The organism is Simiduia curdlanivorans, assembly GCF_030409605.1.
GTDB classification, from domain to species: Bacteria; Pseudomonadota; Gammaproteobacteria; order Pseudomonadales; family Cellvibrionaceae; genus Simiduia; species Simiduia curdlanivorans.
The window spans coordinates 2,302,229-2,400,000 of sequence record NZ_JAUFQG010000004.1; the positions used below are offsets into that span (position 1 = coordinate 2,302,229).

83 protein-coding genes and 1 tRNA gene (2 of these 84 running past the window's edge) are annotated in these 97,772 nt (G+C 51.4%); 58 read left to right on the plus strand and 26 right to left on the minus strand.

Translation table 11 applies throughout. From position 1 onward, the window contains the following. The 6 genes from QWY82_RS10210 to QWY82_RS10235 form a co-directional block, all read right to left on the minus strand. Positions 1–1,968 carry the 5' portion of a putative bifunctional diguanylate cyclase/phosphodiesterase gene (locus tag QWY82_RS10210; RefSeq protein ID WP_290261905.1) on the minus strand. Its footprint begins 51 nt before the window's first position, so 1,968 of the gene's 2,019 nt are visible here — the first part of the coding sequence; the start codon lies at positions 1,966–1,968; its stop codon lies off the left edge, out of view. 1,528 nt (positions 1,969–3,496) lie between these two features. Then, on the minus strand, positions 3,497–4,012 hold the full coding sequence (locus tag QWY82_RS10215) for a hypothetical protein (protein ID WP_290261906.1): 516 nt from the start codon (positions 4,010–4,012) through the stop codon (positions 3,497–3,499). 697 nt (positions 4,013–4,709) lie between these two features. Further along, positions 4,710–5,102 (minus strand): hypothetical protein, encoded by a 393-nt coding sequence (locus tag QWY82_RS10220; RefSeq protein WP_290261908.1) that lies wholly within the window; start codon positions 5,100–5,102, stop codon positions 4,710–4,712. 1 nt (position 5,103) lies between these two features. Beyond that, positions 5,104–5,805: a hypothetical protein gene (locus QWY82_RS10225; protein WP_290261910.1), complete on the minus strand. Its 702-nt coding sequence runs from the start codon at positions 5,803–5,805 to the stop codon at positions 5,104–5,106. 351 nt (positions 5,806–6,156) lie between these two features. Next, complete coding sequence (locus QWY82_RS10230; RefSeq protein ID WP_290261911.1) at positions 6,157–7,344, minus strand: hypothetical protein; 1,188 nt, start codon at positions 7,342–7,344, stop codon at positions 6,157–6,159. A 541-nt stretch (positions 7,345–7,885) separates the two neighbouring features. Beyond that, a complete protein-coding gene (locus tag QWY82_RS10235; protein ID WP_290261913.1) occupies positions 7,886–10,780 on the minus strand; it encodes a ribonucleoside-diphosphate reductase subunit alpha in 2,895 nt (964 codons plus the stop codon). A gap of 908 nt (positions 10,781–11,688) precedes the next feature. On the opposite strand from QWY82_RS10235, the gene QWY82_RS10240 reads away from it, so the two are divergent. Beyond that, positions 11,689–12,057, plus strand: coding sequence for a diacylglycerol kinase (locus QWY82_RS10240; RefSeq protein ID WP_290261915.1), 369 nt, complete (start codon positions 11,689–11,691; stop codon positions 12,055–12,057). A 271-nt stretch (positions 12,058–12,328) separates the two neighbouring features. Here QWY82_RS10240 and argF read toward each other — a convergent pair whose 3' ends face one another. From argF to QWY82_RS10255, 3 genes are all read right to left on the minus strand, one after another. Beyond that, positions 12,329–13,249: an ornithine carbamoyltransferase gene (gene argF, locus QWY82_RS10245; RefSeq protein WP_290261917.1), complete on the minus strand. Its 921-nt coding sequence runs from the start codon at positions 13,247–13,249 to the stop codon at positions 12,329–12,331. Between the two features lie 33 nt (positions 13,250–13,282). Continuing rightward, positions 13,283–14,458: an acetylornithine transaminase gene (locus QWY82_RS10250; RefSeq protein WP_380736100.1), complete on the minus strand. Its 1,176-nt coding sequence runs from the start codon at positions 14,456–14,458 to the stop codon at positions 13,283–13,285. Positions 14,459–14,615: 157 nt separating this feature from the next. Further along, positions 14,616–15,902, minus strand: a complete 1,287-nt coding sequence (locus tag QWY82_RS10255) for a flavohemoglobin expression-modulating QEGLA motif protein (RefSeq protein WP_290261919.1) — start codon at positions 15,900–15,902, stop codon at positions 14,616–14,618. Between the two features lie 335 nt (positions 15,903–16,237). Here QWY82_RS10255 and grxD point away from each other — a divergent pair, with 335 nt between their 5' ends. The 5 genes from grxD (at position 16,238) to QWY82_RS10280 (ending at position 21,501) form a co-directional block, all read left to right on the plus strand. Next, on the plus strand, positions 16,238–16,561 hold the full coding sequence (grxD, locus tag QWY82_RS10260; RefSeq protein WP_290261921.1) for a Grx4 family monothiol glutaredoxin: 324 nt from the start codon (positions 16,238–16,240) through the stop codon (positions 16,559–16,561). Between the two features lie 160 nt (positions 16,562–16,721). Further along, positions 16,722–18,524, plus strand: coding sequence for an SLC13 family permease (locus QWY82_RS10265; protein WP_290261922.1), 1,803 nt, complete (start codon positions 16,722–16,724; stop codon positions 18,522–18,524). A 415-nt stretch (positions 18,525–18,939) separates the two neighbouring features. Further along, positions 18,940–20,169 (plus strand): porin, encoded by a 1,230-nt coding sequence (locus QWY82_RS10270; protein ID WP_290261923.1) that lies wholly within the window; start codon positions 18,940–18,942, stop codon positions 20,167–20,169. Continuing rightward, entirely contained in the window at positions 20,150–20,818 is a 669-nt protein-coding gene (locus QWY82_RS10275) for an FMN-binding protein (protein WP_290261925.1), read from the plus strand. Before QWY82_RS10270 ends, QWY82_RS10275 begins: the two co-directional genes overlap by 20 nt. After that, entirely contained in the window at positions 20,755–21,501 is a 747-nt protein-coding gene (locus QWY82_RS10280; RefSeq protein ID WP_290261927.1) for a PepSY domain-containing protein, read from the plus strand. Before QWY82_RS10275 ends, QWY82_RS10280 begins: the two co-directional genes overlap by 64 nt. Here the strand turns inward: QWY82_RS10280 and QWY82_RS10285 are convergent. From QWY82_RS10285 to QWY82_RS10300, 4 genes are read right to left on the minus strand one after another with little or no spacing between them, the layout of a single operon-like run. Further along, positions 21,498–22,697 (minus strand): substrate-binding periplasmic protein, encoded by a 1,200-nt coding sequence (locus QWY82_RS10285; protein ID WP_290261929.1) that lies wholly within the window; start codon positions 22,695–22,697, stop codon positions 21,498–21,500. The two genes, QWY82_RS10280 and QWY82_RS10285, sit on opposite strands and share 4 nt — an antisense overlap. A gap of 21 nt (positions 22,698–22,718) precedes the next feature. Continuing rightward, positions 22,719–23,843, minus strand: a complete 1,125-nt coding sequence (locus QWY82_RS10290) for a M14 family metallopeptidase (RefSeq protein ID WP_290261932.1) — start codon at positions 23,841–23,843, stop codon at positions 22,719–22,721. 33 nt (positions 23,844–23,876) lie between these two features. Beyond that, positions 23,877–24,230 (minus strand): glycine zipper family protein, encoded by a 354-nt coding sequence (locus QWY82_RS10295; protein WP_290261935.1) that lies wholly within the window; start codon positions 24,228–24,230, stop codon positions 23,877–23,879. A 43-nt stretch (positions 24,231–24,273) separates the two neighbouring features. Then, positions 24,274–25,761 carry an aminoacyl-histidine dipeptidase gene (locus QWY82_RS10300; protein WP_290261938.1) on the minus strand — a complete coding sequence of 496 codons (1,488 nt, stop codon included), beginning with the start codon at positions 25,759–25,761 and terminating at the stop codon, positions 24,274–24,276. A gap of 283 nt (positions 25,762–26,044) precedes the next feature. On the opposite strand from QWY82_RS10300, the gene QWY82_RS10305 reads away from it, so the two are divergent. Together QWY82_RS10305 and QWY82_RS10310 are read left to right on the plus strand one after the other, a co-directional pair. Next, the gene (locus tag QWY82_RS10305) at positions 26,045–28,771 is read left to right on the plus strand and encodes a protein kinase domain-containing protein (protein WP_290261940.1); all 2,727 of its coding nucleotides are present in this window, start codon (positions 26,045–26,047) and stop codon (positions 28,769–28,771) included. 34 nt (positions 28,772–28,805) lie between these two features. After that, the gene (locus QWY82_RS10310) at positions 28,806–29,588 is read left to right on the plus strand and encodes a hypothetical protein (RefSeq protein ID WP_290261944.1); all 783 of its coding nucleotides are present in this window, start codon (positions 28,806–28,808) and stop codon (positions 29,586–29,588) included. A 43-nt stretch (positions 29,589–29,631) separates the two neighbouring features. Here the strand turns inward: QWY82_RS10310 and QWY82_RS10315 are convergent, their stop codons facing one another. Further along, complete coding sequence (locus tag QWY82_RS10315; protein ID WP_290261948.1) at positions 29,632–31,611, minus strand: alpha/beta hydrolase family protein; 1,980 nt, start codon at positions 31,609–31,611, stop codon at positions 29,632–29,634. Between the two features lie 71 nt (positions 31,612–31,682). Here QWY82_RS10315 and QWY82_RS10320 point away from each other — a divergent pair, with 71 nt between their 5' ends. The 14 genes from QWY82_RS10320 (at position 31,683) to rpoS (ending at position 47,507) form a co-directional block, all read left to right on the plus strand. Beyond that, on the plus strand, positions 31,683–33,092 hold the full coding sequence (locus tag QWY82_RS10320) for a phospholipid carrier-dependent glycosyltransferase (protein WP_290261952.1): 1,410 nt from the start codon (positions 31,683–31,685) through the stop codon (positions 33,090–33,092). A 232-nt stretch (positions 33,093–33,324) separates the two neighbouring features. Further along, positions 33,325–35,415 carry a di-heme-cytochrome C peroxidase gene (locus QWY82_RS10325; RefSeq protein WP_290261956.1) on the plus strand — a complete coding sequence of 697 codons (2,091 nt, stop codon included), beginning with the start codon at positions 33,325–33,327 and terminating at the stop codon, positions 35,413–35,415. 283 nt (positions 35,416–35,698) lie between these two features. Further along, a complete protein-coding gene (gene tilS / locus QWY82_RS10330; protein ID WP_290261960.1) occupies positions 35,699–37,009 on the plus strand; it encodes a tRNA lysidine(34) synthetase TilS in 1,311 nt (436 codons plus the stop codon). 317 nt (positions 37,010–37,326) lie between these two features. Continuing rightward, entirely contained in the window at positions 37,327–38,958 is a 1,632-nt protein-coding gene (gene pyrG, locus QWY82_RS10335; protein WP_290261963.1) for a CTP synthase, read from the plus strand. Positions 38,959–38,967: 9 nt separating this feature from the next. Then, positions 38,968–39,816 (plus strand): 3-deoxy-8-phosphooctulonate synthase, encoded by an 849-nt coding sequence (kdsA, locus tag QWY82_RS10340; RefSeq protein ID WP_290261966.1) that lies wholly within the window; start codon positions 38,968–38,970, stop codon positions 39,814–39,816. Between the two features lie 57 nt (positions 39,817–39,873). Next, positions 39,874–41,163 (plus strand): phosphopyruvate hydratase, encoded by a 1,290-nt coding sequence (gene eno, locus QWY82_RS10345; protein ID WP_290261968.1) that lies wholly within the window; start codon positions 39,874–39,876, stop codon positions 41,161–41,163. Positions 41,164–41,239: 76 nt separating this feature from the next. Then, positions 41,240–41,527: a cell division protein FtsB gene (gene ftsB, locus QWY82_RS10350; RefSeq protein ID WP_290261970.1), complete on the plus strand. Its 288-nt coding sequence runs from the start codon at positions 41,240–41,242 to the stop codon at positions 41,525–41,527. Beyond that, complete coding sequence (gene ispD / locus QWY82_RS10355) at positions 41,527–42,237, plus strand: 2-C-methyl-D-erythritol 4-phosphate cytidylyltransferase (RefSeq protein WP_290261972.1); 711 nt, start codon at positions 41,527–41,529, stop codon at positions 42,235–42,237. The genes ftsB and ispD overlap by 1 nt, the downstream gene beginning before the upstream one ends. A 9-nt stretch (positions 42,238–42,246) precedes the next feature. Beyond that, complete coding sequence (ispF, locus tag QWY82_RS10360) at positions 42,247–42,723, plus strand: 2-C-methyl-D-erythritol 2,4-cyclodiphosphate synthase (RefSeq protein ID WP_290261974.1); 477 nt, start codon at positions 42,247–42,249, stop codon at positions 42,721–42,723. After that, on the plus strand, positions 42,720–43,688 hold the full coding sequence (truD, locus tag QWY82_RS10365; protein ID WP_290261976.1) for a tRNA pseudouridine(13) synthase TruD: 969 nt from the start codon (positions 42,720–42,722) through the stop codon (positions 43,686–43,688). The genes ispF and truD overlap by 4 nt, the downstream gene beginning before the upstream one ends. Before the next feature lie 126 nt (positions 43,689–43,814). Next, complete coding sequence (locus QWY82_RS10370) at positions 43,815–44,456, plus strand: protein-L-isoaspartate(D-aspartate) O-methyltransferase (RefSeq protein WP_290263514.1); 642 nt, start codon at positions 43,815–43,817, stop codon at positions 44,454–44,456. A 20-nt stretch (positions 44,457–44,476) separates the two neighbouring features. Continuing rightward, the gene (locus QWY82_RS10375) at positions 44,477–45,421 is read left to right on the plus strand and encodes a DUF368 domain-containing protein (RefSeq protein WP_290261980.1); all 945 of its coding nucleotides are present in this window, start codon (positions 44,477–44,479) and stop codon (positions 45,419–45,421) included. Positions 45,422–45,661: 240 nt separating this feature from the next. After that, the gene (locus QWY82_RS10380) at positions 45,662–46,351 is read left to right on the plus strand and encodes a peptidoglycan DD-metalloendopeptidase family protein (RefSeq protein ID WP_290261982.1); all 690 of its coding nucleotides are present in this window, start codon (positions 45,662–45,664) and stop codon (positions 46,349–46,351) included. Between the two features lie 163 nt (positions 46,352–46,514). Next, positions 46,515–47,507, plus strand: a complete 993-nt coding sequence (gene rpoS / locus QWY82_RS10385; RefSeq protein WP_290261984.1) for an RNA polymerase sigma factor RpoS — start codon at positions 46,515–46,517, stop codon at positions 47,505–47,507. Positions 47,508–47,568: 61 nt separating this feature from the next. Here the strand turns inward: rpoS and QWY82_RS10390 are convergent, their stop codons facing one another. Continuing rightward, the gene (locus QWY82_RS10390; RefSeq protein ID WP_290261987.1) at positions 47,569–49,539 is read right to left on the minus strand and encodes a VacB/RNase II family 3'-5' exoribonuclease; all 1,971 of its coding nucleotides are present in this window, start codon (positions 49,537–49,539) and stop codon (positions 47,569–47,571) included. Positions 49,540–49,662: 123 nt separating this feature from the next. After that, positions 49,663–50,274 (minus strand): TetR/AcrR family transcriptional regulator, encoded by a 612-nt coding sequence (locus tag QWY82_RS10395; RefSeq protein ID WP_290261989.1) that lies wholly within the window; start codon positions 50,272–50,274, stop codon positions 49,663–49,665. 113 nt (positions 50,275–50,387) lie between these two features. On the opposite strand from QWY82_RS10395, the gene QWY82_RS10400 reads away from it, so the two are divergent. From QWY82_RS10400 to QWY82_RS10410, 3 genes are all read left to right on the plus strand, one after another. Then, positions 50,388–51,254: a crotonase/enoyl-CoA hydratase family protein gene (locus QWY82_RS10400; protein WP_290261992.1), complete on the plus strand. Its 867-nt coding sequence runs from the start codon at positions 50,388–50,390 to the stop codon at positions 51,252–51,254. A 12-nt stretch (positions 51,255–51,266) separates the two neighbouring features. Further along, positions 51,267–53,288: an oxidoreductase gene (locus tag QWY82_RS10405; protein ID WP_290261994.1), complete on the plus strand. Its 2,022-nt coding sequence runs from the start codon at positions 51,267–51,269 to the stop codon at positions 53,286–53,288. 217 nt (positions 53,289–53,505) lie between these two features. After that, a complete protein-coding gene (locus QWY82_RS10410) occupies positions 53,506–55,128 on the plus strand; it encodes a thiamine pyrophosphate-binding protein (RefSeq protein ID WP_290261997.1) in 1,623 nt (540 codons plus the stop codon). Between the two features lie 79 nt (positions 55,129–55,207). Here QWY82_RS10410 and ydiJ read toward each other — a convergent pair whose 3' ends face one another. Then, the gene (gene ydiJ / locus QWY82_RS10415) at positions 55,208–58,222 is read right to left on the minus strand and encodes a D-2-hydroxyglutarate dehydrogenase YdiJ (protein ID WP_290261998.1); all 3,015 of its coding nucleotides are present in this window, start codon (positions 58,220–58,222) and stop codon (positions 55,208–55,210) included. A gap of 213 nt (positions 58,223–58,435) precedes the next feature. Here ydiJ and QWY82_RS10420 point away from each other — a divergent pair, with 213 nt between their 5' ends. From QWY82_RS10420 to QWY82_RS10460, 8 genes are all read left to right on the plus strand, one after another. After that, the gene (locus QWY82_RS10420; protein ID WP_290262000.1) at positions 58,436–59,188 is read left to right on the plus strand and encodes an outer membrane protein; all 753 of its coding nucleotides are present in this window, start codon (positions 58,436–58,438) and stop codon (positions 59,186–59,188) included. Positions 59,189–59,396: 208 nt separating this feature from the next. Further along, positions 59,397–60,179, plus strand: coding sequence for a metalloregulator ArsR/SmtB family transcription factor (locus tag QWY82_RS19940; RefSeq protein ID WP_353958686.1), 783 nt, complete (start codon positions 59,397–59,399; stop codon positions 60,177–60,179). 20 nt (positions 60,180–60,199) lie between these two features. Next, positions 60,200–61,216, plus strand: coding sequence for an ACR3 family arsenite efflux transporter (gene arsB / locus QWY82_RS10435; protein ID WP_290262002.1), 1,017 nt, complete (start codon positions 60,200–60,202; stop codon positions 61,214–61,216). Positions 61,217–61,240: 24 nt separating this feature from the next. After that, entirely contained in the window at positions 61,241–61,735 is a 495-nt protein-coding gene (locus QWY82_RS10440; protein ID WP_290262003.1) for a phosphatase domain-containing protein, read from the plus strand. Positions 61,736–61,765: 30 nt separating this feature from the next. Beyond that, entirely contained in the window at positions 61,766–62,776 is a 1,011-nt protein-coding gene (locus QWY82_RS10445; RefSeq protein WP_290262005.1) for an ArsJ-associated glyceraldehyde-3-phosphate dehydrogenase, read from the plus strand. A gap of 7 nt (positions 62,777–62,783) precedes the next feature. Then, positions 62,784–64,013, plus strand: coding sequence for an organoarsenical effux MFS transporter ArsJ (gene arsJ, locus QWY82_RS10450; RefSeq protein ID WP_290262007.1), 1,230 nt, complete (start codon positions 62,784–62,786; stop codon positions 64,011–64,013). Between the two features lie 415 nt (positions 64,014–64,428). Next, on the plus strand, positions 64,429–65,520 hold the full coding sequence (locus QWY82_RS10455) for a M15 family metallopeptidase (RefSeq protein ID WP_290262009.1): 1,092 nt from the start codon (positions 64,429–64,431) through the stop codon (positions 65,518–65,520). Between the two features lie 40 nt (positions 65,521–65,560). After that, the gene (locus QWY82_RS10460) at positions 65,561–65,746 is read left to right on the plus strand and encodes a hypothetical protein (protein WP_290262011.1); all 186 of its coding nucleotides are present in this window, start codon (positions 65,561–65,563) and stop codon (positions 65,744–65,746) included. Positions 65,747–65,882: 136 nt separating this feature from the next. On the opposite strand, the gene QWY82_RS10465 is transcribed toward QWY82_RS10460, so the two are convergent. Then, positions 65,883–66,338, minus strand: coding sequence for an RDD family protein (locus tag QWY82_RS10465; RefSeq protein WP_290262014.1), 456 nt, complete (start codon positions 66,336–66,338; stop codon positions 65,883–65,885). A gap of 1 nt (position 66,339) precedes the next feature. After that, positions 66,340–67,260 (minus strand): adenylate/guanylate cyclase domain-containing protein, encoded by a 921-nt coding sequence (locus QWY82_RS10470; RefSeq protein ID WP_290262017.1) that lies wholly within the window; start codon positions 67,258–67,260, stop codon positions 66,340–66,342. 248 nt (positions 67,261–67,508) lie between these two features. On the opposite strand from QWY82_RS10470, the gene tpx reads away from it, so the two are divergent. Together tpx and QWY82_RS10480 are read left to right on the plus strand one after the other, a co-directional pair. Beyond that, a complete protein-coding gene (gene tpx, locus QWY82_RS10475; protein WP_290262021.1) occupies positions 67,509–68,006 on the plus strand; it encodes a thiol peroxidase in 498 nt (165 codons plus the stop codon). 588 nt (positions 68,007–68,594) lie between these two features. After that, positions 68,595–68,837, plus strand: a complete 243-nt coding sequence (locus QWY82_RS10480) for a hypothetical protein (protein ID WP_290262023.1) — start codon at positions 68,595–68,597, stop codon at positions 68,835–68,837. A gap of 70 nt (positions 68,838–68,907) precedes the next feature. Here the strand turns inward: QWY82_RS10480 and QWY82_RS10485 are convergent, their stop codons facing one another. The 6 genes from QWY82_RS10485 to QWY82_RS10510 all read right to left on the minus strand — a co-directional run bounded on the left by QWY82_RS10485 (position 68,908) and on the right by QWY82_RS10510 (position 72,868). Continuing rightward, a complete protein-coding gene (locus tag QWY82_RS10485) occupies positions 68,908–69,345 on the minus strand; it encodes a hypothetical protein (RefSeq protein ID WP_290262025.1) in 438 nt (145 codons plus the stop codon). Between the two features lie 179 nt (positions 69,346–69,524). Beyond that, the gene (locus QWY82_RS10490) at positions 69,525–70,745 is read right to left on the minus strand and encodes a HEPN domain-containing protein (protein WP_290262027.1); all 1,221 of its coding nucleotides are present in this window, start codon (positions 70,743–70,745) and stop codon (positions 69,525–69,527) included. A 77-nt stretch (positions 70,746–70,822) separates the two neighbouring features. Continuing rightward, positions 70,823–71,398, minus strand: coding sequence for a hypothetical protein (locus QWY82_RS10495; RefSeq protein ID WP_290262030.1), 576 nt, complete (start codon positions 71,396–71,398; stop codon positions 70,823–70,825). Positions 71,399–71,456: 58 nt separating this feature from the next. Further along, complete coding sequence (locus tag QWY82_RS10500) at positions 71,457–71,705, minus strand: hypothetical protein (protein ID WP_290262033.1); 249 nt, start codon at positions 71,703–71,705, stop codon at positions 71,457–71,459. Between the two features lies 1 nt (position 71,706). Continuing rightward, positions 71,707–72,072, minus strand: a complete 366-nt coding sequence (locus QWY82_RS10505; protein ID WP_290262037.1) for a hypothetical protein — start codon at positions 72,070–72,072, stop codon at positions 71,707–71,709. 709 nt (positions 72,073–72,781) lie between these two features. Continuing rightward, a tRNA-Leu gene (locus QWY82_RS10510) sits at positions 72,782–72,868 on the minus strand. Between the two features lie 330 nt (positions 72,869–73,198). On the opposite strand from QWY82_RS10510, the gene queA reads away from it, so the two are divergent. From queA to QWY82_RS10535, 5 genes are all read left to right on the plus strand, one after another. Further along, the gene (gene queA, locus QWY82_RS10515; RefSeq protein ID WP_290262041.1) at positions 73,199–74,260 is read left to right on the plus strand and encodes a tRNA preQ1(34) S-adenosylmethionine ribosyltransferase-isomerase QueA; all 1,062 of its coding nucleotides are present in this window, start codon (positions 73,199–73,201) and stop codon (positions 74,258–74,260) included. Positions 74,261–74,274: 14 nt separating this feature from the next. Further along, positions 74,275–75,402, plus strand: a complete 1,128-nt coding sequence (gene tgt / locus QWY82_RS10520) for a tRNA guanosine(34) transglycosylase Tgt (RefSeq protein WP_290262042.1) — start codon at positions 74,275–74,277, stop codon at positions 75,400–75,402. Positions 75,403–75,614: 212 nt separating this feature from the next. Beyond that, entirely contained in the window at positions 75,615–77,489 is a 1,875-nt protein-coding gene (secD, locus tag QWY82_RS10525) for a protein translocase subunit SecD (protein WP_290262045.1), read from the plus strand. 10 nt (positions 77,490–77,499) lie between these two features. Next, positions 77,500–78,423 (plus strand): protein translocase subunit SecF, encoded by a 924-nt coding sequence (gene secF / locus QWY82_RS10530; RefSeq protein ID WP_290262048.1) that lies wholly within the window; start codon positions 77,500–77,502, stop codon positions 78,421–78,423. An 85-nt stretch (positions 78,424–78,508) separates the two neighbouring features. After that, positions 78,509–80,533 (plus strand): PAS domain-containing protein, encoded by a 2,025-nt coding sequence (locus tag QWY82_RS10535; protein ID WP_290259068.1) that lies wholly within the window; start codon positions 78,509–78,511, stop codon positions 80,531–80,533. A 90-nt stretch (positions 80,534–80,623) separates the two neighbouring features. Here QWY82_RS10535 and QWY82_RS10540 read toward each other — a convergent pair whose 3' ends face one another. Beyond that, on the minus strand, positions 80,624–81,436 hold the full coding sequence (locus tag QWY82_RS10540; RefSeq protein ID WP_290259069.1) for an inositol monophosphatase family protein: 813 nt from the start codon (positions 81,434–81,436) through the stop codon (positions 80,624–80,626). A gap of 478 nt (positions 81,437–81,914) precedes the next feature. Between QWY82_RS10540 and trmJ the strand changes: the two genes are divergently transcribed. The 18 genes from trmJ to bamB all read left to right on the plus strand — a co-directional run. Further along, the gene (trmJ, locus tag QWY82_RS10545) at positions 81,915–82,727 is read left to right on the plus strand and encodes a tRNA (cytosine(32)/uridine(32)-2'-O)-methyltransferase TrmJ (protein ID WP_290259071.1); all 813 of its coding nucleotides are present in this window, start codon (positions 81,915–81,917) and stop codon (positions 82,725–82,727) included. A 100-nt stretch (positions 82,728–82,827) separates the two neighbouring features. Next, complete coding sequence (gene iscR, locus QWY82_RS10550; RefSeq protein WP_290259072.1) at positions 82,828–83,307, plus strand: Fe-S cluster assembly transcriptional regulator IscR; 480 nt, start codon at positions 82,828–82,830, stop codon at positions 83,305–83,307. After that, positions 83,304–84,458, plus strand: a complete 1,155-nt coding sequence (locus tag QWY82_RS10555) for an aminotransferase class V-fold PLP-dependent enzyme (protein WP_290259073.1) — start codon at positions 83,304–83,306, stop codon at positions 84,456–84,458. The genes iscR and QWY82_RS10555 overlap by 4 nt, the downstream gene beginning before the upstream one ends. Before the next feature lie 77 nt (positions 84,459–84,535). Continuing rightward, on the plus strand, positions 84,536–85,972 hold the full coding sequence (gene sufB, locus QWY82_RS10560; RefSeq protein ID WP_290259074.1) for a Fe-S cluster assembly protein SufB: 1,437 nt from the start codon (positions 84,536–84,538) through the stop codon (positions 85,970–85,972). A 21-nt stretch (positions 85,973–85,993) separates the two neighbouring features. Further along, complete coding sequence (gene sufC, locus QWY82_RS10565) at positions 85,994–86,758, plus strand: Fe-S cluster assembly ATPase SufC (RefSeq protein WP_290259075.1); 765 nt, start codon at positions 85,994–85,996, stop codon at positions 86,756–86,758. Continuing rightward, positions 86,758–87,993, plus strand: a complete 1,236-nt coding sequence (gene sufD / locus QWY82_RS10570) for a Fe-S cluster assembly protein SufD (protein ID WP_290259076.1) — start codon at positions 86,758–86,760, stop codon at positions 87,991–87,993. The genes sufC and sufD overlap by 1 nt, the downstream gene beginning before the upstream one ends. After that, complete coding sequence (locus QWY82_RS10575; protein WP_290262051.1) at positions 87,990–89,207, plus strand: aminotransferase class V-fold PLP-dependent enzyme; 1,218 nt, start codon at positions 87,990–87,992, stop codon at positions 89,205–89,207. Before sufD ends, QWY82_RS10575 begins: the two co-directional genes overlap by 4 nt. Before the next feature lie 10 nt (positions 89,208–89,217). After that, positions 89,218–89,580, plus strand: coding sequence for a HesB/IscA family protein (locus QWY82_RS10580; protein ID WP_290262054.1), 363 nt, complete (start codon positions 89,218–89,220; stop codon positions 89,578–89,580). A 10-nt stretch (positions 89,581–89,590) separates the two neighbouring features. Beyond that, positions 89,591–90,124 carry a putative Fe-S cluster assembly protein SufT gene (gene sufT, locus QWY82_RS10585; protein WP_290262059.1) on the plus strand — a complete coding sequence of 178 codons (534 nt, stop codon included), beginning with the start codon at positions 89,591–89,593 and terminating at the stop codon, positions 90,122–90,124. A gap of 58 nt (positions 90,125–90,182) precedes the next feature. Further along, a complete protein-coding gene (locus QWY82_RS10590; protein ID WP_290262062.1) occupies positions 90,183–90,596 on the plus strand; it encodes a SufE family protein in 414 nt (137 codons plus the stop codon). A 200-nt stretch (positions 90,597–90,796) separates the two neighbouring features. Continuing rightward, positions 90,797–91,222, plus strand: coding sequence for a nucleoside-diphosphate kinase (gene ndk / locus QWY82_RS10595; protein WP_290262065.1), 426 nt, complete (start codon positions 90,797–90,799; stop codon positions 91,220–91,222). 18 nt (positions 91,223–91,240) lie between these two features. Beyond that, entirely contained in the window at positions 91,241–92,401 is a 1,161-nt protein-coding gene (gene rlmN / locus QWY82_RS10600; protein ID WP_290262068.1) for a dual-specificity RNA methyltransferase RlmN, read from the plus strand. Positions 92,402–92,415: 14 nt separating this feature from the next. Further along, positions 92,416–93,180, plus strand: coding sequence for a type IV pilus biogenesis/stability protein PilW (pilW, locus tag QWY82_RS10605; RefSeq protein WP_290262070.1), 765 nt, complete (start codon positions 92,416–92,418; stop codon positions 93,178–93,180). A gap of 54 nt (positions 93,181–93,234) precedes the next feature. Then, positions 93,235–94,146: a helix-turn-helix domain-containing protein gene (locus tag QWY82_RS10610; RefSeq protein WP_290262072.1), complete on the plus strand. Its 912-nt coding sequence runs from the start codon at positions 93,235–93,237 to the stop codon at positions 94,144–94,146. 19 nt (positions 94,147–94,165) lie between these two features. Continuing rightward, the gene (gene ispG, locus QWY82_RS10615; protein ID WP_290262075.1) at positions 94,166–95,278 is read left to right on the plus strand and encodes a flavodoxin-dependent (E)-4-hydroxy-3-methylbut-2-enyl-diphosphate synthase; all 1,113 of its coding nucleotides are present in this window, start codon (positions 94,166–94,168) and stop codon (positions 95,276–95,278) included. 38 nt (positions 95,279–95,316) lie between these two features. After that, positions 95,317–96,585, plus strand: a complete 1,269-nt coding sequence (gene hisS / locus QWY82_RS10620; RefSeq protein WP_290262078.1) for a histidine--tRNA ligase — start codon at positions 95,317–95,319, stop codon at positions 96,583–96,585. A 50-nt stretch (positions 96,586–96,635) separates the two neighbouring features. Further along, a complete protein-coding gene (locus QWY82_RS10625) occupies positions 96,636–97,310 on the plus strand; it encodes a YfgM family protein (RefSeq protein ID WP_290262082.1) in 675 nt (224 codons plus the stop codon). After that, on the plus strand, positions 97,310–97,772 hold the 5' portion of the coding sequence (gene bamB / locus QWY82_RS10630; protein ID WP_290262086.1) for an outer membrane protein assembly factor BamB. 680 nt of this gene lie beyond the right edge of the window; only the first 463 of its 1,143 coding nucleotides appear in the window; the start codon lies at positions 97,310–97,312; its stop codon lies beyond the right edge, outside the window. The genes QWY82_RS10625 and bamB overlap by 1 nt, the downstream gene beginning before the upstream one ends.

Sequence of the window (97,772 nt, forward strand, 5' to 3'; positions counted from 1 at the left end):
GCTGGAATAGAACCCCTGAATCGCGCTACAACCTAAATCCTTTAAACACCGGTATTCTTCAGCCAGCTCAACTCCCTCGGCTACGGCCAAGGCACCGAGCTTAGAGGCAAGATCAATCATATTCGCAACGAGTGTTCCCTTGCGTTCATTGAGATGAATGTTTTGTACAAAACGTCGATCAATCTTTATCACGTCTGGAGCCATGTCAACCAAGTAACCTAGGTTGGAAAAGCCGGTACCAAAATCATCTATACTCAGTTGACAACCCAATGCTTTGACCGAGGCTAGTACATCACGGTGTTCTAGTGCATAGATAGATTCAGTCAGCTCTAGCACAATACACTTGGGCTCCACCTCATATTTTTTAAGTAAGTGAATTAACTGCTGACAAAAATCTTTCTCTATCAACTGTTGGGTTGAAATATTTAGGCTGATTTTACCAATCGCTAAATTTGCCTTTTGCCAGGCGGAAAATTGCGCGATACCCGTATTCAATACCCACGAGCCGATTTCCGGCATGAGCCCCATTTCCTCTGCCATGGGAATAAATTCTGCAGGGCTTACAAAGCTGCCATCAGGTAGCTGCCAGCGCAAAAGCGCCTCAACACCCATTAGTTTCTCTGAGCCTGACCAAACTTGCGGTTGATAGACCAGCTGAAAATTTTGCTTTTGTAAAGCAAATCGTAGGGCGGCTAATAATTCTGTTTTACGCTGTAAGCGTTGAATTTGTTCGTGCTGATAAAAATTAATACGATTACTAGTGTTACTGAGTAAGGCAATTTCCGCACGTCCTATCGCTGACTCCGCCGTAAGACCTGATTGATCATGTACATATACACCAACACGGTATTCAAGTCGATGCACGAAGCCCTCCATTGTGATGCTTTTTGCCAATTGGGTTTCTAGAGCTGCAATCCAATCTCGGCTATTTTCTACGTCGCCACAAAATATAACGAAATCGCTGCCAACTATGCGGCTAAACTGGAGGTTTTTACCGGGCAGTGACTGCAAAATCTCGGCGATTGAACGCAGAAATCCTTCTTGTACCGATCGACCGTGGGATTGATTTATGGCTCGAAGATTCGTAATGGTGACTAGCGCGGTAATACCACGGTCACCGTTGTCTCGCAGTTGAGAGTCAACCTTCTTTGCCCATAGATGACGTATGGGAAGGTTGGTAATCGCATCATGATCTGCTAGCCAGTTTAGCCTTGTGAAGGCCTGTTTACGGTGTAGCAATATTTGTCTAACAAACCATAGGCTGATGATAACTAGAGGTAAGCCAATAAAAACAACAATCAATAGAGAGTAAAATAGAATTTGGTTGGCCTGACTAATTATGTTCTTTGAGTGATTACTGACGCGCTGATTAATGGACGAAGAGATCTCCACCAGCGCCAGTTGAGAAATACCGGCAAGGCCTTCGCTATATCCTGTGGCCTCATAATGGCTAAATTCGCCAGACAGTAATTTCGAGCGCGATTCTTGATAGGCTATCCACAATGCTTCAAGGGAGGTAATGAAACTACGTATCTCTTGATGCTCCTCGTCGCTTTGCACGGCCAAAAGAAGAAAGTTAGCGATCTCTCTGGTTTGTGGTTGAATCTCTTTAAACTTCTGCCATTGTAAAACCTGTTCCGGCTCTCCAAAGCTAGCGACATAGTTTTGCCAGGCCGCATCTTGTGTGCTCAACTGTACTAACAGTTGACCTACAATGACTTGCTCTCGGGTTAGCTGTTTAATAAGGTCGTCTTGTTGTTGTATTTTGATTTGCAGATAAAAAAGCGAGGCAGCACTCACTATCAATAAAAGCACAGGCGTGGCGATTGCTACCAGCATTACTGGGTCATGTAAAAACAACCATGTGGTGAGGCGTTTATGCCTAGAAACTGTTGAGTGACCTTTACTGGAAATGTCTGGCACGCTTTTCGAAACCCCACCGGTCATATTGACTTTACCTTGTAACATAGGTATTTAGCCTAGCTACCCATGTTACTGCTGACAATCATGCAGCTGAAATTCAGCATGAGTTAGATGTTATATTGCAGATATGTTGCAGTTTTGTTACAGGAAAGGGATGAATGTTCCGAATTCTTTACTTGTTAGTAGAATATGCTTTTTAGACGAGTGCTGTGCATCAACGTTGGTCTTGGCAAATAGTTCGAAGTAGGGCGTCTTTGTTAACCTCTTGCTTATGATCGCCAGTAGAAATGGGCCTAGTGGAAGGTAGTTTCACACTAAATAAATCGTGTTTCTGAACGTTAAAGTTTCATGTGGACGAACTAGTAACGGAGGTCGGTAGGATTCAAACCGCCTGCCAATAGTGGTTTTTTTCAAAACACTGGGTTAAGGGGGGGTGCAGACAGGCTTCTGCCCGAACGCCGTTGGCGCACAGGGAAGTGCAAATGTAGCGGAGGCCGGAGCTACTAAATAGGCGCACCCAAATCGTCGCACCGGCCAAGCGGCATCGAGATGCTGCGGGTGGCCGCCCCGCGGATGACCGCCCTACCTATTTGCCGCCCAGATTCGGCACGTTAAATAGCCGCTACGTAAGGGGACTTAGGAGCGCGGCTCCGTAGCGGGGGGGTATGCGTGATAGTTTTTGCACCGACCTTTTGATTCTCTTTTTCTGAACCTAGACAGGAGTGGTTACAGGATGTCTGTCCAAGTCATTAATAAACGCTCGATTCATATCTTTATCATGGTAATCGCATCGATGGTGTGTGCATGTACCGATAACATGGGTAAACCTTCAATCTGTAGTAACACAATAAAGCTAGTAAGCGAAAAACCAGTATTAATGCCTGTTCCATTTGCCTATGTTCGCGATGAAGCGATCCTGTTCGACCTCAGTATTGAGCTGGAAGTTTTAGAGAATGGAACCGTTTCAAGTGCTCAGATAACTCCAGATTTCAGCAGCGAGCACTATTTATTCTACTCCGCCGTTATGGACCATTTACTTAGCAGGAGGTACACAAAGCCAATGACGAAGTGCCTAATAAAGGAAAACAAGGAATACGGTTACAGATAATTACTCAATAAATAGCGTGAAACCTCTACGCCCATTATTCAATGCGCCGGTGGTGTCATATATTGCGGCGACCATGCGCTGCCCGAGGCGTCGGACCGCTCAAGAGGAACCGAGGTTCATGGTGGAGCGCCGCCGATTCACAGGCAGGCGCCAGTGCTGCGGGGGCAGAGCCTGAGTGTTTCTGAAAGACGTATGGTTTTTCCTTGCCCATTTAATGCTCCTATGGAAATGTTTTGCCTTTTTAAGGCCTATCGAAGTAATCGCCCAATTTTCGACAGCTGAAGCGTGTTGTGCAATAAATATTTAGAGTAAATTTTAGTGGCCTAATTTACCTGACCACTACAGATATCAACGACACTGACCCCATCGATCCACACTGACCCCATCGATCCACACTGACCCCATCGATCGACCCCATCGATCATTAGGCGTCCGTCATATTCGCTCATATATCTTCTTTGATAGTTATCGGTTTAGTTTAATCGATTTTGCAGCTTTAATGAGCTGTTGTTCTGTCGGTGCTGTATCGCCTTCCTCCGTGAAGGATACGAGGAAGATGCTTTCGTTGGGATTCATAGAAGCTAAAAAAGTAGCATCAGTTGAGGTCTCAGTGAACAGCTTATACTGAATTTTTAGATGCCTTCCGCTTAGTCCGTCGAAGCTTCGTGGAGTGTCGCTAATTATAGTGGTAGGCGCGCTCTTATCTGCGAGTAATGTTTTGGCCAGCAGAAAATTTGAGAAGTCCTCTAACGAAGTCGTCTTTTCGCGAATGAAAACATTGACTGTAGAGTGCTCTCCGAAGGCGAATATAATCTGACGGCCACCAAAAATAGAGGGCTGCTCATCTGACGTAAATACCCAGTCGGGCGCCGGCTCGAATGTGAAACCGTTATTTTTGTAGGCGATACTTTCGTCGGAACAGCTAGCTATGAGAACAGGTAGTAAAGTGCAAAGCACAAGGTAAGTGATTTTTTTGAGCACTGGGTTCAGACTCCGTTCTGAGATTGTTCAATCCTGAAGTGCGCCATTTTACCGGTTTAGCAAAGTCTGTATATAGCTTGCAATCTAGGTGTGACTATGGTGACAAATTTTAATGGTTAGCGTCAGTTAATTAGAGTTTTCAGAGTCGATCGGTGGCGCTGCTTGGGTCTCTGATTGATGTTAAATTTAGGTTTGTTCATTTTCTTTGTGTGGCCAAAGAAAACGAACCAAAAGAAATCCACCCCGGTTACGTGCCCTACGGGTCCGCTCGCTCCGAGCAAATTTTGGAGGTCGCCGGCGACCCGCCATCCATGGCGGAACGCCGCTCAAATAGGCGTCCTGCCTATTTGACCCCCAAAATTCACCCTCCACTCACCACTCCACAGGGGCCCCAAGAGCGCGGCTCCGTAGTGGGGCAAGTTGTAATGCATCAAAATTCTTATCTGACCCCATCACTTTTCAGTGATAGATCGTTCATTTTTGTCATTTAAAGACGAATGAGTTTTCTATCGGTAAGGTATTTGAAATCGTAAAACAGTCAGGTGGCGGTGTTTCATTCTCCGCTCACTAAATCCATAGGGGCCCAACGACAAAGATCGTAGTAGCGTGTTTTTGTGATGTGTGAAATTTCTATAATGACGACAAATATTACTGACCAAAAAATATTAAAATAAAATTAAAATTTTCTAGAGAATATTCATTTGCCGATTTTATTAAAAATCTTAGCCTTAGTTATTTCGAGTTTTTCAGTAATATCTTCGATAACGTTTTCGCCAATTCTATCATCTAGATAGGTCATTGCTGCTTGATATTCCACGTACCTGTAATCTTGCTTCAATTCTGGTTTGACAGGATATTGCTGCTTAACGTCTTCAAGCGAAATTGCTCGATAAACAACTACTTTAATGTCATAAGCCCGTGGCCTTGATTCGCCGTGGGCCTGCCATTGCCACCACTCAGTGCCTAAAATCTCACTTGCAATAACCTGTGGGCCGAAGTCTTGGTAGTTGAGAATAGCAATATTTTCTGTTGTGTTGATGGCGCAGGAGCTAATTAAGAATACTGTGAATAACGCGATTGTTCGAAGCATATTAAGTGCCACACTTGAGTTTTGATGATGCGGATAGTTTCGCTGCTTGATCAAAGGGGACTACTATTGCGCCACTGATCCAAGGGAAGGTTCGTAGCATTGTAGCTTCATATAGCTCGGCGCCAATTTTATCCCAATGTACTTCGTATACTTTCCCGTTTGAGAATACCCAAGTGTGCATTCCCCCACGAGAGATGCCAAAGCCAAATTTGACCTGCTCGAGGCTAGTAATATCTATATCATTAAGTTTGGTTTCAGGCGTTGATTTATTGAGTTTCTGAAATGCGGAGTGAGATTTAGAGGTTACTGAATAATTCTCGACTTTGTATTCAAGTGGAATTTGGTAATAACTGCATTTTTTTGCCGCGATATGGCTTGTGTAGGTGTGCTCAGCATTTGAATCGACGGGATGCTTAGCGTCAGGGTTGATGTAAATTCCCTTCCAATTGTGCGAGTTAACTAAATATTTGGCTAAATCGGTTCCCTTTCCGCCTAGTTTCCATACGCGGCTTTCAGCGTCGGTATTACCAATCATATTGAAAGCATGACTAATTACATTTAAGGAGTAGGTGATGCAATCGGTAGATTTAAAGTCCTTATATTTTATGGGGTCTTGTTTCTTTAACTCACTACCAACTTCTTTGTCATGGTTGTTAAAAAGGTCAATTAATTTATCGTATGCATGATCAGAAAATGTTTTCATTTAAGCTTCCTGCTTCTAAGTTAGCTCCATTTTTGGAGTGTCGTCCTGTAGTAACACAGTGTACACGCGATTTAACACGTATTGATGTAATAATTCTCCTAATGAGTACGTCTGTGCAGCAATTTTTGAGGCTTTAGGAGGGCCTTAATGACTTGGCTACTGGATTGATTAGCTTCGATACCCTTATTAACAGAAAAGTCCATAACACTCCGCCCCTTTTATCTGCGGTAACGAGCGCTTCAAGGCTGAAATTGAAGCCGCAGTGCAACGTAAAATTGGACAGCTAAATTCGGGAAGGCCATCGCCGAAAGAGTAGAAAAATTCTATCACTCCGACCCCTTGATCATTTTTCTAAAAAAGAATTAATTCAGGGGTGTGATTTAATATATCTACAAATTTTTTAGTGGTTCCCTGTTCGTTTTTGGAACCGTATTCAGACTGCCCGGGATTGAAGTTGAGGCGGGGTCTTATTTGTTCGGAAAAGCAGCTCTGAAATCTATTTTTCATATCTAGTGATACTTGATTATCTTTCGATAGTACTGGATCGAAAATATTTATTTTGTTTAGATCTTGATTTGGGCCGAGTGCGGCCTTGAGAAAAAACTGCATGTACATGTCCGTCTTTGGGAGACTGTAACCTACAAAAGTAACATTCTTCGCTTCTCTGAGACAGTTTAGTGCGCTTTTCCATGATTGGCTTCCTGCGCCGTTTGAATGTTTATTGGAAACGGGGGGGAGTATATAAGGTTGGTCAATTGGTGTTACCAAGCTGGCTGTTTTTTTACTGTCAGTGGGGAAATTTAATGATCCGTGTAGTTTCAAAATGTTTATTTTGCAAAATTTTTCGATGTCTAAGCCTGCAGGTTGACTTATTATGGTTCCGGTGCTTTGCGACTGCCGAGGACTGTTGTAGTTGGCGTATTCTACTAGGTAGCTTTTTGAAGGGAAGTGTTTGTAGCAATAATCTAAAGTAACTCCATTGAACGGAAGTGGATTTTCATATGGATTAAAGTTTTCATCACTAATAAGTATTTGCATTAGGGAGCGTTCTAAAACTAAATCGTAGTTAAAACTAATTATTGTAGGTATGGAGCCCGTCTTCTTGTACCATTTAAATATTCCCTGCCAAAACTCGCGATATACTTTGTCACCTTCTTTAATAGCAGTATATCGTCCGTCAGATCTATAGCCCGTGTGTTTTACATTGCATGCAAGTTCAATGGTTTCTGATATCGCTTTAGTGAAAATTTTAAATTTATTAGAGTCAGCTTTTCCTCCGCCCAGTATGTTGAAAGCAAGCATTGATAGAATGTCTTCTATATTTCTGTCGTCAAATACCACTCTTCCATGATAGTTGTCTAGTTCCCGCCTGATCTCAAGGGCTTCGTTTAGTGTTTTTAATATTTCCGGACGGATAGGTTTGCCTTCTATGGTTTTTCTTGTTGCGCATTCCCACATGCGTTCAATAAATCCGCCAAGCAAAGGGATTCCCGCGTCATATGAGAATCCAGCACCTAAAATAATTACGTTTTCGGTCACTACGTCATTTCCTTGGGAACTGCAAAGCGTTAATTTTTATGTGGCAGAAAAGTGTATTGGGCTGTTCTTTTGTGCTTGGGGCATTGCCCCCTTGCGCAGCGGTGAACGGAAGCCGAATTAAGTAGGGCAAATGGCCCGGATGGCCATTTGAGCGGCGTTTCGCCATGGATGGCGAGTCGCCGGCGACCTGCTTAATTTGGCTGGAGTGAATGAACCCGATAGGGCGCGTAGTCGGGGCGGATTTTTGGTTACTTTTTGGCCGCGCAAAAAGTGACAAGAAGAAACGTGCGAAGTGATATCCCATTCCAATCATCCATAATTAAAACGAACATTTTTTAGCTACAAGCTACAAGCTACAAGCTACAAGCTACAAGCTACAAGCCGGATGGCCGCCCCCTACAAGTTACAAGCAGGAAAAATATTTTAGCTGATTAGTGAACTCAGCAAACACCTTATCGGCACCCATGCCTAACAGGTGTACCTATATCCCTATAGACAATAAGGCCGCGATAAACGCGGCCCCATCGTAAAACAAAAAAACTTACTGACACGCCTCACAATCCGGCTCATCAATCGAACACGCCTTCGGCACGGCCGCAGGCCCAGCTGCTTGCATCGGCGCATCTTGCACACCGGAAGACACCTTATTCAAGGTACCCTGAGAAACCGTAGATTTCTCAGTAGTCGTCGCGGCTAGTGCGCGCAAATAGTAAGTGGTTTTTAAACCGCGGAACCAGGCCATGCGGTAGGTGAAGTCTAGCTTCTTGCCACTGGCGCCGGCGATGTAGAGGTTCAAGCTTTGGGCTTGATCGATCCACTTTTGACGGCGGCTGGCGGCGTCTACTATCCAGCGCGGTTCTACTTCGAAGGCGTTGGCGTAGAGCAGTTTTAAATCGTCGGGGATGCGATCGATTTGCTGCACTGAACCTTCGTAGTATTTCAAATCGTTAACCATCACGCTGTCCCACAGGCCGCGATCTTTTAGGTCGTGCACAAGATAGGGGTTAACTACGGTGAATTCGCCCGAGAGGTTCGATTTCACGTACAGGTTTTGGTAGGTGGGCTCGATCGACTGAGACACACCGGTGATGTTGGCGATAGTGGCGGTGGGTGCGATGGCCATGACGTTGGAGTTGCGCATGCCGTCTTTTTGCACTTTCGCGCGCAGGGTGGCCCAGTCTAGGGTTTGGCTGCGGTCTACTTCGATGTATTTTTCGCCGCGATTTTTCGCCAGTAGTTCAATGGAGTCGATCGGCAGTATGCCTTGATCCCAGAGTGAGCCTTTGAAGCTGGAGTAAGCGCCGCGCTCGATGGCGAGTTCGCTTGAGGCTTCGATGGCGTAGTAGCTGATCGCTTCCATGGAGGTGTCGGCGAAGGTTACGGCCGCATCTGAACCGTAGGGAATGCGCTGCTCGTAGAGGGCATCTTGGAAGCCCATCAAACCTAAACCGACCGGGCGATGGCGGGCGTTAGATTGCTTGGCGGTATCGACGCTGTAGTAGTTAATGTCGATCACGTTATCGAGCATGCGCACGGCTGTGCGTACGGTGGCGCGCAATTTTGCTTGATCCAACTTGCCATCGACAATGTGTTGCTTCAGGTTCACGGAACCTAAGTTACACACGGCAATTTCTTCGTTGGCCTTGGTGTTCAAGGTAATTTCGGTACACAAGTTAGACGAGTGCACCACACCGGCGTGTTGTTGTGGGCTGCGCAGGTTGCAGGCGTCTTTGAAGGTGATCCACGGATGGCCGGTTTCAAAGAGCATGCCTAACATTTTGCGCCACAAGTCCGCGGCTTTGATGGTTTTGAATAAACGCATCTTGCCTTCGGCGGCGAGTTTTTCGTATTCGGTGTAGCGCGCTTCGAAGGCGTTGCCGAACAGGTCGTGCAAGTCTGGCGTGTCGTTCGGTGAAAACAGCGTCCACTCTTTGTCTTCGAACACGCGCTTCATGAACAAATCGGGCACCCAGTTGGCGGTGTTCATGTCGTGGGTGCGGCGGCGATCGTCGCCGGTGTTCTTGCGCATCTCCAGGAATTCTTCGATGTCCATGTGCCAAGTTTCCAAGTAGGCACACACAGCGCCTTTGCGCTTGCCACCTTGGTTAACGGCCACGGCGGTATCGTTCGCGACTTTCAAAAACGGCACCACGCCTTGGGATTTACCGTTGGTGCCTTTGATGTAGGCGCCGAGCGAGCGCACGGGGGTCCAGTCGTTACCTAAACCGCCGGCAAATTTAGACAGCATGGCGTTGTCTTGAATGGCGCCGTAAATGCCGTGCAGGTCATCGGGAATGGTGGTCAGGTAGCAAGAGGACAACTGCGGGCGCAAGGTGCCGGCGTTGAACAGGGTGGGCGTTGAGCTCATGTAATCGAACGACGACAGCAAGCGGTAGAACTCGATGGCGCGCTCGTTTTTGTTGTCTTCTTCAACTGCCAAGCCCATGGCAACGCGCATGTAGAAAATCTGCGGCAGCTCGAAGCGGACGTTGTTGGAGTGAATGAAGTAGCGATCGTACAGGGTTTGCAGGCCTAAATAGGTGAACTGCAAATCGCGCTCGGCGATTAAGGCTTTACCCAATGCGTCGATATCAAAGCTTTCCAGAATCGGGTCGAGTAATTCCAGCTCGATACCTTTCTTGATGTACGCCGGTAGCGCCGCGGCGTAGAGGTGCTCCATGTCGTGCTGGGTGGCCGAGGTGGCCACGCCTAAAAAGGTCAGGGCTTCGGCGCGTAACTTATCGCACAGCAAACGCGCGGTGGCGTAGGTGTAGTTGGGTTCTTTTTCCACCAAGGTGCGCGCGGTAATCACCAGCGAGGTGTTGACATCGTCGAGGCTGACGCCGTCGTATAGGTTGCGCATGGCTTCGTCGAGAATGGCTTTGTCGCTTACGTCTTTCAGCCCAGCACAGGCTTCAGAAACCACGGTGCGAATGCGGTTGAGATCCAGTGGCGCGCGCGAACCGTCGGCTTGAATCACATTAAACGCGGGGTATTGTGGGTCTACCGAGGCTTCGGCCGCGGGCTTTTTAGCGGCGCGAGCGCGGGCGTGCTCTTCGCGGTAGAGCACATAGTCGCGGGCCACTTTTTGCTCGCCGGTGCGCATCAGCGCCAGTTCTACTTGGTCTTGAATTTCTTCGATGTGAATCGTGCCGCCCGAGGGCATGCGGCGGGTGAACACGGCGGTGATCATTTGCGATAAACCTTTCACGGTTTCGCGAATGCGACTAGAGGCGGCGGCGGTGCCACCCTCAACGGCCAAGAAGGCCTTGGTGACGGCCACTTCAATTTTTGAAGCGTCGAAAGGCACCACGGTGCCGTTGCGTTTTATCACGCGGATTTTACCCGGCGCGGTGGCGCTAACGGTGGACTGGTTGCCTGCGGGTGCCGCTGCAGCGGCAGGCTTGGTGGTGCTGGTTTCAGTGTCGGTGTGCATGAACGTCTCCGCGTTTCTGTTTCCGGTTAAGTGTGCCGGTTAAGCCGCTGAAACGGATTAACCTGTGCTGGTTTAGGTACATCGTATTGCTAACGCCGAGGTCGTTTGACGCTCGGCGTTGGTGTTCTGTCTCATTGTGTTCGGCAATAGCAAACCAGCCGCGTTAACCACGGTGCAGTGGTGGGCTGAATTGTGCGAAGACTTACCGAAATTAGGTGGCGCCGCCTTTGTGGTGGGGCTTTTGCTTTACCTAGCGGCGACTGGGTCGGCAGCGCTAGGGCAAGGTACTTGCCTACATAGGTCAAACGGTTGACTGCTATGTGCCTATTTATGATCTCTATCCCATGTCCTTGTGTGCTTATGCTATTCCATCTGCCTGCCAACTCGCGCATAACGTGTTCGTAGAGTTCGTCGTGTTCGCAGTGCTCATCGAGTTCATCATTACGCGATAACCAACGCCTACTAAAACAGCGAATTAACTTACCCAATTAGCGGTAGGGCCGGTTGATGATGTCAACCCTGTTCCGTTAGGGTGTTTTGACCATCAAACCCTATATGTTGGGGTTTGTCTGAGTTGGGCTACAAGATAATGCGGTTTAGGGTGTAATGCAAGCTACCTGTGCGGTGGGTAGGCTGTGGATAAAGTGTGGGTAATTGGCAATGTCAGTAAACACTAATCAGCCAGTGCGGGCGCTGACGGCCTTGGCTTTGATGGGTTAGTGAAAACCGATGTTTATACTATTTTGTTCTAACTGCGACAGCGCTAGCAGTTTTTGAGATTGGCTGTTTTTTGTCGCGCGCAGGGGTTAGTTTTTGCTCGCCAGAGCCGTGTTTTAAGCTGGATTGATTTACCTCTGGCGGCGGTGTTTTCGTTACAATGCGCCGGTCATTTTAGTGAGGTGTCGGTAATGAAAGCTAGGCAGCAAGGTTTGGCCCGTGTGTTAAAGGCGATAGGTTATTCTTGGCAGGGGCTGAAATCAACCTGGCAAACAGAAGCCGCCTTTCGCGAAGAACTACCCATAGCCGCCGTGCTCATTCCCCTTGCCCTCTGGCTGGATGTGAGCGCCGCGGAAACAGCCCTGCTGATTTTAACAGTGGTGTTGGTGCTGATTATCGAGCTGATCAATAGCGGCATCGAAGCAGTAGTCGATCGCATCGGCCCAGAGTTACACGAACTATCGGGCAAGGCCAAAGACGTGGGCTCGGCGGCGGTGTTTTTGATGCTGTTGGTGACGGCCTTGACTTGGGGCTTGATTGTGGGGGGGAGGTATTTTTAGCTGCAAGCTACAAGCTACAAGCTACAAGCTACAAGCTACAAGCTACAAGCTACAAGCTACAAGCCGGAGGGCCGCCCTCTAAAGCTACAAGAAAAAGCCAAAAGGCCCTTGCGGGCCTGATCTTTTGCGTCATCATCATTTGCGGCTTGCGGCTTGCGGCTTGCGGCTTGCGGCTTGCGGCTTGCGGCTTGCGGCTTGCGGCTTGCGGCTTGCGGCTTGCGGCTTGCGGCTTGCGGCTTGCGGCTTGCGGCTTGCGGCTTGCGGCTTGTAGCTAGCTTTGCGCCTTCGGCCTCAACAAAAACTCCATCAACGCTTTCTGCGCATGCATGCGGTTTTCCGCTTGGTCCCACACTTTGCTGATGTTGTCGTCTTCGAGCAGGGCGGCGCTGACTTCTTCTTCGCGGTGTGCCGGTAGGCAGTGTAAGAAGATGGCGTTTTCAGCGGCCTTGGCCATGAGTGCGTGGTCGACTTTAAAGTTGGCGAAGTCGCGCAGGCGCGTTTGCTGTTCTTCTTCTTGGCCCATGCTGGCCCAGACATCCGTGGTAACTAGGTCGCAACCGGCAATGGCTTGGGCTGGGTCGTGAAAAATACGCACTAGGTCACCGGCCTCATCCAGCATGCTTTGGATGGGTTCGTAACCGGGTGGGCAGGCGATGTGCAAGGTGAAGCCACATTTTACCGCCGCATTGATATAGGACTGGCACATGTTGTTGCCATCGCCAATCCAGGCCACGCGCTTGCCGCTAATGGAACCACGGTGTTCGGTGAAGGTTTGAATGTCGGCCAACAATTGACAGGGGTGCAGTAGGTCGGTCAGCGCATTGATCACCGGCACCGTGGCGTATTGGGCGAAGCGCTCGATACTGGCGTGCTCGAAGGTGCGGATCATCACGATATCGACCATGCGGCTCAGCACCCGCGCCGTGTCTTCGATCGGTTCGCCGCGGCCTAGTTGGGTGTCTCTGGGCGACAGGAAAATAGCGCTGCCACCCATTTGCGCCATGCCGGCCTCGAAGGACACGCGGGTGCGGGTGGAGGATTTTTCGAAAATCATGCCGAGCACTTTGCCGACAAAGGGGCGCTCTTCCAGCCCTTGCTGGTGCAGGGCTTTGAGTTCGATGGCGCGTTCGATGACGTGGTTCAGTTCGTCGAGGCTAAGGTCGTCTAGGGATAAAAAATGTCTGGTACTCATGATCTTTATGTCAACAGGTTAGGGTACCGGCCCTTAGGCCGGCTTAAAGTTTTGTATTAAGTCGATGACGCCGTCGCACAGGAGGGTGAAGTCTTCATCGTTAATATTGAGTGTGGGCAATAGGCGCAGGGTGTTGCCGGCGGTAACGTTAATCAGCAGGCCTTGGTCGCGACCGGCTTGCACCAAGTCACCACAGGGCTCGGTTAACTCTATGCCCACCATCAGGCCGAGACCGCGAATGTCTTTGACCAGCGGGTTGCCGGCTAGGCCTGCGCTTAAGCGCTTGATCAGCTCGGCGCCGCGATTGGCCGCCAGTGTCATGCAGCCTTCGCGCTCCAAGGTGTTCACCACGGCCAGGCCGACGGCGCAGGCGAGGGGGTTGCCGCCGAAGGTGGTGCCGTGGTTGCCAGCCTGAAATACCTCGGCCGCCGCGCCGCGGGCTAAACAGGCGCCAATGGGAAAGCCGTTGCCCAAGCCCTTGGCGGTGGTGACCACGTCGGGCAGGATATTGTTGTGCTGGTAGGCAAAAAATTTGCCGGTGCGACCGTTGCCGGTTTGAATCTCGTCCAGCATTAAGAGCCAGCCGTTGGCATCGCACAGGGCGCGCAGTTTATTCAGGTAATCGCTCGCCGGCACATGAACACCGCCTTCGCCTTGCACGGGTTCAACCAGCACAGCGACGATTTGGTCGTTGCTCGACAGCGCTTCAACGGCGGCGACATCGTCATAGGCAACGCGCACAAAGCCTTCAACTAAAGGCGCGAAGCCGGCCTGTACCTTGCTGTTGCCGGTGGCCGACAGGGCGCCCATGGTGCGGCCGTGGAAGCTGTGTTCCATTACCACAATGGTGGGGCAGTGTTTGCCTTTGTCGTTGCCCCACTTGCGCGCCAACTTGATGGCGGCCTCGTTGGCTTCGGTGCCGGAGTTGGAAAAGAACACCTTGTCCATGCCCGACAGGGCCACCAGCTTTTCCGCCAAGGCCTCTTGGGGTTGAATATTGTAGAGGTTGGAGATGTGCACCAGAGTCGAGCCTTGCTCGGTTAGCGCTTCGGTTACCGCTGGGTGGCAGTGACCCAGGCCACACACGGCGATACCGGAAATACCATCCAAGTATGCATTGCCTCGGTCGTCCCACACGCGCGAACCTTGGCCTTTAACGATGGTTAACTTTCTCTCGCCGTAGTTGTTCATTAAAGCCTGGGTGGTCATGTGCGTCGCTTCCCTTGAGGTATTTAGGCCGTTTAAATAAAAAACCGCAGATTCTGCGGTTTGTGTGTATGTAAAGTGCAGATAATTCTATTGATCTATTGGTGCCTTGGCAATACAAGGGCTCGTTTATTTTTTAGCTGCGCGCCCCGTTTGACCATCACGATAACAGAGATGCGTAGTCGGACTCCAATTGCTGGAAATTCAGTGCCGCAATGAAGCGGCTAAACGACAGCCATGCGGCCAAGCCTTTCAGGTCGGCAAAATGGGGTGGTACGAATTTGGGCGCCAGCACTATGCCTTCCTGCATCAGCTGCTCAATGGTGCTGAGGTCTTCTAATTGAATCTTGCCCACGAACAGCAGTGGCAGCTTTTCCAGCTTGCCCTGCGCCACGGCTAAGCGCATGAAGTTAAAGGTTTGCACAAAGCCCTTCATATAAGAGATATCTTTGGTGAAGGGCCTGCCGGTGGGTGTGCTGCCGCGAAATACCCGGCTGGCAATAACGTAGCTGTCGTCTTCGTTCAGTTCTTTCGAGCGCAGGTAATTAAACACGTCGATAAAATTGGCGCCGTCTTCGGCCAAGGTGACGGCGCGCACCCGGTTGATCAATTTGTACAGGCGCGATGGGGTTGAGCGCAGGGTGATGATTTCGGTCAGTACCGCGAGGCCTTCTTGGGTGACGGTGGCCGAGGGCTGACCCTTGCCTAAAAAGGTGCAGTAGGGCTGGGCCATGCCATTGAGCGTGGTGCCTAAGTGCACCCAGCCCTCGTGCGCTTCGAGCACGTCTATGTCGTTATTGTTGAGCAGCGCGCCCTTGCGGATTTTGATGTAATCGGTGCCGGCGGCGGCGTCGGCGGTGATGCCATCGCTGATCATCACGCGGATGCCGTCGTTGGGAAACACGTGGGCCATGCGCTTATTCAGTTCTTGTACGGCGGTTTCGGCGTCGATGGTTTTGGCGTCTTCATTCATGGAGCTGTGCTTGAGCAAGTTCACCAAGGTTTCTTCCATGTTGGTGCCGAGTTCTGCCACCGTCGGGTCGCCCGCGTGAAAGACATCGGAGGCCGAGCCATAGAGTTCTTGCGACAGGTCGCCAAACTCTTCGCCACCGCGCGCCTCGAGCAGACGCACCACCATTTGGTATTCGCGGCAGGCGCGGCGCATCATGCCGGTCACCGGGCTTAGTTGGCCCAGCTGGCGATTGATGTCGCGCTCTATGTCGTGAAATTCTTTGCGCTTGGTGTGCGGGTCGAAGCCGAGCGGGCAGTGCTGGGTGTAATAAGCGGCGTCGACCTTGGGTAGGCTTTTGAACTTGCTCTTGAAGAATTCTTGTTTGATCTGGTGGTTCCACTTCACGGCATCGAGAATGCGGATTGGCTTCTGGGCTTCTACGATGCGGTCTGACAGAAGCTTAACAGCGGCAAGGTACTCGGGTGTGGCGGCCATGTGGGTGGTCCTGCGCAATAAAAATTCATTGAGTGCGTACTTTATAGTGAAACCTATGCACGGAAGATGATTTTTCTTTCAAACAAGGCAAAAATGCGCGCAAAGAGCGAGTTTACTAAAGTAAATGACCGATTGAGCACATTTATAACGCCGCATGAAAGGAAAATGGCTTTCGTGCGAAGGTTTTATAGTAGCTTGTGGCGCGAAAACAGGTTGAGTGCAGCGCTATTCCCGGTATTACTTTTCGCCGGCGTTAGGGTAGAATGCCGGCAATACTTGAGTGCTATAGTCGGAATTGACTGTAGAGCAACATGACACAAAGGCCGGAGTACCCGATGGACACTATCGATACAATTAAGCAACAAATTGCTGAAAACACCGTAATCCTTTACATGAAGGGTTCACCTAATGCGCCACAGTGCGGCTTTTCACAGCGCACGTCTCAGGCCGTGATGGCTTGTGGTCAGCGTTTTGCCTATGTGGATATTCTGTCTAACCCGGACATTCGCGCCGAACTGCCAAAGTACGCTAACTGGCCCACCTTCCCGCAGCTGTGGGTGAAGGGCGAGTTGATTGGCGGTTGTGACATCGTCACCGAGATGCACGCCAAGGGCGAGCTTAAAGCCCTGCTCGACGAGGCCGCCGCCAGCGCTGAATAAGCGGACCGCGCGTTGAAAAAGCCCCTCATGGGGCTTTTTTTGATTTTGGCCTTTAAATAACCAAGTGTTATATAAACAGCGGGAAATAATCTTAGACTTTATAATGACCGTCTTTTATCTTGCCCCCTTAATTTCGGTTTAGGCTCGGTGTTACACCATTATGGGCAGTCTGCTCGACTATTCAGAATCACTCTCTCTGCTGCTGGTTGCCGGCCTTCTGGCGTGGATGTTATACGCCTTTATTAAAGAAAAATTCAGCCCCGATGTGGTGGTGGGCATTGCCGTCGCCATCTTGTTGGTGTCGGGTATTTTAAGCAGCAAGGAAGTGCTGGGGGTGCTAAGCAACAATGCGCCAGCCACCATTGCCTGTATGTTTATTTTGTCGGCGGCACTCGAGCGCACCGGTTGCGTGGAGTGGCTGGCCTCGCGTATTAAACAGTATTCGGGTCAGAGCCCGCGCCAAGCCTTGATTGTGATGATGCTCTCGGCCATGGTGATGTCGGCTTTTATTAACAACACGCCGGTGGTGGCCATCTTCACACCCGTGGCCATTGCCTTGGCCTGCAGCCGCAATATCAAGCCGTCAAAACTGCTGATTCCCTTGTCTTACGCCTCTATCTTAGGCGGCACCATGACCATGATTGGCACCTCGACCAATATTTTGGCCGACGGTGTGGCGCGCGATTTCGGTATGCAGCCATTTTCCATGTTCGAGATCACCCTGTTGGGCGCAGTGATGGCGAGTGTGGGTATGACCTTTATCGTGCTGTTTTCCAGTCGTCTATTGCCCGACCGGGAAACTATTTCTAACCAGCTGCAAGTCAGTGGCGACCGTACCTTCATGACCGATTTGATGGTGCCGCACAACTCGCCCATGATCGGCCGAACTATCGCCGAGGCCGATTTGAACGGCAATTCGGGCAATCAGGTGTTGCGTATTTTTCGCGGCGATGAAGAGCTTACCGAGCCATCGCGGGAAACCCAGTTGCAGTCGGGCGACCGTTTGATATTGCACACCAATATGCAAGACGTGGTGGAGCTGCGGGAAAATGGCCTGTTGGAATTCACCAATAATGGCGATGAAAAATTTGAAACTATCGCCACCCGCGATGTGATCTTGGTGGAGGCTATCGTTGGGCGCAACTCGCGCTACTGCGATAGACCGATGCGCGATTTGAACGTCACTGCGCGCTACGGTATTCACGTGCTCGCCGTGCATCGCCAAGATGAAAATATTCAAACCAACTTAGATGACCTGCAATTGCAGTTTGGCGACGTGATGTTGGTTGAGGGCAGCGCTGGGCAGATTAAAAAGTTTTCCGACAACGGCGACATGATTTCCCTCAATGCCGTGCAGGAGCGCGCCTACCGCCGCGATAAGGCGCCCCTGGCAGTGTTGTCGGTGTTGTTGGTGATGGTGCTGGCGGCGTTTAATGTGATGCCTATCGAAGGCTTGGCCATTATTGCTGCCGCGCTGGTGATTACCACCGGTTGTTTGGACGTAGACGACGCCTACAAGTCGGTGGAGTGGCGCATCCTGATGATTATCCTGGGCATGCTGGCGTTTAGTATTGCCATGACTAAGGTTGGCTTGGTGCAGCTAATTGTCGATCAGTTTTTAATCTGGTCGCCCTATCTTGGCCCCTGGCTGATGTTGAGCCTTATTTACCTGCTCACCTCCATCCTGACCGAAATTCTCAGTAACAACGCCGTAGCTGTACTGGTTGTGCCTGTGGCAATTGGCGTTGCCCAGCAAATGGGTGTGGACCCAAGGCCCTTCGTGGTGGCGGTGATGTTCGGTGCCAGCGCCAGTTTTGCCACGCCCATTGGCTACCAAACCAATACCTTCGTTTACTCGGCCGGTGGCTACCGCTTCAGCGACTTCCTGCGCTTGGGCGTGCCCCTGAATATCATCATGTGGTTAGTGGGCACGGCGATTATTCCGCTTATTTGGGCTTTTTGATTATTGCGCTAATTCGTTGGGAAAAATGCGTTCTAATGTTTTTGGCTACAAGCTACAAGCTACAAGCTACAAGCTACAAGCTACAAGCTACAAGCTACAAGCCACAAGCCACAAGCCACAAGCCACAAGCCACAAGCCACAAGCCACAAGCCACAAGCCACAAGCCACAAGCCACAAGGCGGATGGCCGTCCCCTACAAGTTACAAGGCGGATGGCCGCCCCCTACGAGCCCCAAGATCAGTCTGACCCTTTGATCCTGCTTTGATCCGTCAGGTCGTACTTATTCTTTCGATGTTAATTGGTGTTGCGTTAAGTCAATAAAACGCAAGCTTACTCTAAACGCAGTTGATAACGTTTCTCAAAAGCATTAACATCCGCGCCATTAGAAAGTCACCACCTCATCAAGGGAATACACATGTTGAAGAAATCACTTTTGGCGTTAGCTGTTAGCAGCCTGACGTTATCTGCGCAGGCCGCAACTCCCACCAGTGAAGAGCTATTCGAGCTTATTAAGCAGCAACAAGCGCAAATTGAAGCGCTGCAAAAGAAGTTGGAAGCCACAGATAAAAAAGTGGTAGTAACCGAGCAAGATTTGAATGTAAAAATTGAAGCCACCGCCGCTGCCGTTGAGCAATCAGTCGCGAGCACTGGCGCATCGAAAACCAGCATCGGCGGCTATGGTGAATTGCACCTCAACCGTTTGAACGGTGTCGATGGCGCTGCCGATAAAAATGAGATCGATTTCCACCGCTTTGTCTTATTTTTCGGCCATCAGTTTAACGACAAGGTTCGTTTTTATTCTGAGTTTGAGCTAGAGCATTCATTAGCCGGTGACGGCAAGCCCGGTGAAGTTGAGTTAGAACAGGCTTACATCGAGTGGGATTACGCCAACAACCACAGCTTGCAGTCGGGTATTTTCTTAATGCCCGTGGGTATTTTGAACGAAACCCACGAGCCAGATAGCTTTTACGGCGTTGAGCGCAATAACGTTGAAAAGAACATTATTCCTGCGACTTGGTGGGAAGGTGGTTTGAATTTTAAAGGTGAATTGGCCGAGGGTTGGAGCTATAACGCCGCCGCTCACTCGGGCCTGTATCTAGCCGATGGCAAATACAAAATCCGCGATGGCCGCCAGAAAGTTGCCGAAGCACCAGCCGACACCTTCGCCTACACCGGTCGCATTAAGTACACTGCCGTGCCGGGCTTGGAATTGGCCGCCACACTGCAATATCAAGACGATATGCTGCAGGGCGAAGACTACCTAGGTCAGGGCAAACTCGATGCCACGCTGATGGAAGCGCATGCGGTTTATCAAACCGGCGGTTTTTCCTTGCGCGCCCTGTATGCGCAGTGGGAACTGAACGACATGATTGAAGACACCAAGGCCGGTGCGAGCGAGCAGAACGGTTGGTACCTAGAGCCGGGTTACCGCATCAATGAAAACTGGGGCACGTTTATTCGCTACAGCGTTTGGGATAACGAAGCCGCCGATAGCGCCGACTCCGAATACAGCGAGTGGTCTGTGGGTGTGAACTACTGGTTGGCGCCTAATGCTGTGTTTAAATTTGACCTGCTGAGCCAAGAAGTTCCAGATGGTAAAGATAAATACGAAGGCTTTAACTTAGGTGTTGGTTATTCTTTCTAAGCGCGCCCAGAAAGCCGTCGACGCTAGGGCGTTGACGGCTGCTGCCTTTTTACCGGTGAAGTTTTTGCTGGTGCTTGTTATCGGCTTGATGTCCGCACAGGCAGTTGCCCAGCGCGGTGTATTTTTAAGCGTCGATGCCTTCGTCGCGCAAAGTTTTGACGCGCCAGCCAGCGCGAAAACCCTGTGGTTAAACCCCGAACAAAAACAAGCTGCCACCGATATTCTCAGCCGCAACCCCGGGCTGCGCAGCCGTTATTATCGCTTAGGCGATAAAACCGCTTGGGTATTGGAGGAAATTGGCAAAGAGCTACCTATTACGGTGGGTGTCGTTGTCGATCAGGGCCGGGTGCAGAGCCTTCAGGTGTTGGAGTATCGCGAAGTTCGCGGTGGTGAGGTGCGCTACGAGAGTTTTACCCGGCAGTTCGTCGGTATTGGTTTTGCGCCAGACTCGCAACAGCTGGATAAACGTATCGATGGTATTAGCGGCGCGACATTATCCGTGCGTGCACTGCAAAAAATCGCTAGACTTGCGCTTTATTTTCACCAACAGGTGGTTGTGCCTCCTGACGAGGCGGCGCGTGTATTATGCTCAGAAAATATTGGCGACCCATCCTGTGGCGCTGGCACAAGCGGCTTGGCCTCACCTTAATTTTATTATTGCTCTGGTTGTCTGTGACGGGTTTGATGCTCAACCACACAGATGATTTTGCCTTGGCCGAACGGCCCTTGGGTTATGCGGTACTGTTGCAGTTATACGGCATCACTGAAACCCCCGTTGCGAGTTATCAACTCCCCAATCAGCAATTTCTTTCCCAAGCGGGCGATCATCTCTATTTTCAACATCGTAGAGTCAGCAACTGCCGCACCGAGCAATTTTCAGTGGTGGCGGCGGGCGAGGCATTATTTTTAGCTGCCTGCGGGCGCGAATTATTGATGATCACAGGCGCTGGCGAGTTGGTGGAGCGCATTGGTGCGAGTTATGACCTACCTCAGCCTGTTACCGCCTTAGGCTTGTGCGATGCTAAACCCTGTGTGCAAAGTGCGGCCGCATTTTTTCTCGTCGATGTGGAAGGCTTGTCTTGGCAGCCGGTCACACCAACGGATTTCTTTCCCGCAGCGCAAGTGCCGCTGCCAGAAAATATTCTCAACGGGATTGAAAACCAGTGGGTAAGCGCCGAGGTTAATTGGGAGCGCCTGATGTTGGACTTGCACGCCGGCCGCACTTTCGGCCTCGGGCCTTGGTTGATGGATGCCGTGGCACTGTTAATTATTGTGCTCTCCATGACCGGCTTTGGTATTTGGTTGGCTGGGCGCAAGCGCCGAAACAGTTAGTCGCGTTTGGCCAATAGCTTTTCCACTCGCACGCCGAGTGTGATGCTGCCCTGTCTCAGCCCCTGCAGGTAAATGGGCCAAGAAACGTGAGCCACAAAAGCTTGACTGGAGGCATCGTAGGCGATGGCTTCGATAAAAAATTCGCCGCCGGCCAGGCTTTGGGATTTGAGAAATTTATCTTCATCGCCCTGCCAGTAGTCGCTTAGCTTATGATTGCAAGCGAGGGTTTCACCTTGCTCGCCCATGATAAACACCTCGCTGATCACGTCTGGATGGGCGCTGACAAAATCTTGCAGTTTCTTCGATAAGGTATGGTCAATGAAATCGATATTGGCCAAGGTTTTTTCTTGCCAAATGGCCTCGCGCTGGCTCAGCTGCTGAGCACTTAATTGCGGTTGTTTTTGTGCAAGCAGCGCATTGATATCCGCCAATGGCAGTTGCTGAATATAGTCTCGAAGCTTATCCGATAGGGTCGCCTTCTCGCTGTCGGTTAATAAGGTGGTGCCGATCGAGCATTGGCTGGCCCAAAAGTTGACCTCGTCGACCCAGCGTTGCTCTGGTGCTGGCGTCTCGGCAAGCGCTAAATAGAGTGGCGTAAAGCGCACGAAGCGCTGCTGCCAGTGGCTGGTGTTGACCTTTTCCGAGTCCATCCAATAGGCGGCCGACAGTTCATTGGACACAAAGCCATCAATGCGCCCCTGTTGTAAGAGCCGAATTAATTGCGCTTCCTCTGCCACCAATACCCGCGGTTTCAAGCCTTGGCTGTTGAGCCAGTGATGTTCGTTGCTATTGCGCACGGCGCCAATCTTGACTGATTTTTCGTAGTAATTTCGTTGTTCGGTGTAGTACCAAAACCAGCGCTCCACCATGAGCGGTGCGGAGAGTCGGCCTGCTTCTGGCGCCTCGTAAACGGGGAACACGCCGGTGATGGTGCCTGCCTTTAAGTTGTGCAAACCGCGCGCCCAAGGCGTGATATAGAGCTGCCAATCCTGTTTCATATGTTGGCTGATGCAGCGCATGGCCTGCACCGTATGACCAGATAATTGCCCAGCGGCACCGAGAACTTGGTAGGGGGGGCGCAAGCTGGTGTTGAAAATTAATGGCGGCTGGCTGTTGCTGGCCGCCGATGTAGATGAAATAACAAGCGCCCAAATGGCGCTTATCAGGAGTGATAAATAAGCGTTACGATCATCCATTTTCGCACTCGGTGAACAGGGCTATTTACATTGTAAATAGCCTAGCATAACGGCGAGGTTGGACGCGCCTAAATGCTTGCTGCGCGCCGGCGACCAGCCCTCGAGTTCGTTCGGTGAATCGATGGTGTCTTTAAACGGCATCTCCAGGGTCATGGCCAAGCAATTGAAGGTGTGGGCAATAAAATTCGTGCAAATGGTGAGATTGGCCGTGCCTTTCGCGTCTACTTCATAGCCTTTGGCAATTTGAAAATCGGGGTTGGTGGCCATTAACTGGCGCTTGTAGAAATCTAAATCGGCTTGCTTCTCGTCATCCCACGCGGCTATACCTTCGGCGCCGGCAATGAAGTTGTAAGGCAGGGCTTCGTCGCCGTGTACATCTAGGCACAGGTCTACGCCGGTGGCGTGCATTTTGTTTAGCACGCACAGCACTTCCGGGCTTTTTTCGGCACTGGGGTTTTGCCATTCGCGGTTTAAGTTGCTGCCCACGGCATTGGTGCGCAGGTGGCCGCGGCGGCTGCCGTCCGGGTTCATGTTGGGCACCACGAAGACGTTGGCGCGGTTAAGAAATTCCCGCGCTACCGGGTCGTTGTCATCTAACAGGCGCTCGAGAAAACCTTCGATGCACCACTCGGCCATACTTTCGCCGGGATGCTGGCGACCGATAACCCAAACATTTTTCTTATGCGCCGCTTGATCGCCGACGATTAATAAATCCATATCTTGGCCATCGAGGGTTGAGCCTAAACGCTCATAGGTTACTCGCGTATCTGTGCTGGCCCAGCCTATCAAATCGGCGTGGCGCTCCATGGAGTAGGGCGCGAAGTAGGCAAAGTAAATACTATTGGTGGCCGGGGTGTGCTCGATGCACAGGGTCTTGCCGTCGAAGCTGGTGTCGACGCGAAACCAGTTGTCGCGATCGTAAGACGCCAGCGCTTGATAATCTTTAAAACCGCCGACGTAGGCCGCCGTGCCAGCATTGGTAATGTTGAGTTTGCAGGCTTGGCCTTCGGCACCGGTGAGGCGAAAGTAAAACCACTGATAAAAATCCGATTGGTTATCTTTGCGAATGGCCAGTTCAATGTTGTTGGCCTCGGTGCATTGAATTACTTCAATATTACCGGCGTCGAAATCACTGCTGATGTGCATAATTCTTCCTGCTGTTAAGTCTGAATGCATGAATTAATTTAAAACGCGATAGCCACGCCCGCGTAAACAATTTTTAACCACTTGGGCCTGCTCGCGCTCGCCACTGGCGGCGCCCTTGGCCGCGCCACCGATGGCGCCGGCTCCCGCGCCGCGGCTAGCGCCGCGACTGCCGTTAAAAACTGCGCCTATGGCGCCACCCACCACCGCACCGGCGGCTGCGCCTCCGGCAACCTTTCCGGTTTTATCCACCTCGGCGGCATAGCTTTGACACTCGTGTAAATCCTGCTCGTAGGCGACCATATCCACGCCCTTTTTATCAATAATGGGCTTTTTGCTGGCACAGCCTGCAAGGCAAAATACGGCGATTAGGGCCGTGATGAGTTTCATTGGGTGTACCTCCTGAACTGGACGGGCTGCAGGTTTGCGCTACTTAGGCTGCGCCTTTGTTGTTGGCCAAAGGCACAGCGGCTAGGCCGGCGATCAGGCAATCCCAAAAGCCGGCCACCGAGGCGATATGCACCTTTTCATCAGGCGAATGCGCACAATGAATGGTTGGGCCAAAGGAAATCATGTCCCATTCTGGGTAAATTGCACCTAACAGTCCACACTCGAGGCCCGCATGAATCACCTTTATTGCCGGCTCTTTGTGGTATTTATTGCGATAGACCTCGCGCATTACCGCCAGTAACGGCGAGGCCATATTGGGGGTCCAGCCGGGGTAGGCGCCCTTAGTAATACTGTCGGCGCCAATCATTTGAAAGTGGCGACACAGGTTTGCAGCCAGATCATCCCGCGCCACATCCGTTAGGCTGCGCACTAGGCAGCAAATTTCTACTTTAGCGCCCTCGAACCTGACCCGTGCGAGGTTATTCGATGTTTCTACCACGCCGGGCAGGGAGTCGCTCATGCGCAAGGGGTGGCTCGGGCAGGTGAGCAGGGCGGAGCAGAGCAATCGAGATTGCACGCTGGACATAGCTTGCTCTGGGCGCTGAGGCGTTTCCGACAAGCTCAATGCCAAGCGTGGTTCTACCTGCTGGTAGCTTTGCTGCATGTCGGCTTTAAACTTATTAAACGCGGCCTTTACCGCATCGAGCAATTGGCTGGGCACAACCAGGCCGGCTTCGGCTTCGCGCGGTATGGCGTTGCGCAAGCTGCCGCCATTGAAGCTGGCTATTTGTACCGGTAGTGCATCGGACAGGCGCGCGATGAATAACGCCGCCAGCTGATTGGCGTTGCCCCGCCCCAAATGGATATCTAGCCCTGAGTGGCCGCCCAAGAGCCCTCGAACCTCGAGTGTTAAGGCGGTTTGAGTGACTTCCGTGGCTTGCCATTCAATCTCGAGGCAGGCGTTGACGTCGATACCGCCGGCGCAACCCACGTACAGCTCGCCCTCTGCTTCGGTATCTAAATTAAACAGCAGCGAGCCCTGGAGTAGGTTTGGGCTCAAGCCTTTGGCGCCGGTCATGCCCGCTTCTTCATCGATGGTGAGCAGCGCTTCCAATGGCCCGTGGGGAATATCTTGGCTTTCCAGCAGCGCCAAAATCGCCGCCACACCAATACCGTTATCGGCGCCCAGGGTTGTGCCGTCGGCCCTTATCCAATCGCCTGCGGCCACCGGGGTTATCGGGTCGCGGGCGAAGTCGTGGTGTTTGTCGTTGTTCTTTTGCGTCACCATATCCAGATGGCTTTGTAGCACCACAGTTTGGCGGTTTTCCATGCCGGGGGTAGCGGCTTTGCGAATAATAACGTTGCCCACCTGATCGAGCTGGGCGTCTAAATTGTGCCTTTTGGCAAAGCTGAGGATCTTGTCGACCACCGCTTGCTCCTGCTTCGACGGTCTAGGCGTGTCGCAGAGCATCTGAAAATGACGCCAGAGGCTGGTTGGTGTTAGCTGAGCGAGCGGTGAGGCGGCGGTCATAGAAAAATTCCAAGTTTGAGCTGGCTATAAAGTAACCAGCGCTAAAAATGCTGGATAAAGTGACCAGACGAATTGCGGTATAAAGTCCCCAATTTAGGGCTGATGCGGAAGGGATTGTTGAGTATTTAAGCAAACATAGCCCAATGGTGTTGGCTTAATTGCCGCAGAGTCCTAAATAGATTCAGGGTACAATGGGATTTGACTAAACTGACCCAACACGGCATAAATATCCCTCTGCACCCCTTGTTGGTGCGAGTGCTCATAATCAGAACTATAAGGCCTCATGGAAATACCCGGTTACAACATTATCGATACCCTTGGCCGGGGCGGCATGGCTACCGTGTACCTCGCTATTCAACAAAGTTTTGAGCGCGAAGTTGCGCTTAAAGTACTGTCACCCGAGCTGCTGCGCGATCCTACCTTCGGCGAGCGGTTTTTACGCGAAGCAAAAATCGTATCGCGCTTGGTGCACCCCAATATTGTCACGGTTTACGATGTCGGTGAACACGAGGGCAGCCACTACCTGTCGATGGAATATGTGCCCGGGCAGGATCTTAAACAGAAAAGAACCAAGCTAAGCCGCGCCGAAGGTTTGCGGGTGGTGAAGGATATTGCCCGCGCCCTGGATTACGCAGCGCGCAAAGGCTATGTGCACCGCGATGTGAAGCCCGAAAATATTATGCTGCACGATGAAGATGGTCGCGCCGTGTTAATGGATTTTGGTATCGCGCGCATGGCGGGCATCGAAACCGGCATGACCCAAACCGGCACGGCCATCGGCACGCCGCATTATATGAGCCCGGAGCAGGCTAAGGGTAAAACCGTCGACGCGCGCTCCGATCTTTACAGTCTCGGTGTGGTGTTGTTTTTATTGGTTACTGGCCGAGTGCCCTTCGATGCCGACTCAGCGGTGGCGGTGGGTATTAAGCACGTGTCTGAACCTGTGCCGAAGCTGCAGGCGGCCTTTGGTGTATTCCAGCCCATCATCGATAAAGTATTGGCCAAAAATCCAGACAAACGCTATCAATCTGGCTCAGAGTTAGTGGCAGATTTAGAGCAGATCGACGACGAACAATTGCGCCGGGTTGACGAGCTGATTGAATTGGCGGCCAAGCGGGTTGTTACCGCCGATCAAAATGCTCCTACGGTGATCAGCAGTGCTATCGACACCCAGTTGATTCGCGACGTCGGCGAATTTGACGACGACCAAGATCTCGGGTCGACTCAGCACTGGCCGCAATCGGGTCAATCGACGCCGACTCAATCTAAGCCGCGTCCGGCCAGTAACCCTTTCGGCACCAGCCATTGGTTGCGCAACAGTATTTGGCTAACATTCTTGGCGTTGCTATTTGCCTTTGCTTTTCGGCAATTGTTGCCGGTGCCTTGGGCGGAAGCGATTACCCAATGGCACCACGGTGCACTGGATTGGTCTAAACAGCAGGGCGTATCGCTCTCTGCTGAACAATGGCAAACCTTGTACGATTTAGGTAATGCGCATCAAACCATACACGAATCTTCTGACGGCGCAGTTATCCCACTCGATACTGCAACCCCTGATGTTTCCAGCCCAAGCCAACCCAAAACCGATACTCAGCGCTCGAAGCTTAATACGCCTGCGCCGGCAGCGCCTAAAACAGGCCATGCCGACCGCGTGTTAGCGGATACCCAGCCCGTGTTGCGCGACAACGGCGTGATAGCCAAGCGCTCGACGCCAACGCCCCAGGAAACAACGGCAACCAGTCCTGCTATCGGCGATAGCGCCAGCGCAGACCCCTTCGCGCAAGCCGACCAATTATTTGCCGCGCTCGACGCGGATTTAAGTCAAGCCCAGGCTTTGGCCGATATTTATGAGGCAGCATTGCTGGATCAAGATAATCGCCTTCGTGCTCAGCAAGGGCTGGAGCGCGTGCGCGGTTTTTATCGCGATCAGTTGCAGGCGGCACTAGATGCAAAAAACGTCTTAAGGATGCGCGCGCTTTTAGATTCCGCTGCCCAGAGTTTTCCGGCCCTAGCGCAAGAGGCCGGACTGCGAAAATTCGAACGCCGTTTGGCGGATACCGAGGCGATTACAGAGACGCTTGCCCTCGGTCAGCAACAGTTAGCGCGCGATGCGTTATCTTCGCCCAGTGGCGATAATGCGGTTGAGAGCTTTAATAGCGTGTTACAGCGCGAGCCAAACAATCGCGACGCTAAAGCGGGCTTGGATGCCGTGGCCGATCGCTACGCCCAATTGGCCGCGAGCAAGTTGAATGCGGGCGATTGGCTGTCTGCCAAGGGCATGGTGAGCCGTGGTTTAGCGGTGAGTCCAGATCACGCTGGCTTGTTAGCGCAGCAGCAACAGGCGGCGCGACTAGAGGCTCAGCTAAAAGACCGGCAAGCGCGCATTGAGGACTTGTTAAGCCAGGCGAAACGCCAGACTGCGGCGGCTAATATCTATGGGCGCGATGGATCTGTGAGCCAGTACCAAGCCGTGTTGGCTTTGGATAAGGATAATCGTTTGGCGCGCGAGGGCATCGCCAAGAGCAGCCAAGCGACCAGCGATCAAGTGCGTAGTTTGATCAGTCAAAAGCAATTTGATCGCGCCGAGCAGGAATTAAGCGCGGCCTTGGCTTTACTGCCTGAGCAGGCAAATTTACGCTCCGCGCAGCAGGCGTTAGCCAGCGCTGTCGATGCTGCATCACCGCGCGTGGATAGTTTGCGCGTGGGCACTAGCGACGCCATAACCTTTGATCCGGCTCAACCCTTGGTTCAGGGCGTGGACAGAACCATTTATATCGGCATGCAGTTTCGCAATTTTGAGCAAACGGCGGTACTTCAGGCTATTTTGTTTGACGGCTCGCGCAGTTTACAAATTGCCCAAGTGCCGGTGGTAGTGAGTGGTAAGCAGGGTGAAAAAGTATTTCGCATCGACAGGCCGGTTGAAGGTTTTTCCACCGGCGGCTATATCATCGACCTTATGTTAGAAGGCCAACTATTATTGAGCCAGCGTTTTCAAGTAGCCTCCCAATAGCGTATCGCCTTGGGCAGTCATTACGGAGTCGACTATGTACATCTACGCCAAGTTTATCGGTTTCATTTCTCTCGCGCTTTGGCTCACCGCCTGCCAAGCACCGCAAAATATTCAGCAGTTACAACAACAGAATCAACAATTGAGCGGTGAATTAAAAGCCGCGCAGCAATCGATCAAGGAACTGTCACAAAGGGAGGCGCAATTACAGGCCGACGTGGCCGAACTGAACCGCGTCATGGGGGTGTTGGGGACGGAAAAGAGTTCGCGGGTGCAGGAGTCGTCGCAGCTACGTGGTTTGATGCGCAATTTCGCTCAGGATCAAATTGATTTGTTAAAAGAACTGTTGGTCAAAGGTGACCTGTTGGATTACGTGGGCGGCGAGCAGGTTGCGCGCCAACAAACCACAGAAACCCAAGGCGAGAAAAATTTGCTCTTGGTCGATGTGCAAAACGCGATGCCCAGCGAAGGTATTTTAACCGGCGTTGGCGCTTATTTTTCCATGCCGGGCAATTTTAAAGTGAAGGTGCTGAGGCCCATCGACGGCAACCTTGTGGTGGTGTGGGAGAGTAAATTGTTGGCGGTAGCCGCCGCGGGCAAGCAGCGTGTTAATTTTCCCGTCAGTGTCGGGGTAGAGCAGGGCGACCTGCTGGGCTATTACTTTCCCGATCAAGTGATAGCTCATGTGGACATGGGCACGGGCGATAGTCGAACTTATAACGGCGATCTCGCCTTGGGTAAAACCGTGGCGCTGGGCTCGCTCGACAAAGCCAAACAAAAGCGCGCCTATTCTCTCGGTGTGTACGGTTTACTTAAATAATTAACGGGTAGCGCTGCATTTTTTTTGCAGCGCTACTGCTGGCCTATATCTCGCCAATGAGTTGAAAGTCCGCGCGCGTGGGTTGTACGGGAAAGTTGAAAATTTTGCCGTAAAAATTCAGTTCCAGCTCCAGTTGATCCTCGATAGATTGACCTTCTCTAAAGCCATGGCCTTCATTGGCAAAGCTGACATAGGCGGTTTGGATGCGTTGCCGGCGCAAGGCGGCAACCATCATTTCTGCTTGATTCGGCGGCACCACTTTATCTTTCAAACCTTGGAAAAAAATCACCGGGCAGGTGAGTTTTTGCACATGGTGGATGGGCGATCGCTCGCGGTAGGTGGGCTCGCCACTCGGCCAGGGCGCTACTAGTGAATCTAAGTAACGCGCTTCAAATTTATGGGTGTCTGTGGCCAGCGCGCTAAGATCGCCGATGCCGTAAAGGCTAGTGCCGGCACTGAAAGTATCGCGGAAAGTGAGCGCCGCGAGTACGGTATAGCCGCCGGCGCTGCTGCCTTTGATAATTAGCCGCTTGGCGTCGGCTAGCCCCTGAGCCACCAAATATTGTGCGCCGGCACACACGTCGTCTACGTCGAATATACCCCACTGGCCTTTTAATCGATTCCGGTAGGCTGTGCCGTACCCGGTACTGCCGCGATAGTTTACGTCCAGCACGGCAAAGCCGCGGCTGGTCCAATATTGTATTTTAAAATTTAATGCGGTTTCCGTAGCACCCGTAGGGCCGCCATGGGACAGCACAATGAGTGGCGGCTTTTCTCCCGCCGGCGCTGCATAGTTGGGGTTTGTGGGCGGGTAGTAAAAACCGTGCGCCTTATCCTTGTGGCTGGTGGCAAAGCTAATGGCTTGCGCGCAGGCAATAGTGTCTGATTCGAGCGGGCTAACAATGGACTGCTTTAAACATTGCCACTGTTGATTGTGCCACTGCCACACGCCTTGCGCCTGGTTGCTGGAGGCGGCAAGCAATACCGCCCGTTGTTCGCTGTGATTGCCGGCGCAGCTGATCGAGGAAATATCGCAAAAGCCATTGTCGATGTGGCTGAGTGTTGGTTGCGGCTGGGTTAAATCGATGCTGGCGAGCCGCCATTGGCCTTGCTGTGTGTAAGTCGCAAATAAGGTGTTTTGATTGAGAAAGTCATAGCAAGACATGCCAAACACCCACTGCGGTGTGGCGAACTCCGCTTCGAGCGCAAGTACGGGCTTGAGCGTGTTGGCGCTGTAATGTGCGCCAGTCGTATCGGCAGCGTTGCTGGCAAGGCGATAGATGTTCCACCAGCCGGATTGGTCGTTGACCAAAAAAAGTTCCTGTTGCGATGACCAGCGCGGTTGAAAGCTAGAGCTTTGCGCTGGGCTGACAATTTTTTTCTGCTCCAGCTGCCCCTGTTGGTTGAATACCGCTCGCCAACATTGGTTGTAATCCCAGGGCATGTTCGGGTGATTCCAGCTGAGCCAGGCAAGCTGGTTACCGTCAGTACTCAACGCCGGGCTGGCGTAAAAACTATCGCCCTCGGCAAGCGTTGTTATTTGCCCTGTGGCAAGATCAACGCTAACCAAGGTGTGTAGGGATTCCAACTCTGCGCCGGGAAAGTCTTCGCGAATTGCAATGAGCCGGTTGCGCAGCGGGTCATACACTAAATCCGCATAGCGACTGCTGGGCGTGTGGGTTATTTGTCTGATCTGATTTAGGTGTTGGTCTAGTGCATAGATTTGTTGGTCGGTGGCGTCGACGTAGAAAATAAAGGCCTCGCTGACACAAAAATCACCGCCGCCATATTCGTTTACCTTGGAGCGAACACTCACCTGTGGCGGCGTCACATCCTCCGGCATTTGCCCTATGCTGTGTTTGACGATGACACTGCGACCCTGTTCAGATGGGCGAGATTCGAGCCAATAGGTATCCTTACCAAGACACAGAGGGCGGCTTAATTTTACGCTTTGGCGTGTTAGAATCTGCGCATTTATCGGTGAAGACCAAGTGCCGAAGGGTGCTGTGTGTTTGGCGGTCATGAATTATTTTCCTGGTTAATGACGGCAAGCACAAACAGGCCTGCGACTGACAATAAGAAAGGTGGGTGATAATGGTACCGCATTCTCCGCTGAGTCTCGGTTCACTGGAAAAATATTCTACAAAATTATTGTGGCTGGTGCTGTTGCTGGCGGCGTTTTTACGCTTCTGGCAGCTAGGCTTGGTCGATCATGCCTACTTCGATGAGATCAATATTCCGCAGTTTGGCTATGCGCTGCTCAATGGCTTGCGAGAGACCCCGTTTATCACGGCGCATCCCCCCTTACCGCATTACTTATTCGCCGGTGCCATCGCACTTTACTATCAGTTACCTTGGGTTGACGGCCATTACGATGTTGCTTGGTCGGCCATAGATCCCCTCAGTTATCGCTGGTTAACGGCCTTGCTGGGCGTGGCATGTTGCTGGTTTACCGCCGCACTTGTTAAGCGCTTAACCGCCAGTGGGTTGTTGGCGGTGCTGGCCGCGTTATTTGTTGCCACCGATGCCATGCTGGTGGTGGATGCACGGGCGGCGTTGAATAACATCATTATGTTGGCGTTTGGTTTGGCCTCTATCTGGGCTTTTGTTAAAGCCAACGATAATGACCTAGGTGTTTACCAATGGCGTTGGTTGCTTTTTTCTGGCGTCTTAATGGGCTCTACTGTGGCGATAAAGTGGAATGGTTTAGCCTTTTGGCTGCTGCCTTTCGCCTTGGTGTTGGTGCATGTGCTGCGCTTTGGCTTGGATCACCTGCGGCCCGTAATGGGTGTGCAAAGTTTAGGGTATCGCGGCCCCAGCGCCCTGCAGGCGTTGGTGTTTTTATTATTAGTGCCTAGCGTGGTGTATTGGTTCTGGTGGCAGCCGTATTTACTGTTGGAAGATCAATGGGGCTTTGTTGAAATTCATCAGCGCATGCGTGCTTTTCATACGTTAGAAGTGGGCGCGGATGATCACCCTTATTGTTCGGCTTGGTATCAATGGCCCTATCAAGGTCGGCCGATGAGTTATCTGTTTGCCCCCATCGCAGGCACCCAAACTGTGTCTGTTATTCACCTGCTCGGCAACCCAGTATTATCAGTCGCCAGTTTCTTTGCGGTATTGGCCGCAAGCGCTATTTGGCTGCGCCAATGTTACCAGTGGTTGAGCGCTGGTGTTTTAGCCTCATCCTTTTGGTTTTTGGCGCTAACCTGTTTAGGTTTTTGGGCAAATTTTTTACCTTGGATACTGGTGCGGCGCTGTTTATTTGCCTACCACTACGAGCCGGCAAGTGTGTTTGCCTTTATCGCTCTGGCCTGGTGCTTCCTGAGTGCTAAGATGTTAGCGCCTCGCTCTCGGGTGGCTCGACAGATAATTGCGGTTGCGTCACTGCTGTTATTTTCGCTGATTATCTTGGCTTGGCTCTACTGGTTACCGCTAGCATTAGGTTTTCCCATCAGCTTGGATGGCTTTTATCAGCGAATGTGGTTCAGTAGTTGGATCTAGCAATGTGGGCGCGCTAGTTAAGTTTTTGTGTGGTTCGCTGAATGAATGCCGGGCCTGTTATAGGTTAACTCGGTACGATCGTGCGCTTGACGACGTTGGATTCGTCTGCCTAAGGCGTCTTGGCATGGCTAATGCTCGACCCAGCGCTGAATTTTTCGGTTTGTTTTTTTATAGGTGAAGTGACGCTATAAGGCGGCGCTCGAAAAATAATATTAAGCAGGGATGGTTCGGTATGTCCTCTCAATCGCATGATTTTGGCAAAATGTTTTCTTACCTCAAGCGCGCCTTGTTGGCTTTTGTCGCGCTCGTCATTATTTGGGCGGCTATTGGCGCGGGTAATCGCGCTTATCACTATTGGGATAATCAACCCAATGCCGGCGCATTGGTAGTCGAGCAAGATAGATTTGGCGATGAGGCGAAAACCATTGCCTACTTAGAGCAGGGCTGGGGCAACCGTGAGCGCCTGTGGTTTTATAACACCTCGCAGGGCTCCAACCTTCTGCCCATGAGTTTTGCCTTGAATCTAAAGCACGTCGATGATCAGCAACCCTTTTTCGCGCCAGCGCATATACTGCGTTACCGCTATTTACCGCAGCAGGTCTCGAGTTCTAACCCCTATGGTTTACCTGTTGGTATGACACTCGACAGCTACAAAGGTAAACCCTATTTTGGTTTTACCTGCGCGGCTTGCCACACCACGCAAATTAATTATCAGGGCCTCGGTATTCGCATCGATGGCGGGCCGGCCTTGGCCGACATGGAAAACTTCATGTTGGATTTGGGGCGCTCCCTAGAGGCCACACTGACTAATGCGGATTTACTTTCTGAATTTACTGCCAAGGTGCTGGAGCAGGGCGATTATGATTCAGCCGAAGCGATACAAGATGAGCTAGAAATTTTCAGCCAACGCATCGGCACCTATAACTTAGTCAATAAGCCGCGCGATACTGGCCGTGCGTTAACCCACTATGGCTATGCGCGTTTGGATGCCTTTGGCCGCATTTACAATCGCGTGCTCGAACATTTGATCACCAAATCCCAGTTGCAGCCGCTACTTGAACAGCACTTGCCTGCGGCCGAGGCAGACGATCTTATTGCGGCTATGGCGCCGATGCCGGAATTACTGCGCAATCAGGACCGGGATTTTATAATTGGCCAGTTAAATAAAAAAGTGAGTTTGAAAGCGCGCTTGAAATTACTCAATGATTTATTTAATCCGGCCGATGCTCCGGTGAGTTACCCCTTTTTGTGGGATATTCCTCATCACGATTACGTGCAGTGGAATGGCATTGTGCAGAATGCCGGTATTGGCCCCTTGGGGCGCAACGCGGGCCAGGTGATTGGCGTGTTTGGTACCTTGGAGTTTGAACATAATTCCGGTATTAACCCAATGGCGTTTATTAATAAGCAATCCTTTTCCAAGGGCCATATTGAATTTACCTCCTCTTTGGATATTCGCAATTTGCGCTTGGTCGAGAAACAGTTGAAGTCGTTGATGTCGCCGCAGTGGCCGGAGCAATTGCTGGGTGCCATTGATCGCGATATGGCGGCGAAAGGGCGTAAACATTTCGTTGCCTACTGCGCGTCCTGCCACGACGATATCGTTAGAGACGATCCAAGGCGGCGGGTTGTCGCTAAGTTCTCTCATTACGATAAGGTGGCTACCGATAATAAAATGGCGGCCAACAGCGTAGAGTTTTCTGGTGGTAGCGGTATCGTCGAAGGACGCTATGTCGACACGGAGGTAGGTGACTTATATTTGGAGCCGCGTGCGCCTATTGCGGGCATACTTAGCTATACCACGCGCAATGTCATTCTAGAGCGCGATCCAGATAAAACCTGGGTGGAGTGGTTGGCCGAGCGGGCTTTTGATTTTTTATTAACCGTCAATGAAAACGAAGTGAAGCCGAGTATAAAACGCGGCGATTATTCACCCAATACAATGGCGAAACCCTATGAATCATTACGTGCCTATAAAGCTCGGCCTTTGAACGGTATCTGGGCCACGGCGCCATACCTGCACAACGGTTCGGTACCGACGCTTTACGATTTATTACTACCGGCTTGCACGGCGGATAATTTTGTTGAAGGCGAGTGCCGGCCGAATGATTTTGTTGTCGGCTCGAGAGAGTTTGACCCGAGGAAAGTCGGCTTTCGCTCCCAGGGCTATTCAGGCTTTGCGTTTAATACCGCCATTTATGGCAATTACAACACAGGTCACGAGTATGCGGCCGGCAAAACCGCGCAACCCAATGGGCAAGTTTTACCAGCGTTGGATGATGCCGAGCGCATGGAGTTATTGGAGTATTTGAAAACCTTATAAAGCGTTTGCATGGAATGAAGGCCTAGGTTTGATGTTGGCGCCGGCGCTTTGCCATATCACATCGGCTGCAATGCGTCAGTGCGGTTGCCCTGTTTAAGACCGGGCGGCATGGCCTTACTGCTTGTTGATGTTGCATTGGCGTCTTCAGCCAATAGCGTGGCGGTCATCGTTGTTAACGAGTGCTTAGGCTGTGAGTAGTCGAGTGTTTAGAAATAAGCGCAGTGCTGGCCATGGAGGCCGGGAATTCGTTATTCTGCAGACCTCGTAAATGCCGTGCGCCATTATGTCTTTATCTGCAGCGACGCTTTTTAAGTACATACCCAAGCAGCAACCGCTGTGGTTGGCCCTGTCTGGCGGCTTGGATTCTATGGTGTTATTGCATTTGCTCAGCCAAAGCGGCTTGGCCTTCAAAGCTCTACATGTGAATCACCAGCTGTCGGCCCAGGCCGGCCAATGGCAAGACCATTGCCAGCGCGCCTGCGATCAATTGGCCGTTGAGCTGGTGGTTGAGCTGGTCGAGGTGGCGCCGGCGGGGCGCGGTTTAGAGGATGCCGCTCGGCAGGCGCGCTTTGCGGCATTTGCCCAATCCCTCACGCAGGATAGTGTGCTTCTGACCGCCCATCACCGAGACGATCAAGCTGAAACCCTGCTGTTGCGGCTCTTGCGCGGTGCTGGGGTACATGGCTTGCGGGCTATGTTGCCGGTTTCACCGCTGGTGATAGACGGCTGTGCCAAGGGGCAAATTGTTCGTCCCTTACTCGATTGTTCTCGTGCTGAGCTAGAGGCTTATGCCCGTCTGCAGGGGCTCGACTGGGTCACCGACCACTCGAACGAGGATACGTCGCTCGATCGTAATTTTTTGCGCCACCGCGTGCTGCCCACTATTGCTCAGCGCTGGCAGGGTTTTAGCCAGCGCTGGCGTGCGGCGGCTAGCCATTTGGCCGAGGCGGCAGAACTGCTGGATGAGTTGGCGGTGCAAGACCTTGGTTGTCTGCCTCAGGCGCCCGAACTGGACAAGTTTGGCCGATCCTTGAGTTTGGCTTTTATTCAGGGTTTCTCGGCGCCTAGGGCAAAAAATGTGCTGCGCTATTGGCTGGCTGGTTTGAATTTAACCCTAACTAGCGCTCAGCTGGCTGAGCTACTCGAACAGTTAACCCATGCCAAAGCCGATGCCCAGGTAGATTTTCACCTTGCCGATAGCTGTTTGCGGCGCTATCAGGCGCGGGTTTTTTGTACCCCTAGGCTTGAACCAGTGCCGGAGGGCGCACTAGAACTTGGGCCTGATCAGCCAATTGGGTTTGGTGTTGGGCGGGTTGCCATGAGACCCGCGGCCTATGGCTTAGCGCTACCGGCATCGGGTAAGTGGTTGGTTCGAACCCGTCGCCAAGGTGAGCGCTCGCACCCGGCGGGTCGTAGCCATTCGCAAACTCTGAAGAAATTGCTGCAGGAAGTGAACTTACCCCCTTGGCTTAGAGATCAAGTGCCCTTGGTGTGTGACGGCCAGAGGTTATTGGCCGTTGGCGATCTATGGCTGGAGCAAGGCGCCGGTGAATTGATTCCAAATGGCTACTCATTGACCTGGGACATTCCATAAAATAGCCGTCCAAGCGCATAAGCTGATTGAGGCTAGAGGCCTTTTCTGGTAGTCTGGCGTCCCATCTCTAGGGTGGTGGCTCTCGATTCCTCCCAACCGCAATTGTTCGTTAGAAAGCACCGGATAACGGTGAGGCTTTCTGGCGTTTTGTGCATTTGTGTGGTGTGAGCCAGCCCAGGGTTTTTGGTCTTTAATTGCACTGCTTGGTTTTTGCGATCAGCGGTTTAGTTAATATTGTTTGATCATGACCCAGCTGTCTTTAAACACCGCAGTATTGACATTGTTCTTGCTGCACTTAGTTCTGGAAAAAGGTTCTCATGACCCGTTATATCTTCGTTACCGGTGGTGTGGTTTCATCCTTAGGAAAAGGCATCGCCTCGGCATCCTTGGGCGCTATTTTGGAAGCTCGAGGTCAGCGAGTGACCATTCTAAAGCTAGACCCTTACATAAATGTTGACCCAGGCACCATGAGCCCGTTTCAACACGGCGAGGTGTATGTTACCGGCGACGGCGCGGAGACCGATTTAGATTTGGGTCACTACGAGCGCTTTTTGAAGAGCAATATGACCCGCCGCAATAACTTTACCACCGGCCGTGTGTACGAAACCGTTTTGCGCAAAGAGCGTCGCGGCGATTACTTAGGTGGCACGGTACAGGTGATTCCACACATTACCGATGAAATAAAACGTCGGGTTCTCGAAGGCGGCGCCGACTACGATATCGCGCTGGTCGAAGTGGGTGGCACAGTGGGCGATATCGAATCGCAACCCTTTTTAGAGGCCATCCGCCAGCTCAAGGTGGAATTGGGTAGCAATCGCGCGCTGCTTATCCACCTAACCTTGGTGCCATATATTGCCACCGCCGGTGAAACTAAAACCAAGCCCACCCAGCACTCGGTCAAAGAGCTGCGCTCCATCGGCCTGCAGCCCGATGTATTGTTGTGTCGCTCGGAAGTGGAAGTGGATGAAGATTCGCGCCGCAAAATTTCGTTATTTACCAACGTCGAAGAGCGCGCCGTAGTGCCGCTGCCCGATTGCGATACCATTTATCGTATTCCCGGTCTGCTAAAGGCATCGGGTTTAGACAGTTTTGTGGTGGAGCGCTTCGGTTTAGATTGCCCAGAGGCGGATTTATCCGAGTGGGACTTTGTTATCGACGGCAAGCTCAACCCCGAGCGCGAAGTGACCGTTGCCATGGTTGGCAAGTACATGGATTTACTGGATGCCTATAAATCTTTGAACGAATCGCTAAGCCACGCCGGTATTCACACCAAGACCAAAGTGAATGTGAATTACATTGACGCCGAAGATGTGGAAAAGAAAGGCGTAAAAATTCTTGAGTCTGCCGATGCGATTCTGGTGCCCGGCGGTTTCGGCGAGCGCGGCGTTGAAGGTAAGTTAATGGCGGTGCGCTATGCCCGCGAAAATAAAATTCCCTACCTTGGCATTTGCCTAGGCATGCAGTCAGCGGTGATTGAATTCGCCCGCAATGTACTGGGGCTCGAAGGTGCTAACAGCACCGAGTTCAATAAAAAATCACCGCACCCGGTGGTTGGTTTGATTACCGAGTGGATCGATAAAGAAGGCAAAGTGGAAACCCGCGATGAATCCTCGGATTTGGGTGGTACTATGCGTTTGGGCGCACAGGAGTGTCGCTTAGTGGCCGGTGCTAAAATTCACGACATTTACAATGCCGATGTGATTGTTGAACGCCATCGCCACCGCTTCGAAGTGAACAATAATTATGTTGATCAGTTGCAAAAAGCCGGTTTAAAAATTGGTGGCTGGTCGGCCGATGATACCTTGGTAGAAACCGTAGAAATTGCCGACCACCCTTGGTTCGTGGCCTGTCAGTTTCACCCAGAATTTACCTCTAAACCCCGCGAGGGCCACCCGCTGTTTATTAGCTATATCAAAGCCGCTATTGAGCAACACGAAAAGGGTGCATAAGGAATGACCATGGATAAAACGATTAAGGTTGGCAAACTCGATGTTGCCAACAATAAACCCTTCGTTCTGTTCGGCGGAATGAACGTATTGGAAAGCCGCGACATGGCGATGCAGGTTGCTGAAGCTTATGTGAAAGTCACCGAAAAGTTCGGTATTCCCTATGTGTTTAAGGCGTCTTTCGACAAGGCCAATCGCTCGTCTATTCACTCCTACCGCGGTCCTGGCATGGACGCGGGTTTGAAGATTTTTGAAGAAATCAAAAACACCTTCAATGTGCCGGTGATTACCGATGTACATGAAATTTATCAATGCCAACCCGTGGCATCTGTTTGCGACGTTATTCAATTGCCGGCTTTTCTAGCCCGTCAAACCGACTTGGTTGAAGCCATGGCTAAAACCAATGCCGTGGTGAATATTAAGAAGCCGCAATTTCTCAGCCCCGCGCAAATGAAAAACATTGTTGAAAAATTTCGCGAATGCGGCAACGAACAAGTGATCCTGTGCGATCGTGGAACCTGTTTTGGCTACGACAACCTAGTGGTAGATATGCTTGGTTTTCGTACCATGAAAGAAGTCAGCGGTGGTGCACCGGTGATTTTTGATGTAACGCATGCGCTGCAATGTCGTGATCCCTCTGGTGCAGCTTCCGGCGGTCGTCGGCAGCAGGTGGCTGAGCTTGCGCGTGCGGGTATGGCGCTGGGCTTGGCGGGCTTATTCTTAGAGGCTCACCCCAACCCAGATCAGGCCAAATGTGATGGCCCAAGCGCTTTACCGCTAGAAAAGCTGGAATCTTTCCTTGCCCAAGTAAAGGCAGTGGATGATTTAGTGAAGAGTTTTTCTGATTTGCACATTGATTAAAAGCTCAAAGAAGCTTTAACCAACTCATTTACGGATTTACAGCTGGAGTTTACACAGATGACTAAGATTGTTGACGTTCGCGCCTTTGAAGTGCTGGACAGCCGCGGCAACCCCACCGTTGAAGCGGATGTGATTTTGGAAAACGGCATTGTTGGCAGCGCCTGTGCACCGAGTGGCGCGTCCACTGGTTCGCGCGAAGCGCTTGAGTTGCGCGATGGCGACAAGAGCCGCTATTTAGGCAAGGGTGTTTTAAAAGCCGTTAATAACATTAATACCACGATCAAAGAATTGGTTGTTGGTATGGATGTTACCGATCAACGCGCACTCGATAATGCGATGATCAAAGCCGATGGCACTGAAAATAAAGCCGTACTTGGCGCCAACGCCATTTTGGCCGTGTCTTTAGCGGCGGCAAAAGCGGCGGCACAGGCGAAGGGTATGCCTTTGTACGCCCACATTGCCGAGCTGAATGGCACGCCAGGCAAATACACCATGCCGGTGCCCATGATGAACATTATTAACGGTGGTGAGCACGCCGATAACAATGTTGATATTCAAGAGTTTATGATTCAGCCCGTGAAGGCAAAAACCTTTACCGAAGCTCTGCGTCAAGGTGCGGAAGTGTTTCATGCTTTGAAGAAAGTATTGTCGGAGCGCGGCCTAAATACTGCCGTGGGCGATGAAGGTGGTTTCGCACCTAACTTGCCGTCTAATGAAGCGGCACTGCAAATTATTGGCGAAGCGGTTGCTAAAGCCGGTTATGTGTTGGGCGAAGATATGACCCTAGCATTAGATTGTGCCTCATCTGAATTCTATAAAGATGGCAAGTACGATTTGGCCGGTGAAGGCAAGGTGTTCAGCGCGCCTGAGTTTGCCGATTACCTAAGCGGTTTAGCCGACAAGTACCCAATCTTATCCATCGAAGACGGTATGGATGAGAGCGATTGGGCTGGCTGGGCAGACCTCACCACCAAAGCTGGCCATAAGGTTCAGTTAGTGGGTGATGATCTGTTTGTAACCAACACCAAGATCTTGCGCGAAGGCATCGAGAAGAAGATAGCCAACTCCATTTTGATTAAGTTTAATCAGATCGGTTCTTTGTCTGAAACCTTAGATGCTATCAAAATGGCGCAAGACGCAGGCTATACCGCGGTGATTTCACACCGTAGCGGTGAAACTGAAGACACCACCATCGCCGATTTGGCGGTTGCTACGGCGGCCGGCCAAATTAAGACCGGTTCACTGTGTCGTTCAGATCGCGTAGCAAAATATAATCGATTAGTGCGCATTGAAGCGGAACTGGGTGCTAAAGCACCTTACCGTGGACGTGCAGAGTTCAAGGCTTAATTGGTAGCGTGATAAGAACGGGCAGCTTGCTGCCCGTTTTTTGTTTTCGATAACTAAAAATTAAAAATCTATTGCTATGAAATGGATTCTACCCCTTCTTATCGCCCTTATCGTGGGGTTGCAATATCGCCTCTGGGTGGGCGAGGGTAGTTATGCGGAAATTTCCCGCTTGCAAGGTGATATTGTAAACCAGCAAGCTGAAAACGAAAAAATGCGCGAGCGCAACCGCATCTTAGCCGTAGAAGTTGAAGAACTTAAATTCGGCTTGGACAGCATTGAAGAGCGGGCGCGGCTCGAAATGGGCATGATAAAGGAAGGTGAAACTTTCTACATGCTCGTTGAAAAAGATAAAGGTCGGCGCTAGTGTCTGCTACCTTGTCGCCAAAAATTTGGATTGTTGTACCGGCCGCGGGCATTGGCGCGCGCATGGGCTCGGCTTTACCAAAACAGTATTTGCCTTTGGCTGGCTCCACTGTATTAGAACAGACACTCAGCGTTTTACTGCGTGCCAACTATCTGGCAGAAATCGTGGTTTGCCTGCATCGAGATGACGTTCAGTTCGATCAACTCGCGTCTGTAAATCATCCAAAAATAGTTAAAACCTTCGGTGGTGAAGAGCGCTCAGATTCAGTGCTGTGCGGCTTAACCGCAATTGCGGATAAGGTTGCGCCAGCGGACTGGGTTTTGGTGCACGATGCGGCGCGACCCTGTTTAACAGTCCAGTTGCTCAATGGCTTTATTGATACTGTTGTCGCTCAGCCGCATGGCGGTATTTTGGCAATACCTGTGGCGGATACTTTAAAGCAGGTGCAGCCGAGCACACGGCAAGTTATCGCGACCCAAGATCGGGCGAACCTATGGCAGGCGCAAACGCCGCAAATGTTTCAGTACCCGGAGCTCTTGCTGGCCTTAAGTTCTGCCGCACAAAATGGCCAAGCCATCACTGATGAAGCCAGCGCTATTGAGCTGCTCGGAAAAACGGTGCGCATTATCCCTGGTTCTGCAGAAAATATTAAAGTTACCCGCCCAGAAGATTTGCGCTTGGCAAATTTAATTTTGCAAGCCAACCAATAGAGAATGTTGATGAGAATTGGTCACGGATACGATGTGCACGCTTTCGGTGAAGGCGAGAAAATTGTTATTGCGGGTGTGGTGATTCCGCACGAGCGCGGTTTGATTGCCCATTCCGATGGCGATGTGTTGCTGCACGCCCTGTGCGATGCATTGTTGGGGGCCTGCGCTTTGGGTGATATTGGCAAGCATTTCCCCGATACTGATATGCAATATAAAAATGCCGATAGCCGTGCGCTGCTCAGAATGGTTTTTGCCAAAGTAAAAGCCAAAGGTTTTCGCGTCGCCAATACTGATATGACGATTGTTGCGCAGGCGCCGAAAATGGCGCCCTATATTGAGCGTATGGTGAGCAACGTGGCAGCCGACCTCGAGTTGCTCATCGATCAGGTTAACATCAAGGCAACCACCACAGAAAAACTGGGCTTTACTGGTCGTAAAGAGGGCATTGCCTGCTATGCGGTGGTGTTGTTGGAGAAGTCCGAGTGAGTGAGCCTAATACGTTTTCCATTGACTTCCCCTTTGCCTACGGCAAGCCTGCTGTTAGCGCCAAGTTTCGTGTCGAGTGCGAAGATTTCGTGGTCAATGAAATCTTAGGCTTCGAAGCGTCGGGCGAGGGCGAGCACGTGTTATTGGAAGTGTTAAAGCGCGACGACAACACGCCTTGGGTGGCCAAGCAAGTTGCGCGTATTGCAGGCGTGAAGCCAATGGATGTCGGCTACTGTGGGCTGAAAGACCGTCGCGCCGTTACCCGGCAATGGTTCAGTGTGTACCTGCCCAAGCCAAAAGCGATCGATTGGCGTCAGCTGAATTGCGAAACCATCCAATATTTGACACACAAACAACACAATAAAAAGTTGCGCAGGGGCGAGCACGCCGCGAACCAATTTATTATTCGCCTGCGCGATGTTCAGGGCGATGTCGACGACATTGAGCAGCGCTTAGTTGCTATTAAAAACCAGGGCGTGCCCAACTATTTTGGTGAGCAGCGCTTTGGGCGCGAGCAGGCGAACCTGCATCAAGTTGATGAGTTATTTGCTCGCAAGGTGCGCACAAAAAATCAGCAGCAAAAGGGTATGGTTTTATCGGCTGCCCGCAGTTGGCTATTTAATCAAGTCTTGGCCGCAAGAGTGACGCGCGCCGATTGGCAGGCCTTGCTTGCCGGCGAGCCGGAACAAGTTGCCAGCGGTCCGCTGTGGGGCCGTGGCCGCAACCTAGCAACAGAAGCCTTGGGCCAACTCGAGGCGGATGTTTTGCTGCCTTGGCAGGCCTGGTGTGATGGCTTGGAGCATGCGGGGTTGAGTCAAGAGCGTCGCGCCCTAGTGCAATCTCCGCTCGATCTTGTCTGGCGCTGGGAGGGGCCGCACTTAGTGCTTGAATTCAGTTTGGCACCGGGTCAGTTTGCCACTTCGCTGCTCCGCGAGGTCGCCGGCTTAGAGCTGTTAGAAGAATAAGGCAATTTGGTTTGCTGTGATATAGTTCACGGCGATGCGAAGAGGCATTGGCCCTCGAACGACAATGAAAACAAGAATGAATTTGGGAGTTAATGCGTGACTAATCTCATGTTGCAGGGTGTCGGAATGACCTCTCAGCGCACCCGCGAGCGCCTGATTCAGCGGCTGATGGAGCAGGGCGTTACCAATGAGCAGGTGCTCGATATTATTCGCAACACACCGCGCCATATTTTTCTAGATGAGGCCTTGTCTCATCGCGCCTACGAAGACTCTTCACTCCCTATCGGTTTTGGTCAGACTTTATCTCAACCCTACATCGTCGCGCGTATGACAGAGCTGTTAATCGGCGCCTCGGGTAAGTTGGATAAAGTGCTGGAAATAGGCACTGGCTCTGGCTATCAAACCGTGGTGCTGGCGCAACTGGTTAAGCAGCTATACAGCGTTGAACGCATTAAACCACTGCAGGATAAAGCTCGCGATCGGCTCAAGACGTTGGGTTTACGCAATGTGTTTTTGAAGCATGCCGATGGCGGCTTCGGTTGGCCAGAGAAAGGGCCCTACGACGCAATTTTAAGTGCTGCGGCACCGAGAGTGGTACCTGAAAGCCTCAAGCAACAGCTGGCACCGGGCGGCGTTCTAGTCATTCCGGTGGGCGGCGAGCAACAAGAACTACAACTAATTATGCGCGATGGCGATTCAAATACCTTCGTCACCCGCAGCATCGAACCGGTAAAATTTGTGCCTTTATTGTCTGGCACAACCCGCTAATTAACCACGGTTTCCTAACTATGAACGCGATAATTCGACGGTTTTTGCCTATTTATTTGAAAGGCATGGCAATGGGGGCCGCGGATGTCGTTCCGGGTGTTTCCGGTGGCACGGTGGCGTTTGTAACGGGGATTTACGACGAGTTTCTAAACTCACTGCAAAGTATTCGACCTTCGACATTGAAGCTGCTCTTTACTGAGGGACCGGCGAGTGCTTGGCGGGCCATCAATGGTAATTTTTTGATCGCGGTTATTGCGGGTATTGCCACCAGCTTGTTTACCTTTGCCGGCATTATCAGTTACTGCTTGGCCACTTACCCACTACTCGTGTGGTCGCTATTTTTTGGTTTGATTTTCGCATCCTCCGTTTACATGTATCGTCAGCTCGAAAGCCGTGGTTGGCCGCAAATTATCGGTTTGCTCGTCGGTTTACTGATTGCCTGGGGGATTAGTATCGTTCGGCCAACCGAATTCCCCCCCTATGATTGGATGTTGTTTTTCGCCGGCGCGCTGGCAATCTGCGCGATGATTTTACCGGGTATTTCGGGCAGCTTTATTTTATTGCTCATAGGCGCCTACCCACTGTTTTTACATGCGCTGAAAACACCTGACTTTGTTATGTTGGGTTATTTTATCGGCGGCTGTGTGGTTGGCCTTCTGCTGTTCTCCCATGTGTTGGGTTGGCTCTTGTCGCGATTCCGAGCGCTCACCTTATCGGTGTTAACGGGCTTTTTGTTTGGCTCGCTCAGTGTTATCTGGCCGTGGAAGCACGTGCTGGAGACGCGGGTTAATAGCAAAGGCGCGACAGTGCCTTTTATCCAAGAAAATGTGCTGCCACTACAATTTGAAACCTTGACCGGCGCTGATTCTCAGTGGCCGCTTTGCCTTTTAGCGGCAATATTGGGTTGTATACTGGTATTTGGCATTGAATGGGTGGCCAAGCAGGTGGAACGTAAGTCCTCTTGAAATCAACGTCTATTGCTCTGGAAATGGCTTTTCGTCACATTTTAAAGGTTATATTTTTAGACGAATTTGAAATAACTTATGGTTATTAATTGCTATTCGAAATATATCAGTGCGGGATAAATGAGCCGAAATAGTGTAAAACAAATAGCCGCTCTAAGTGCGTGGTGTGGCCAAGGTGGCAGATATTTGCTCTTGGCATTGGCCGTGTACATGGTTATTAGTTGTACATCAGGCGGCGGAATGGCACCCGTTAGCGATAGAACCAGCCCTTCCTACACCAACGCGCCGCAATACCATCTGGTTCAAAAAGGCGACACTCTCTACTCGATCGCCTGGCGCTATGGTGTTGATTATAAAGAACTTTCTGCCAGAAACGGTATTTCAAAAGGGTACATTATTTATCCGGGGCAAAAAATCTACCTAAATACCAGTAATCCGAAGGTGACTACTAAGTCACCAGGTGTCAAAAAACCGTCGCAGGCCACTTCACGAACCACAGTGGCCAAAACACCTATGCCTACCAGCGCCAAGCCACCAGTCGCTCAGGCAACTTATAACCATTTCACTTGGCAGTGGCCAGCGCGAGGGAGAATCATTCGCAATTACTCGCCAAAAAGTGGCTTGAATAAGGGGATTGATATTGAAGGGCGTTTAGGAGAGCCTGTGCTTTCCGCTGCACCGGGAACGGTGGTGTATTCGGGGGACGGTTTAAGGGGTTATGGGAAGCTCCTCATTATTAAACACAATGACACCTTCCTAAGTGCCTACGCACATAACCATAAGTTATTAGTAAAAGAAGGAGAAAGTGTTAAAGGCAATCAGAAAATTGCCGAAATAGGGTCAAGTGGTACTGATACCACTAAGCTGCACTTCGAAATACGACGCGAAGGAAAACCGGTGGATCCACTGCAGTATTTACCTAAACGGTAGTGGATAAAACAACTGGGCGTGAAGTGAGTGTAAGCCGACATTTAGCCAATAATGATAAGCAGTACAAACTGCAGGCTAAATAGTCCGTCAAGGGTGTAGGGTTTGGGAAGCGCTAGTCGGTGCTTTCGTGGATTTTGCTAACCGAGAAAAAAGGGCTAGAACTATGGCAGTACAAAATAACAGGGACATTGAATCCTACGGAAATGATGACGTTCTGGTGCATGGGGCAGATGAGTTATTAAAGACCAAGCACAAAGACAGTAAAAGCGACAAGACACGTTTAACCAGTGCCTTCGAAGAGGCTGGTACCTACCAAAAAACGCTAGATGCAACGCAGCTATACCTCAATGAAATAGGCTTTTCCCCGCTCTTATCGGCGGAAGAAGAAGTCTATTTTTCTCGCAAAGCCCTGAAGGGCGATGAAAGTGCTCGAAAGCGTATGATCGAGAGCAACCTACGTTTGGTTGTTAAGATTGCGCGTCGCTACGTTAATCGTGGTTTAGCACTGTTAGATTTAATTGAAGAAGGCAATTTAGGCTTGATTCGGGCCGTGGAAAAATTTGACCCCGAAAGAGGGTTTCGCTTTTCTACCTACGCGACCTGGTGGATTCGTCAGACCATCGAGCGCGCCATCATGAATCAAACTCGCACCATTCGCTTACCCATTCATGTGGTGAAGGAGCTCAATGTCTACTTGCGCGCAGCGCGCGAGCTTACACAGAAGCTAGATCACGAGCCCACGCCCGATGAAATTGCCGCGTTACTAGAGAAGCCTGTGGCCGATGTAGAGCGCATGCTGAAGCTGAATGAGCGCGTAACGTCAATGGACGTACCCATGGGGCCGTCGTCTGACAAAGCGTTAGTCGACTCAATTCCCGATCAACAAGAATCTGATCCAGTGATGTTGTTGCAGGATACGGATTTGCACGACAGCCTCGACGGCTGGTTGTGCGAGTTGACCGAGAAGCAGCGCGAAGTTATCGCAAGGCGTTTTGGCTTGCGCGGCTTTGAAACCAGCACCCTTGAAGAAGTGGGGCGCGAAATTGGCTTAACTCGCGAGCGAGTACGTCAAATTCAGGTTGAAGCGCTCAAGCGCTTGCGCGATATTTTGGAAAAGCAAGGTCTTGATGGCGACGCACTTTTTGGTGCTGCATAGAGAAACGTTTTCAAGTGACAAAAATAAACCCGACTCGTTCGGGTTTATTTTTGCCTGCCATTTAGCTAACCAGTGAAAAATGTAATTTCCGCGTATCGCTCTCAATAGAGTCGAGTTTCACGGTGACATTGGCATCTAGGTGCAACACAGTTTCAGCGCCCTCGGCGTCGTTCAGGGTTAACGTCAGCGCGATCGGGTCAAAGGCCGGTTTGCACTCGCGATTTCTCACCAGTACGAAGCCTTCGGCGCCGTTGGCATCGAGGCGAACGCCAACCCCGGCACTGTTCACCATGCTTATTTGGCCGCTAAATGTCTGGCCGATAAAGTTCTGTAAGTATTGGCACACCAGCCAGCTCTCCGCTTGCTTTACCGCTTGCCGACCTTTGCTAATGGCGAGTTGCAATTCGGCGGCTAGCTCGGTCGAGGCGCTGCTGCAATTTTGGTTTGCCAGCCATGCGCAAATGACCTGCTGGTTATGCAGGTCGTGATAGCGGCGAATGGGTGAGGTAATAGTGGCGTAATGCTTGAAGCCCAAGCCGAGGTGGGGCTCTGCCTCGAAGCGTAATTGGCCGGGTTGCAGCTGGCGCCGAAAGTTCGACAGCAAGCGCTGTTCGCCTCTCGACTCAAGGCCTTTAACCAGCGCTAGGTAACCTTCTAAAGTGGTTGGATCTAAAGCGGCTTCAGGCTGTCCGGCAAGCATTTGCTGCAGTGTTTCCAGCCGCTCGGGCTTTGGGCCTGCGTGCGTAGAATAAATACCGGGCAATTTTTCGCGCGCAAATAACTCTCCGGCGGCGATGTTGGCGGCTAGCATGGCTTCTTCGACAATTTGATGCGCTTGGGTGCGGGCAAGAATATGGATCTTGGCAATTTTCTGCGCCTCGGTGAGTTCGAATTCATAGTCGGGACGATCATCCATGATGAGGGTGTTAACCGCTCGCCACTCGCGCCTAATTGCGCTCCACTGAAAGAGTGCATCGATACAAGCATGATGGTCTGGGCTAAGCGCGTCTTTGGTGCCGAGTAAGTAATTGGCAACCTGTTGGTAGTTCAATCTGCCTTTCGACTGGATATTAGCGCGCTCAAACGTGACCTCACCCATGGCACCGGTTGGGTCGAACTGCATCTGTACGACTAGCGCGCGACGCACCGCACCCTCCATCAGCGATAGGCTTTGGTGCGACAATATTTCCGGTAGCATCATTTGATGATTGCCGGGGAAGTAGAGTGTGTTTGCGAGTTGGTGGGCGGTCGTTAAAATGTTGCTGGTGTCGGGAATTAAACTGCTGGGCTGGGCGATGGCCACTCGAATAATGGTTTCGCCATTATCGGCATTATCTATGTGGATGGCGTCATCCATGTCTTGGGTATTGGCGGAATCAATGGTGACGAAATGCAGCTCAGTTAGATCTGTCCAGCCTTCATCATCGGCTTTGGTGTTGGTGAAGGCTTGATGAATGCGCTGCGCTTCAAGATTATTTTCTGTATGCAATTGGGTTGCATTAAAAGGAATATCAAATTTCGCGCACATATATTTAGTTTCGATGCCGGCGCTGCTATCTGAACCTAAGTTGATGTCGATACTAGCCTGCGCTTTACCTTGGCTGTGAAACGGGTGTTGCTGGATGCTGCAGAGTAAATAGTCGCCAGGCGCTGCATGCTTGCGCGCCTTTGGCGGTAAAAAAATCCAGCGGCTGAGCTGCGGCAGATCCGGCGCGACAAAATGGCCCTGGCCACGCACCACGTATTTGCCAACAAATTGTGTCAGTGGCGACTCGATAAGCTTTTCAAGGCTAGCCTCGAATTTACCGGATTGTTTGCCGTCGTTTACTTCGCTAATGAGCGCTTCAACCCGATCGCCGGGCAGCACTCGGTCCATTTGCTCTGGCGCTAAGAATGCATCTCGCCCGTCATCCAAATGCAAAAAACCAAAGCGCGATTGCGTGCCTCGAACTGTGCCTGTGGCTATGTCTCGGTTGTCGCGAATGGTTTGTTTCAGCTGCGATAATTGCTGCAGGGCTGATATATCAAGCATGGGGTATTCTCGAGGCAAAAATTGGGCGCTCATCATACCAAAACCTGACCGCTATCGCTGCAAGTTGGTCCAGTATCGAAGCGGCGGTCGGCGCCAAGCTAGGCTGGCGTTGCCGAGATGGCACTAAGCTCTGCTAAATAGCTCGCCGACGCACTGGCATATTTCATCGAGATGGTTTGAATCGGCGTAGACACCGTCGATAACCAGTTGGGCGAGGCCGTGTAAGGTGCCCCAAGTCACTTGCGTGAGCCTCAAGCTGTCTTGGTCGTGCGGCAGAATACCCATTGCTTGCCAGGCTTTAACGGCGTTCAAGTGTTGTTTGAAAGATTGATAGGCCACGCCCTTCAGGCTGTCATCGGCCAAATTTTGGCGCCAGAGGGTATGGCCAAACATCAAGCCATAGCGGGCGGGATTTTGTGTCGCGTAGTTGAGGTAGTTTCGGGCAAATAGCCCGTAGCGCTGTGCTGGGGATAGGTCGCTTTGCTGGCCGAGGCCCGCCATGATGGACTCGAGCTCGGCAAAGCCTTCGGCGGCAATGGCACACAGCAGCGCATGCTTATCCTTAAAGTGGTGATACAGGGCGGTTCGAGATACGCCCACCTTATCTGCTAGCCTTCTTAGGCTAAGGCTATCGATGCCCTCACTCGCCAATAGCTTGGCAGCCTCTTGCAACAGGCTTTGGCGCAGGTCGCCGTGGTGATAGGGGCGAGAGTCTTTCGTGGATGCTTTATTCATGGCGAGAATCTATCAGTGTATCTTGACACTGTCAAAATAGAGCTTTATCTTGACGCTGTAAAGTTTATGCTAGGCAGACTGTTCTGCCGGTTAACGGCTTAAAAGGAGAGGTTATGCACCCCTTACAGACCGAGCTTGCCGATATGGCGGCACTATCGTTAAAAATTGAAGGCGCGGTGGCGCACTTGGTGTTGAATCGGCCGGAGGCCCTTAACACCCTCAATACGGCGTTTTGGCAGGAGCTGCCCAAGGCATTGCGTGCCATCGGCGCCACGGCGGATATTCGCGCCTTAATCATTTCCTCGACCGGTAAGCACTTTACCGCGGGCATGGACTTAAACGTTTTTGCCGGCCTTAACGGCCCTGAATTTCAGCTAGAGGCCTCGCGTCGGGCCGAAATGATTCGACGCTGGGTGCTCGAGCTGCAAGCCTGCTTTAACTTGCTTGAAGAGATTCGCATACCCGTGCTCATGGCCGTTCAAGGCGGTTGTATCGGCGGCGGTATCGACATGATCGCCGCGGCTGACTGTCGTTACGCGACAGAAGATGCCTTTTTTACCATCAAAGAAATCGATTTGGCGATGACGGCCGATCTCGGCACCTTGCAGCGCCTGCCCACTCTGATGCCTCAGGGCGTGGTGCGAGAGCTGGCCTATACCGGGCGAAAATTTAACGCCCAAGAGGCCATGCGTCACGGCTTAATCAACGAAGTCTATAGCGATCACGACACCATGATCGAGTCTGTGATGGCCATTGCGCAAACCATTGCGGGGCACTCTCCCATGGCCATACATGGCACCAAAGAAATGTTGAATTATGCGCGCGATAATACCGTGGCAGAGGGATTGCGCTATGCCGCTACTTGGCAGAGCGGCATGTTCCATGCGCACGAAGTGCTCGAGGCCATGAGTGCTAGCTTCGAAAAACGTGCGCCCGTGTTTGAAAACTTACAACCCAATATTGCAAAAATAACCCGCTAGAGTGAGACAGCTATGAGCCATCCAAACTATCCGAATTTGTTAGCCCCCTTAGATCTCGGTTTTACTCAGCTTAAAAACCGCGTGCTGATGGGATCTATGCACACAGGCCTCGAAGAGGCTGAAAACGGTTTTGAGCGCATGGCCGCTTATTTTGCCGAGCGCGCCAAGGGCGGTGTTGGCTTAATCGTCACTGGCGGCTTTGCGCCCAATCGCGAGGGCGCCACCAGCGATCACGCCGGCGGCATGGAAACGGAGCAAGACGCCACCAACCACAAGGTGATTACCGACGCGGTACACCAAGAAGGCGGCAAAATATGTATGCAAATTTTGCACACGGGTCGCTACGCTTTTTCCGAAAAGCTAATTGCACCATCCGCCATTCAAGCGCCCATTAATTTTTTCACGCCGCGCGAAGTGACTCAGGCCGATATCGAGCAGCAAATCGGGGACTTCGCCCGCTGCGCGGGTTTGGCTCAACAAGCCGGCTACGATGGTGTCGAAGTGATGGGCAGCGAGGGCTACTTTATTAATCAATTTATCGTAACCCATACTAATCATCGAACCGATAGCTGGGGTGGCGATTATGAAAACAGAATGCGTTTTGCCGTAGAAGTTGTTAAGGCCGTGCGAGAAAAAGTTGGCCCGAATTTCATTATCATTTACCGTTTGTCCATGTTAGATCTGGTCGAGCAGGGCAGCTCCTATGACGAAGTCATCAAGCTCGGCAAGGCCATTGAAGCGGCCGGCGCAACCATTATTAATACCGGTATCGGTTGGCACGAAGCGCGCATTCCCACTATCGCCACCAAAGTGCCACGCGCCGCATTCACCTGGGTGACGGCGAAAGTGCGCAAGGCGTTATCGGTGCCCGTTATCACGTCTAACCGCATCAATACACCGGAAGTTGCCGAAGATGTGTTGGCCCGTGGCGACGCCGATATGATTTCCATGGCGCGGCCATTCTTAGCGGATGCCGAGTTCGTGAAGAAGGCCGAGGAAAACCGTGCCGATGAAATTAACACCTGCATTGGTTGCAATCAGGCCTGTTTAGATCACGTGTTTAGTTTAAAAATGAGCAGCTGTTTGGTAAATCCGCGCGCTTGTCATGAAACTGAGCTGGTAATTAGCCCGGTAGTGAGTAAAAAGAAATTTGCGGTGGTCGGTGCCGGCCCGGCGGGCTTGGCCTTCGCAACAACGGCGGCCGAGCGCGGTCACGAGGTTACCCTGATTGATGCCGCGGCTGAAATTGGCGGACAGTTTAATATTGCCAAGCGCGTGCCGGGTAAAGAAGAGTTTTACGAAACCCTGCGCTATTTTAAGCGCAAGCTTGAAATCACCGGCGTTACATTGATGTTAAATACCCGTGTTGATGCTGCCGCACTCAATGAGCTGGATGTGGATGAGATTGTATTGGCAACGGGCATTTCACCGCGCTTACCAGACATAGACGGTATCGATCACGAAAAAGTGATGACTTACCTCGATGTTTTTGCCGGCAAAGACGTGGGTTCAAAAGTGGCTATTATTGGCGCCGGCGGTATCGGTTTCGATGTGGCAGAATTTATTACCCACAGCGGCAAATCTACTTCGCTCGATATCCCTGCATTTATGGCCGAGTGGGGCGTGGATATGACCATGGGCGCACGAGGTGGTGTTGCGGGGGTCAAGGCAGCACATCATCGTGCAGATAAAGATGTATGGTTACTGCAGCGCAAAGCCTCGAAAGTGGGCGCAGGCCTGGGTAAAACTACCGGTTGGATTCACCGCACGGGTTTGAAACACAAAGGCGTTAACATGGTGCCAGGGTGTGAATATATAAAAATTGATGCGGCGGGTTTACACCTGAAATTAGGCGAAGAGCAAAAAGTATTGGACGTCGACTCAGTGATTATTTGTGCTGGCCAAGAACCTCGGCGCGAGCTGGTGGATGGCTTAACTAAGCCTGTGCACCTAATCGGCGGTGCCGATGTGGCTGCAGAGTTGGATGCAAAGCGCGCAATTAATCAAGGTACACGATTAGCCGCGGCGCTTTAAGTTAAACATTCAGCGGGTGTCGTGCCCGCTGAATCACGATTGCCCAGCCTTAGTATCTTAGCGGGTAGTATTCACTACCCCTAAATGTGTAATCCATTGCTAATCCACCTCGCATCTTCTTGCTACTCCCTTTGCGTTAACTTTACTTTGTAACTATTGATGTGAAACAACTTAATGGCAGATTGAAAAAGCCAAACTCTATAAAAGTGGAGGGCTTATGAATCTTGTTAATGTGTTGGAAGCTGAGCTAAAGCAGTTCGGTGTCGAGCGGCTATTTGGTATTCCCGGTGATTTTATTCTGCCGCTTTTTGAAGCATTGCAGCGCAATGGTAATTTGCCAATGCTGCATCTCAGCCATGAGCCATCGATTGTTTTTGCCGCGGATGCTTGTGCGCGTTTAACCAATAAACCAAGCGCCGTATTGTTGACCTATGGTGCGGGAGCATTGAATGCAGTCAATGCAATAGCCCAATCCTATGTTGAACATGTGCCATTGATTGTGATTGCTGGTTTTCCCGCGCAAGCTGAACTCGATCGAAAGCTACTTATTCACCATCAGGCGAAAACTATCGACTCTCAGCAGGCTATTCTGCGAGAGGTAACCTGCTGCCAAGTTAGGCTCAATGATGCAGCAAGCGCTGGCGCAGAAATTCGCAAAGCCTTGGTGGCATGTGCCGAGCTATCGCGGCCGGTGTTAATTGAGTTCCCTCGGGATGCGGTTAACTTTGAAACTCAGCTTGAAGCGCCTTACGTGGCGCCCGTCGATGACGCAAAAAATTTGCAGCCTTCCGTCGATAACATTTGGCGTAAGCTATCGCTCGCCAAGCGACCGGTGATCCTTGCCGGTGTCGATGTGCGGCGGTTTAACGCCGTTTCTGCGCTAGAGCAGTTTGCCAGTGCAGCGAAAATTCCAATAATCAGTACGCTGATGGCGCGCGCCTGTCTAGATTCTACCCATCCTATGTATGGTGGTATCTTTTTAGACAATTCTGATGCCTTGCCCTATTCCCTACTGGCAGATGCCGATTTAATTGTGCTGGCTGGCGTTATTAAAACAGACAGCAACTTTGCCGCCCATGGCGATCTTTTCTGCGCCGAAAAGGTCGTTGAGCTATCAGAGGCCGTTTATAAGCTTGATGGTCAGACTGTTGAAGGGTTGTCGCTTAAAGGTATATTCGAGGGCTTGAATCGACATGCGTATCCGCTAACGCATTTTCAGCGCCCTGTTGAAAAAAGTGTCACTGACACCTGCGATTCTGAATGTGCACCTAACGCTACTCAGGTGGTAAAAGCGATGCACACAGTATTGACGGAACAGGATGAGATTTTTCCGATAATTTCTGATGTGGGCGACTGTTTGTTTGCGTCGCTCGAAGCCAACCCCCGATACCTATTGGCGCCGGCATTTTATGCCTCCATGGGCTATGCCGTGCCAGCAGCTTTTGGCGTGCAGGCGAGCGCCGGTTTGCGACCCATTGTCTTAGTGGGCGACGGAGCCTTTCAGATGACGGGTATGGAATTAGGGCATTGTTCGCGCAATGGATTTAGTCCGATCGTGATTTTATTCAACAACAAGCGATGGGATATGATTCGCGCTTTTTCGCCAGACTTACATTGCACTGACCTGGGAACTTGGGATTATCCTGCATTCGCTGAATCTATGGGCGGTAGCGGAGTGAGTGTCGACACAGAGCAGGGCTTTGTGGCGGCGTTTCAGCAGGCCTTGGCGCGGCGTGAGGGGTTCAGTTTAATTGAGGTTAAATTGGCGCAGGGCAGAACGGCTCGGCTGGATCGCTTTGCAACAAATTTCTTGGCCGCTAATAAAGTGGGCGCTTGTTAGGCGCCCATTTAATTGGGCTTCTATTGTTAAGGTTTTCTATCGTTCGGGTGCTCTATCGTTAGCTTCTATCATTAGGCCTTTAGACTTGTAGTAGCGCCTGTACCGGGTGTTTCAGTTTTATACTGGCTAGACGCTCGGTCTGACTACGACAGGAAAAGCCCGTCGCCAATAAGATTTCCGGTGCATTTTCAGTAACTGGATTGCGCCAGCTCAAATCAAATAGTTTTTCTGAATTTTCCCTATTGCGCGTTTCGTGGCCATAGGTGCCTGCCATGCCGCAGCAACCTACTTCAATGACCGACAAGCTGTGGCCGGCGCGGGTGAACACTGTTAGCCAGTCTTTGATGCTTGCCGCGGCATTGGTTTTTTCTGTGCAGTGCGCCAGTAACTTAAACGCTTTCGGTGTGTCGGTAGTTTGCGTCCAATCGGCTTTCGCCAACCACTCTTGAATCAGTTCCACCTTAGGCGCGTCGGCGCCCATCACTTTGACGTACTCGGCGCGATAGGCGAGAGTCATTGAAGGCTCTAGGCCGACTAAGGGTACACCGGTTTGTTTTAACGCATTGAGCATCGCGCTATTTTTTTGTGCAGCGCGCTCGAAGCCGGCGCGGAAACCGTGTACATGCAAGGGTTTGCCGTTGGCCATAAAAGGCACAAGCATTGGCGTAAAACCCAGTTGGCGTAATAGCTTAAGGTTGTCGATCAGCACTTGCGTTTCAAAGAAGCTGATAAAGGCATCTTGCACAATGGCGACGGTTTTGGCCCGTTCGGCGTCGGTTAGGCATAACAAGTTAGTGGGGGTTGCCCACAAAATGCCCATATCATTCAGTGTTTTCTCGATGGAGGTGCCGGTTAGTAGCGGGCTATCTACCATGCCGGCCACGTGCTTGAGTAGATACTTTACCGGTGCAAATTTCATTAAGCCGTTGTATAGCCAGGGCACCTTTACCATGGCTGGCATCATAAATTCTAAACCGCCAACAAAATAATCCTTAAGTGGGCGCAGGTAGCGGCTGTGGTAGAGCTCTAGAAATTTCGAGCGAAACTCGGGTACATCCACTTTAACCGGGCATTGACCGACGCAGGATTTACAGGCGAGGCAACCGCTCATGCTGTCCATGACTTCGTGCGAAAAGTCGTAATCTTTATTGAGTGTATTCTTGATGCGTGCCGGCAAACTTGCCAGAAAAGATTTGTTGCGGCTGTTTTTCGCAGTGGCAATAGGGTCGACATCGCGCTCGGCTAATTGTTTTAACCACTCGCGAATTAATGACGCCCGGCCCTTGGGGGAATGAACCCGCTCGCGGGTCACTTTCCAGCTTGGGCACATGGCATCGTTAGGGTTCCAGTTGTAGCAAGCGCCATTGCCATTACAGTGCATCCCCTCGCTATAGCCTTGCCATACCTGAACTGGAATTTTTCGGTCTTCGTCGCCGCGGGTGGTGGGCTCGTCAATTTTAGTGAGTGCTATGTCGGCGCTTGGGGTGGCAATTTTACCCGGGTTAAATTGGTTGTGTGGGTCGAAAACGCCTTTAATGCGCTGCAATTGCGGGTACAAGTCACCAAAAAACGCCGGCGCGTACTCGCTGCGCAAGCCCTTACCATGCTCTCCCCAGAGCAGGCCGTTATATTTTTGCACCAGGCTCACTACACAATCGGTAATGTGGCGCACGGTTTTGATTTGCTCCGGGTCTTTCATGTCGATAATCGGGCGCACGTGCAGCACCCCGGCATCCACGTGGCCGAACATGCCGTATTGCAATTGGTGCTGATCGAGCAGGGCGCGAAACTCGGCAATAAAGTCGGCTAAGTTTTCCGGCGGAACACAGGTGTCTTCCACGAACGGAATAGGCCGGGCTTCGCCGTTGACATTGCCGAGCAGCCCAACGGACTTCTTGCGCATGGCCCAAATTTTATTGACATTGGCGCGGCCATTTACAACGCTAAAGCCGCAGTTCTTTTTGTTTAGGCCTTTAACGGCCGCTAAGGCGCTGGTCAGGCGGGATATTTTTTCCGCCAATTCGGTCTCTGTGTCGGCGCTATACTCAACTAAATTAATGCCCGCTACTTGCTCGTCCGCGGCGGGGAAAAACTCGCTCACCGAGTGCCAAACAATATCGTTTTTAGCCAGTTCAAATACTCGCGAATCTATCGTCTCTATCGACGTTGGTTTGGCCTTCATTAATTCCGTTGCATCGCGCAGGGCGGCATCGAAATTTTGGTACAGCACGGTCACCAGTGCGGTGTGCTTTGGAATAGGCAGCAAGTTGAGCTTTGCCTCGGTGATAAACGCAAGTGTCCCCTCGGCGCCACATAAAATACTGTTCAAATCGAACTGCTGCTCGCGGTTGTAAATATGAGCCAGGTCGTAGCCGGTTAAGCAGCGGTTGAGCGGTGGGAATTTGGCTTTAATGTCGGCGTCGTAGTGTTTTGCGATATCGCGCAACACGCGGTGCGCCTCGCCAATGCGGTCCTGGCGCCCGCACACGGCGTCGAGTTCGTGCTCATTCAGTGGCTTTGAGCCCCATTGGCTGCCGTCTAGCCAAATACTTTCGAGTGCCAGTACATGGTCGCGGGTTTTGCCGTATTCGCAAGAGCCCTGGCCTGAGGCATCGGTGTTGATCATGCCACCAATGGTGGCGCGGTTGCTGGTGGAAAGTTCCGGTGCGAAAAAGAGCCCGTGCGGCGTGAGTGCGGCATTGAGTTGATCTTTCACCACGCCAGCCTGAACCCTAACCCAGCGCTCCTGCACATTGATTTCGAGAATCTGATTCATGTGGCGCGAGGTGTCCACCACCAAACCATCGGTGAGCGATTGGCCGTTAGTGCCGGTACCGCCGCCCCTTGGGCTGAGCACAATATTGCGAAAGCGCGGCTTGGCGGCGAGTGCCGTAATGAGCAGCAGGTCTTCGCTGTGACGGGGGTAGACAACCCCTTGCGGCAACACTTGGTAAATTGAATTGTCCGTAGACAATACGGTTCTATTGGCATAGTCCGGGTTGAGTTCGCCGGCGAAGCCCTCGGCTTTAAGCGCCTCGATAAAGTCCAGGTAATGGCTTTGTAGTGGTGACGTCGTGCGAATGGCTGGGATCATGTGGCTTGGGCCTAGCGGCAATATTTCTAAATAAGGACGCGCATTTTAGCGATTATGTGCCTCTGGTGCTAATGGTAAGGATTAATTAGCGATGTAAAGGCGCCCGCACGGGTGACGCCTGCGCGAGCTAGGGTGCCGAGAGGTTTGTGTGAGATTAGGCGCGCTCCTTTTGTTGCAGCCTAGGTTGACGGCGGGCCTCACTAAGTTGGATATATGTCTAACAATTGCGCTCGCGACGGTGGTCAAATTGGAAAGCCTGATTATAATGTTGGCTCCATTAAGAGCTGGGAGCTCATTGCGATGAAATACCTCATTAGCGGCCTGTTAGCCGCATTATTGACATCTCTTGCCATTGACGTGCAGGCGCAGTCGCGTGGATTTAGTGGCTTATATAAGGATCGTGCCGGCCGGATGGAAGTTACCATCGGCGCCAATAACACCGCCGCCTGGGGTGTGGATGGCGAGCGCGGTGCTGAACTGGATGTAAAAGCGAACACCGGTTGGGCTTTTAGCTTGGGTTATAACTTTGACAACCATTGGAATCTCTCCTGGGCGACGGATTATAACGACGCCAAGTACAGCGCCACGGTGGTCAATGAAGACGACGATAGGGTCGGCATTAACCATAAGCTGAGCACCTACAATAGCCAATTCAACGGCACCTACAATTTCTTTGAAGGCGCTTTTACACCCTATGTGCAAGCCGGGCTTGGTTGGAGCTATGTGGACTCGAATATCTCTGGCCCACCGCAAACCGGTTGCTGGTGGACTTGGTATGGCTATGTGTGTAGCTCTTACTACAACTCCTATGGCACCAATGAATACTCCTATAGCCTAGGCGCTGGCGTGCGCTATGAGTTCAATCGCAATCTCTTCGTCAAGGCCGGTTACACCAGCATGTGGTTGGATAGCTCGGAAGATATTCGCTATGACATTGGCCGCCTAGAACTTGGTTTTATGCTCTAGGGCATTTAACCCGCGTTCGAAAGCCCGCACTGCGGGCTTTTTTTATGGCGCTAAATTGCCATCAAGCCGTTGGGGTTGGGCTTAGCGCCTATCTTTGGCGCCACTCGTGCTATCTATGTCGGTTTGCGCCCACTCTCGCAATTTCTGCGCTTGAATATATGAAAAATAGCATATATGATTTTCCATATATTTCGAGCTGGGAATAATCATGGCGACTAAATCTAAGGTGCTTTTTCTGTGCACGGGCAATTCAGCGCGATCGCAAATTGCCGAGGCGCTACTGCGCAACCTCGCGGGGGATAGTTTTGAGGTGTTTAGTGCCGGCACAGATCCCACTGAGGTACATCCACAGACCCTCGCGGTATTGGAGAAATTTGGCATCCCGAGCACAGACCTAAGGTCAAAAAATGTCTCTGAGTTCGCCGATCAACGGTTTGATTACGTGATTTCTTTGTGCGACAAGGCGCGCCTTGAGTGCCGCACCTACCCAAGCACAGGGAAGAAGATGGACTGGCATTTTGAAGATCCAGTTCAGCGCCGAGGCCCGAATCCCTTCGAAGTCACGCTCAATGAAATCAGCGGTCGAATTTCGATGTTTGTGTTGATTGAAACCAAGCGCAAGGCGCCAAAAGTGGCGTTAGACCCGACCCAATTTTTTAAAAGCCTGACCGATGAATTGCGCTTGCGCTGCCTCATGTTGATTCAATACGAGGGCGAGCTGTGTGTGTGTGAAATGATGGCGGCCTTACAGGATGAGCAGCCCAAAGTTTCCCGCCACTTGGCGTTACTACGTAAGAACGGCTTGTTGGTCGATCGTCGACAAGGCCAGTGGGTGTACTACCGCATAAACCCAGATTTGCCCGCTTGGGCGAAAGTGGTGTTGGCGCAAACCACGGAAAACAATGTGGGTTTTATCGAACAAAGTATTCATCAGTTAGAGGCCATGGGCGAGCGGCCAAATCGGATATTGCAACATTGTCAATCGGCTTAATGCGGGGCTAGGTGCAGGTCATGGGTGTTTTTGAACGCTACTTATCGCTTTGGGTCGGGCTGTGTATCGGTGCTGGCGTGTTGCTTGGCAATTGGTTGCCCGAACAGTTTGCTGTTATAGCGGCGCTAGAGTGGGCACACGTTAACCTCGTGGTTGCCGTGCTGATTTGGGTGATGATTTACCCAATGATGGTGCAAATAGATTTTACCGCGCTTAAGCATGTGCGGGAAAAACCCAAAGGCTTGGCGCTAACCTTAGTTGTTAATTGGCTTATCAAGCCGTTCACCATGGCAGCGCTCGGCTGGCTATTTTTTAAAGTCTTTTTTGCCGCTTTGGTCGACCCTCAAAGTGCCAATGAATATATCGCCGGCATGATTTTACTCGGCGTTGCGCCTTGTACCGCCATGGTATTTGTGTGGAGTCAGCTCACTAAAGGCGACCCGAACTATACCCTAGTGCAGGTGTCGGTAAACGATATCATTATGATCTTTGCCTTCGCGCCCATCGCGGCATTTCTGCTTGGTGTTAACGATATCAGTGTGCCTTGGCAGACCTTGGTGTTGTCTGTCCTGCTCTACGTTTTACTTCCTTTAGTTGCTGGAGCCTTGACGCGGCGCCAGTTACAAAAGCATCACAGCGGTGAGCGCCTGCAGGCCTTTTTAGCAACGTCAAAACCTTGGTCGGTTGTTGGCTTGCTGGCTACCGTGATTTTGTTGTTTGGCTTTCAGGCCGAAACCATTTTATTGCAGCCGCAAACAATACTCTTAATTGCCATTCCGCTGTTGATTCAAACCTATGGCATTTTTGCTATTGCCTATGGCGCCGCCAAGGCCATGAAGCTGCCCCATAACATTGCGGCACCGGCTTGCATGATTAGCACGTCGAACTTTTTTGAATTGGCTGTTGCGGTTGCCATCTCATTATTCGGCCTTCACTCAGGTGCCGCGCTGGCAATGGTGGTGGGGGTATTAGTTGAAGTGCCAGTAATGTTGAGTTTGGTGTGGTTTGCCAATCGCACTCGCCACTGGTTTGCCTAAGTAAATAATTTGCAGAGAACTTATATGACACACCCCTATGATCTACTTGAGTTGCCGAGCGGCGGGCAATTTATTTTTACACCATGCCCTGGCACCAAAGGCACGTCGGTTTCGGCGGCGCTGCAAAGCCTCAGTCAGGCAAAGGTCGACGCCGTGATTACGCTGTTATCGGATCAAGAGTTAAGTGCGCTGTCTGTCGCTTCCTTTAAAGCGGACATGGCCAACACCGAGCTGACTTGGTTTCAACTGCCCATTGAAGACGATAGCGAGCCAGATGCTATTTTTGAGGCCGCCTGGGCTGAGTCAAAAGCCGCGTTACTTAAATTACTTAGCGACGGCAAAAATATTGCCATTCACTGCCGGGGTGGCTCGGGTAGAACCGGTTTAATGGCGGCGATCTTACTTATGACGTCGGGTGGCGTGTGGTCAGAGGTCCAAGCGCTCATTCAGTCGGTCAGGCCCAAGGCGTTAACCCACCCGGCACATCTTGGCTATTTGCAAAAGCACTTTTCTGTTTGAGTTTTCATTTGAGTTTCGATTGAGGTTTTTATGGCTATTAAAGTTGGTATCAATGGTTTTGGTCGCATCGGTCGCTTAGCGATGCGCGTGGCTTTTGATTGGGACGATGTTGATATTATCCAGATCAATGACCCAGCCGGCGATGCGGCTACCTTGGCACATTTGCTCACTTTCGATTCCGTGCACGGGCGCTGGCAGTACGAGGCCGGGCATCAGGGCGATGCCATCTTAGTTAATGGCAAGCGGATTGCTTGCACGCAAAATAAAACCATTGCCGAAACCGATTGGTCTGGCTGCGATGTAGTGATAGAAGCGAGCGGCAAGATGAAGAGTAAGGCCCTACTGCAAAATTACTTGGATCAGGGCGTGCAACGGGTCGTGGTTTCCGCGCCGGTAAAAGAAGACGGCGTGTTAAATGTGGTGATGGGTGTGAACCATCACCTCTACGACAAAACCCAGCACCCGATTGTGACAGCGGCCTCTTGCACCACCAATTGTCTCGCCCCCGTGGTGAAAGTGATCCACGAAAAATTGGGTATTGTGCACGGCTCCATGACCACCATTCACGACATCACCAACACCCAAACCATTCTCGATGCGCCGCATAAAGATTTGCGCCGCGCCCGCGCCTGCGGCATGAGTTTAATTCCAACCACCACCGGTTCAGCGACGGCCATTACCCATATTTTCCCCGAGTTGAAAGGTAAGTTAAACGGCCATGCGGTGCGCGTGCCCTTGGCCAATGCATCGCTCACCGATTGCGTGTTCGAAGTGAGCCGGGCCACCAGTGCCGAGGAAGTGAATCAGTTGTTAAAAAATGCCGCCGAGCAGGAGCTAAAAAATATTCTGGGTTACGAAGAGCGGCCGCTGGTGTCTATCGATTACAAAACCGATCCGCGCTCTAGCATTATCGATGCGCTTTCCACCATGGTTGTTAACGGCACGCAAGTGAAAATATACGCTTGGTACGATAACGAGTGGGGTTATGCCAACCGAACGGCGGAGTTGATGCGCTTAGTTGGCCGGCAGGATAAGGCGTAAACATATTATGCGTTGGCTTGCCGAACTCGCGCCCGATATTCGCCAGTACATGATTGTGACCGGCAATTACTGGGCCTTTACCCTCACCGACGGCGCCTTGAGAATGTTGGTGGTGTTGCATTTTCATGGCCTGGGCTACAGCCCATTGGCCATCGCCATGCTGTTTATTTTCTATGAAATTTTTGGCGTCATCACCAACTTGGTTGGCGGCTGGCTAGGCGCGCGCTTGGGTCTTAACAAGACCATGAATGTGGGGTTGTTTTTGCAAATTGTGGCTCTGGTGATGCTGCTGGTTCCCGCCAGTTTTCTTACCGTTGCCTGGGTGATGGCGGCGCAGGCTTTGTCTGGTATTGCCAAAGACCTGAATAAAATGAGCGCTAAAAGCGCCATTAAACTGCTCGTGCCCAGCGACGCCCAAGGCCAGCTCTACCGATGGGTTGCCATTCTCACTGGCTCCAAAAACGCACTCAAGGGCGCGGGCTTTTTCTTGGGCGGCGCGCTGCTAACCTGGTTGGGTTTTGCCGGTGCAGTGCTGGCGATGGCAACAATGCTCGCCGCGGTGTGGGTGTTGAGTTTAATCGGCTTGGGCAAGGACCTCGGCAGGGCAAAAAGTAAACCCAAGTTCACCGACATTTTTTCCAAGAGCCGCGCCATCAACTATCTGTCGGCGGCGCGGATGTTTTTATTCGGCGCCCGGGACGTCTGGTTTGTGGTTGCCTTGCCGGTTTATCTGGCCAGCACCTTTAACTGGGATCACTGGTGGGTGGGCGGCTTTTTAGCGCTCTGGATTATTGGCTACGGGTTCATTCAAGGTTTGGCGCCCAAGATTACCAACCGCGGCGCTCTGCCCGGTGGCCAGCAGGCGCTCGCCTGGGCCGGTATGCTAAGTATCGTTCCGGCGCTGATTGCGCTGGCCTTGACTTATCAATGGCATCCCGCGGCCTCGCTATTGTTCGGCTTGATGGTGTTTGGTGCTTTCTTTGCCATTAATTCCTCCCTGCACAGCTATCTTATCGTCAGCTATGCCGGTGAGGATGGCGTCTCACTCGATGTGGGATTCTACTATATGGCCAACGCCATGGGGCGTTTAATCGGCACGGTGCTGTCCGGTTGGCTCTATCAAGATTACGGTTTAGTGGCCTGCTTGTGGGTGTCCGCCGGGTTCATAGCCATGGCAGCTTTCATTTCGCTGGGGCTGCCTAAGCGCCAAGCTCAGCCGGCTGAGTACTCGGGCTGATCCGGTTTCCTGCGCTGCATGGGCTAGCGGGCTTTGGCCGGCACTGGACGAGGCATTTATTTTTCCTGCTGCCCGCGGTTCCGCCATGCCCGCTGTGATCTTGCCATCTGAATAACGCTGTGGATAACCTGAGGGTAAATCTTTGCGGCCCTTGAATTTAAAGGCTTGTGGCGCCTGCGGTTTGGCTCTGCTTGGGTCGTTACAACCTAGGCCTCTATAACCAGATGTTAATAACAACAATTTTTTTGTGCGAACTGGCTATTTCTCTTCTATCTTTTAATCAAGTTAGAGTGCATTTACATGTGCTTTGGCAGGTTCCCCTTAGCTGGTTCCGCTGTAAAGGGGGAGGGCGTTAGCCTTCGAATGAAACCAACACCTTGTCTACATGTGACCTTTCGAATTGGCAGGACATATTTTGAAGCGAAGAGAACTCTTTACCGGCTTGTTTGTCACCAGCACCTTTGCCCTAAGCAATGCCTGGTTGTGGAAGTATGCCGAAGACACTTTTACCCCACAGACCCAGCTAGACCCGCTTGTAATAGGCGATATTTCCGATACCGAAAGCGTGGTTCGCGTGCCGGTTGAAGCCGGCCCAAGTGCGCAGCCGAGCGCGGCGCCTATGGCCGAGGCTGCTAGAACCGAAGCTGCTAAGCTCGATACTGTGAGAATCGACACTGCTAGAACCGACCCAGCTAGAGCAGAGGCCGCCAGTGCCAACGCTGCCCCAGCGGTTACTCAGCCCAAGCCTAGCATTGAAGCTGCCAAGGTGGCTCGGGTAGAGCTGGTTGATGACACCAGTATTTTGAATAAGGTGCGTAATTTCGAGCAGGAATTTGCCGATGATATTCATCTTTCGGGCGATGAGCGCATCATTATGCACTCGGTGTTGGCGCGGTTAGAGCGCGCCGAGGCGTTTATTGGCCACGGTAATTACAATATTTGCAGCTTTGACTATCTGTTGAAGGTCGCTGAAAGATACCCGCAGGTGGGCGCATTTGGCCCGGTGGAACTCGACTTCATGGAGCGTATCTTTTTTGCCGATGCCACCTTGTATGGCTTCATGGGTGAAAAAGTTGTCGATAACCTCACTGCACAAATTGCCGACCGCGATGTTGCCAAAATTAAATACAGTGGCCAGTACGTGTTTCGCGGCCAGTCAGAGCAGTACTATCAAAAGCTCAAGAAAGACATTGGCGACGGCATTATTTTAACCTCCGGCATTCGCAGTAACGTCAAACAGATGCACCTGTTTTTGGCCAAGACCGCGGTATCTAATTACAACCTGTCTAAGGCGTCTCGCTCCCTCGCGCCGCCGGGCCATTCGTTCCACGGCGTGGGTGATTTCGATGTCGGCAAGGTGGGTTGGGGCGTGGCTAACTTTAGCGATAAATTTGCCCAAACCGATGAGTTTAAGCGCATGCAAGACCTTGGCTATGTGCAAATCCGCTATACCGAAGACAATCGCTTGGGCGTGCGCTTTGAACCTTGGCACATTAAAGTGGTGTAGAAAGTCGTGTAGAATAGGGCTTTTTATGTGAGCGAGTCTGATGGGTGAAGTTGTTGCCTTTAAAAAGCCGAAGCTAAAAGATAAATTTAAAGGCAAAACCCTGTGCCGCGAAGGTTTTCACAAGTGGCTAGTGGTGACTGAAAATAAGTTTGACGTCAAACAGGGCCGCTTAATTACCCTCTACAAATGCAGCCGCTGCGGCGAGGAAAAAGTAAAAGCCCATTGATACCTCAGAGAGTTATGAAACATCAGCGGCTGACGCAGTCATCAAACTCACTTTTCCCGTTTCACTTTGCTCAGCGCCACTTTTATTGACACCACTTTTCTCGACTTCACTTTTCTTGGCATCAGATTTCTCTGAATTACTTTTCTTTCGGTAGCAATACCGTTCTCGAATGGCTGAATAAGTCGTGCAGTGTTTGGCTGTCTTTATCGATGATCGACCAAAGGTAGCCCAAACCTAGCGCCGCCGTTGATAGGCAGGCCAATAGCCAGCGCTTTATTGCTTGGCCAAGGCTTAAGTAGCTCCCGGTTTCATCGAGTATTTGCAGGCGCCAGGTTTTCATGCCTAGGGTTTGGCCCGAGCGTAGCCAAAAGAAACAAAAGTAGCAGGCAATTAAACCCAGCATACCGGCGAAGCCGAGCAGGCCGATGGAGGCCTTTTCGCCCTCTGCGAGGCTGTAGTCAAACAGGGCGACTTTAGCCCACAGCACCAGAGCGCCATAAGCCAGGCATAAGGCAATCACCAGTAAGCTGTCGTACAGCATGGCGCCGAGTCTGCGGAAGATAGAGGGATATTGGGTAGCGAGGTTATTCATACTAATTGGAAAAATGGTAGCTAAGAATGAGCGGAGATTGTTGTGCCGGGCAGCCTAAGCTAATGTCACCGCGGCCTTCAAGGGGTAACTCTTCGCGCCGTAAATAAATTTCTCGTTGCCCGGCCGGCGTAACATAGGTGCCATTGGTGGAGTGATCTATCAACACAAACTTACCCCGGCGGTAGAGGATATGGCAGTGATCGCGCGAGGCGAAGTTGCTTTCGAGCTGCAGTTGATTGCTGGTCGCCCGGCCGAGATGAAACGGCGTTTCTTCCGGCGCAATGATTGCATCACCTTGATCAGACGCCAAACGCAGAGAGTGCTTGTGAAACTGTTGCGTGGTTTGAATCAGCGACATCACTTGCGTTGCCTGGCCAACACTTTTTTCCGCTTGCCACTGCAGCCGGTAGATCACCGATTTTTCGCCGTCGCCCTTGAGTGCAACTCGGTCAAACTCTTTACACAGTTTCGCCTTGCTGGTGGGCAGCGCGCTAACAAACGGCTGGGTCAAGATGATTTCTTCCGCGCGCGCAATCTGCGCCACAAAAGCGGCATCGTTAACCGTGTCGCCAAAGGCATCGCCTTGTTTCAATAGCACAGAGCCGAAGCTAATACCGATGCGCAACTGTAGGCTGCCACCTTGCGCCGCCATGGACAGCTGAATGGCCTTGGCGGCGTCGAGCGCGTGTTGTGCGCTATCGAACCGCACCATCACTTCGTCGCCCAGAGTTTTGATGAGCAGGCCTTGGTGTTGCTCGATCAATGAGGTCACCCGTACCAACAGCTGCCGAATCTTAAATTCCGCTGCGTGGTTGCCCAAGGCCTTATACAGGCTTGAGCTGCCGCAAACATCGGCGAACATAATCGCGCATTGGCTGCTGTTCGCGTCCTGTTGCGGTGGGTTTGACGTTTTAGTCGGCAAGAGACCACTACCTTTATGGCTGAGGCGTGATTATGAAGCTATCTTCCGTGGGATACAATTAAGCCGTTTGCGGTGAACCTAAGGCGATGCCAGGCTAATTTTGCTATCCTGCCCACGCGCCTGTCGCCGCCTATCGATGCGCTGCGCTGCACTGCACGCTAGGGCGCACCTAGTCAGCTAGGTAACACTATTTTCGCTACAACCTTATCGCGAGGTTGTACTCACACTACCTAAAGGGAGTTTTACACATGGCTACAGTAACTTTGCATGGCAACCCATTCGAAACCGTTGGTAATTTACCGGCTGTGGGTTCAAACGCACCCGCATTCACGCTCGCAGGCGCAGACTTGTCTGACCTGACCCTGGCATCTTTGGCCGGCAAGCGCGTGGTACTGAATATCTTCCCATCTATCGATACGCCCACCTGCGCAACCTCTGTGCGCGAGTTCAACGCCAAGGCTGGGTCTTTGGATAACGTTGCCGTGGTGTGCATCTCAGCGGATTTACCCTTTGCACTGGGCCGTTTTTGCGGCGCCGAAGGTCTTTCTAACGTAAAAGTAGGCTCAACTTTCCGCTCCAGCTTCGGCGACGACTACGGCGTAGCCTTCAAAACCGGCCCACTCACCAAGTTGTTATCGCGCGCTGTGGTGGTAGTGGGTACCGATGGCAAGGTGCTACACAACGAGCAAGTTGCAGAGACGGGTAATGAGCCTAACTATGAAGCAGCGTTGAAGGTGCTTGGTTAAGTTTTAGTGCTTTAGTAGGAAGCCCCGCATGATGGGGTTTTGTTCATTTTCTTTTTATACGAAAAGAAAACGAACCAAAAGAAACGTACCCCGGGTGGACTGATCTGCGTCCTGCAGATCACCCTCCGGGCAGCAAAGCTGGCTTAAATTGTTCCTTACAATTTTTCGCGCCCTAACGGGTTCGTTCCTTCCAGGTGGATTTTAGGGGTCGCGAAAACAGGCTCCTGCCTGATCGTCGCTCAATTGGGCGTCCTGCGGATGGCCGCCCCACCCAATTGACCCCTAAAATCCACCTTCCACTCACCGCTGCACAAGGGGCCCCAACAGCGGTACTTCGTCGCGATGTGTCTACTATGTTTTTTAGGTGTTTACTAAAAAGCAGAGCTGGATCATCTGATCTGACTTCTTGAACGCCTTTTCGCGTGAAGATAAGAGAAGGGTTTTTATCTGAACCTAAATATTGATTTTTTAAAAATGATAACTATCGCTCTCACTCACTGAAGTGTTTATGCTTGAATGGCTGTAGCTAGGTAGCTGTACCTCAATAGTTGTATTAACTGATAAAGCCGAATAATAAGGGGTCAAAGTATGAAAGATTCAAATTGCAAACCAGATATCGACGACGAAAAAATTAGACTGATTAGAGTTATTCAGAAAAAAATGAAAGCCAGCAAGTTTGAAAAGGTCATTGTTGAAACGGATAGCGGTGAACAGCTTCATATCCCCTTGGATATTTTCATCGGCAACCCTGCGAATAATATTTATAACACGCTGACCAGGAAGGCAGAGCATATTGCGAGGGATGCTCGTAATAGGCGGGTGGGGAAGTAGGAGTAGGGTGAAAAGGGCTGGGGCCGAAACCATGTGGATTCATATGGTTTCAGGTTTATGATTCAGCGGCCTAGTGATGGGCTTTGTGAATTCTTTTACTGTAAAAATATAAGAGTGGAAACATCAGTAAAAATAAGCCAATCGAAATATAGATGTTGAAGAGAATAACTGGGCCTAAACCCAGCCCGAAGGCTCCTAAGGATAACCCTGGGTGTTCTTTGGTCTTTATAGCCAAAAATGACATTGCCACAGATATTAGACCTAGAAGTACGGAGTAGGCGCCAAGAATTGTAATCGCCTTTTCTTCCGTCAAATCGAAAGCACTAGCCGGCTTGAATGACGGCTCTACATACACTTTATCGCCTACCAAGCTAGATACTTTCGCAAAGGTAGACGCAAGCTCTAAATTGACTCCATCGTCAGTCTCATAATAATCTAGCGCCAATAAGAACCATCCTATTCCTAGGAGGGCTAAGAGGATTCCTGTAATAGAATATTTATTTTTCATCGTGATATGCACTTAGCTTCTCAACTTTTTCGGCGCGTTTATTTTAGTGATTAAGTGGGCGGCTTGATGGAGATTTATATTGTTTCTGGTTCAAGGAGTCTGGCTCCTTGATTGTGACCCTTTGATTGGCGGAAATTGCATAGAAGTGTAGGTTATGTAATATATCAAGCTGCACATATCTAATCCTCTGGTGACAGAAGGTTCAGTTCAGCTATGATTGCTCTCTTCGTAAAATCACGTAGTTTTGAGTGAATATTTTGCTCTTCGCTGTCAAGGATACTGTATCCATTGTGCAATATTTTACTTCGAGTTGAATAAATCTGCTTAAAGAGTCTGGCGATTTCTTCCCGTTCCGGTAGGCTTTTTGATATTGAGTATGCGAGTCGATTTCTTATTAGTGCGCTAATCCCTACTTTGTCTGTCTCTTCCTTATCGCCGTAAAGTATTTCGAGCACTGTAGTACTTTGTATGAAGCGAAGTAGTCCATCGGTAGATATTCCGCTGTTAAAAAGCCACGCGCAAGCTAATCTAATTTTTTTTGCATGTTCATTTTCTTTAAATGCTAGCTTTAGATGGTTTTCCAAGTGGTCGGCTTCTGCTTTATTGCTAACGGGGTCAAAAGTGTCCGGACAAATATTTTCTTGTTTGAAGCATGCTGAATTTAATGCTGCAGCTAGCCCTCTTGGTAGTGTTGAAAATGATTCTTTCTTGTTGTCTAACTGATTTCGATAGTAGTGCCCGGTATCTTCTCGCAGCAGAGATAAGAAATAAACGCTATTGTGGGCTATGTGTAACCCAAGTATAGATTTCAACTTTTCTTGCGCTACTATGTCTGTATTTGTGGTTATTCTGAAGCATGAATAACCTTCTACATGGATTTGTATGGATGTCTTTTTGTTTCTATCGTGATTTCCTATATAGGAGTTCCTCTGTCTATCTTCATGTCTGGTAGATATGTAAATGTCTTTGGATATTTCAATGCGTTTTTTATCTTTCAGGTATCCAGCTGAAATCCCTAGAGGGAAGGAAAGGATATATTTTTTTGGTAGGTCAGAAAACTCGTTAACAATATATTCTGAGACGGAATTTATGTTTTCGAAGTTTGGGTGGTCAGATAATAGTTGAGAATCATAGTGCGTGTGTGGGTTCGTCGCGCTGTTGGCTGAGAGAAGCTCCCCTATTTTAGATGTGACAAAGTCTGAAAATGGGGTGTCACTTATCCATGTTGCGAGTAATTTTTTTGTCGTCGCATCAGTGGGTAATGTATTATCTAGTTTAGATATCAGCGCATATGATTCAATGTCTAAATATTCTTCAGAAGATATTCTTGAAGACTTTAATGCTTCAATTAACTTTTCTTTTAGCGCCGTAATGCATTTTTCATGAATGATTTTTTTCATTTTAGTCGCAGAGGGAAAGCTCTATGCCAGTTAGATTGTTTTTCGTTGTTGGGATTAAGGGGGCAGACTCCTTGATCCTAATGCTTGCTCTTCATTCCCAGTTCTTCGGGAAATGGATTCCCTAAATCTCGGGAAAACGAAACGCCCGTCAAGTTGTTTGATTCGACAATTTTCTTCAGTTGGTCTTGGCAAAAATAGGCGTCGTAATCTATTTCGGCCTTAAAAATTGATAGACTCTTCGTTTCGCTATCGTCAAAGGTAATTACGTATCTGTCGTTTAGAGGGTCGTGTACGCTTAGCTTTGGATCGTGTTTGACTGTTTTTAGTCCGTTGAAGAGATGGCCGCTTTTGCCACTATAGTTCACCGGTAATAGTTCGCCGCTATCTGCAATTAGATTTTTTAGAAGTTCATAGGCCTTTTGACTTAAGAATAGTTTCCCCACACTCAACGAAATGTCGGGGATTTCCTTCTTGTTCTTTCCGACAAAGGCATCGCTAAAGCCGATTTCCATCGGTTGCCAGTTGTTCTTATAGGCGATTGGCCGTTCGTCCATATAGAAATCCGTGTCTTCACCGAGCGCCTCTCTCGCCTTGTCGCCGTCGAAGGCCAGCATTAAAAAATCTTTGATGTTCGGGTGGATACGGTAAATCAAGGCTGGTACTCCTTCGATGCTGGAAGCATTACATGATAAGGCGTTTGACCTCTTGATTTTATGTGATTGACTGTAGTTCATGAAGTATTTCGTTTAGCACTTTACTCCCCATGGTTTTTGATACCAATTCATTCATTTCGCCGCCTAAGAATTCCTTCCATGAAACGATTTTACAGCTAGAACCATGCGAATATCTTCCGTAAGCGGATATCACGGTATTATTATCCATGATTGATGCCTCATAAAGTTCGCCATCTGGATTATCGTTTTTCCAATTTTTTATTGCTTTCGGAGGAATATAGTTCATATTAAGTTTTTATAAAATCCCGCCAACACAGCTGGCCGGAGCGCTGCGTAGGCTGTCTTGTGCAATGCGTTTTTTGCATTGCATGATTGTGCTTGTATGTGTTGTTATGCGACATAGTGTGCAGATACTCTTTAGCTGACTTAAGAGTTGGCATTATTGCCTTTTCATTTTCTTGTGACCACAAAGGTAGGCGCCATTGATGGTCAGATTTCGCAACATATGAGCAAGGTAAAAAGTAACCATTAGCCTGCTGATAGATTACGTGTAATTTATTTATATCTGGGAGGTGTTTTTCAAAGACAGGTTTTGCTGAGTTATCCTCTTCCGCCTCTATCCAGATCGCACCGTATTTCTCTTCCATATTCATTCACACGTAACGCTTAGTATATCGACTGCTCGGTTTAAGTTGCGATGTCAGGGGGTTATGCAGATTAGTCGGTATAACATTCCCTGATTACCGAGTTTCTATTGAACCTAATTTATTCTTTTTGTTCGGCGAAGGCTAGTTCTGGCTATCTACGTCCTTAGTATTAGGCTGTGCCACTGTTTTCCAAAGACATACCGTAGGATAAATCGCGCGAGACAACAAATAAGTTCGACCCGTTATTAACGCTTTTCGGTGAGCTCCCGCTTTCCCGCGGAATTACGCTCATATCTGTTTGGCGGACTTACCCCGCCAATTCACAAGCCACAGGGACGTGGCGCTAGCGAGTCAATATAGGGATATATTGATCGAGCGGTGAAGTGGTGGGGTGAGTCGGCTTTGTGGAGGAGGTGAGGGTGACGGGGTGCTCGCGGATTCTAGAGCTCTTTTCGATTCAATCTCGCGTTCCTGCGGCCAAAATCGTTCCAGACGATAGTGACAAACGCCATCCGGGCGTTTGGATCTTCGACTCGCCGTCGCGGTGCTCCTGCGCTCAAAATCGTTCCAGACGTTAGTGACAAACGCCATCCAGGCGTTTGGGTCTACGACCCGCCGTCGCTATGCTCCCGCGTCCAAAATCGTTTCATACGATTTTGTCGCCGGCCACTGGTACCAACAAAAAAGCCCCGTCCGATGGACGAGGCTTTTGTGTTGGTACCAGAGGCCGGACTCGAACCGGCACGCTTTTAAGGGCGCGGGATTTTGAATCCCGTGTGTCTACCAATTTCACCACTCTGGCTTAAAACTGTGTGTGGCATTAATTGCTACTAGAGCAAAACCACCGTTCCCAGACGCTTGGCGTTTGAGAGTGCGTGATTATAGCGGCGACTTTTGGCCCGTCAACTGGTTTCTTCTAAACTGAGTCATCTTGTTGGGTGGCGAAGCTCGTGGGGTTTGAATAAGGTTCGTTGTTCGAAAGGCTAGGGCTTCGAGGGTTGAAAGGTGCTGTGGCTAGGCCTTGCCGATTAATTAGGCAATTGGCGTAGGCGGGCTTTTGCTATACCCTTGCCGTCCTTTTCAGCGTGCATCTTTTTGCCGTCAATTCATTCGGTTAACCAGTAACGAGTCCATGCGTAGGCAAGATTTCTTTTATCAGCTTCCCGACGAGCTAATTGCTCGCAACCCCATGCCCGAGCGCACCAGTAGCCGCTTGCTGCAGCTAGATGGCCCCACGGGAGCCCTGCAACACGGCCAGTTCGCCGAAGTGCTGAATTTGGTGGAGCCCGGGGACCTGATGGTGTTTAACGACACTCGGGTTATCCCCGCGCGGGTGTTTGGCCAGAAGGCGAGTGGTGGGCAGGTAGAAGTGCTGGTGGAGCGGGTGATTGACCGCTTTAACGTGAAGGCCCATGTGCGCTCGAGCAAATCGCCCAAGGCCGGTAGCCACCTGATCTTGGAAGATGGCTCGAAAGTGCATGTGGAGGGGCGCGACGATGCCTTATTCCTGCTGCGCTTTGAGGCGCCAGCCTTGGAGCTGTTGGAGCAAATCGGCCACATGCCCTTGCCGCCTTATATAGACAGGGCCGACGCCGCCGCCGATCGCGAGCGCTACCAAACCGTTTACGGCAAGAAAATGGGCGCCGTCGCCGCGCCCACCGCCGGCCTGCATTTCGATGAAGGCCTGCTCAAGGCTTTGCAGGCCAAGGGTGTGAACTTGGCCTTCGTGACCCTACACGTTGGTGCTGGCACCTTTCAGCCGGTGCGGGTTGATAACGTGTTTGAGCACAAGATGCACAGCGAAGTGATGGAAGTGAGCCAAGCCGTGTGCGACCAAGTAAACGCCACCAAGGCGGCGGGCAAGCGGGTGATCGCCGTGGGAACTACCTCGGTGCGCTGTTTGGAAACCGCAGCGCAAAATGGTGCTATGACACCCTACCAAGGCGAAACCCAGATTTTTATCTACCCGAGTTACCGCTATAAAGTGGTGGATGCCTTGATCACCAATTTCCATCTGCCCGAATCCACCTTATTAATGTTGGTGTCTGCCTTTGCCGGTTACCGCCAAGCCATGGATGCCTACCGCGAAGCGGTGGCCGAGCGCTATCGCTTCTTTAGTTATGGCGATGCCATGTTTATTACCCGTAACCCCAATGCCTGTGATGAGCCAGTGGGCGAGCAACTCGGAGTTTGATGCCAGTGTCGTTTATGCAATTTGAACTTGATAACACCGACGGTCGCGCCCGGCGTGGCCGCTTGACATTTCCCCGCGGTGTGGTGGAAACGCCGGCGTTTATGCCAGTGGGCACCTACGGCACGGTGAAGGGCATGTTGCCGCGCGATATTGTAGACATAGGCGCGCAAATTATTTTGGGCAACACCTTTCACTTAATGCTGCGCCCCGGCACTGAGGTGGTGAAGGCGCACGGCGACTTACACGACTTTATCCAATGGCAGGGGCCAATACTGACCGACTCGGGCGGCTTTCAGGTGTTTAGCCTGGGCAAAATGCGCAAAATTACCGAGCAGGGCGTGGTGTTTAAATCGCCCATTAACGGCAGCCCGGTGGAGCTAAACCCAGAAATTGCCATGCAAGTGCAACGCGATTTGGGTTCAGACATCGTCATGATTTTTGACGAGTGCACGCCTTACCCGGCCACCGTGCCGCAGGCGCGCGAGTCGATGGAGCTGAGTTTGCGCTGGGCCAAGCGCTCGAAAGATGCCCACGGCGATAACCCGTCGGCGCTGTTTGGCATAGTGCAGGGCGGCATGTATGAAGACTTGCGCTCGGAGTCGCTCAAGGGTTTAACCGACATAGGTTTCGACGGTTATGCTATCGGCGGTTTGTCGGTGGGCGAGCCGAAAGAAGATATGGTGCGCGTGTTAAATCATGTGGTGCCGGAAATGCCGGCCGATAAACCGCGTTATTTGATGGGCGTGGGCAAGCCTGAAGATATCGTGGAAGCCGTGCGCCGCGGCATCGACATGTTTGATTGCGTGATGCCAACGCGCAATGCGCGCAACGGTCATCTGTTTACTACCACCGGTGTGATAAAAATCCGCAACGCCGTGCATCGCAACGATACCAACACCTTAGATGCCGCCTGCGATTGCTATACCTGTACGAATTTTAGCCGCGCCTATTTGCACCATTTAGATAAATGCGGTGAGATTTTGGGCGCCGAATTGAACACCATTCACAACCTGCGTTTTTATCAGCGCATCATGGAAGAGCTGCGCAATGCCATCGCGCAAGGGCAATTGGAAACCTATGTGGCGGAATTTTATGCCCGCCAAGGTCGCGATGTACCACCGGGGCCGGATAGCCAAGCTTAGGCGGGCGGCTATTCCTGCGTAGAGAAGAGGTGTGGTTCGACTATGGCATGTTGAGCCGGCTCGGGAAGCAGGTATAATCCCCAACCTTGCAATTTCGGCTAGCGCCCTTATCTAAGTCAGACAATAAAAAGGTGTGGTTACACGCCTTCTGATCAAATTTTGCACACACTATAAATAACGGGGCGTGAATCGCGCCCATCACGGAAACCACTATGTTGAATCGCTACCCACTGTGGAAGAGCCTGCTGATATTGGCAGTTATTGGCTTGGCATTTGTCTTTGCCATGCCCAACCTCTACGCGCCTGACCCCGCCGTACAAATCTCTGGCGAGTCTAGTGCCATGGAGTTGAATCAAGCGGTGCTCAATAATGCGACCAAGGCCTTGTCGGCCGAAGGCATTGAGCACTTCGGTGAAACCGTAAGCGCGAAAGCGGCATTGATTCGGTTAACCAAGGTTGAAGATCAATTGCCGGCCAAGCGCATTATTCAGCGCGCCTTGGGTGACAGCTACGTAGTGGCACTCAACATGGCTCCCACCACGCCCGATTGGCTCAGGTCCATGGGTGCAGGGCCGATGAAATTAGGTTTGGATTTATCCGGCGGTGTGCACTTTTTGATGGAGGTAGATACTAAATCTGCCATTGCCAAACGCCAGGAATCGAGCATTGCCGAATTTAAAGGCAAATTGCGCGACGAGCGCATTCGCTATGTGTCGGTTGAGTTAAGTGAGCAGGGTGTGATTACGGCCGTGTTTCGCTCGGCTGAAGATCGCGATGCGGCGTCTGATATTTTCCGCAAAGATTTTGCCGATCTAACCCGCGATGTGGCCGATAACAGCGACGGCACCTTTACCGTTACCGCTACCTTTAGCGAAGCGGCAATTCGCGAAATTGAAAATTACGCGGTGAGTCAAAACTTAACCACCTTGCGCAACCGTGTGAATGAGCTGGGTGTGTCTGAACCTATCGTACAGCGCCAAGGCCGCAACCGCATTGTGGTAGAGCTGCCCGGCGTACAAGATACCGCCGAGGCCAAGCGCGTAATTGGTAAAACCGCCAACTTGGAGTTTCGTTTAGAGGCGAAACCGAGCGAGCTGGTGACTAACAAAGAGCGTTTCGATTTTAAAAGCGAAGCCGATCAACGCCGCACCGGTGGCGCAGACCTAGAGCGGGCGCTGATTATTGCCGGCGATCACGTATCCGGTGCGCAAAGTAGCTTTGACCCAGAGAGCAACCAGCCGCAGGTAAACATTAATCTCGATAGCATTGGCGGCACTAAAATGCACCGCGCTACACGCTCTAATGTTGGCCGTCGCATGGGCGTACTGTTTATCGAGTACAAAACCCGTTTAGATCGCACCACTAACGAAGCGGGCGAGGAAGTTATCACGCCGCGTCAAATTGTCGAAAAAGAAATTATCAGTTTGGCCACCATTCAAAGTGCTTTGGGCGTGCAATTTCGCATTACTGGTTTAGACAATGTGGCGGAGGCGTCAGAACTTGCCCTGCTATTGCGCTCCGGTGCTTTGGCCGCGCCTATGTACTTTGTTGAAGAGCGTACCATCGGCCCATCACTGGGTGCCGAAAATATTCGCTTGGGTGTGACCTCTGTTCAAATCGCCTTCGCCGTTGTACTAATTTTTATGGTGCTTTACTACAAGGTGTTTGGTTTGGCAGCCAATATCGCGCTGGCGGCCAACGTGGTGCTTTTGGCGGCGTGTATGTCGCTGTTAAGCGCCACCTTAACCCTGCCCGGTATTGCCGGTATCGTGTTGACGGTGGGTATGGCGGTGGATGCTAACGTGCTTATTTTCTCCCGAATAAAGGAGGAAATAGCCAACGGCCTGCCGACCCAGTCGGCCATTAATGCCGGTTATGAACGGGCGTTTACCACCATTCTCGATGCCAACGTCACCACCTTGATTGTTGCAGTGATTCTTTATGCGATTGGAACCGGCCCCGTTAAAGGCTTTGCGGTAACGCTGAGCTTGGGTATTTTAACCTCCATGTTTACGGCCATTATGGTGTCACGTTTAGTGATCAATACCATTTATGGCGGCCGTAGCGTGAAGAAAGTGTGGATTTGAGGGCGCGACCATGAGCATTGCAAATAAAACAATTAATTTTATGGGTAGCCGCATTATCGCTACCGTTTTTTCCGCCTTACTTCTGATTGGCTCTATTGGTTCGCTGGCGGTTAACGGTTTGCAGTTCGGTTTAGATTTTACCGGCGGTATGCAAATTGAAGTGCGCTACGAACACAAGGCCGACCTAGAGCAGATTCGCACCACCTTAACCGACGCCAATTACAGCAATGTAATTGTGGTGAATTTTGGCTCCGATGAAGATGTGCTGATTCGCATGCAGCAGGACTTTACCGAGAGTTTAGGTAATGAAGTTGTTGCGCAATTGAAGTCTCAAGAGAGTGGCAACATCGAATTGCGCCGGGTTGAGTTTGTCGGCCCGCAGGTGGGTGAAGAATTACGCGATAGCGGTGGCATTGGTATGCTATTTGCGCTCGTCGTGGTCATGGCCTATGTGGCGCTGCGCTTCCAGTGGAAGTTTGCGGTGGCGGCAGTGGCGGCCTTGGTGCACGACGTGATCATTACCTTGGGCTTTTTCTCGCTGTTTAAGATAGGTTTTGATCTATCGGTGTTGGCGGCGGTGTTGGCCGTGGTGGGTTACTCGTTAAACGATACTATTGTGGTGTTTGACCGGGTGCGGGAAAACTTCCCTGTGTTGCGTAAGACGGAATCGCTGGAAGTGGTTAACGTGTCGCTGACGCAAACCTTAGACCGTACATTAATGACCTCCGGTACAACCTTAATCGTACTGATTGTGTTGTACATGTATGGCGGTGAGTTATTGCAAGGTTTCTCTGCGGCATTGTTGGTGGGTATTGTGATTGGTACTTACTCATCCATCTATGTGGCGTCGAATTTGCTGTTGAGTTTGCATATCGTCAAAGAGGATTTAATGCCACCGGTGAAGGAAGGGGCAGAGATAGACGATCTCCCTTAACGGTATTTAAATGGCGGCTTCGGCCGCCATTTTTGTATTTGGTGTACTATGCCATATCTGAATTGTGCCAGCGCGGATTGCGATTATGAGCGACAGTGAAAGCCCGAGAGAAACGCTAGGCTATTTATCCCTGAGTTTTGCGGATTTGACTAAGGCCTCCCCGGAAGAGATGCGCGCGCAACTGGAGCGTTATAACCGTATTTTTCATGGTAGCGGTTGTGGCTTTTGGGAGTGGAACCTAGATACCAATCAGCTCTATTGGGAAGGGCGCTTCTGGGATGGCTTAGGTTACGATGCTGAGGTTCGAAGCAGCATGACCAGTGCATCGGATATGTTTAATTTTGTTCATCCAGACGACGTGGCAGTAATTGAAGCTGCGGTGCAAAGCCATGTCATCCACGGTGCGCCTTACAGTGCTGAATACCGTATCCGAAAAGCGGACGGCGATTATGCCTGGACTCAAACGCGGGGCTCCTCGCGCCGCGCCGCCGATGGCAAGGTGCATTTTTTATCCGGTGTAAACGTCGACATTACCGAGCTCAAGGAAACGGCCGCTCGCCTGACCGAGAGCGAGGCGCGCCACGAGCGTATTATTGAAGCGTCTAATGATGGTATTTGGGAGTGGAATCGCGAAGATAAAACCCTCGACTTTTCCAATCGCTGTTGGCAGCAGCTGGGTTACGAAGAGCACGATGAAGTGTTAACCCGCGGGCGCAATCGCCTGCAGCTGTGGTATGAACTCATGCACCCGGAGGACGTGTCGCGCTTTAAAGACACCTTAGCGACGCACATCAGTCAGGGCGTGCCCTTTGATATCGAATATCGCATGAAGGCCGTGGACGGCCGCTATCGTTGGATTAAAGGCAGAGGCTCTGCATCGTTAAATGCCGCCGGCGAAGTGGTGAGTATGGCCGGCAGTAATATGGACATTACTCTGATCAAGGAGGCCGAAGAGCGCGTGATGCAAGCCAAGGAGGCGGCTGAGCGAGCCAATCGCGCTAAATCGGAATTCTTGTCCAGTATGAGCCACGAGCTGCGCACGCCGCTAAATGCCATCATGGGCTTCGCCCAGCTATTTGATTACGACAATAATTTAACCAGTGAGCAGCAAGAAAATGTGCGCGAAATTCGCAAAGCCGGCAGCCATTTACTGCAGCTGATTAACGACGTGTTGGATTTGGCTAAAATTGAATCGGGCAAGCTCACCTTGTCTTTGGAGCCGGTGTTGCCAGCGCGCGTAGTGCGCGAGTGCGTGCAGTTGGTGCAGTCTTTGGCCGACAGTCGCGCCATTAAAATGAGCGTCGATTTCCGCAAATGGTCGGGCACCTATATTCATGCCGATAGTGTTCGGCTAAAGCAAGTTTTGCTCAACCTGATGAGCAATGCGATTAAATATAATCGCATGGGTGGTTCGGTTGAGGTGGTGTTTTATATGTCTGATGAAGAAAACGTGCGCATCGGCGTGCGCGATTCGGGCTATGGCATTCCCGAGGTGAAGCGCAAGGAGATGTACCAGCCGTTTAACCGGCTGGGCGCGGAGGGCGGAAAGATCGAAGGCAGCGGGGTCGGCTTGGTTATCACTCGGCGCTTAATGGAAATGATGGGCGGCACCATTGATTTCGAGAGCCGCGTTGGCCACGGCACAACCTTCTGGCTCACCTTTAAAAAATCCACCCAGCAAGATGCGGTGCCCTTCAATGTTACCAACACGCCATTGGCGCGCGCCGAGCTGAATATTTCCAAGCCCCATCGGGTGTTATATATCGAAGATAACCCATCCAATATTCGCGTTATTCGCCAGTTTTGCCAGCGCTTTGATTTGCTGCAATTGGAAGTCGCCGAAGAGGCCTTTTTCGGTTTGTATAAAGCGCGGACTTTTTTGCCCGACTTTATTATTCTGGATATTAATTTGCCGGGCATGGACGGCTACGAAGTGCTGGAGGTGTTAAAGGCCGATCCGCAATTGGCCGATATTCCGGTTATTGCGCTGTCTGCCAATGCCATGAGTTTTGATATCGAGCGAGGCAGGAAGGCCGGCTTTTTTGAATACCTGACCAAACCCGTGGATATAAACGCACTGATCTTAACGCTCAATCGCCTGGTCCGTTAAGCGCTTGATAGCCTCACCCTAGAGCGCAAAGAAGAAACATAAAAAACATAAAAAAGGGATGCATCTGCATCCCTTTTTTATGTCGCTGCTTTATTTGCCAATGTGGCCCATGTGGTTGCCGACAATTTGCAGCAGCGGCTTAAACACTTTTGGCCCGCCGCACACAACATTGCCGGTATCCATGTAGCTGTTGCCGCCTTTGAAGTCGGAGATTAGGCCACCGGCTTCTTTTATTAGCAGCACACCTGCGGCGATATCCCACTCATTTAAATTCATTTCCCAGAAGCCGTCGTAGCGACCAGCGGCAACGTAGGCGAGATCTAGCGAGGCGGCGCCTGGGCGGCGGATGCCCGCGGTTTGGCCGGCAATTTCTTTTACCGCAGCGAGGTAGGGGTCTATGTGCTCGAGCGCCCAGCCATTAAAAGGTATGCCGGTTCCGATCAAACCGCCTTCTAGGCCGCGACGTGAAGATACCCGAATGCGACGGCCATTGAGCATGGCGCCTTTGCCTTTACTGGCAGTGAATTCTTCGCGCTTCATGGGATCGTAAACCAGAGCGTGCTCTAAAACGCCTTTGCGTTTGCAGGCAATGGAAATAGCGAAATGGGGGATGCCGTTGATGAAGTTGGTGGTGCCGTCGAGCGGGTCGATAACCCATTCGTAATCGCTGTCGCCGCTCTTGCCGATGCTGAGGCCAGACTCTTCGCCGCGCATATTGTGATCTGGGTAGGCTTTGCGCAGGTGGTAGATCACCTCTTTCTCTGCTGCCCTGTCGACTTCGGTGACAAAGTCATTTTGGCCTTTGGTTTCAATAGCGACAAATTCTACACGCTCTAGCGCGCGTTCAATCAGTTCTCCAGCCTTGCGCGCAGCGCGCAGAGCAATGGTCAGCATGGGTTCCATGGGGACTCCGACAGGGCAGTTGAATTGTGAGGTCTGCTCATACCTATTTAATAGTCGCTGCTGAATGTCATTTATGTACTCAGCAAGGCAGAGGGTGCGAAGTGTAGTTACCTACATGAGCGGCCGAACAACGAAGCTGAGTGCATAAATGGCCTCAGCCCTACGGGTTGTGGCAGAAAAGTCGCCACTTATCGTTGCTCGTCGTTCATTTGGAGTGACCAAACATCACTCCTTGCGCCTAAATTGGCTACTTTTCCGTCACAACATCGACCATCAAATAGGTATGAGCAGGCCTAAGAGCGCAGTTACCGCTGTGTAGCGCCGGTGTTGGCGGCTACGGGATAATTGGGGGCGCGGATTATAACAGCACACTCGCTCCTTAGCATAGGGGCTGGGCGTTAAATAGCCACTATTTGGGTGGGCGCTGGCGTGGGCTTTTGCTACAATGCGCGCCATTTTTGCGCCCGTGGGTAATCACATGCCAGACAAGACAGAAGATTGGTTTCAGCAGGTCAGAATCGTACTGGTTAATACCAAGGCCTCTGGCAACATTGGCGGTGCCGCGCGGGCGATGAAAAATATGGGCCTAAGTAACCTGTGGCTAGTGGAGCCGCGCGAATATCCGTCGGCCGAGGCGACCTGGCGCGCCTCTAATGCCACCGACGTATTGGATGGTGCGCAAGTGGTGGCCACCTTGGCCGAGGCCATTGGCGACTGTGGCTTAGTGATAGGTACCAGCGCGCGCGGGCGCAGTATTCCCTGGCCGATAAAAACGCCGCGCGAGGCCGCCGGTCAAGTGGCAGCCGAGGCGCGCCAGCACAAGGTGGCTATCGTGTTTGGCCGCGAGGATCGCGGTTTGACCAACGAGGAGCTGCAGGCTTGTAATCTTCACCTGCACATTCCGGCCAATGAAGACTATAGCTCGCTCAATCTCGCCACTGCCGTGCAGGTCATCTGCTACGAGTTGCGCATGATGATGTTGGAGCAGCGCGATGGCAAAGCGCCGCATTTTGACGACTGGGATCAGCCGCCGGCCAACAGCAACGAGCTAGAGCATTACTATACCCACCTGCAAGAAACCCTGGAGCGGCTGGATTTCATCACCCACGACAACCCGCGCCAGACCATGACACGCCTGCGCCGGCTCTTTAACAGAGCGCGCTTGGACCAGATGGAGCTCAATATCCTGCGCGGCATTCTCACCGCCACCCAGAACTACATTTATCACACCGATCGCAAGGTGGCGGCGCTAAAGGCGGGCGGAGAGGGCGATGGGCCGGAAAAGCACTAATACCTGAGTGCTTTAGTAGGTTAAATACTTGACTAGATTAGTGGGGTATTTATAATGCTCCCATCGCCTGTGAGGCATAACTGTCTGATGGAACACGCTTATGAGACTGACAACTAAAGGTCGTTATGCGGTGACAGCCATGTTGGATTTGGCCATGCACATGCAACAAGGCCCCACGAGCCTAGCCGATATATCCAAGCGCCAGGAAATCTCGCTGTCTTATTTAGAGCAACTTTTCTCTAAATTGCGTCAATCTGAGTTGGTTACCAGTGTTAGGGGCCCAGGCGGTGGTTACCGCTTGAGCCGCGACGCCGATGATATTTTTGTCGCGCAAATTATCGACGCGGTTAATGAGTCTATCGATGCCACCAACTGCGGCGGCAGTGGCAATTGCCAGAACGGCAAAGTCTGCCTCACTCACAATTTGTGGAGTGATCTGAGTATGCAAATTCACCAATTTTTGAACTCTATTAGCCTGTCGGCCTTGATGCAGCGCCACGATGTGCGCGCCGTCTGCACCCGGCAGGATGCTGAGAACGAGGCCCAATCATTGGTTTTATCGGAGCTTGCGCCCCAGTGAAGTTGCCGGTCTATTTAGATTACGCCGCCACCACCCCCGTCGACCCGCGCGTGGCCGATGCTATGGCGCGCTGTTTAACCATGGACGGCATGTTTGCCAACCCGGCCTCGCGTTCGCACATCTACGGTTGGCAAGCCGAGGAGCAGGTTGAGTTGGCGCGGCGCCAAGTGGCTGAGCTATTAAGGGCCGACCCGCGCGAAGTGGTGTGGACCAGCGGCGCGACTGAATCGAACAATTTAGCGCTAAAGGGTGTGTTCGAAGCGCTGAATTTTCAAGGTCATTTAATCACCACGGCGGTTGAGCACAAGGCGGTGATTGACCCGGCCAAATGGTTAGAGGCGCGCGGTGTCGCCGTCACTTACCTGATGCCCGGCACAGATGGCCGCATCAGTGTCGAGCAGGTGCAGGCGGCGCTGCGCCCCGATACGCGGTTGGTGAGCGTTATGCACATTAATAACGAAACCGGCGTGGTCAACCCCGTGGCTGAAGTGGGCGCCCTTTGTCGCGCGGCCAATGTGCTGATGCATGTCGATGCCGCCCAATCGGCGGGCAAAATAGCCTTGGATGTGAGTGCTTTGCAGGTTGATTTGCTGAGCTTATCGGCACACAAATTTTATGGCCCCAAGGGCGTGGGAGCGCTTTATGTGCGCCGCGCTATTGCGCAGCAAGTTAAGCCGCAAATCCACGGCGGCGGTCACGAGCGCGGTTTGCGCTCTGGTACCTTGGCCACCCATCAGCTGGTGGGTATTGGCGAAGCGGCGCGATTGTGTGTCGAACAGCAGCAAGTTGATGCCGAGCGCACGGCGCGTTTGCGCGATCAGTTGTGGCAGGGTATTTCGACCTTGCCGGCCATTGCTCGCAATGGCTCAACCGAATGGCTGAGCCCGATTCACTTGAATGTTAATTTCGGCGCATTGGATGGTGAAACCCTGTTGTTGAGCTTGCGCGATATCGCGGTGTCTTCGGGCTCCGCTTGCACCTCCGCCAGTATGGAGCCGTCCTACGTATTGAAGGCCATGGGCTTGTCCGATGCACAGGCGCACAGTTCGGTGCGCATTTCCCTCGGGCGATTTACCACGGCTGAGGACGTGCAGCGCGCCGTGGCACATATCGTCGATGTTGTGGGCGCATTGCAGCCGGTGCACGGCTAATGGCTGGCATTGATCGACAAATTTTATTTCATGCGCAAGCTATTCCTTGCGCAACACTTGGCATGTAGAAGGTCCGTATGACTGAGCAAATAGACAAGGCACTGAAGCGCGAGTATGAAGCCGGTTTCGTGTCGGCGATCGAATCGGAAACTTTTGCCCCGGGTTTGGATGAAGACGTTATTCATCGTATCTCGGCCATGAAGGGCGAGCCCGAGTGGATGCTCGAGTGGCGGCTTAAAGCCTTCCGCAGCTGGCAAGAGATGGAAGAGCCCGAGTGGGCGCATGTGGTTTACGACAAAATAAACTACCAAGCCATTTCCTATTACTCGGCACCGAAAAGCATGAAGGACAGGCCTAAGTCTCTGGACGAGGTCGACCCCGAGCTGTTGCGCACCTATGAAAAGTTAGGCATTCCGCTGCTCGAGCAACAGATGTTGGCTGGTGTTGCGGTAGATGCCGTATTCGACTCGGTTTCTGTGGTCACCACCTTTCGCGAGAAGCTGGCCGAAGCCGGTGTGATTTTCTGCCCCATCTCTGAAGCCGTGCAAAGTCACCCGGAGCTGGTAAAAAAATATTTAGGCAGTGTGGTGCCGCCCAAAGATAATTATTTCGCTGCGCTAAATTGCGCCGTGTTTACCGATGGCTCCTTTGTTTACATTCCCAAAGGCACACGCTGCCCGATGGAGTTGTCGACTTACTTCCGCATTAACGAACAGAACACCGGTCAATTTGAGCGCACGCTTATCATCGCCGATGAGGGTAGCCATGTGAGCTACTTAGAGGGCTGTACCGCACCGCAGCGCGACGAAAACCAACTGCATGCGGCGGTGGTTGAATTGGTGGCGATGGACGATGCGGAAATAAAATACTCTACCGTGCAAAACTGGTATCCCGGTGACGAAAACGGCAAGGGCGGTATTTATAACTTTGTGACTAAGCGCGGCATCTGCCACGATCGCGCCAAAATCAGTTGGACCCAGGTGGAAACCGGTTCGGCGGTGACGTGGAAATACCCTAGCTGTATTTTGAAAGGCGATGACAGTATTGGCGAGTTTTATTCCGTTGCCTTAACACGCGGCAAGCAGCAGGCCGATACCGGCACGAAAATGATTCACCTCGGTAAAAATACCCGCTCTACCATTATTTCCAAGGGTATTTCCGCCGGCCGCAGTAATAATAGTTACCGCGGTCTGGTGCGCATGAACCCCGGTGCCCACGGCGCGCGCAATTTTACTCAGTGTGATTCCTTACTCATCGGCGATAAGTGCGGTGCACACACCTTTCCCTACGTAGAGAGCCGCAACCCGTCCGCCATTGTCGAGCACGAAGCGACAACCTCTAAGGTCAGCGATGACCAGATGTTTTTGTGTCAACAGCGCGGCTTGGATGCAGAGAAGGCGGTCTCCATGATCGTCAATGGTTTCTGTAAGGAAGTGTTTAAAGAACTGCCCATGGAGTTTGCCGTTGAAGCGGGCAAGCTGTTAGAAATTAGCCTCGAAGGCTCAGTGGGTTAAGTCGGATTTCAGGAAAATATTATGCTCTCGATTAAAAATTTACATGCGCGCGTTGAAGATAAAACCATTCTTAAGGGTCTGGAACTAGAGATAAAACCCGGCGAGGTGCACGCGATCATGGGCCCTAACGGCGCTGGCAAGAGCACCCTGGGTTACGTGCTTTCGGGCCGCCCCGGTTACGAAGTGGAGCAGGGCAGTGCCGAGCTAAATGGCCAGAACTTATTCGATATGGAAACCGAAGAGCGGGCCCGTGCCGGTGTGTTTTTGGCGTTTCAATACCCGGTGGAAATTCCCGGTGTTAGCAACCTCGAATTTTTAAAAGCCTCTGTGGATGCAGCGCGTAAAGCGCGCGACGAGGCGCCACTGAGCTCGGCCGAGTTTTTGAAATTGGCGCGCGTGGCCTGTAAGCAAGTGAATCTGCCGGTTGAGTTTTTAAAGCGCGGCGTTAACGAGGGTTTCTCCGGCGGCGAGAAAAAGCGCAACGAAATCATGCAGATGATTTTGCTAGAGCCGACCTTATGTATTCTCGATGAAACAGATTCTGGCTTAGATATCGATGCCCTTAAAGTAGTTGCCGAAGGCGTCAATAGCCAGCGCAGTGAAAAGCGCAGTTTTATCGTGGTTACCCACTACCAGCGCCTGCTCGATTACATCAAGCCTGATTATGTTCATGTTTTGTCGGACGGCAAAATTGTCAAAAGCGGCGGCCCAGAATTGGCGCAAGAGCTGGAGGCGCAAGGTTACAGCTGGCTTGCAAAAGATCCCGTTGCCGAGGTGAATGCCTAATGAATGCTTGGCTTGAAACCACATTGGCCGGCATAACACCGCAGGATTGGTTGGCGCCCAAGCGTCAAGCGTCTCTCGCCACCTTACGGCAAGCGCGCTGGCCCAATCGCAAAGTTGAGGCTTGGAAATACACGCCAGTTCGCGCCTTGGAAAAGTCACATTTTAGCCAAGTGAGCGCCGATGCGGTTGACGCTTTGCCGGTGATCGAAGGCTTGGATAGCATCGATATCTTGCTGCAAGACGGTAAGCCAGTGCTGCCCGCCACGCTGCCTGCCGGTGTCAGTATTACCTTGTTATCCCAGCCATCGGTGATGGGGCAACAGCTTTTTTGCGGCATCAAACCCGAGCGCCATGTGTTTGGTTTGCTCAACGATGTGCTAGCCAATGATGGCCTAGTGATTGATATAGCACCGGATTGTCAGGTCGAGCGACCGCTGCGTATTATTTATCGGGTGACCGAAAATGCTCAGGCCCATGGCCGTGTTTTGGTGCGTGTTGGCGCGCGCTCGAAGGTTAGCGTGATCGAGCAAGCCGAGGGTTCGGGCGCTAGTTTTAGCACCCACTTTGCCGAGTATCAGATTGAGGCGGCAGCCGCGCTCGAGCACTATCGGTTTGCCTTGCAAACGGGCAGCGCATTGAACGTGGGCGGTTGTCATTTTTCCCTCGCCGATAAAAGCGCGCTAAATTCTACCTTGGTGGGCTTTGGTGGCGAGCTGGCGCGTTTGGATGTGGATGTTATCCACGCCGGCGAGTTTGCGCAGGCGAAAATGAATGCCATTTACTTACTAGACGGCAGCGAACTGTTCGATTTACACACCACCATTGAACACGCCAAGCCCAACGGTACCACCGAAGAAAACGTGCGTGGCATTGTCGCAGACAAGGCCAAAGCGGTTTTTAACGGTCGCATTCATATTCATCGCGACGCGCAAAAAACCTTAGCGGAATTAAACAATCGAAATTTATTATTGTCTGACGGTGCGGAAATTAATACCAAGCCCGAGCTTGAAATCTACGCTGACGATGTGCGCTGCGCCCATGGTGCAACAGTGGCCGAGATCGATAGGCAGGCTTTGTACTATTTGCAGACCCGTGGCATCAGCCGGGCGCAAGCGCAGGTGATGTTGAGTTTCGGTTTTATCAATGAGCTGGTCGACGACATGCCGAATGAGGCCTTGGCCAATTGGTTGCGGCCGCAATTGCGCGATCGCTTTGCGCGGATGGACGTGAAATGAGTTTCGATGTTGAAGGTGTTCGCGCCCAGTTTCCTATTTTAAAGCGGGAAATAGATGGCAACCCACTGGTGTATTTAGATAACGCGGCAACCACGCAAAAGCCGCAGTGTGTTATCGATACGCTGGTGGAGTACTATTCTAATTACAACAGCAATGTGCACCGCGGCGCGCACCGCCTTGCCGATGAAGCGACGACGCGCTACGAGGCGGCGCGCGATTGTGTGGCTGGTTTTATTAACGCGCGCGCGCGTCAGGAAGTGATTTGGACCAGCGGCACCACCGAGGCGATTAATATTGTCGCCCACGGCCTTGCCAAGCAATTGCAGCCGGGCGATGAGGTAGTGGTCACCGAGATGGAGCACCACGCCAATATTGTTACTTGGCAGCAGGCCTGTTTAAGCAGCGGTGCCGCCTTAAAAGTGGCGCCTATTTTTGACAGCGGCGAGTTAGACCAAACGGCATTCGAGCAGTTGCTCACTAATAAGACCCGCTTGGTGGCTTTTCCCCATGTGTCGAATTCATTGGGCACTGTGAACCCTATTGTGGCCATGACCGCAAAAGCAAAGTCTGTTGGCGCGCTGGTGTTGATCGATGGCGCGCAGGGTATCGCTCACGGCGGTGTTGATGTGCAGGCTATCGGCTGTGATTTTTATGCCTTTTCCGGCCATAAAATGTTTGGCCCTACGGGCGTTGGTGTTTTGTGGGGGCGCGAGTCGCTATTGGCCGAGTGGCCAGTGTGGCAAACCGGCGGTGAGATGATCAGCGAGGTGACCTATCAAAGCGCCAGCTGGAATACCTTGCCCTATCGTTTGGAAGCCGGTACACCGAATATTGCCGGCGTGATTGGTTTGGGAGCCGCGATTGATTGGTTTTCTAAATTAGATTTGCTCGGTTTGCAGCAGCACGAGCGCGCGTTAATGGCGCACGCCACTGCCTTAGCTATCGATTTTGAGGGCTTGCGCATTGTCGGTCAGGCGCCTGAAAAATCTGGCGTGTTAAGTTTTTTGATGGACGGCGGTCACCCGGCTGATATCGGCTTTTTACTGGATCGGCAGGGCATTGCTATTCGCACTGGCCACCATTGTGCCGAGCCTTTGATGCGCCGGTTGGCGGTGCCTGGTACCGCTAGAGCGTCTTTTTCTATTTATACTCGTACGAGCGAAATCGATGCGCTGTTTACCGCGCTCGATAAAGTTAAATTCATGTTGGCTTGAGGTGTCTACTTTGTCATCAGTTGTGTCTACCTTTGATCCCAGTGCTGCGCTCGTGTCTGTCACCGCGAAAGCGGAGCAGCACTTCGCCAAAAAATTGTTTGCGGCGCAAGCCAAACTGATTCGCTTAAGCGTGAAAACCAGCGGCTGTACTGGCTACGCCTATGTGCTGGATGCCGTTGCTGAAAGCGAGGCCGGCGATACCCTTATTAAGGTATCCGACCTGGTTACGCTGGCTATTTCCGCCGATGCGGCGCCGTTAATTCGCGGCACAGAAATAGATCTCGCCCTCGAGGGCGTCAATCGCGTGATCAAGTACAACAACCCCAACGTAGTGGCCGAGTGCGGTTGCGGCGAAAGTTTCTCTGTTAACTGAGGCCGGCTAGATGCAACAGAATATGGTGGTGACGCGTCGGGCCTGCCCCGCTCGCAGGGTGCCGGCCGGTATGCCCGTGGTGATTCCCGAGGGCGAGTTTGTCAATATTCGACAAAGCCTGGGCGGTAATTACACCGTCACTTGGCAGGGCAATATGCTGCGTATAGACGGCACCGATGCCGACGCTATTGGCGCCGAGCCGGAAAAGCTCAATTTTGTTGATGATGGCTCGGGCCTGGTCAGTGAGGCTCAAGTTTGGGCGGCGTTGGAAACCATTTACGACCCAGAAATACCGATTAACTTAGTGTCTCTGGGCCTGATTTACAGTGTTTCAGTGAACAAAGATACCGGCCTAGTCACCATTCAAATGACCTTAACCGCGCCCGGCTGCGGTATGGGGCCGGTGCTGGTGGGCGATGTGGAATATCGCGTCGGCAAGGTGCCGCACGTTAAGTCTGTGGTGGTAGATCTAGTGTTCGACCCGCCGTGGGCAAGGCATATGATGAGCGAAGAGGCTCAGTTAGAAGCGGGTTTGTTTTTCTAGCGGTGGCGTTTGCCCGATTCTGTTTTTACCCTGTCATACATTGAGAAATTGGATTGTCATGAGCTTGCCCTCTACCGAAGATATTCTTGAAGACATCGCTTTTTTCGACGATTGGGAAGAGCGATACAAATACATTATCGACTTAGGTCGTGCCCTTAGCCCCATGGATGCGGCGCTGCATACGCCAGAGCGGCTGGTAAAAGGCTGCCAAAGCAATGTTTGGATAGAGCCGAGACGCGAGCAGGATCGGCTGTTTTTTACTGTCGATAGCGACGCAGTGATCGTGCGTGGCTTGTTAGCGCTGGTGCTGGCGGCCTATCAGGGGCGCACCAGTGCCGAGATATTAGGCTTCGATATTGACGCCTACTTTGCCAAGCTCGATCTCGAGCGCCACTTGAGTCCCACTCGGGGCAATGGCCTGCGGGCTATGGTGGGGCGGGTTCGCGCTATCGCCGAGGCCGCAAAAGGCTAATATATGGCTATTGTCCGTTAAAATGTCCTCATTCTGCGGGCTTGCGCGTACAAAAGTCCTAGAAACCCGCGTATAATTCGCGGGTTTTATGCATTGGAAACCCCAAATGCCAATTGGGGCTTTGCACTTACCATTCTGCGCTCAGGTTTTTGTGGGCGCTGACCATGATTTTATTAACTGAAGTGAGCTCGGAGAGTTAAATGGCCGTTGAACGTACCCTATCTATCATCAAGCCTGATGCTGTTGCCAAAAATGTTATTGGCGAAATTTACAGCCGTTTTGAAAAAGCCGGTTTGAAGGTGGTTGCCGCTAAGATGAAGCACCTGTCTAAAGCTGAAGCCGAAGGTTTCTACGCTGAGCACAGCGAGCGCGGTTTTTTCGCCGACCTAGTGGCCTTTATGACGTCTGGTCCCGTTATGGTTCAGGTATTGGAAGGCGAGAACGCTGTTCTGGCAAACCGCGACCTGATGGGCGCTACTAATCCAAAAGAAGCGGCTGCTGGCACTATCCGTGCTGACTTCGCTACCAGCATTGATGCTAACGCTGTTCACGGTTCTGATGCTGTTGCCTCAGCCAACCGCGAAATCGCGTACTTTTTCGCCGCAACTGAAATTAGCTCGCGCTAATTTTATCAGGTGAACCCCATGAGTGATGTTCAGGAAGTAAGCACAAACCCCGCGAAAACGAATTTGCTGGGGCTTACGCAATCGAAAATGGAAGCGTTTTTTGAGTCCATTGGCGAGAAGCGCTTCCGTGCTCAACAAGTTTTGAAATGGGTTCACCAGCTCGGTGTTGTTGATTTTGAACAAATGAGCAATATCAGCAAAGATCTCCGGCACAAGCTCACGCAAGTGGCGGAGATTCGCTTTCCCACGGTCGAGCAGCAACTGGATTCAGTTGATGGCACCCGTAAATTTTTGATCAGAGTTGAGGGCGGGAGTGTTATTGAAACCGTCTTCATTCCAGACGGTGAGCGCGGCACTTTATGTGTGTCATCGCAGGTGGGTTGCTCCCTCGATTGCAGCTTTTGCGCCACCGGTAAGCAGGGCTTTAACCGCGATCTCACCGCCGCCGAAATTATCGGCCAGGTGTGGATTGCCGCCCAGTCATTTGGGCAGCTGCAAGTTGGCGGGCCGCGCAGAATCACCAATGTCGTGCTGATGGGCATGGGCGAGCCGCTGCTTAATTTCGATAATGTGGTCGATTCGATGCACCTGATGATGCACGACAACTGCTACGGTATTTCTAAGCGCCGTGTGACCTTGAGCACCAGTGGTGTTGTGCCAGCGCTAGATCGTTTGGGCGAGCACACAGATGCTTGCTTGGCCATTTCCCTGCATGCACCCAACGATGCCCTGCGCAATGAATTGGTGCCTATCAATAAGAAGTATCCCATTGCGATGTTGTTGGCTTCGGCCAAGCGCTATATCGACGGTTTGCCGGATACCCACCGTAAAATCACCATCGAATATACCTTGATGGATCACGTTAACGATCGCCCTGAGCACGCTCACGAGTTGGCTGAACTTCTCAAGGATGTACCGGTCAAAATCAATTTGATTCCGTTTAATCCCTTTGCTCAATCGGATTACAAACGCGTCAGTAATAACAGTTTAAGGCGCTTCCAAAACATCTTAATTGATGCGGGTTTTGTAACCACGGTTCGCACCACGCGCGGTGATGATATCGATGCGGCCTGTGGTCAGTTGGCGGGAAATATTAACGATTTAACCCGGCGTGCCGAGCGCTATCGCAATAAACATTTAGCGCAACAGCAAGAAGACGCTGTGCGTATTATTGGCTAAAAACTGGGGTGACTATGTCTCTTGTAAAAACAGGTGTTTTATGTGGCTTGCTTATCATATTGAGCGGCTGCGTTACGACCATGGAAAAAGACGTAGCCAAGGTGAACCCTGAAAAGGCGCTTGCCACTCACGTACAGCTGGGGCTTGGGTATATTCGTGAAAACAATTTAGACTCCGCCCGCTTTCATTTAACCAAGGCTGCAGATATTGCGCCTAACGACCCGGGTATGTTGAACGGACGCGGCCTGCTCTATCAGTTAGAGGGTGAGCCAAAACTGGCTGAAGAATCGTTTAAAAAGGCACTGCGCGAGGATAGTAATTTCACTTCGGCGCGTCTGAATTATGCAACTTTCTTATTTGGCAAAGAACGTTTCAAAGAGGCCTATGAACAATACGAAAAGGCCAGTGACGATCTAGGTTACGATCGACGTGCCGTGGCACTTTATGGCGTTGGTATTGCCGCTATGAAACTGGGCAAGCAAGATCGCGCACTCGCGGCTTTCAAACAGTCTGTGATGTTGGATAAAGGTTTAGCGCCTGCGCATTTAGAGTTGGCCGGCTATTACTTCGATGTAGAAGATTACGCTGAATGTAAAAAATCCTTAGATAAATTCGAGAAATTAAGCCGCCCGACGGCGCGCAGCTTATGGTTGAGTATCCGTATTGAACAAATTTTTGGCAATAAGGATAAGGAGGCCAGCCAAGTGATGAGCCTCAAGAATATGTTCCCTTATTCGCCCGAGTATTTGGACTACAAAAAGAGTCAAGGACGTCAATAGTTCACCGCCTGAGGTGGGGATTACAATAATAATGAAACTAAAACGGCCAAGCAGATGACAGAAGAAGATGAGAAGGTTGAGGTGGCAAACGCCGACGCCGATACAATTTTGACGCCAGGAGCCATGCTTAAGCAGGCGAGAGAGGCGAAGGGCTTGGATGTGCGAGCCGCTGCCGATCAACTGCGCATGAGCCGTGTGAAATTGGTCGCGTTAGAAGCCGATGCCTTTGAGGAATTTCAGGGCGAAACCTTTATTCGGGGCTACATAAAGGCCTATTGCCGAATACTCGATTTAGATGAAGCGCAGGCGATTGTGCGCTATGAAAACTATGTGGCTGCAACCGCCGAAGTAGGCTTACTGGTTGCGCCGCGTGAGGCGAAACGTTTAGGTTTGGGGCTGTATGATAAGCCGTCGATGAAACCGGTTGTTATGGCTGCGTTGGCGGTTTTGGTTCTCGTGGTATTGGCTGGTTTTTTTTACTTTTCAAGCCTTGATGTCGAGATGGATGCGCAGCCAAGTGCAGCGCTAACGCCTGCTCTAGATGTAAACGCTGAAGCCCCTGCGGGCGAGCAAGGCGATATAGTCGCCACGCAAGTTGACACAGTGGCTGAGAGCAGTGAGCGATCTGCAGATGGCATGCCTGTCCCGGTTGCCGAGACGCAGAGTGCGAGCGCCGCGGTGGAAGCACCCGCGGCCTCGACACCGACTAATGTCGCGCCAGTTTTTGATACCCTGACTATCGTTTTTAACGAAGAGTGTTGGCTCGAAGTGAGCGATGCCAAGGGCGATGTACTAGCGACTGAGTTAAAGGATGCCGGCGATGAAGTAGTGCTTCAAGGCAAGGCGCCTTTTAATATCATGCTCGGCAATGCCCGTGCTGCCGAAGTGTTTATAAACGGCAAAAAAGTTGACTCTAATCCGCGCAATAGTAATCGCGCCCTTAGGTTTACCGTAGATCAACCTTGATAGATTGTGAGATGTAATCATGCATTTTGAGTCACCCATCAAACGTAGAAAGTCGCGCCAAATTATGGTGGGTAATGTGCCCGTGGGTGGCGATGCGCCAATTTCCGTGCAAAGTATGACCAATACTGAAACCACCGATGTTGCCGCAACGGTTGGCCAGATCGTTCGTCTGGCCAATGCCGGCGCCGATATTGTGCGCGTATCCGTGCCCAGTATGGAAGCCGCCGAAGCCTTTGGCTTGATTCGCAAGCAGTCGCCGGTGCCCTTAGTTGCCGACATTCATTTTGATTATCGTATCGCGCTGCGCGTCGCCGATTTAGGCGTAGATTGCCTGCGTATTAACCCGGGTAATATTGGCCGCGAAAAGCGTATCGAAGCGGTCATCAGCAAGGCTAAAGATTTAAACATCCCGATTCGCATTGGTGTTAATGCTGGCTCGTTGGAAAAAGATTTACAGAAAAAATACGGCGAACCAACACCCGATGCCCTGGTTGAGTCAGCGCTGCGCCACGTAGAGTATTTAGATAAATTCGATTTTCAAAATTTTAAGGTTAGCGTTAAGGCATCCGACGTATTTATGGCCGTTGCGGCCTATCGAAAATTGGCCACCTTGATTGAGCAGCCCCTGCACTTAGGTATTACCGAGGCGGGCGGTTTACGTGGTGGCACAGTTAAGTCTTCAATCGGCCTTGGCTTGCTGTTAATGGACGGCATTGGCGATACCATTCGCGTGTCGCTTGCGGCAGATCCCGTTGAAGAAATTAAAGTCGGCTGGGATATGTTAAAAAGCCTGAAGCTGCGCGCTAAGGGTATTAATTTTATTGCCTGCCCCAGCTGTTCACGTCAAAATTTTGATGTCATTAAGACCATGAATGAGTTGGAGATGCGGCTCGAAGATATTACCGTGCCGATGGATGTGGCCGTCATAGGTTGCGTCGTCAATGGCCCGGGGGAGGCGAAAGAAGCCGATATTGGTTTAGCCGGCGGCACGCCGAATAACTTGGTTTATATCGATGGCTTGCCCAACACTAAATTGAAAGCGGAAAATTTGGTGGATGAGCTCGAATCACTCATTCGCACCAAGGCCGCGGCAAAAGCTAAATTGGAAGAATCAATCATCGCGAAGGCCTAGGAAGGTCTGTTGCGCCTGTTCAGTATGTGGATATTATCGTGAAAAAAATTCAAGCCATACGTGGCATGAACGACTTGTTGCCGCAAGATGCAGGCACTTGGCAATACTTGGAATCGACAGTCGCGGATCTATTGCGCCGCTATCACTATCAAGAAATTCGCTTTCCGGTGCTGGAACAAACAGAGCTGTTTAAGCGCTCTATTGGCGAAGTGACCGATATTGTTGAAAAGGAAATGTATACCTTTCTGGATCGCAATGATGAAAGCGTGACGCTTCGTCCCGAAGGCACGGCCTGTTGTGTTCGCGCCTGTGAAGAACACGGCTTGCTCTACAACCAAGTGCAAAAGCTTTGGTATACCGGGCCTATGTTTCGCTATGAAAAGCCACAGAAAGGTCGTTTGCGTCAGTTTCATCAAATTGGCGTGGAGGCCTTCGGCATGGCTACGCCCGATGTGGACGCCGAACTTTTGATATTGACCGCGCGCCTATGGCGTGAACTTGGTGTCAGTGACGCGGTCACACTACAGATCAATAGTTTAGGTGTACCCGAATCGCGCGCTCAATACCGCGACGCGCTGGTGGCTTTTTTGGAGGCGCATAAGTCCGAGCTGGATGAGGATAGCTTGCGTCGTCTGAGCTCTAATCCGCTGCGCGTACTCGACAGCAAAGATCAGAAAACCCAAGCACTCTTGGTGAATGCCCCGCGGCTGTCTGAATATTTAGATGAGGAGTCTCGGCAGCATTTTTCAACTTTGAAGGCGCTGCTCGATGCCGCGGGCATCAAATATGAAGTGAATGAGCGCTTAGTGCGTGGCTTGGATTACTACACCAAGACTGTATTTGAGTGGGTGACCGATAAGTTAGGCGCGCAAGGTACCGTGTGTGCCGGCGGGCGTTACGATGGTTTGGTGGAGCAGCTCGGCGGTCGTGCAACACCGGCGGTGGGTTTTGCCATGGGTATTGAGCGCCTAGTATTGTTGTTGCAGGCGCTAGATTGCGTACCAGAGGCTGCCACGCAGCTGCCAGACGTGTATATTGTCGCCGTTGGCGATGTTGTTGCGCCCGCCTTGGCGATGGCCGAGCGATTGCGTGACGCGCTACCCTATCTGTCTATTCAATGTCATTGCGGTGGCGGTAGCTTTAAGAGCCAAATGAAAAAAGCCGATAAGAGCGGTGCCCAAGTCGCCCTGATTCTCGGTGAAGATGAGGTTGCGGCTGGGAAGGTTACCCTGAAGCATCTTCGTTTAGATGCTGAACAACAAACATTGGCTAGCGACGAAATTGCTGCCGCTTTGAAAACTTTGTAATTTCTGAAACAGAAACTTACACAAAATAAAACTGTCTGGAGATTGAAACAGTGTCTGCGCATTTAACTGAAGAAGAACAAGTAGAAGCCCTCAAGCGTTGGTGGGCTGAAAACGGTAAGTCATTAATTGTTGCCGTGATTATTGGTGTTGGTGGCTATATGGGCTTCGGCGCATGGAAGGATGGGCGCCAAGCCGGTGCTGAGGAAGCCTCTGCGCAATACGAGCAAATTACCGAGCTGATGGCTGGCCAAGAAGCCGTATCGGAAACCGATAAGGCAACCATTAACCATTTGGCCCAAGGTTTAAAAGATAATCATGCGGACACACTTTATGGTGTGCAGGCCGCTATGTTGTTGGCCAAACAAGCTGTTGAGGCGAATGATTTGAGCAAGGCAGAAGCCGAGTTGCGCTGGGCGCTTGATCAGGCGTCTGAGCTCAATGTCGAATTGCTAGCGCGCTTGCGCTTGGCGCGTGTTTTAGCGGCCCAAGCAAAATTTGCCGATGCCTTGAGCGTTATTTCTGTTCAAGAGGAAGCCTCGTTTGCATCTTTATATGCGGAAGTGCGCGGCGATGTGTTTGCAGCTGAAAGTAAGCTGGATAAGGCCGCCGAGGCTTATACTGCTGCCATTGCCAGCGTTGATGCGAAAGACATGGCTCGCGCCGGCCAGCTACGGATGAAATTAAATAGCGTGCAGCCGAAAGCTGCCGATAAGAAGGACGTCTAATGAATCGTTTACTGGCTCTATTTGCCGTTTTATTTCTGGGCGCTTGTTCGTCGACAGATGAAATTGATATCGAGCCAAAAGAGCTGGAAGACTTTGCGCCTAAGGTGAAATTGCAAGAGCTTTGGTCTGTGTCTGTGGGCGCAGGTCAGGATGAGCGCTACTCGCGTTTTGTGCCGGCCATCGAAGGCGATACGATTTATGCCGTTGATGTTGAGGGCGAAGTGTTTGCCTTCGATAAAAACAAGGGTAAGGAACAGTGGTCGGTCGAGTTGGATCAGGCCATCAGTGCCGGCGTGGGTTTGTCGGCACGAGCCTTGTTGCTCGGCAGCTACAAAGGCGAAATCATTGCACTAAGTAAGCAAGATGGCAGTGAGCTGTGGCGCACGGTGTTATCGAGCGAGGTGGTTTCCGAGCCCACCGCTAGTGCTGGCGTGGTTGTTGCCACCACCAACGATGGCCGCC

Excerpts from the sequence above, each read along its gene's own strand:
- QWY82_RS10220 (WP_290261908.1), bottom strand. The coding sequence starts at position 5,102 with ATGCTTCGAACAATCGCGTTATTCACAGTATTCTTAATTAGCTCCTGC.
- QWY82_RS10225 (WP_290261910.1), bottom strand. The coding sequence starts at position 5,805 with ATGAAAACATTTTCTGATCATGCATACGATAAATTAATTGACCTTTTT.
- QWY82_RS10235 (WP_290261913.1), bottom strand. The coding sequence starts at position 10,780 with ATGCACACCGACACTGAAACCAGCACCACCAAGCCTGCCGCTGCAGCG.
- QWY82_RS10240 (WP_290261915.1), top strand. The coding sequence starts at position 11,689 with ATGAAAGCTAGGCAGCAAGGTTTGGCCCGTGTGTTAAAGGCGATAGGT.
- argF (WP_290261917.1), bottom strand. The coding sequence starts at position 13,249 with ATGAGTACCAGACATTTTTTATCCCTAGACGACCTTAGCCTCGACGAA.
- QWY82_RS10250 (WP_380736100.1), bottom strand. The coding sequence starts at position 14,458 with ATGACCACCCAGGCTTTAATGAACAACTACGGCGAGAGAAAGTTAACC.
- QWY82_RS10255 (WP_290261919.1), bottom strand. The coding sequence starts at position 15,902 with ATGGCCGCCACACCCGAGTACCTTGCCGCTGTTAAGCTTCTGTCAGAC.
- grxD (WP_290261921.1), top strand. The coding sequence starts at position 16,238 with ATGGACACTATCGATACAATTAAGCAACAAATTGCTGAAAACACCGTA.
- QWY82_RS10265 (WP_290261922.1), top strand. The coding sequence starts at position 16,722 with ATGGGCAGTCTGCTCGACTATTCAGAATCACTCTCTCTGCTGCTGGTT.
- QWY82_RS10270 (WP_290261923.1), top strand. The coding sequence starts at position 18,940 with ATGTTGAAGAAATCACTTTTGGCGTTAGCTGTTAGCAGCCTGACGTTA.
- QWY82_RS10280 (WP_290261927.1), top strand. The coding sequence starts at position 20,755 with ATGCTCAGAAAATATTGGCGACCCATCCTGTGGCGCTGGCACAAGCGG.
- QWY82_RS10285 (WP_290261929.1), bottom strand. The coding sequence starts at position 22,697 with ATGGATGATCGTAACGCTTATTTATCACTCCTGATAAGCGCCATTTGG.
- QWY82_RS10290 (WP_290261932.1), bottom strand. The coding sequence starts at position 23,843 with ATGCACATCAGCAGTGATTTCGACGCCGGTAATATTGAAGTAATTCAA.
- QWY82_RS10295 (WP_290261935.1), bottom strand. The coding sequence starts at position 24,230 with ATGAAACTCATCACGGCCCTAATCGCCGTATTTTGCCTTGCAGGCTGT.
- QWY82_RS10300 (WP_290261938.1), bottom strand. The coding sequence starts at position 25,761 with ATGACCGCCGCCTCACCGCTCGCTCAGCTAACACCAACCAGCCTCTGG.
- QWY82_RS10305 (WP_290261940.1), top strand. The coding sequence starts at position 26,045 with ATGGAAATACCCGGTTACAACATTATCGATACCCTTGGCCGGGGCGGC.
- QWY82_RS10310 (WP_290261944.1), top strand. The coding sequence starts at position 28,806 with ATGTACATCTACGCCAAGTTTATCGGTTTCATTTCTCTCGCGCTTTGG.
- QWY82_RS10315 (WP_290261948.1), bottom strand. The coding sequence starts at position 31,611 with ATGACCGCCAAACACACAGCACCCTTCGGCACTTGGTCTTCACCGATA.
- QWY82_RS10320 (WP_290261952.1), top strand. The coding sequence starts at position 31,683 with ATGGTACCGCATTCTCCGCTGAGTCTCGGTTCACTGGAAAAATATTCT.
- QWY82_RS10325 (WP_290261956.1), top strand. The coding sequence starts at position 33,325 with ATGTCCTCTCAATCGCATGATTTTGGCAAAATGTTTTCTTACCTCAAG.
- tilS (WP_290261960.1), top strand. The coding sequence starts at position 35,699 with ATGTCTTTATCTGCAGCGACGCTTTTTAAGTACATACCCAAGCAGCAA.
- pyrG (WP_290261963.1), top strand. The coding sequence starts at position 37,327 with ATGACCCGTTATATCTTCGTTACCGGTGGTGTGGTTTCATCCTTAGGA.
- kdsA (WP_290261966.1), top strand. The coding sequence starts at position 38,968 with ATGGATAAAACGATTAAGGTTGGCAAACTCGATGTTGCCAACAATAAA.
- eno (WP_290261968.1), top strand. The coding sequence starts at position 39,874 with ATGACTAAGATTGTTGACGTTCGCGCCTTTGAAGTGCTGGACAGCCGC.
- ftsB (WP_290261970.1), top strand. The coding sequence starts at position 41,240 with ATGAAATGGATTCTACCCCTTCTTATCGCCCTTATCGTGGGGTTGCAA.
- ispF (WP_290261974.1), top strand. The coding sequence starts at position 42,247 with ATGAGAATTGGTCACGGATACGATGTGCACGCTTTCGGTGAAGGCGAG.
- QWY82_RS10370 (WP_290263514.1), top strand. The coding sequence starts at position 43,815 with ATGACCTCTCAGCGCACCCGCGAGCGCCTGATTCAGCGGCTGATGGAG.
- QWY82_RS10375 (WP_290261980.1), top strand. The coding sequence starts at position 44,477 with ATGAACGCGATAATTCGACGGTTTTTGCCTATTTATTTGAAAGGCATG.
- QWY82_RS10380 (WP_290261982.1), top strand. The coding sequence starts at position 45,662 with ATGGCACCCGTTAGCGATAGAACCAGCCCTTCCTACACCAACGCGCCG.
- rpoS (WP_290261984.1), top strand. The coding sequence starts at position 46,515 with ATGGCAGTACAAAATAACAGGGACATTGAATCCTACGGAAATGATGAC.
- QWY82_RS10390 (WP_290261987.1), bottom strand. The coding sequence starts at position 49,539 with ATGCTTGATATATCAGCCCTGCAGCAATTATCGCAGCTGAAACAAACC.
- QWY82_RS10395 (WP_290261989.1), bottom strand. The coding sequence starts at position 50,274 with ATGAATAAAGCATCCACGAAAGACTCTCGCCCCTATCACCACGGCGAC.
- QWY82_RS10400 (WP_290261992.1), top strand. The coding sequence starts at position 50,388 with ATGCACCCCTTACAGACCGAGCTTGCCGATATGGCGGCACTATCGTTA.
- QWY82_RS10405 (WP_290261994.1), top strand. The coding sequence starts at position 51,267 with ATGAGCCATCCAAACTATCCGAATTTGTTAGCCCCCTTAGATCTCGGT.
- QWY82_RS10410 (WP_290261997.1), top strand. The coding sequence starts at position 53,506 with ATGAATCTTGTTAATGTGTTGGAAGCTGAGCTAAAGCAGTTCGGTGTC.
- ydiJ (WP_290261998.1), bottom strand. The coding sequence starts at position 58,222 with ATGATCCCAGCCATTCGCACGACGTCACCACTACAAAGCCATTACCTG.
- QWY82_RS10420 (WP_290262000.1), top strand. The coding sequence starts at position 58,436 with ATGTCTAACAATTGCGCTCGCGACGGTGGTCAAATTGGAAAGCCTGAT.
- QWY82_RS19940 (WP_353958686.1), top strand. The coding sequence starts at position 59,397 with ATGGCGACTAAATCTAAGGTGCTTTTTCTGTGCACGGGCAATTCAGCG.
- arsB (WP_290262002.1), top strand. The coding sequence starts at position 60,200 with ATGGGTGTTTTTGAACGCTACTTATCGCTTTGGGTCGGGCTGTGTATC.
- QWY82_RS10440 (WP_290262003.1), top strand. The coding sequence starts at position 61,241 with ATGACACACCCCTATGATCTACTTGAGTTGCCGAGCGGCGGGCAATTT.
- QWY82_RS10445 (WP_290262005.1), top strand. The coding sequence starts at position 61,766 with ATGGCTATTAAAGTTGGTATCAATGGTTTTGGTCGCATCGGTCGCTTA.
- arsJ (WP_290262007.1), top strand. The coding sequence starts at position 62,784 with ATGCGTTGGCTTGCCGAACTCGCGCCCGATATTCGCCAGTACATGATT.
- QWY82_RS10460 (WP_290262011.1), top strand. The coding sequence starts at position 65,561 with ATGGGTGAAGTTGTTGCCTTTAAAAAGCCGAAGCTAAAAGATAAATTT.
- QWY82_RS10465 (WP_290262014.1), bottom strand. The coding sequence starts at position 66,338 with ATGAATAACCTCGCTACCCAATATCCCTCTATCTTCCGCAGACTCGGC.
- tpx (WP_290262021.1), top strand. The coding sequence starts at position 67,509 with ATGGCTACAGTAACTTTGCATGGCAACCCATTCGAAACCGTTGGTAAT.
- QWY82_RS10480 (WP_290262023.1), top strand. The coding sequence starts at position 68,595 with ATGAAAGATTCAAATTGCAAACCAGATATCGACGACGAAAAAATTAGA.
- QWY82_RS10485 (WP_290262025.1), bottom strand. The coding sequence starts at position 69,345 with ATGAAAAATAAATATTCTATTACAGGAATCCTCTTAGCCCTCCTAGGA.
- QWY82_RS10490 (WP_290262027.1), bottom strand. The coding sequence starts at position 70,745 with ATGAAAAAAATCATTCATGAAAAATGCATTACGGCGCTAAAAGAAAAG.
- QWY82_RS10500 (WP_290262033.1), bottom strand. The coding sequence starts at position 71,705 with ATGAACTATATTCCTCCGAAAGCAATAAAAAATTGGAAAAACGATAAT.
- QWY82_RS10505 (WP_290262037.1), bottom strand. The coding sequence starts at position 72,072 with ATGAATATGGAAGAGAAATACGGTGCGATCTGGATAGAGGCGGAAGAG.
- queA (WP_290262041.1), top strand. The coding sequence starts at position 73,199 with ATGCGTAGGCAAGATTTCTTTTATCAGCTTCCCGACGAGCTAATTGCT.
- tgt (WP_290262042.1), top strand. The coding sequence starts at position 74,275 with ATGCAATTTGAACTTGATAACACCGACGGTCGCGCCCGGCGTGGCCGC.
- secD (WP_290262045.1), top strand. The coding sequence starts at position 75,615 with ATGTTGAATCGCTACCCACTGTGGAAGAGCCTGCTGATATTGGCAGTT.
- secF (WP_290262048.1), top strand. The coding sequence starts at position 77,500 with ATGAGCATTGCAAATAAAACAATTAATTTTATGGGTAGCCGCATTATC.
- QWY82_RS10535 (WP_290259068.1), top strand. The coding sequence starts at position 78,509 with ATGAGCGACAGTGAAAGCCCGAGAGAAACGCTAGGCTATTTATCCCTG.
- QWY82_RS10540 (WP_290259069.1), bottom strand. The coding sequence starts at position 81,436 with ATGGAACCCATGCTGACCATTGCTCTGCGCGCTGCGCGCAAGGCTGGA.
- trmJ (WP_290259071.1), top strand. The coding sequence starts at position 81,915 with ATGCCAGACAAGACAGAAGATTGGTTTCAGCAGGTCAGAATCGTACTG.
- iscR (WP_290259072.1), top strand. The coding sequence starts at position 82,828 with ATGAGACTGACAACTAAAGGTCGTTATGCGGTGACAGCCATGTTGGAT.
- sufB (WP_290259074.1), top strand. The coding sequence starts at position 84,536 with ATGACTGAGCAAATAGACAAGGCACTGAAGCGCGAGTATGAAGCCGGT.
- sufC (WP_290259075.1), top strand. The coding sequence starts at position 85,994 with ATGCTCTCGATTAAAAATTTACATGCGCGCGTTGAAGATAAAACCATT.
- sufD (WP_290259076.1), top strand. The coding sequence starts at position 86,758 with ATGAATGCTTGGCTTGAAACCACATTGGCCGGCATAACACCGCAGGAT.
- QWY82_RS10575 (WP_290262051.1), top strand. The coding sequence starts at position 87,990 with ATGAGTTTCGATGTTGAAGGTGTTCGCGCCCAGTTTCCTATTTTAAAG.
- sufT (WP_290262059.1), top strand. The coding sequence starts at position 89,591 with ATGCAACAGAATATGGTGGTGACGCGTCGGGCCTGCCCCGCTCGCAGG.
- QWY82_RS10590 (WP_290262062.1), top strand. The coding sequence starts at position 90,183 with ATGAGCTTGCCCTCTACCGAAGATATTCTTGAAGACATCGCTTTTTTC.
- ndk (WP_290262065.1), top strand. The coding sequence starts at position 90,797 with ATGGCCGTTGAACGTACCCTATCTATCATCAAGCCTGATGCTGTTGCC.
- rlmN (WP_290262068.1), top strand. The coding sequence starts at position 91,241 with ATGAGTGATGTTCAGGAAGTAAGCACAAACCCCGCGAAAACGAATTTG.
- pilW (WP_290262070.1), top strand. The coding sequence starts at position 92,416 with ATGTCTCTTGTAAAAACAGGTGTTTTATGTGGCTTGCTTATCATATTG.
- QWY82_RS10610 (WP_290262072.1), top strand. The coding sequence starts at position 93,235 with ATGACAGAAGAAGATGAGAAGGTTGAGGTGGCAAACGCCGACGCCGAT.
- ispG (WP_290262075.1), top strand. The coding sequence starts at position 94,166 with ATGCATTTTGAGTCACCCATCAAACGTAGAAAGTCGCGCCAAATTATG.